The sequence below is a fragment of the Bradyrhizobium sp. UFLA06-06 genome, assembly GCF_054820065.1.
The window spans coordinates 1-98,668 of record NZ_JADFUD010000030.1; the positions used below are offsets into that span (position 1 = coordinate 1).

General features: G+C 65.8%; 79 protein-coding genes. 46 read left to right on the forward strand and 33 right to left on the reverse strand.

The window, feature by feature from the left end; all coding sequences use genetic code 11:
• The 4 genes from IF803_RS24370 to IF803_RS24385 form a co-directional block, all read left to right on the forward strand.
• Nucleotides 1-1,066: LLM class flavin-dependent oxidoreductase (locus tag IF803_RS24370; protein WP_461193709.1), on the forward strand; the 1,066-nt coding region annotated here is incomplete at its 5' end.
• Nucleotides 1,063-2,004 (forward strand): ABC transporter substrate-binding protein, encoded by a 942-nt coding sequence (locus tag IF803_RS24375; protein ID WP_461193711.1) that lies wholly within the window; start codon nt 1,063-1,065, stop codon nt 2,002-2,004. The genes IF803_RS24370 and IF803_RS24375, both read left to right, overlap by 4 nt.
• 518 nt (nt 2,005-2,522) lie before the next feature.
• Nucleotides 2,523-3,368: a CmcJ/NvfI family oxidoreductase gene (locus IF803_RS24380; protein ID WP_461193713.1), complete on the forward strand. Its 846-nt coding sequence runs from the start codon at nt 2,523-2,525 to the stop codon at nt 3,366-3,368.
• A gap of 216 nt (nt 3,369-3,584) precedes the next feature.
• Nucleotides 3,585-4,820 carry an MFS transporter gene (locus IF803_RS24385; protein ID WP_253609751.1) on the forward strand — a complete coding sequence of 412 codons (1,236 nt, stop codon included), beginning with the start codon at nt 3,585-3,587 and terminating at the stop codon, nt 4,818-4,820.
• A 13-nt stretch (nt 4,821-4,833) separates the two neighbouring features.
• On the opposite strand, the gene IF803_RS24390 is transcribed toward IF803_RS24385, so the two are convergent.
• Genes IF803_RS24390 through IF803_RS24405 form a run of 4 tightly spaced genes read right to left on the reverse strand, consistent with a single transcriptional unit; the run spans nt 4,834 to nt 8,077 of the window.
• Nucleotides 4,834-5,598 carry an anti-sigma factor family protein gene (locus tag IF803_RS24390; protein ID WP_304499150.1) on the reverse strand — a complete coding sequence of 255 codons (765 nt, stop codon included), beginning with the start codon at nt 5,596-5,598 and terminating at the stop codon, nt 4,834-4,836.
• Nucleotides 5,595-6,125, reverse strand: a complete 531-nt coding sequence (locus IF803_RS24395; protein WP_461193716.1) for an RNA polymerase sigma factor — start codon at nt 6,123-6,125, stop codon at nt 5,595-5,597. Before IF803_RS24395 ends, IF803_RS24390 begins: the two co-directional genes overlap by 4 nt.
• Nucleotides 6,122-7,579, reverse strand: coding sequence for a YncE family protein (locus IF803_RS24400; RefSeq protein ID WP_461193717.1), 1,458 nt, complete (start codon nt 7,577-7,579; stop codon nt 6,122-6,124). The genes IF803_RS24395 and IF803_RS24400 overlap by 4 nt, the downstream gene beginning before the upstream one ends.
• Nucleotides 7,580-7,591: 12 nt before the next feature.
• The gene (locus tag IF803_RS24405) at nt 7,592-8,077 is read right to left on the reverse strand and encodes a DUF305 domain-containing protein (protein WP_461193718.1); all 486 of its coding nucleotides are present in this window, start codon (nt 8,075-8,077) and stop codon (nt 7,592-7,594) included.
• 267 nt (nt 8,078-8,344) lie between these two features.
• Here IF803_RS24405 and IF803_RS24410 point away from each other — a divergent pair, with 267 nt between their 5' ends.
• The 3 genes from IF803_RS24410 to IF803_RS24420 all read left to right on the forward strand — a co-directional run bounded on the left by IF803_RS24410 (nt 8,345) and on the right by IF803_RS24420 (nt 13,769).
• Entirely contained in the window at nt 8,345-9,997 is a 1,653-nt protein-coding gene (locus IF803_RS24410) for a hydantoinase B/oxoprolinase family protein (RefSeq protein WP_461193720.1), read from the forward strand.
• Between the two features lie 7 nt (nt 9,998-10,004).
• The gene (locus tag IF803_RS24415; RefSeq protein WP_461193721.1) at nt 10,005-12,044 is read left to right on the forward strand and encodes a hydantoinase/oxoprolinase family protein; all 2,040 of its coding nucleotides are present in this window, start codon (nt 10,005-10,007) and stop codon (nt 12,042-12,044) included.
• Between the two features lie 492 nt (nt 12,045-12,536).
• A complete protein-coding gene (locus IF803_RS24420; protein ID WP_461193722.1) occupies nt 12,537-13,769 on the forward strand; it encodes an ABC transporter substrate-binding protein in 1,233 nt (410 codons plus the stop codon).
• 157 nt (nt 13,770-13,926) lie between these two features.
• Here the strand turns inward: IF803_RS24420 and IF803_RS24425 are convergent, their stop codons facing one another.
• Nucleotides 13,927-15,141 carry a mandelate racemase/muconate lactonizing enzyme family protein gene (locus tag IF803_RS24425; RefSeq protein WP_461193724.1) on the reverse strand — a complete coding sequence of 405 codons (1,215 nt, stop codon included), beginning with the start codon at nt 15,139-15,141 and terminating at the stop codon, nt 13,927-13,929.
• A gap of 309 nt (nt 15,142-15,450) precedes the next feature.
• Nucleotides 15,451-16,686: an amidohydrolase family protein gene (locus tag IF803_RS24430; RefSeq protein ID WP_461193725.1), complete on the reverse strand. Its 1,236-nt coding sequence runs from the start codon at nt 16,684-16,686 to the stop codon at nt 15,451-15,453.
• Nucleotides 16,687-16,840: 154 nt separating this feature from the next.
• Between IF803_RS24430 and IF803_RS24435 the strand changes: the two genes are divergently transcribed.
• On the forward strand, nt 16,841-17,260 hold the full coding sequence (locus tag IF803_RS24435) for a nuclear transport factor 2-like protein (RefSeq protein WP_461193726.1): 420 nt from the start codon (nt 16,841-16,843) through the stop codon (nt 17,258-17,260).
• Between the two features lie 234 nt (nt 17,261-17,494).
• Here the strand turns inward: IF803_RS24435 and IF803_RS24440 are convergent, their stop codons facing one another.
• Entirely contained in the window at nt 17,495-18,253 is a 759-nt protein-coding gene (locus IF803_RS24440) for a GntR family transcriptional regulator (protein ID WP_028343660.1), read from the reverse strand.
• A gap of 201 nt (nt 18,254-18,454) precedes the next feature.
• On the opposite strand from IF803_RS24440, the gene IF803_RS24445 reads away from it, so the two are divergent.
• The 11 genes from IF803_RS24445 to IF803_RS24495 all read left to right on the forward strand — a co-directional run bounded on the left by IF803_RS24445 (nt 18,455) and on the right by IF803_RS24495 (nt 34,598).
• A complete protein-coding gene (locus tag IF803_RS24445) occupies nt 18,455-19,309 on the forward strand; it encodes an ABC transporter ATP-binding protein (RefSeq protein WP_461193727.1) in 855 nt (284 codons plus the stop codon).
• 2 nt (nt 19,310-19,311) lie between these two features.
• Complete coding sequence (locus IF803_RS24450; RefSeq protein ID WP_461193729.1) at nt 19,312-20,088, forward strand: ABC transporter permease; 777 nt, start codon at nt 19,312-19,314, stop codon at nt 20,086-20,088.
• Nucleotides 20,089-20,132: 44 nt separating this feature from the next.
• Nucleotides 20,133-21,158, forward strand: coding sequence for an ABC transporter substrate-binding protein (locus IF803_RS24455; RefSeq protein WP_253592345.1), 1,026 nt, complete (start codon nt 20,133-20,135; stop codon nt 21,156-21,158).
• 397 nt (nt 21,159-21,555) lie between these two features.
• The gene (locus tag IF803_RS24460) at nt 21,556-22,998 is read left to right on the forward strand and encodes an amidohydrolase family protein (protein WP_461193730.1); all 1,443 of its coding nucleotides are present in this window, start codon (nt 21,556-21,558) and stop codon (nt 22,996-22,998) included.
• Between the two features lie 173 nt (nt 22,999-23,171).
• Nucleotides 23,172-25,595 carry a CaiB/BaiF CoA transferase family protein gene (locus tag IF803_RS24465; protein ID WP_461193732.1) on the forward strand — a complete coding sequence of 808 codons (2,424 nt, stop codon included), beginning with the start codon at nt 23,172-23,174 and terminating at the stop codon, nt 25,593-25,595.
• Complete coding sequence (locus IF803_RS24470) at nt 25,595-26,671, forward strand: ABC transporter ATP-binding protein (RefSeq protein ID WP_461193734.1); 1,077 nt, start codon at nt 25,595-25,597, stop codon at nt 26,669-26,671. The genes IF803_RS24465 and IF803_RS24470 overlap by 1 nt, the downstream gene beginning before the upstream one ends.
• Complete coding sequence (locus IF803_RS24475) at nt 26,668-27,672, forward strand: ABC transporter ATP-binding protein (protein ID WP_461193735.1); 1,005 nt, start codon at nt 26,668-26,670, stop codon at nt 27,670-27,672. Before IF803_RS24470 ends, IF803_RS24475 begins: the two co-directional genes overlap by 4 nt.
• A gap of 217 nt (nt 27,673-27,889) precedes the next feature.
• The gene (locus IF803_RS24480; protein WP_461193737.1) at nt 27,890-29,437 is read left to right on the forward strand and encodes an ABC transporter substrate-binding protein; all 1,548 of its coding nucleotides are present in this window, start codon (nt 27,890-27,892) and stop codon (nt 29,435-29,437) included.
• A gap of 3 nt (nt 29,438-29,440) precedes the next feature.
• Complete coding sequence (locus IF803_RS24485; RefSeq protein WP_461193738.1) at nt 29,441-30,397, forward strand: ABC transporter permease; 957 nt, start codon at nt 29,441-29,443, stop codon at nt 30,395-30,397.
• Nucleotides 30,394-31,278, forward strand: coding sequence for an ABC transporter permease (locus IF803_RS24490; RefSeq protein ID WP_028343670.1), 885 nt, complete (start codon nt 30,394-30,396; stop codon nt 31,276-31,278). Before IF803_RS24485 ends, IF803_RS24490 begins: the two co-directional genes overlap by 4 nt.
• A gap of 17 nt (nt 31,279-31,295) precedes the next feature.
• Entirely contained in the window at nt 31,296-34,598 is a 3,303-nt protein-coding gene (locus IF803_RS24495) for an acetyl-CoA carboxylase family protein (RefSeq protein WP_461193739.1), read from the forward strand.
• A 199-nt stretch (nt 34,599-34,797) separates the two neighbouring features.
• Here the strand turns inward: IF803_RS24495 and IF803_RS24500 are convergent, their stop codons facing one another.
• Nucleotides 34,798-36,432 (reverse strand): flavin-containing monooxygenase, encoded by a 1,635-nt coding sequence (locus tag IF803_RS24500; protein ID WP_461193740.1) that lies wholly within the window; start codon nt 36,430-36,432, stop codon nt 34,798-34,800.
• A 234-nt stretch (nt 36,433-36,666) separates the two neighbouring features.
• On the opposite strand from IF803_RS24500, the gene IF803_RS24505 reads away from it, so the two are divergent.
• The 7 genes from IF803_RS24505 (at nt 36,667) to IF803_RS24535 (ending at nt 43,781) form a co-directional block, all read left to right on the forward strand.
• Nucleotides 36,667-37,890 (forward strand): cytochrome P450, encoded by a 1,224-nt coding sequence (locus IF803_RS24505; protein ID WP_461193741.1) that lies wholly within the window; start codon nt 36,667-36,669, stop codon nt 37,888-37,890.
• Nucleotides 37,891-38,007: 117 nt separating this feature from the next.
• Complete coding sequence (locus tag IF803_RS24510; protein WP_461193742.1) at nt 38,008-39,606, forward strand: GMC family oxidoreductase; 1,599 nt, start codon at nt 38,008-38,010, stop codon at nt 39,604-39,606.
• 17 nt (nt 39,607-39,623) lie between these two features.
• Nucleotides 39,624-40,073, forward strand: coding sequence for a hypothetical protein (locus IF803_RS24515; RefSeq protein ID WP_461193743.1), 450 nt, complete (start codon nt 39,624-39,626; stop codon nt 40,071-40,073).
• A gap of 85 nt (nt 40,074-40,158) precedes the next feature.
• Nucleotides 40,159-41,181 (forward strand): S1C family serine protease, encoded by a 1,023-nt coding sequence (locus IF803_RS24520; RefSeq protein WP_461193744.1) that lies wholly within the window; start codon nt 40,159-40,161, stop codon nt 41,179-41,181.
• Between the two features lie 379 nt (nt 41,182-41,560).
• The gene (locus IF803_RS24525) at nt 41,561-42,469 is read left to right on the forward strand and encodes a LysR family transcriptional regulator (RefSeq protein ID WP_461193746.1); all 909 of its coding nucleotides are present in this window, start codon (nt 41,561-41,563) and stop codon (nt 42,467-42,469) included.
• Between the two features lie 100 nt (nt 42,470-42,569).
• On the forward strand, nt 42,570-43,460 hold the full coding sequence (locus tag IF803_RS24530; protein ID WP_453946223.1) for an NAD-dependent epimerase/dehydratase family protein: 891 nt from the start codon (nt 42,570-42,572) through the stop codon (nt 43,458-43,460).
• 3 nt (nt 43,461-43,463) lie between these two features.
• Nucleotides 43,464-43,781 carry a DoxX family protein gene (locus tag IF803_RS24535; RefSeq protein WP_461193747.1) on the forward strand — a complete coding sequence of 106 codons (318 nt, stop codon included), beginning with the start codon at nt 43,464-43,466 and terminating at the stop codon, nt 43,779-43,781.
• Nucleotides 43,782-44,042: 261 nt separating this feature from the next.
• On the opposite strand, the gene IF803_RS24540 is transcribed toward IF803_RS24535, so the two are convergent.
• From IF803_RS24540 to IF803_RS24560, 5 genes are all read right to left on the reverse strand, one after another.
• Nucleotides 44,043-44,822: an alpha/beta fold hydrolase gene (locus IF803_RS24540; protein ID WP_461193748.1), complete on the reverse strand. Its 780-nt coding sequence runs from the start codon at nt 44,820-44,822 to the stop codon at nt 44,043-44,045.
• 4 nt (nt 44,823-44,826) lie between these two features.
• Complete coding sequence (locus IF803_RS24545) at nt 44,827-46,122, reverse strand: O-acetylhomoserine aminocarboxypropyltransferase (RefSeq protein ID WP_461193750.1); 1,296 nt, start codon at nt 46,120-46,122, stop codon at nt 44,827-44,829.
• 100 nt (nt 46,123-46,222) lie between these two features.
• Nucleotides 46,223-47,527, reverse strand: coding sequence for a nicotinate phosphoribosyltransferase (pncB, locus tag IF803_RS24550; protein ID WP_028343682.1), 1,305 nt, complete (start codon nt 47,525-47,527; stop codon nt 46,223-46,225).
• Nucleotides 47,528-47,588: 61 nt separating this feature from the next.
• Nucleotides 47,589-51,131 carry a molybdopterin cofactor-binding domain-containing protein gene (locus tag IF803_RS24555; RefSeq protein ID WP_461193751.1) on the reverse strand — a complete coding sequence of 1,181 codons (3,543 nt, stop codon included), beginning with the start codon at nt 51,129-51,131 and terminating at the stop codon, nt 47,589-47,591.
• A complete protein-coding gene (locus tag IF803_RS24560; protein WP_461193752.1) occupies nt 51,131-51,598 on the reverse strand; it encodes a (2Fe-2S)-binding protein in 468 nt (155 codons plus the stop codon). The genes IF803_RS24555 and IF803_RS24560 overlap by 1 nt, the downstream gene beginning before the upstream one ends.
• Nucleotides 51,599-51,873: 275 nt before the next feature.
• Between IF803_RS24560 and IF803_RS24565 the strand changes: the two genes are divergently transcribed.
• The 8 genes from IF803_RS24565 (at nt 51,874) to IF803_RS24600 (ending at nt 60,072) form a co-directional block, all read left to right on the forward strand.
• Nucleotides 51,874-53,322 (forward strand): 6-hydroxynicotinate reductase, encoded by a 1,449-nt coding sequence (locus IF803_RS24565; protein WP_461193753.1) that lies wholly within the window; start codon nt 51,874-51,876, stop codon nt 53,320-53,322.
• A complete protein-coding gene (locus tag IF803_RS24570) occupies nt 53,319-54,227 on the forward strand; it encodes a UPF0280 family protein (protein ID WP_461193755.1) in 909 nt (302 codons plus the stop codon). Before IF803_RS24565 ends, IF803_RS24570 begins: the two co-directional genes overlap by 4 nt.
• A 16-nt stretch (nt 54,228-54,243) precedes the next feature.
• Nucleotides 54,244-54,828: an amino acid synthesis family protein gene (locus tag IF803_RS24575; protein WP_016842455.1), complete on the forward strand. Its 585-nt coding sequence runs from the start codon at nt 54,244-54,246 to the stop codon at nt 54,826-54,828.
• Between the two features lie 28 nt (nt 54,829-54,856).
• Nucleotides 54,857-56,071 (forward strand): ABC transporter substrate-binding protein, encoded by a 1,215-nt coding sequence (locus tag IF803_RS24580; protein WP_461193757.1) that lies wholly within the window; start codon nt 54,857-54,859, stop codon nt 56,069-56,071.
• Nucleotides 56,072-56,222: 151 nt separating this feature from the next.
• A complete protein-coding gene (locus IF803_RS24585) occupies nt 56,223-58,112 on the forward strand; it encodes an ABC transporter permease (protein WP_461193759.1) in 1,890 nt (629 codons plus the stop codon).
• Nucleotides 58,109-58,900, forward strand: coding sequence for an ABC transporter ATP-binding protein (locus IF803_RS24590; protein WP_016842451.1), 792 nt, complete (start codon nt 58,109-58,111; stop codon nt 58,898-58,900). Before IF803_RS24585 ends, IF803_RS24590 begins: the two co-directional genes overlap by 4 nt.
• A complete protein-coding gene (locus IF803_RS24595; RefSeq protein ID WP_461193760.1) occupies nt 58,897-59,601 on the forward strand; it encodes an ABC transporter ATP-binding protein in 705 nt (234 codons plus the stop codon). The genes IF803_RS24590 and IF803_RS24595 overlap by 4 nt, the downstream gene beginning before the upstream one ends.
• Nucleotides 59,602-59,616: 15 nt before the next feature.
• A complete protein-coding gene (locus IF803_RS24600) occupies nt 59,617-60,072 on the forward strand; it encodes a MarR family winged helix-turn-helix transcriptional regulator (protein ID WP_461193761.1) in 456 nt (151 codons plus the stop codon).
• A 225-nt stretch (nt 60,073-60,297) separates the two neighbouring features.
• On the opposite strand, the gene IF803_RS24605 is transcribed toward IF803_RS24600, so the two are convergent.
• The 3 genes from IF803_RS24605 to IF803_RS24615 form a co-directional block, all read right to left on the reverse strand.
• Nucleotides 60,298-60,966: a hypothetical protein gene (locus tag IF803_RS24605; RefSeq protein WP_461193762.1), complete on the reverse strand. Its 669-nt coding sequence runs from the start codon at nt 60,964-60,966 to the stop codon at nt 60,298-60,300.
• A gap of 102 nt (nt 60,967-61,068) precedes the next feature.
• The gene (locus IF803_RS24610) at nt 61,069-62,469 is read right to left on the reverse strand and encodes a selenium-binding protein SBP56-related protein (RefSeq protein WP_461193763.1); all 1,401 of its coding nucleotides are present in this window, start codon (nt 62,467-62,469) and stop codon (nt 61,069-61,071) included.
• Nucleotides 62,470-62,933: 464 nt separating this feature from the next.
• Nucleotides 62,934-64,130 carry an amidohydrolase family protein gene (locus tag IF803_RS24615; protein WP_304499188.1) on the reverse strand — a complete coding sequence of 399 codons (1,197 nt, stop codon included), beginning with the start codon at nt 64,128-64,130 and terminating at the stop codon, nt 62,934-62,936.
• Between the two features lie 146 nt (nt 64,131-64,276).
• On the opposite strand from IF803_RS24615, the gene IF803_RS24620 reads away from it, so the two are divergent.
• Nucleotides 64,277-65,050: a ferredoxin--NADP reductase gene (locus IF803_RS24620; RefSeq protein ID WP_461193765.1), complete on the forward strand. Its 774-nt coding sequence runs from the start codon at nt 64,277-64,279 to the stop codon at nt 65,048-65,050.
• Nucleotides 65,051-65,176: 126 nt separating this feature from the next.
• On the opposite strand, the gene soxA is transcribed toward IF803_RS24620, so the two are convergent.
• From soxA to IF803_RS24665, 9 genes are all read right to left on the reverse strand, one after another.
• Nucleotides 65,177-65,950 carry a sulfur oxidation c-type cytochrome SoxA gene (gene soxA / locus IF803_RS24625; RefSeq protein WP_461193766.1) on the reverse strand — a complete coding sequence of 258 codons (774 nt, stop codon included), beginning with the start codon at nt 65,948-65,950 and terminating at the stop codon, nt 65,177-65,179.
• The gene (soxZ, locus tag IF803_RS24630) at nt 65,947-66,267 is read right to left on the reverse strand and encodes a thiosulfate oxidation carrier complex protein SoxZ (protein WP_038383936.1); all 321 of its coding nucleotides are present in this window, start codon (nt 66,265-66,267) and stop codon (nt 65,947-65,949) included. The genes soxA and soxZ overlap by 4 nt, the downstream gene beginning before the upstream one ends.
• Entirely contained in the window at nt 66,267-66,731 is a 465-nt protein-coding gene (locus IF803_RS24635; RefSeq protein WP_411783662.1) for a SoxY-related AACIE arm protein, read from the reverse strand. Before IF803_RS24635 ends, soxZ begins: the two co-directional genes overlap by 1 nt.
• Nucleotides 66,732-66,740: 9 nt before the next feature.
• Nucleotides 66,741-67,151 carry a sulfur oxidation c-type cytochrome SoxX gene (soxX, locus tag IF803_RS24640; protein ID WP_411783664.1) on the reverse strand — a complete coding sequence of 137 codons (411 nt, stop codon included), beginning with the start codon at nt 67,149-67,151 and terminating at the stop codon, nt 66,741-66,743.
• Nucleotides 67,152-67,182: 31 nt separating this feature from the next.
• Nucleotides 67,183-68,454, reverse strand: a complete 1,272-nt coding sequence (locus tag IF803_RS24645; RefSeq protein ID WP_411783661.1) for an FAD-dependent oxidoreductase — start codon at nt 68,452-68,454, stop codon at nt 67,183-67,185.
• Nucleotides 68,455-68,512: 58 nt separating this feature from the next.
• Nucleotides 68,513-70,714 carry a xanthine dehydrogenase family protein molybdopterin-binding subunit gene (locus IF803_RS24650; RefSeq protein ID WP_461193767.1) on the reverse strand — a complete coding sequence of 734 codons (2,202 nt, stop codon included), beginning with the start codon at nt 70,712-70,714 and terminating at the stop codon, nt 68,513-68,515.
• Between the two features lie 10 nt (nt 70,715-70,724).
• Complete coding sequence (locus IF803_RS24655; RefSeq protein ID WP_461193768.1) at nt 70,725-71,174, reverse strand: (2Fe-2S)-binding protein; 450 nt, start codon at nt 71,172-71,174, stop codon at nt 70,725-70,727.
• Between the two features lie 153 nt (nt 71,175-71,327).
• Complete coding sequence (locus IF803_RS24660; RefSeq protein ID WP_411783658.1) at nt 71,328-72,725, reverse strand: MFS transporter; 1,398 nt, start codon at nt 72,723-72,725, stop codon at nt 71,328-71,330.
• Between the two features lie 100 nt (nt 72,726-72,825).
• A complete protein-coding gene (locus tag IF803_RS24665) occupies nt 72,826-73,386 on the reverse strand; it encodes a TetR/AcrR family transcriptional regulator (protein WP_411783657.1) in 561 nt (186 codons plus the stop codon).
• 140 nt (nt 73,387-73,526) lie between these two features.
• Between IF803_RS24665 and IF803_RS24670 the strand changes: the two genes are divergently transcribed.
• From IF803_RS24670 to IF803_RS24685, 4 genes are all read left to right on the forward strand, one after another.
• The gene (locus tag IF803_RS24670) at nt 73,527-73,889 is read left to right on the forward strand and encodes a darcynin family protein (RefSeq protein ID WP_016846500.1); all 363 of its coding nucleotides are present in this window, start codon (nt 73,527-73,529) and stop codon (nt 73,887-73,889) included.
• Nucleotides 73,890-74,271: 382 nt separating this feature from the next.
• Entirely contained in the window at nt 74,272-76,014 is a 1,743-nt protein-coding gene (locus IF803_RS24675) for an ABC transporter permease (protein ID WP_172648281.1), read from the forward strand.
• 23 nt (nt 76,015-76,037) lie between these two features.
• The gene (locus tag IF803_RS24680) at nt 76,038-77,069 is read left to right on the forward strand and encodes an ABC transporter substrate-binding protein (protein WP_304499197.1); all 1,032 of its coding nucleotides are present in this window, start codon (nt 76,038-76,040) and stop codon (nt 77,067-77,069) included.
• A 15-nt stretch (nt 77,070-77,084) separates the two neighbouring features.
• The gene (locus IF803_RS24685; protein ID WP_304499198.1) at nt 77,085-78,188 is read left to right on the forward strand and encodes an ABC transporter ATP-binding protein; all 1,104 of its coding nucleotides are present in this window, start codon (nt 77,085-77,087) and stop codon (nt 78,186-78,188) included.
• A gap of 236 nt (nt 78,189-78,424) precedes the next feature.
• On the opposite strand, the gene IF803_RS24690 is transcribed toward IF803_RS24685, so the two are convergent.
• Nucleotides 78,425-79,213 (reverse strand): IclR family transcriptional regulator, encoded by a 789-nt coding sequence (locus IF803_RS24690; protein WP_411783653.1) that lies wholly within the window; start codon nt 79,211-79,213, stop codon nt 78,425-78,427.
• A 123-nt stretch (nt 79,214-79,336) separates the two neighbouring features.
• Between IF803_RS24690 and IF803_RS24695 the strand changes: the two genes are divergently transcribed.
• Together IF803_RS24695 and IF803_RS24700 are read left to right on the forward strand one after the other, a co-directional pair.
• Complete coding sequence (locus IF803_RS24695; protein WP_461193770.1) at nt 79,337-81,157, forward strand: flavin-containing monooxygenase; 1,821 nt, start codon at nt 79,337-79,339, stop codon at nt 81,155-81,157.
• A gap of 49 nt (nt 81,158-81,206) precedes the next feature.
• Nucleotides 81,207-83,150 carry an alkyl/aryl-sulfatase gene (locus IF803_RS24700; protein WP_461193771.1) on the forward strand — a complete coding sequence of 648 codons (1,944 nt, stop codon included), beginning with the start codon at nt 81,207-81,209 and terminating at the stop codon, nt 83,148-83,150.
• Nucleotides 83,151-83,295: 145 nt separating this feature from the next.
• Here IF803_RS24700 and IF803_RS24705 read toward each other — a convergent pair whose 3' ends face one another.
• From IF803_RS24705 to IF803_RS24730, 6 genes are all read right to left on the reverse strand, one after another.
• A complete protein-coding gene (locus IF803_RS24705; protein WP_028338889.1) occupies nt 83,296-84,000 on the reverse strand; it encodes an ABC transporter ATP-binding protein in 705 nt (234 codons plus the stop codon).
• Nucleotides 83,993-84,742 (reverse strand): ABC transporter ATP-binding protein, encoded by a 750-nt coding sequence (locus IF803_RS24710; protein ID WP_038383919.1) that lies wholly within the window; start codon nt 84,740-84,742, stop codon nt 83,993-83,995. Before IF803_RS24710 ends, IF803_RS24705 begins: the two co-directional genes overlap by 8 nt.
• Nucleotides 84,743-84,752: 10 nt before the next feature.
• Complete coding sequence (locus tag IF803_RS24715) at nt 84,753-85,739, reverse strand: branched-chain amino acid ABC transporter permease (RefSeq protein WP_461193773.1); 987 nt, start codon at nt 85,737-85,739, stop codon at nt 84,753-84,755.
• Entirely contained in the window at nt 85,739-86,608 is an 870-nt protein-coding gene (locus IF803_RS24720) for a branched-chain amino acid ABC transporter permease (protein ID WP_461193774.1), read from the reverse strand. Before IF803_RS24720 ends, IF803_RS24715 begins: the two co-directional genes overlap by 1 nt.
• A 16-nt stretch (nt 86,609-86,624) precedes the next feature.
• The gene (locus IF803_RS24725; protein WP_461193776.1) at nt 86,625-87,878 is read right to left on the reverse strand and encodes an ABC transporter substrate-binding protein; all 1,254 of its coding nucleotides are present in this window, start codon (nt 87,876-87,878) and stop codon (nt 86,625-86,627) included.
• Between the two features lie 303 nt (nt 87,879-88,181).
• Nucleotides 88,182-89,249, reverse strand: a complete 1,068-nt coding sequence (locus IF803_RS24730) for a glycosyltransferase family 4 protein (protein WP_028338885.1) — start codon at nt 89,247-89,249, stop codon at nt 88,182-88,184.
• Between the two features lie 312 nt (nt 89,250-89,561).
• On the opposite strand from IF803_RS24730, the gene IF803_RS24735 reads away from it, so the two are divergent.
• From IF803_RS24735 to IF803_RS24755, 5 genes are all read left to right on the forward strand, one after another.
• Complete coding sequence (locus IF803_RS24735; RefSeq protein WP_028338884.1) at nt 89,562-91,325, forward strand: ABC transporter ATP-binding protein; 1,764 nt, start codon at nt 89,562-89,564, stop codon at nt 91,323-91,325.
• An 83-nt stretch (nt 91,326-91,408) separates the two neighbouring features.
• Nucleotides 91,409-93,610, forward strand: coding sequence for an amylo-alpha-1,6-glucosidase (locus IF803_RS24740; protein ID WP_028338883.1), 2,202 nt, complete (start codon nt 91,409-91,411; stop codon nt 93,608-93,610).
• Between the two features lie 60 nt (nt 93,611-93,670).
• On the forward strand, nt 93,671-94,240 hold the full coding sequence (locus IF803_RS24745) for a PRC-barrel domain-containing protein (RefSeq protein WP_461193781.1): 570 nt from the start codon (nt 93,671-93,673) through the stop codon (nt 94,238-94,240).
• Nucleotides 94,241-94,330: 90 nt separating this feature from the next.
• Nucleotides 94,331-95,569: an MFS transporter gene (locus tag IF803_RS24750; RefSeq protein ID WP_461193778.1), complete on the forward strand. Its 1,239-nt coding sequence runs from the start codon at nt 94,331-94,333 to the stop codon at nt 95,567-95,569.
• Between the two features lie 263 nt (nt 95,570-95,832).
• Complete coding sequence (locus IF803_RS24755; protein ID WP_461193779.1) at nt 95,833-97,449, forward strand: L,D-transpeptidase family protein; 1,617 nt, start codon at nt 95,833-95,835, stop codon at nt 97,447-97,449.
• An 85-nt stretch (nt 97,450-97,534) separates the two neighbouring features.
• Here the strand turns inward: IF803_RS24755 and IF803_RS24760 are convergent, their stop codons facing one another.
• Complete coding sequence (locus IF803_RS24760; protein ID WP_035630961.1) at nt 97,535-98,593, reverse strand: class I SAM-dependent methyltransferase; 1,059 nt, start codon at nt 98,591-98,593, stop codon at nt 97,535-97,537.
• Between the last annotated feature and the right edge of the window lie 75 nt (nt 98,594-98,668).

The window sequence follows — 98,668 nt, forward strand, 5'->3', positions numbered from 1 at the left end:
CAACAACAATGCCTCCGAGACCATCGTCCGCGCCGGGCCCGTGCTCGATCCGCCCTATATCGAGACGGTGGCCAAGGCCCATGAGCTCGCCGGTTTCGATCGCGCGCTGCTGGCGTTCCACTCCACCACGCCGGATGCGTTGCAGGTCGCGCAGCATGTCCTGACCATCACCAAGCAGCTCAAGGTGATGATCGCGCAGCGCCCGGGCTTCACCGCGCCAACGCTGCTGGCGCGCCAGCTTGCGACCCTGGATCAATTCTATGGCGGCCGCGTCTCGCTGCACGTCATCACCGGCGGCAACGCCATCGAGCTGCGCCAGGACGGCAACACGCTTGACGACAAGGACGAGCGTTACGCCCGCACCAGCGAATTCCTCGACGTGGTGCGGCTGGAATGGACCAGCGAGAAGCCGTTCAACTACAGCGGCAAGTATTACAACGTCGAGAACGGCTTCTCGCAGGTGAAGCCGTTGCAGAGGGGTGGCATCTACACCTTCGTCGGCGGCGGCTCGGACGCCGCGGTCGAGGTCGCGGGCAAGCACGCTGACACCTTCGCGCTGTGGGGCGAGTCCTACGCGCAGGTGCGCGACGTCACCGCGCGGGTGCGCGCGGCAGCTGCCAGGCACGGCCGGCCGACGCCGCGCTTCAGCCTGTCGGTGCGGCCGATCCTCGCCGACACCGAGGAGAAGGCGTGGAAGAAGGCGGAACATATCCTCGAGCGCGCCACCGCACTGCAGGACCAGACCGGCTATCGCCGTCCCAACCACGCGACCGACGGCGCCAAGCGGCTGCTGGCACTCGCCGATCAAGGCACGCGCATCGACAAGCGGCTGTGGACCGAGATCGCCAAACTGACGGGCGCCAACAGCAACACCACCGCGCTGGTCGGCACGCCCGAGCAGGTCGCCGAGGTGTTCGGCGATTATTACGATCTCGGCGTCAGCCACTTCCTGATCCGCGGCTTCGATCCACTGGTCGATGCGATCGATTACGGCCGTGCGCTGATCCCGCTGACCCGCAAGCTGATCGAAGCGCGCGACCAGCAGCGGGGGATTGCCGCCGAATGATCCGTCTCATTGTTGCGGCAGCGCTTGCGCTCGCCGCCGTCGATGGCGCCGCCGCGCAGACCACATTGCGCGTCGGCGACCAGAAGGGCAATTCGCAGGCCGTGATGGAAGCGGCCGGTGTGCTCAAGGACGTCCCCTACAAGATCGAGTGGAAGGAGTTCGCCGCTGCCGCGCCGCTACTGGAGGCGCTTGGGGCGGGCGCGATCGACACCGGCCTGGTCGGCGACGCGCCGTTCACCTTCGCGGCGGCCGCAAAAATTCCGGTCAAGGCGATTGCGGCGGTGCGGCAGTCGCGCGACGGGCTCGCGGTGCTGGTGCCGGAAAACTCCGCGATCAAGAGTTTTGACGATCTGCGCGGCAAGAAGATCGCGACCGGCCGCGGCTCGATCGGCCATCAGTTGATCCTGGCGGCACTGGAATCGAAGGGCTGGCAGGCAAACGACGTGCAGATCGTGTTCCTCGCGCCGTCGGATGCGAAGGTCGCCTACACGCAGGGCGCGGTCGACGCCTGGTCGACCTGGGAGCCCTATGTCAGCCAGGAAGAGGTGCTGTTCAAGTCGCGCCGCGTCATCACGGCCGACGGCATCACGCCCGGGCTCGGCTTCCAGGTCGCAACGCCCGATGCGATCAAGGACAAGCGCGCCCAACTGGAGGATTTCGTGCGTCGCCTCGCCGCCGCGCGCGCCTGGTCGCAGAACAATGTCGAGGGCTACGCCGCGACCTGGGGCAGGCTGATGAACATCCCGCCCGCGGTGCCGCTCAATTGGCTGACCCGCGCCAGGATCCGCATCGCGCCGATCGACGACGGCGTGGTGGCCGACGAGCAGAAGACCATCGACCTCTACGACCGCTGGGGCCTGATAAGGCAGAAGATCAACGCCGCCGACATCGTCGATCGCTCGTTTGGCACCGCGGTCGAGAAGGGCGCGGGACTGTAGGCAATTTGCAAGCGACACCAGCGTCGTCCTGGCGAAAGCCAGGACCCATTATCCCGGATGGCAGTTGTTGTACGACGCTGGGGCGGCGATCCCGCTCACTATCAAATTCGGTGGTAATGGGTCCTGGCTTTCGCCAGGACGACGGGTGCTTACACGATTTCGGAATATTGGAAATGTATTCCTGATTTGCCCGACGTGTCAAGCTGCCCCGTCGAAGGCCGGCAGCCGCGAGCTCCTTTGCATGGGGTTGTTTTCGATATTTTGCCAGCGCACCTGCGGCGGCCCTGCAAGTCGGAGATGTGGACCGTCTGCGCGGAAGCGATTCAACTCCGCACTATTGCACCGCTAACGAACCCGTGATTCAAAACATCCATTCGTCCGCGGGCTGCCGCGCGGCAAGGATTTTCCCCGTTTGGCACATTCCAAAACCGCAACGTTGCTATTTTCGCCACGACCTTGCCACCCCGCCCGGCGCCGCCAAGATCAAAAGGACGAACAATCGAGTCCGGGAGATCACCATGGGCCTTCAACAAACTCGCATCGAGTCGCTGCCGTTTGTGACCGCTGAACTGAATTATCTCGCGCCGACGCCGGGCAAGCCCCGGACCTACGCCTTCGATCCGCCGCCCGGCGAACCCAAATCCACCGCGCTGCCCGAAGCCCACAATGTTCCGATCTTTGACGGGCGCCTGATATCAGACAGCTTCTCGCTCGATCGCGAGGGTTTTGCGCTGGTCAAGCATCCGACCAGCGTGAAGGACTATTACGACGACAACGAAGTCCGCAACGTCTACTACCCGGCCGTCGAAGCCTTCCTCAAGGCGACGCTGAAGGCGGATCGCGTCTTCATCTTCGATCACACCGTGCGCAAGCGCGTCGAGGGCGCAGCTGATATTCGCGGCGGCGGACCGCGCCAGCCGGCGACCCGCGTCCATGTCGACCAGACCGCTCTCTCCGGCCACAACCGGGTGTTCGAGCACCTGCCCGACGAGGCCGAGCAACTGGTCAAGGGCCGCGTCCAGGTGATCAATCTGTGGCGCCCGATCCGCGGGCCTCTGCGCGATTCACCGCTTGCGATGGCCGACGGTACGACAGTGGCGCCGGAGGATCTGATCGCCTCCGACCTGATATATCCAAACCGCAGCGGCGAGACCTATTCGGTGAAGTACAACCCGAACCATCGCTGGTTCTACATTCCCGAGATGACGCCGGACGAGGCGATCCTGCTGAAATGCTACGACTCGGCGACCGACGGCCGGACGCGGTTCGGGCCGCATACGGCGTTTGTCGATCCCACCACGCCCGCGGACGCCGCGCCGCGCGAGAGCATCGAGCTGCGCACGCTGGTGTTCCATAAGCAGTAAGGGACGCGCTTCCCATAAATTCGTCATGCCCGGGCTTGTCCCGGGCATCCACGTCTTGGGCTCCGCGCGAAGAAAGACGTGGATGGCCGGGACAAGCCCGGCCATGACGGTGCGTGGAGCGCAGAAGGTCACTCTGCCCTCAAACTTGGCACCATCCGCCCAATAATGTTACGCCCGTCGCCAAACCGCTCGGGGAAGAGGCGATTCGTGGACGGCGTGGTGACGAAGGAAGAGGCGGGGATCGGGTTCCGCGCCCTGGTGCTTGCACTTCTGGCATTGGCCTCCGGCCACATGCTGTCGACGCTGCTGCGGACCATTCCGGCGATCAGCCTCGATCTGATGGCGTCGGATTTCGGCACCTCGCCGCAGGCCCTGGCGAGCCTCACCTCGATCTATCATTTCTCCTTTGCCGCCTCGCAAATCCCGGTCGGCGCCGCGATGGATCGTTTCGGCGTGCGGCCGGTGTCGCTGAGCCTGCTCGCCGGAACTGTGATCGGCACGCTGGTCTCGGCGCTGGCGACGGGGCCCGCGAGCTTCGTGCTTGGCCAGCTGATGCTCGGCGTCGCCACTTCAGGCATGCTGATGTGCCCGATGACGCTCGCGGCCAAGCAGATGTCGGCGGCGAAGTTCGGCCTGTGGTCCGGCCTGATCCTCTCGATCGGCAATATCGGGATGCTGCTGTCGGCAAGCCCGTTGGCCTTCGTGGTCGATCAGTTCGGCTGGCGCGCCGGTTTCTGGGTTTCGGCCGGCTTCGGCATTGTCGTGCTGATCGCGGTGTTCGCGCTGGTGCCGCGGCAGCCGGCGGCGCATGCGGACGATTCCTCGCCGCTGCACCAGATGGCCGAGGTGCTGCGGCTCGGCATGTCGCGCGGCCTGCGCGGCCTGATCGCGCTGTCGCTGGTGTCGCTCGGCGCGTCGCTGACCTTGCGCGGTTTGTGGGGCGGGCCGTGGCTGATGGATGAGAAAGGGCTGAGCCGGATCGAAGCCGGCAATGTGCTCGGCCTGTTCACGCTGGCGATGATCGTCGGCCCGGCCTGCATCGGCGCCTTCGATCGCAAGTTCGGGCACCGCCGCGCCATGGTGGCGGTGACGCATGCCATTGCTGCGCTGCTGCTCGTCTTGATGGCGGCCGGGGCACCGCATTTCCCGGTCTCGAACCTGTTCGGCGTTGCCGTGATGCCGACGCAATATGACCTGGTGCTATTGATCCTGATCGGGCTCGCGACGTCGGCGCAGCCGCTGATCTACGGCATGACGCGCCAGCTTGTCGCCGCACAGAACACCGGCAAGGCGCTGTCCTCGGTCAATCTCGCGTTCTTCCTCGGCGCAGCGCTGCTGCAATCCAGCACCGCCGGCGTTGCGGCGCTGTTCGGGCTGCCCGCGGTGCTGCTGTTCATCGCCGGCGCGCTGGTGATCGGGATCGTGCTGTTCCTGATTTACACCAGGCCCTAGCGCTCCGTTCCGATCAGATCGTCTGCGCCTGCTTGCGAATCTCGTTGGCAAGCGGCCGCAGGGAATCGGCCCCGCGCGGCCCCACCAGGGAGTAGCCCGTACCGCCGTCGGCCCACGAGAAGCCCGCGACGTCGCCACCCGAATGCGCGGCCATCGGCGCGTTCTGGTCCGACGTCATCGGACGGGTGAGAACCACGAGCCGCTCGCCGCGATCGTCGTCGTACATGAACATGGCCGCAGGACCATGTGCGGTCGGCACCACCCGTCCGCCCATCAAGCGATATCCCGACTTCGTCAGATCCGGCAGCTTGACCGGTTGACGCAGCCTGTTGGAGACCCACTGCACAAGCTCGGCGCTGTCGCGCAGTTCGACCGGCCGGGTGCGATCGGAGGCGTACACCTTGTAGGAATCGCTCGCTTCCTGGGCGAGCGCGGCAAGGCCGACGGCGGGCCCTTCGGTCGCGCCACGGAGCGCCCATCCGCCGACGCCGCCGATTGCAAGCATCAGCGTCGCCGCGATCGCCCAGCGAAACGGGGCGGGGCGGCGGCGCTTGCTCTCGATGATCCTTGATAAATTGAGTTGTGGCGGCAGCGGCTCCTCTGCAATCGGTGCGAGGGCCGAGCGCAACCAGCAGCGCTGATCGGAAAAGGAAGCGACGCGCTTTGCCACATCCGGATGGCTCTCCAGATAGGCGGCGACTTCGGCCTGGCGCTCGGGCTCGAGCGCGTGATCGACATAGGCGTGCAGATCGTCTTCCGAGATGGGACGATTGCTCATGGGATGCTCCGCAACTGTACGACGTTCCTGTGCTGGTTATCCGCGGGCCCTTCCAGCTCCTGCTGCAGCTTCTCGCGTGCCCGCGAGAGGCGCGACATCACGGTGCCGACGGGAATGTTGAGCACCTTGGCGGCCTCCGCGTAGGTCAGGTCTTCGACGGCGATCAGCAGCAGCACGGCGCGCTGCTCGTCGGGAAGCTTCCCGAGCTTCCCGAGCACGTCCTGATACATCAGTTTCTGCTCCTGCACCGCATCCTGTCCGAGCTCGTGCTCACCCGCCTCGTCGATGGCGACGTGCCGGGCGCGAGCGGACGCTCTGCGGAACTGGTTGACGGCAAGGTTGTGCAGAATGGCGAACAGCCATGACCGTGGACTGCCGGTGTCGCGCCGCTGGTGCCAGTGGCCAACGGCGCGCTCCAGGCAGTCCTGCACCAGATCGTCGGCGGCCACGTGGTTGCGGACCAGCGCACGCGCGTAGCGGCGCAGCGCCGGGATGACCGGCTCGATCTGGTGCAGCATGTCGCTCATGGCGCTTGCACCTGCATGACCGCTCCGAGCTTCGCCGGTTCGCCGGATGCGATGACGAGGTAACGCCGCTCCGTCCTGGCTGCGCTCTGCACGATCTGGCGGATCGGTCCGGTGACGTTGACAATGGCGGAGCCGGCCGGATTGGTCATGAAGGCCGCCAGCGGCTCCACCATGCCACCGCCGTCAGCGTGTTCGGCCAAGCCTAGCACGTAGTGCTGCTTCGGCTCGAGCCCGGTCACGGAAGCCTGCAGCACCTGGATCAGCCCCTGATCGAACAGCGAGACGCTGGTCGGCGGCTTCTCGCCCTTGGCTTGTTTTTTCGGCGCGAGCGCAAGGTGAGCGGCCTGGCCGGCGACGCCGAGGGCCTGCAGGTTCTGGCGGTCATCCGGATTCGGCGCGGCGTTCGGTACGTAAGCTATGGCCTGCGGCGCCTGGCCGATCGGGATGTTGGCGATCACCTTGTTGGTCGCGGTGTCGATCGCGGCCAGCGCGTCGGCATTTTCGAGACCGACATAGACCCGCGTGCCGTCGCCGGACGGCCAGACGCCGTGCGGCAGATTGCCGACGGGGATGGTCGCGACTTGCGAGAAATCATCGGTTCGAAGCACCTTGACCTCGTTGGTGCCGCCGATGGTCACATAGGCGAAGGTCCCCTTTGAGATCCTGGCGAAATTGACGTGGTTGGTGATCGGGCCGGTGTCGATGGTCTTGACCAGGTTGAACGGCGGCTTGGCGTTGAACACCTGCGTCCTGCCGACATCCTTCAGCGTGAACCAGACCTGGTCGCCATCGGGCGAGGCCGCGATGTTCGGGCAGAACGGGCTTTCCTGCTTCACCTTCGCGACGATCTGATGGTCTGCGACCGAGACCACGTCGGTCTCCGGATTAAACGACGAGCAGATGTAGCCGTACTTGCCGTCCGGCGAGAATATCTGCATGCCCGGTCCGGCCGGCACCTCGATGCGCGTCGTTTCCTTGAAGCTCTGCGCGTCGATGACCGAGATGTAATTCTCGCCGCGCACGGTGACCCAGACTTCCTTGCCGTCGGGCGTGAAGAAGGCCTCGTGCGGCGAGCGTCCGACATAGGTGACGTGCTTGACCGAGTTCGTCGCCGTGTCGATGAAGGTCACCGAGTTCGACCCGATCGAGACCACTGCGAGCGTGTGGTGGTCGGGCGAATAGCCCATGCCGTGCACCAGCACCTGGCCCTTGTAGAGCGGGCTGAAATTCCCCGGCTGCGGATCGCCGAGCCGGATCACGCCGAGCAGCTTGTTGTCGGTCGGGTCGGTGACCGACACCGTGTTGGAGAACTGCTCGGCGGCGTAGACGCGATCGTGATGGCTGACCGCAATGTCGGGCGAGGATGCCGCCCCCGGCGCCTGGCCGGCGAAGGCGGAGCTCGACATCGCCAGCACGGTCGTCGCCAGCAGGCACTTCAGGATTTTACGGTTCATCGTTTAAGGCTCCTAGTTCTTCATTTCGTGGGACATGTTCATGTGATCGTGTGCCGCGTGATCGTGGGCTGCGGCGGGCGCCGGGCCCGGCTGCGTCGGGGCCGGCGCGGATGCCGTCACCGGCTCGCCGATCGCGAGCTTCATGGCGTCGATCTCCTGCCGCTGCTCGATGATGATTTCCTGCGCGATCCGGCGCAGCTGCTCGTTCTTGCCGTAGCGGAGCTCGATCACCGCCATGTCGATCGCGCCCTGATGATGCGGCGCCATCATCGCGACGAAGTCGCGGTCGATGTCGCCGCTCGGCTTGGCCGCCATGTCATTCATCATCTTGGTCATCGCCGCGTCGTTTTCGGCGAGGAAGGCGCTCTCCTCTGCGGTCTGCGCGCCCTGCGCCGCATGATGGTCGTCATGCGCGAAAGCAGCCGCCGCGGCGGCGAGGGCGAGCACGACGCACGCGCCGAGCGGTGCGAGGGCGGACTTAAGGAATCGAGGAAGCATTTGCGTTCACCCTGGGAGTTGTCGGGAAAGCCGAACGGTCCGGCCTCAGGGGCCGGCTTGCATGGGTGGGACGCAGCAGCGTGAGTTCTATTCCGTCGCGGGGCAGGTTCTTCTCGATCACGACTTGCTGATCGACGGAATGATCCGTTTCGGCCGAGCCAGCCGGTTTGCGATCGGCAAGCCACTGGCTATAAGAGGGAATTCCGGTTCCGATCGACCGGTTCCTCGATCCTCCCTGCGCAAGTCGCTCGCGCCAAGAAGGCCAAGATGTCCGCCAAGATCGATCCGATCACCCGCTCCGTCGTCCAGCACCGCCTGTCGTCGATCGTGAAGGAGATGGGCGAAGCCATGCTTCGCACCTCCTATTCGCAGATCCTCAATTCCAGCCGCGATTTCTCGCTGGCGATCTGCGACACCAACGGCCGGCTGATCGCGCAGGCCGACCACATTCCGGTTCATGTCGGCGCCTTGCCCTGGGCGACGCTGGCGGTGGAGGAGCGCTTCAAGGATGTCGCGCCCGGCGACGTCATCCTGCTCAACGATCCTTATCAGGGCGGCAGCCATCTGCCTGACCTGACCGCATTCGTGCCGGTATTCGATGGGGGAAAAAGACTGCTCTGGACCATCGTGCGCGCGCATCAGAGCGACATCGGCGGCGCCACCCACGGCGCCTACAATCCAGCCGCCACCGAGATCTATCAGGAAGGCATTCGCATTCCGCCGATCAAGCTCTACGAGGCCGGCAAGCCGCGCGAGGATCTGCTCGATCTGCTGGCTTTGAACATCCGCAACCCCCGCGAATTCCGCGGCGACCTCGCGGCGATGCTGGGGGCCGCGCATCTCGGCGAGCGGCGCGTCGCAAAACTGTTCAGCGAGTTCGGCGCGGAGACGGTCGAAGCCGCGATCGAGGCGATTTTGGACGCGACCGAGCAGCAGACCCGCGCCGTGGTGTCGACCTGGAAGGACGGCGTGTTCTACGGCGAGGCGCTGCTCGACGATGATGGCCACGGCCGCACCGACATCAAGATCGCCGCCAAGGTGACCAAGAAGGGCAGTGACATCGAAGTCGATCTCACCGGCTCCGATCCGCAGTCGACCAGCTTCGTCAATTCCTCCCACGCCAACATGCAGGCGGCGGTCGCGATGGCCTTTGCCTATCTGATCGACGCCGACATTCCCAAGAACACCGGCGCGCTGCGGCCGCTGAAGGTGGTGGCGAAGCAGGGCACGATTGTCTGGGCCGATCCCGGCCGTCCCGTCACCTTGTGCACCAGCCATCCCTCCAACGAGATCGTCGAAGCCATCATCAAGGCGATGTCGGCGTCCTGTCCGGATCGCGTGATGGGCGGGTGGGGCCGCCGCTTCCGCATCGCGATCCAGGGTGAGGATCCGCGCAACGGGCGCAATTTCATCTGGCACATGTTCCAGGCACGGCCCGGCGGCGGCGCCTCGCCCGGCGGCGACGGCTATTCGTCGATCGGCGAATGGCACTCGGTCGGCGGACTCAAATTCGGCAGCATCGAGGTGGCAGAGGTGCGCTTTCCCCTGCATTTCCGCCAGCACGAATTCCGGCCGGACTCCGGCGGCGACGGCCAGCATCGCGGCGGGCTTGGCGTCGCGCTCGACATGGTGCTGGAGACGCAAAAGTCGGCCAAGGGCAACACCGCCGGCGACGGCGCGCGCCATGGTCCCTGCGGCATGCTCGGCGGCAAGGATGGCGAGCCGCATCACTACCGGCTGCTCTCGGAAGGACGCGAGCCGCGCGTGCTGAAGACCAAGGAGGTTGGCATCGAGCTTCGTCCGGACGACTGCCTCGAGATCCGGTCCTCCGGCGGCGGCGGCTGGGGTCCGCCGGAGAAACGCTCGGCGGAAGCGCGGGCGCGCGACCTTGCGCAAGGTTTGGTTTCGAAAGCGGTGTAGGGCAGCGATGTACACGATTGGGGTCGACGTCGGCGGCACTTACACCGACCTGGTTGCAACTGACAAAACCGGGCGCACCGTGTTCGCGAAATCGCCGTCCACGCCGGCCGATCAGTCGATCGGCGTCATGGCGGGACTGGAAGAGCTGGCGCGCCGCCTCGGCGTGACGCGCGCGGCGATGCTCGCCGCGACCGATCGGCTGGTGCACGGCACGACGGTTGCGACCAATGCGCTGCTCGAGCGGAAGGGCGCGAGGGTTGCGCTCTTGACCACCGAGGGACACCGCGATGTCGTCGAGATGCGCGAGGGGCTGAAGCCGGACCGCTACGATCTGCGCACGCCGCCGCCGGAGCCGCTGGTGCCGCGCGAGCGCCGCTTTGGCGTGCGCGAGCGGCTGAAGGCCGACGGCAGCGCCGCGGTTGCGCTCGATGCCACAGCGCTCGGCGATGTCATCGCCGAGGTGAAACGCTCGGGTGCGAATTCCGTCGCGGTCTGCTTTCTGCACGCCTATCTCAACCCGGCGCATGAGCTCGCCGCCGTCGAGCAGCTGGCGAAGGAACTGTCCGACGTCAGCGTGTCGCGCTCGAGTGATGTGCTGCCGCAGATCAAGGAGTATGAGCGCGTCTCGACCACCATCGTGAACGCCTATGTCGCGCCGACGGTGCGGCGCTATCTCACCAATCTGGAGCGCAGCCTCGCGGAAGCCGGCTTTGCGGGCTCGCTGTTCGTCGTGCTGTCGCATGGCGGCATGGCGCCGGTGGAGGAAGCCTCGCGGCTCGCGGCAGGCACCGTGCTGTCGGGGCCGGCCGGCGGCATTTCCGGTAGCCGCCGCTGCGCGGATCTTCTCGGAATTCCCGACCTCGTGCCGTTCGACATGGGCGGCACCTCGACCGACATCTCGCTGATCGCAGATGGCCAGGCCTCGCTGTCGGCCGACGGCATGCTCGCGGGCCAGCGCATTGCGCTGCGCAGCCTCGATATCGCCAGCATCGCCGCCGGTGGCGGCTCGATTGCGAGCGTCGACGGCGGCCGCACGCTGCGGGTCGGGCCGGAGAGCGCGGGCTCGGTGCCGGGGCCGGCCTGCTACGGCAATGGCGGCACCGCCGCCACCGTCACCGATGCCAATGTCGTGCTCGGCTATCTCGATGCCGCCGCCTTCATGGGCGGCGCGCGGCCGCTCGATCGTGCAGCATCGGAGACGGCGGTGGACCGGATCGCCGCAGCGCTCGAGCTGTCGCGGATCGAGGCCGCCGCCGGCATCTACAAGATGATCAATCTGAAGATGGCCGACGGCATCCGTCTGATGACCTTGCGCCGCGGCGTCGATCCCCGCAAATTCGCGTTGCTCAGCTTCGGGGGCGCCGCCGGCATGCACGCCGCCGAGGTCGCGCGCGAGCTCGAGATCAAGCGCATCATCGTGCCGACGGTCGCTTCCGTACTTTCGGCCTGGGGCATGCTGACCAGCGATCTGCGTTACGAGGTCAGCCGCACCCGTTACGGCACGAGCCGGATTTCCGCCGATGAGGTTCGTGCCTTGTTCGCCGGGCTGGAAGAGCAGGCGGCGGGGCGGCTGCGCGACTGGTTCAAGGGCGATATCGCCATCGAGCGCTCGGCCGAGATGCGCTACGGCGAGCAGGTGTTCGAGATCGACGTGCCGCTCGGCGAGCTCGATCTCGATGCCGCCGACCTGGTTGCGCAGATCGAGGAGCGCTTCCATCGCCGCCACGAGGAGCTCTACACCTATGCCTCGCGCGGGCAGGAGGTGGTGTTCGTCAACGCCCGCGTCGCCGCGGTCGGCAAGGTGGCGCGCGGCAGCAGTGATGCCGGAAAGGCCAGCTCGGCTGCGCCCTGCGCGCCGCGCGGCAAGCGGCAGGCCTGGTTCGGTGCCTGGCGCGAGGTGCCGGTCTACGCGCTCGACGATCTCAGTCCGGGCCAAGCGCTCGCCGGTCCCGTGATCATTGAGGCAGAAACCACGACCGTCCTGGTCGACAGCGGTGACCGCGTCGCCGTCAACCCGCTCGGCTGGCTCGATATAACATTGCGTTGATCGCCATGCGGGAACTGCGCTCCCTCTCCCGCTTGCGGGCAGGGCTATCGCATATGCCCCTTGGCGACCGCGCAAGTGCTTGGCCTCGTGGTTCGAGACGCGCCGCAAGCGGCGCTCCTCACCATGAGGGTCTACTATTGTGCCGCAAAACAAGACCTCATCCTGAGGAGCCCGCCGAAGGCGGGCGTCTCGAAGGATGGCCATGAGGACACCGCCACGAAATGCGATAGCCCTGCGCTTGCGGGGGAGGGTTGGGGTGGGGTCTCGCCGCAAAACGACCCTCTCTATGTGGAAGCAGCCCCCACCCGGATTGCACCTTCGATGCAATCCGACCTAAGAGCGAGCTCCGCTCGTCTCGACCCCGCAGGCGGGGAAGGTAAGAAGAGTATCGGTCCGCCATCAACATTTCATTTTTCCGGCATTGGCTTGGGCGATAAACTCCGCTCGCTCGGGAGGAGCGCCGGCCAGCCGCCGGCGTTTGTGGCGATATTGATGCAAACAAAAAGACAAACGGCGCTTTCGATATCTCTCGTCCTCGCAGCTGTCCTCGCGGCGGCGCCGTTGCGCGCGCAGCAGGCGCAGACGGCGGCCGGCAACGAGATCCGCATCGGCAATGTCATGCCCTACACCGGGCCGCTCGCGGCGTTCGCGACCATCGGGCGGGCGGAGGCGGCCTATTTCGACATGGTCAACGAGCACGGCGGCATCAACGGCCGCAAGGTCAGGTTCGTCTCGGTCGATGACAGTTCCAATCCGAAGATTGCGATGGAGCAGACCCGCGATCTCGTCGAGAAGAAGGACGTGCTGTTGATGTTCGGCTCGTTCGGCACGCCGAGCAATCTCGCCGTGCGGAAGTACCTCAACGAGAACAAGGTGCCGCAGCTGTTCGTCGCCTCCGGCGACGAGGCGTGGGCGCATCCTGTGACCTTTCCCTGGACCATGGGCTGGCAGCCGACCTTCCGCGCCGAGGGGCGGATCTACGCCAACTATATCCAGGCGGCCTATCCCTCGCGCAAGATCGCGGTGCTCTGGCAGAACGATCAGTTCGGCCGCGACCTGTTCAAGGGATTGCAGGAGGGGCTCGGCGACACCGCCGGCATGATCGTCGCCGATCTCGCCTTCGACGCGTCGGAGACCGCGATCCAGAACCAGATCGGAATCCTGAAGAACTCCGGCGCCGATATCCTGGTGTTTGACGGCGCGCCGGCGATCGCGGCGCGCGCGATCCGCGTCGCTGCGGACCTCGACTGGCATCCGGTGTTCATCCTCGACAATGCGTCGGCCTCGATCGCCAGCGCGCTGCGGCCGGCAGGCCTGCAGAATTCGCTCGGCGTGATCTCGACCTCGTTCCTCAAGGATGCCGGCGATGCCTCCTGGAAGGACGATCCGCAGATCAAGGCGTGGCTCGCCTTCATGGACAAGTATTACCCCGACGGCGACAAGGACGACATCTACGCCGTGTTCGGCTACGCCGCCGCGGATACGCTGATGCAGGTGCTGCGCCAGTGCGGCGACGATCTGTCGCGCGAGAACATCATGCGGCAGGCTGCGTCGCTGAAGGACTACCAGAGCCCGATCGCGCTGCCCGGGATCGTGATCAACACCGGACCGAAGGACTTCCGCCCGATCAAGCAGATGCGGCTGGTGCAGTTCGACGGCAATGCCTGGCAGCCGATCGGCGACGTGATCGACAGCGCGTTCACGGCAGTGCGCGAGGATAATTGAGGGCGCCCAGCTGGGTTATGCGTCGTCCCGGCGAAGGCCGGGACCCATTACCCCAACTCTCAGTTGTTTGTGCGTCGCTGGGGCAACAATCCTTTTCACACCACGCAGCGGTGGTTATGGGTCCCGGCTTTCGCCGGGACGACGGTGTGGAGAGAGTTTACTTCTTCAACCCGTAATTCAACAACCCGCCCTTGTTCTTCGGCGGATGGGCGCGGAGGCCTTCCTCGTTCGGCTCGGTGCCCCAGCCCGGACGATCCGGGATCACGAGATGACCGTCGACGAACTCCGGCACGTGGGTGAACAGCTCGTGGTCCCAGGCCAGCCGATCGATGTCGGTCTCCATGATGCGCAGGTTCGGCACCGCGGCGCAGAAATGCGCGTTCATCATGGTGCAGAGGTGGCCGTAGAAATTATGCGGCGCGACGTTGACCTCGAAATGCTCGGCGGCGGCGGCGATCTTCATCGATTGCCAGACCCCGTTCCACGGCGTGTCGATGATCGCAACATCCATCGCCTGCTCGGTGAAATAGGGCAGGAATTCGCGCAGGCCGAGCAGCGTCTCGCAGGACGAGATCGGGTGCGGGCTCTGGCGGCGGATATAGCCGAGCGCCTGCGGATTGAAGGTGTCGATCTCGACCCAGAACATGTCCATCTTCTCGATGGCGCGCAGGATTTTCAGATACCCCTCGGTCTTGGCGTTGAAGTTGAGGTCGAGCAGGAGATCGACATCCGGCCCCGCACTGTCGCGGATCGCCTCCAGATGCATGCAGAGATTGCGCAGCACAGTGCGGTCGATATTGATCTCGGGCTGGAACGGCGAGCCGAAGCCCGGGCGCCAGCCTTGCGGCTTGCCGTCGGTGTAGACGAAGATGTTGGTCTTCATCGCCGTGAATTTCTTCTCGCGCACCTCGGCCCCGATCGCCTTGACGCCGTCGAGATCGGTGATCGCCGGCTTGTACCAGTCGGGATGATTGATGCGCCAGGTCGCGCAATGCGACCAGTAGACCCGCACGCGGTCGCGGATCTTGCCGCCGAGCAGGTCGTAGCAGGGCACGCCGAGCGCCTTGGCCTTGACGTCGAGCAGCGCGTTCTCGATCGCCCCGAGCGCCAGCGCCACCACGCCGCCGGCGGCAGGGCGCGTCGCGGCGAACAGCTCGACATAGATCCGCTCGTGCTCGAACGCGTTCTTGCCGACGACCCGCGCCGATAGCCGCTCGATCGCCGCGGTCACGCCGGGCGCGCCAAAACCCTCGTCATATTCGCTCCAGCCGACCAGCCCGTCCGTGGTCGTCACCTTGACGAAGTGATAATTCCGCCAGCCGGCATCGCAGGCGAGCGTCTCGACGCTTTTGATTGTGGTGGATTTGCTCATGGTTTCCTGCCCGGCTGTTTGTTGGTGTTGGGAAGTACCAACAACGGATCGGCGAGGGCGTCAATTCGCGCCAGGGCAAGGCGACAATGCGCGCAGGTCGGTGCTGCGGCACGCAGTCGTCGGTGGCGGCTCGATGCTACCGAACCGTCACCCTGAGGTGCGAGCGGAGCGAGCCTCGAAGGGCGACGGCCCGGCTCCTTCCGCGTGGATCTCACGGGGCCGTGCATCCTTCGAGACGCCGCTTCGCGGCTCCTCCAGCGACAAAGGCGAAGCCTTTGCGCGGGGATGACGGGGAGAAAGTGTTCGGGTCTACGGCCGGAACAGCGTCGGGCGCTGGCGTTCGAAGGTCTTGCGGCCGCGCTTGAAGCCCATCAGCACGTCGGGCAGTTCGGCGATCGCGTTGGTTCCGCTGTCGGTGTCGAGCACGACGATGTCGGCGGGGTTGCCGACCGCGATGCCGTAATCCTTCAGGTTCATCAGCCGCGCCGGCAGGCCGGTGACGAGATCGAGGCAGGCCTCGAACTCGCCGATTCCGGCATGCGCCGCATTGGCGTAGAGATTGGCCATCCGCAGCAGCGACGCATCGCCGAACGGCGTGAAGGGATTTTGCACATTGTTGGTCGCGACCGAGCACAGCACCCCGTCCGCGACGAGCCGGTGCGCGGCGGTCAGCCCGCGCGGCGCGTTGTGGGTGGCGTCGCGTCCCATCAGATAGAGATCGGTCGCGGGCAGCACGGTGACCGCGACACCGGCCTCGGCGAGGCGCGTGCTCGCCGCCTTCAGCCGATCAGGCGGCAGCGCGGAGAGTTTGGTGGCATGCCCGATCGCGACGCGCCCGTGATAGTTGCGCCGTTCGGTCTGCCGGCAGACCTCCTCCATGTGCCACCAGGAGGGATCGAGGTCGAAATCGAGATGGAGGTCGACATCGACGTCGAACTCCTGCGCGAGGTCGAAGATGCGCGCGATATGCGCGCTCGGATCGCTGTCGACATAGGGGCAGCCGCCGACCGCCTCGGCACCGTCGTTGAGCGCCGCGACCAGCAGTTCGTCGGCGCCGGGGTCGTTGGTCAAGCCCTCCTGCGGAAAGACACAAAGCGAGAGGTCGAGCGCCCAGGCGTAGTCGCGCTTCAGCGCCTTGACCGCCTCGAAACCGCGCAGCCCGATCCGCGGGTCGATCTCGACATGCGTTCGCATCCGCGTCGTCCCTGCCGTGATCGCGCGCTCGATCACTTTTGAGCCGCGCGCATAGACATCCTCGACCGTGAAGTCGCGCTTCATCGCCGACACCGCGCGGATTGCCTCGCCGAGGCTTGCGTGATCGTGGCCGCAGCGGCCGAGCAGGCAGGCCTTGTCGAGATGGATATGGGTGTCGACGAAGCCGGGCAACGCCAGCCGGCCGTTGAGGTCGACTTCGACCGCCTCGCACACGAGGCGCGGCGCGATCGCGGCGATCCGGCCGCCGGCGATGCCGATATCGACCGCGGCGGCAGAGCTGCGCGTCACGGCATTGCGGAAGACCAGGTCGAAGGCAGGTTTCGCGATCATCGGCGAGGAAACATCAAGTTGGGTGCAGCCTAGCGGATGGGCAGGGAATCGGCAGCACCAGATTGTGTGCAGGTTTATGGTTCGATTGTCTAAAAAATATGCATACACTTTGGCGGCCAGATTGTAGAGTCCTGATCATCCTCGGAGGCCCCCCATGTCCGCACCCGCCAAAGCCGATGCCCGCCCGATGTCCGATGCCGAGATCGTCGAGGCCTATCTGACGGCGTCGATGATCCCCGATCCGGATGCGGCCGCGGCCTATATGAAGCCGGGCACGCTGATCACCTTCACCGGCGGGCGCGAATTCGACCATCCGCGCGGGCCGACCGCCTTCAACGCGAAGCGCTATCGCTGGGTGAAGAAGAGGATGGATCGCTTCGATGTCTGCCCTGGCACGGACGAGACCGTCGTCTACAGCGTCGGCACGCTCTACGGCGAATGGAGCGACGGCACGCCGTTCGAAGGCAACCGCTATGTCGACCGCTTCGTGGTGCGGGGCGGGCAGATCGTCAAGATGGACGTCTGGAACGACAGCGCCGAGCGGATTTTGGTGCAGCGGGGGATCGAGGCGTAGGGCGCGCGCTGCCGTCATTGCGAGGAGCGAAGCGACGAAGCAATCCATGTTGTCCGCTTGCAGGGAGGCATGGATTGCTTCGCTGCGCTCGCAATGACGTAGACGGAGCAACTATCCCCGTCATCCTGAGGTGCGAGCGCTTGCGAGCCTCGAAGGATGAACGGCCCCGCTGGTGGCCGTCGATCCTTCGAGACGGCCGCGTTGCGGCCTCCTCAGGATGACGGTGATGGAGCATCAGCGCCGCGCGGCCTTCGGCAGCTTCACCACCTTTTCGCCGCTCGCCTCGTCGGCATAGGGGGCCAGAATATCCAGCAGATCGCGCCCGCGCTGCGGGCTTGGCGCGACCAGCGCGCGGGTCGCCACGGAATCCAGATGGCTGTGCATCAGCCCCATCACCTTGTCGACGTCGCCTTTCGCCAGCGCGGCGATGATCGCGCGGTGCTCGTTGATCGCGCATTCCGACGAATGCGGCCGGCTATACAGCGACAGCGTCAGGCAGCAGCGGTACGCGACCTCGCTGACATAGCGCACCAGGATCGGGCTGTTCGTCATGTGAGCAAGCAGGATGTGGAATTCGGTGGCGAGCCGGATCGACACCGCATCGGTGCCGTCGCGGGCCCGATCCTCGGCGTCGACATGCGCTGTGAGCTCGGCGATCTGCGCCTTGGTCAGCTTGCCCGCCAGCTGCCGCACCACCAGCCGCTCGAGCTCGATGCGAATATCGAAGGCATCGCGCGCCTCCTGCCAGCTCGGCGTCGCCACCACGGCAATGCGGTTGCGACGCAGCTCGACCAGGCCTTCCGCCGCCAATTGCCCGAGCGCATGCCGTGCGATGGTGCGGCTGACGCCGAAGCGCTCGCCGAGCGAATCCTCGGGCAGCTTGGCGCCGGGCTCCAGCGCCTGCTCGATGATCGCGCGCCGCAGCGCGCGGCAGATCACGCTGACCTTGTCTGACGATTCAGCCGTCTTGCTGCTGTCGGCGCGCCCCGCCATTGCCGCGAATCCCTCTCGAAGGTGCTTCGAACGCCTCTTTATCATACCGCCAAAGCAATCGGGCGCTCGAATTGCATGCAGTTTGAGCCACGGATTGCCCAAAAGGAATCCGGCCTTTGAGGCGCGGAACGCGCGATCTCTTTGATTTTCAACGCTACGGCCGCTGGCATCCGGCTTGCATGCACTTTGCTCGTGATGCGCATGCAACCAAACTCCGAATTTGCCGGCGAGCCGATGGCCGCCGGATCCGCGCCGACCGCGATCGAGCTGTCGGACGCCTCCGTCACCTTCGGCCGCGGCGCCCGCGCCGTGCCGGCACTGTCGACCACCACGCTGCGGATCGCCGACGGCGAGTTCGTCGCGCTGGTCGGCCCGTCCGGCTGCGGCAAGTCCACCATCCTGCGGCTGGTTTCCGGCCTGGCGCAGCCGACCACCGGCGTCGTCATCGTCGGCGGCCGCGAGGTCGCGGCGCGCGCGATGCGGGTCGGCATGGCGTTCCAGAACCCGACCATGCTGCCGTGGATGACGATCGAGAAGAACATCATGCTGCCGCTGAAGATCGTCGAGCCGTTCCGATCGCAGTTCCGCAAGCTGCGCAAGACCGAATTCCGCGACAAGGCCAATGCGCTGCTCGAGCAGGTCGGGCTGAAGGGCTTTGGCGGCCGCTATCCGTGGCAGCTCTCCGGCGGCATGCTCCAGCGCGCCAATCTGTGCCGCGCGTTGATCCACGAGCCGCGCATGCTGCTGCTCGACGAGCCGTTCGGCGCGCTCGACCAGTTCACCCGCGAGGAGCTGTGGGGAATCCTCCAGCAGCTCTGGATCACCCACAGGCCGACCGTGCTGCTGGTCACCCATGATCTGCGCGAGGCCGGCTTCCTCGCCAGCCGCATCTGCGTGATGAGCGCGCGGCCCGGCCGCATCCTCGACGACTCCAGGGTCGATTTCGCCCGTCCGCGTACCGTGGCGATGACCTTCGAGCCGGATTTCGTCGCGCTCAACCAGAAGCTCCGCGCCTTCATCGTCGATGCGCGCACCGCCGCGCGAGAGGGAGCCTGACCATGTCCGTGTCAGACATCAGGCAGAAGGCCTGGTCCGCCGCCCTGATCGTGCTGTTTTTCGTCGCCTGGGAGCTGTTCTGCCTGATGACGGGGATGTCGGACCTCGTGTTGCCGCGGCCGTCGCAGATCTTCATCACGCTGTTCGAGAAATTCCCGATCCTGTGGCCGCACATCGTGCAGACCCTGGTCACCACCATGATCGGCTTCGTGTTCGGCGTGGCGCTCGGCGTCGCGCTCGGTGCCGTGATCGGGGTGTCAAAAACCGCCTACGACACCTGTTATCCGCTGCTGGTCGGCTTCTCGTCGATCCCGAAGGTCGCCGTGGTGCCGATCTTCGTGCTGTGGTTCGGCTCCGGCACCGTGCCGGCGGTGTTGACCTCGCTGTCGATCTGCTTCTTCCCGATCGTCGTCAACATCGCCACCGGCCTTGCCACCACCGAGCCCGAGCTCGAGGACGTGCTGAAGGCGCTCGGCGCCAGCAAGTTCGACATCCTGTGGAATGTCGGGCTGCCGCGCACGATGCCGTTCTTCTTCGCCTCGCTGAAGGTCGCGGTCTCCTACGCCTTTGTCGGCGCCGTGTTGTCGGAAACCGTGGCCTCGAACCGCGGCATCGGCAACGTCATGATGACGGCGTCCTCCAATTTCAACGTGCCGCTGGTGTTCGCCGGGCTGTTCGTGCTCGCCGGTCTCGGCGTCGCGCTCTACGTCCTGTTCTCGCTGATCGAGGGCCAGGTCACCGGCTGGGCGACGCGCAAGGACAATGTCGTCGCCACTTGAGACATTTCGTCGACCGTCAAGCAATGAAGCTTAAGGAGATCTCGATGCTGAGAAAAGTAAGCGCCGCGCTGTTGGGATTGGCCCTGATCGCCGGTCCCGCGCGCGCCGAGGACACCACCATCAAGTTCACGCTGGGCTGGAAGACGCAGGGCTCGGACGCCGCGTTCTTCTACGCCAAGGACAACGGTTACTTCAAGGAAGAGGGCCTCAACGTCGTGATCGATCAGGGCGAGGGCTCCGGCGCGACCGTGACGCGCATCATGTCGGGCGCCTATGACGCCGGCTTCGGCGACGTCAACGCGATCATCCAGAACGCCGCAACCAAGCCGCAGGATGCGCCCGTCATGGTCTACATGATGTGGAACCAGCCGCCATTCGCGATCGTCGCCAAGAACTCGAGCGGCATCAAGACGATCAAGGATTTCGAGGGCCACACGCTCGGCGGCGCGCAGGGCACGCCGACCACGCGGCTATTGCCGGTGTTCGTGCACAAGAACGGGCTCGATGGCGAGAAGATCAAGGTCTCCAACATGGCGCCGAACCTGCAGGAGCCGATGCTGATCAAGGGCGACATCGACGCCGCGCTGGTGTTCAACATCACGAGCTATTTCAACCTGGTGCTGAACCGCCAGGACCCCGACAAGGACTTCAAATGGTTCTCGTTCGGCGATTACGGGCTCGACCTCTATTCCAACGGCGTGATGGTCTCGCGCAAGCTGATCGCGTCGAATCCGAAGGCGGTGGCCGGACTCGTCCGCGCCATCAACAAGGGCGCGATCGCGGTCGCCAAGGATCAGAACGCGGCCATGAAGGCGGCGCTGAACTATGACAATCTGATCAATGTCGATGTCGAGAAGCGCCGGCTGCAATATTCGTTCGAGAAGCTGATCGTCTCGCCGGAGATGAAGGACATCGGCATCGGCGACGTCAGGGACGACCGCATGGCGCGCGCCATCGGCTTCATCGTCGAAGGCTACCAGCTCGCCCGCACGCCGGCCCCGGCCGAAGTGTTTTCGCGGGAATTCCTGCCGCCGCGTGCCGAGCGGGAACTGGTGTATACGGCGAATTGATTGAGCGACGCCAAGTTCCCGCCGCATCAGCAGTGCTCTCCCTCTCCCGCTTGCGGGGGAGGGCTATCGCTTTTCGTGGCGGTGCCCTCGCGGCCATCCTTCGAGACGCCCGCCTCCGGCGGGCTCCTCAGGATGAGGTCTTGTTTTTGCGGCACAATAGTAGACCCTCATGGTGAGGAGCGCCGCTTGCGGCGCGTCTCGAACCACGAGGCCAAGCACTTGCGCGGTCGCCAAGTAGCATATGCGATAGCCCTGCGCTTGCGGGGGAGGGCCGGGGTGGGGGCTCTCTCCGCGAGTCATGTGTGGAGAGAGCCCCCACCCGGATCGCATCTCCGATGCGATCCGACCTCCCCCGCGAGCGGGAGAGGTGAAGTTACGCAAGCGGAGATGACAGGCGATGATGACCAACGTCACGGCAACCCGTCTGTTCTGCGGTGCTGACCACGGCATCCGCAACGACGTCGTGCTCCGTCACGCCGACGGCATCATCACCGATATCTCCGAAGCCACGGGCCCGGCGACAGCCCCGCGCTCGCTCATCCTTCCCGCCTTCATCAACGCCCACGACCACGCGCGCCCGCGCGCGTCGAGCTTCGGCGCGGTCGGCATGCCGCTGGAGAGCTGGATCCTGCGCACGGTGGTCGGCACGCCGGTCGATCCCTATCTCTCCGCGGCTTCGGCGTTTGCCCGCGCAGCGCAGGCCGACTGCGCGGCGATGATGGTGCATTACACAAGGCCGAGCGGGACCATGCCGCTGGTCGAGGAGGCCAAGGCAATCGCGCGCGCCGCCGGCGATGTCGGCATCCGCATCGCCTTTGCCATCGCGGTGCGCGACCAGAACCCGATCGTCTATGGCGACAGCGAACCGGTGCTGTCAGACCTTCCGGCCGGCGACCGCAAGATGATCGAGGATCTCTTCGTGCGCGCCCCGATGTCGCCAAAAGCGTATATCGAGCTGACCGACGCCATCGCGGCGGCGATCGGCGGGCCGAAGATTGATGTGCAGCTTGGGCCGGCCGGGGTGCAGTGGTGCTCGAAGCCGCTGCTGGAGGCCGTTGCGGAGAACTCTGCGCAGACCGGCCGCCGCATTCACATGCATCTGCTCGAGACGATCTACCAGCGCGCCTGGGCCGACCGGCATTTTCCAGGCGGCATCGTCCGCTATCTCCGCGACATCGGCTTCCTCTCGGAGCGGCTGACGCTCGCGCATTGTATCCACGCTCGGCCCGACGAGCTCGAGATGATCGCGGCGTCGGGCGCGCGCATTGTCACCAATTTCTCCTCGAACCTGCACCTGCGGTCCGGGTTGGCGCCAATCGCGGCTGCGCATAGCTGCGGCTGCGGGATTGCCGTCGGCGTCGATGGCCTGGCGCTCGATGAGGATGACGACGTGCTGCGCGAGATGCGGCTGGTGCAGATGATGCACGGCGGCCTCGGCTTCAAGCGCAACTGGACGCCGCGGGAATTTCTAGCGCTTGCGATCCGCAACGGCCGCCGCGCCACCGGCGCGCCGGGCACGGGCGAGCTCGCGGTCGGTGCGCCGGCTGATTTCGTCGGCATCGATCTCGACCGCCTCGAGCGCGATCAGATTCTCGATGCGGATCCGCTCGACCTGCTGTTCGCACGCGGCAATGCGTCGCTGATCTCTGAGCTTGTGGTCGATGGTCGCACCGTCGCCAGGGCCGGCCGGTGCCTCGGTGTTGACCTTCCCGCCATTGAGCAGGAACTGCGCGGCATCACCCGCGCGAGCGCTGCCTCATACGCGCATGTCTTGCGCGCATGGCCGCGATTGTCGAACTCAGTGCAACACTGGTTCGAAGCGCAGCTCACCTGCAATTAGCTGCACAATCTTCGCTTCGCGCTGAGCAGCAGCTTCGGTCATATGCTCGCTAATTCCGTCAAGCGGAAGAAAATTCCACTTGCATCACACTCGTCGCGCGGCTTCAAGTTCACCCAACAAGAAACTGAATCAGCCGCTGTCACCGGCTGGTCATTTTGTCGCGAGGAAGCGTGATGGGCGCGTTGTCGCATCTGCGGATTGTCGAGATCGGAAGTGCTGCGGCGACGGGCTATTGCGCGCGGCTGTTTGCCGATTTCGGCGCCGATGTGCAGAAGGTCGAGCCGCCGGACGGCGATCCGCTTCGCCGCGCTGCGCCGCTGACGCCCAAAGGGCAGAGCGCGTGGTTCGCGTTTCTCAACTTCAACAAATCGAGTGTCGTCCTCGACAAGCGCGACGTCTCGCGCCTGCGCGAGCTGATCACCGGCTGCGACATCCTGCTCGACGGGCGCGGTATCGCTGCGGCGGATTGTCCCGAGATTGATCTCGACGCGATCAAGCGGGATCATCCTGGCCTCATTCATCTCGACCTCGCCTGGTTCGGCGATCGCGGTCCCTACGCCAATTTCGCGGCGACGGACTCCACGATCCGCGCGCTGACCGGGCTGGTGAAGCTGGTCGGTCCGGAGCAGGGGCCGCCGATGCATGCGCCGGATTTCCAGATCGGGATCCTGGGCGGGCTGTGGGGTTTCATCGCCGCCGCATCGTCGGTGCTCGGGCGCATGCAGGACGGGCGCGGCCGCGCAAACCATCTCAGCCTGTTCGAGGCCTCTATCGCCGTTACCGAGTACATCATGTTCGAGGCGTTCCAGCGCGGCGACATCATGCGGCGGATCGGCGTCAACCGGTTCTGGCCGACCTTTCCGGTTGGAATCTACGAGACGAAGCAGGGCTGGCTCGGCGTCACCACGGTGACCCCGGCGCAATGGCGCGCGTTCTGCGAGATGCTGGGGCTCGACGAGTTGCGCGACGATCCGACGCTGGTCATGGGTGTCGACCGGCTGCGCCATGTCGCCGAGATCGAAGCCAGGATCTTGCCGAAGCTGAAGCAGCGCACCGCGCAGGAGTGGTTCGCGGAAGGGCTCAAGCGCAGGATTCCGATCGTGCCGGTGCCGGAGGTAGCGGATCTCATCGCCGATGAGGAGAAGCGTGCGCGTGGCGCTATCGTCCCGATCACCATCGGTGACGAGACCGGCTTTTCCGCCGGCACGATGCAGCGGCTGACCGCAACGCCGCCGCTGCGCGGCGGCCTTGTGCCCGATCTCGGCGAGCAGCAGGCGACGCGCGAGGCTGCGTCGCGCGTGCCGGTGCCCAAGCCCGCTGCAACCGATCGCTTGCCGCTCGAGGGCATCCGTGTCGTCGACTTTTCGATGGGCTGGGCCGGGCCGATCTGCACCCGCACGCTCGCCGATCTCGGCGCCGACGTCATCAAGATCGAGGCGACCCAGTATCCGGACTGGTGGCGCGGCGTCGACCGCCGTCCGGCCTATGTGCTGGAGCAGATGTACGAGAAGTCGGTGCGCTACTGCATCATGAACCGCAACAAGCTTGGCATCACGCTCGATCTGACCCGGCCGAGGGGGCTTGAATTGGCCAAGCGCCTGCTCGCCGATGCCGACCTCGTGGTCGACAATTATTCGGTCGAGGTGCTGCCCAAGCTCGGCCTCGGCTACGACGTGCTGAGCAAGATCAATCCAAAGCTGGTGATGATGTCGATGTCGGCGTTCGGCGCCGGCAGCGTGCATCGCGACTGCCGCGCCTATGGCTCGACCCTGGAGCAGGGCTCCGGTCTGCCCAGTGTTGTCGGCGATCCCGATGGTCCGCCCGTCATGAGCCATACCGCGTTCGGCGACGCCGTCGGCGGGCTCAACGGCGCCGCCGCGGTGCTGACCGCGCTGATCCACGCCAAACTGACGGGGCAGGGGCAGTTCATCGATCTGGCGCAGATCGAATGCATGATGCCGTTCGCCGCGCCCTGGATCGTCGCGCATTCGACCAGTGGCAAGCCGCCGACCAAATACGGCAACCGCCATCCCGATTTCGTGCCGCACGGCTGCTTTCGCTGCGCCGGAGAGGACAACTGGATCGTCGTCGCGGTGTCCGACGACGCGATGTGGCCAAAGCTCGCGCGGCTGCTCGGCCGCGAGGACTGGGCGGCGGACGAGACGCTCAAGACCGCCGCGGGCCGCCGCGCCATCGAGGCCGAGATCGAGGCTGCGATCACGGCCTGGACCGCGGCTCGCGATGCCGATGCGGCGATGACCGCGCTGCAATCTGCCGGCGTTGCCTCCGGCGTGGCGCGGCTGCCGATCGATCTCCTGGAGGATCCGCAGCTCCACGCCCGCGGCTTCATCCAGCAGGTCGACCGTGCGTTCATCGGGCGACATCCGCAGCCGTCGATGCCGTTTCGCGACAGCGATGCGCCGTTCGCGATTCGCTCGGTGCCGCCGACCCTCGGCGAGCATAACCGCGCGATTCTTGGCGGCATGCTCGGGCTCTCCGACGCCGAGCTCGACGAGCTCACCCGCGAGGGCATCATCGGCACCGAGATGCTGATGGAGGAGCAGCTGGTGAAAGAGAAGAAGCGGGCGGCGGGCTGATGGAGGCAGGTCAGCCGGCACAGCGCAGGGCGGAGGGCGCGCGCGAGGCCGCGCGGCCGCTGCTGTCCGTGCGCGGGCTCGGTATCCGCTTCAAGACCGCGCAGGGCGTCTGGCAGGCGACGCGACGGATCGATTTCGACATCGCGCCCGGCGAGCGCGTCGGCATCGTCGGCGAGAGCGGCTGCGGCAAGACCATCACCGGGCTGTCGATCCTGCGGCTGTTGCCGGGCAATTTTGCCGGCCTCGACGGCAAGATCCTGTTCGACGGCGTCGATCTCGCCTCCTGCAGCGCGCGGCAGATGCGCGCGATCCGGGGCAAGCGCATCGCGATGATCTTCCAGGAGCCGATGAGCGCGCTCGATCCGGTCTTCACCGTCGGCCACCAGATCGCCGAGACGCTGCGCGTCCATACCGACGTTTCCCATGAGGAGGCGCGCGCCAAAACGCTGGAGATGCTTCGCCGCGTCGGCATCGCCTCGCCCGAGCGGCGGATCGACGACTATCCGCACCAGCTCTCCGGCGGCATGCGCCAGCGCGTGATGATCGCCGCGAGTTTGATCTGCGGTCCGCAGCTTCTGATCGCGGACGAGCCGACCACTGCGCTCGACGTCACCGTGCAGGCGCAGATCCTCGAGCTGCTGCGCGACATCAGCGAGACCTCGAAGACCGCGCTGATGCTGATCACCCACGATCTCGGCGTCGTCGCCGAGACCTGCACGCGGATGATCACGATGTATGCCGGCGAGGTGATCGAGGACGCCACCGTCGACGAGGCGCTGGTGCGGCCGCTGCATCCCTACACGTCGGGACTGTTACGCTCGCTGCCGCATTTGAGCCCGCGCCACGGCCGGTTGCCGTCGATCTCGGGCCGGGTGCCGTCGATCGCGGAGATGCCGAACGGCTGCCGCTTCCGGGCCCGCTGCGCGCATGCGGCCAAGGGTTGCGAGGCCGAGCAGAAGCTGCAGGACGCCGGCGGCGGCAGAAGAGTGCGCTGCTGGCGCTTTGCCGAGCTCAATCTGCCGGGTGCGCTGCATCCGCCCGGCGCGCCGGCTGCTGCAAAGGTCGCGACGCAATGACCACAGCCGGTGCCGAGCCCCGCCGCGATGCCATCGTCTCGGTGCGCGACCTCCAGGTCCGCTTCCAGACCTCGGACCGCCGCGCCACCGTGAAGGCGGTCGACGGTGTCAATTTCGACGTCCGCCGCGGCGAGACCTTCGGCATCATCGGGGAGTCCGGCTCGGGCAAGACCACGATCGGCCGCGCGCTGGTGTTCCTGCTCAATCCCAGCGCCGGCGCCATCCTGCATGACGGCATCGATCCAACGGCACTGCCACGCCGGGAGTTTCAAAACCATCGCCGCGACTACCAGATCATCTTCCAGGACCCGAACGCCGCGCTGAATCCGCGCATGACCATTCTGGCCTCGGTGCTGGAGCCGCTGGAGCTCGCCCGCGTCGGCAGCCGTGCCGAGCGCGAGCGGCAGGCGCGGGAGGCGCTGGAGCGCGTCGGCCTGCCGCAGGAGTTCGGCGCGCGCTATCCGCATCAGCTGTCCGGCGGCCAGAAGCAGCGCGTCGTGATCGCCCGCGCGCTGACGCTCAAACCCAAACTGATCGTCTGCGACGAGGTGGTGGCCGCGCTCGACATGTCGATTCGCGGCGACGTGCTCAATCTGTTTGCCGATCTGCAGCGCGATCTCGGACTGACCTATGTCTTCATCACCCACGATCTCGCGGTAGTTTCGCATATCAGCGAGCGCGTTGCGGTGATGTATCTCGGCCAGTTCGTCGAGCTCGGGCCGACCGAGGAGGTCGCCGAGCGGCCGCTGCATCCCTACACGATCGCGCTGCTGTCGGCCGAGCCGCGGCCGTTGCCGTCCACGATGCGGCAGGAGAGCCGCATCGTCTTGCAGGGCGAGGTGCCGAGCCCGATCGATCCACCCTCGGGCTGCCGCTTCCGCACCCGCTGCCCGCACGCGCAGCCGCTCTGCACCGACCGCGTGCCGGAGTGGCGCGAGCTGAAGCCCGATCACTGGGTGGCCTGCCATTTCGCCGACCGCCCCAATTTTTCGCCGAGTTAGCGCGCGATGAGATCAGTTCGAATAGCGACCCCGAAGGAACTGCACTCCCTCTCCCGCTTGCGGGGGAGGGCTCTCTCCACGAGTTACATCGTGGAGAGAGCCCCCACCCGGATCGCATCTATGATGCGATCCGACCTCCCCCGCAAGCGGGAGAGGTGCAGCCAGTCTGCCGCTAAGCCGATTCAAATTGACGCCCTGGGATAATGGAGGACCTGCCATGACGATGACGACACGACGCGAGGTTATGGCGCTGATCTCGGGCGCACTCGCCAGCACCACACTCGGCGGCCGTGCGTTTGCGGAAGGCGCGCCGAAGAAGGGCGGCACCCTGCGCATCTCGGCGCCGGCCAACCCGTCGAGCCTCGATCCCGCGACCGGCGGCGCCGGCTCCGACCACGCCTTCCTGTTCACGATGTACGACACGCTGACCGAATGGGAATTCGACACGCTGAAGCCGAGGCCCGGCCTTGCCGAAAGCTGGAAGTTCACCGATCCCACCACGCTGGTGCTCAACATTCGCGCCGGCGTCACCTTCCATGACGGCACGCCGCTCGATGCGGAAGCCGTCAAGTTCAATCTCGAGCGCAACCGCAGCGATGCGAAGTCGAACATCAAGGCCGATTTGCTCTCGGTCGCCGCGGTCGAGGTCACTGGCCCGCAGCAGGTGACGTTGAAGCTGAAGACACCCGATACCGCGCTGCCCGGCATTCTCTCCGATCGCGCCGGCATGATGGTGTCGCCGACGGCGCTGAAGGCGGCCGAGGGTGGCGTCGTGACGCGCAAGCCGGTCGGCGCCGGCGCCTATTCGTTCGTCAGCTGGGCCGACGGCGAGAAGATCGTGGTCAAGCGCAACGAGAAATACTGGAAGCCGGAGCGGCCGCTTCCCGACGCCATCGAGATCTCGATCATTCCCGAGCTCACCACCGGCGCCCGCTCGGTCACGGCCGGGCAGAACGATCTGATCTACCAGCTGCCGCCGCGGCAGAAGGTGATCATCGAGCGCGCCTCGAGCGTCAAGGTGGTGCATGGCCCGACGCTCTACGTGCTTCAGATCTTCCTCAACTGGGCCAAGCCGCCGTTCGACAATCTCAAGGTCCGCCAGGCGCTCAACTTCGCGATCGATCGCGAGTCCTTCGTCAAGGCCGCGCTCGCAGGTCTTGCGGAGCCCGCCTACATGAATCTGCCGAAGGCGCATTGGGCCTATGATGCCGAGGTCGCGAAGCTCTATCCCTATGATCCCGACCGAGCGCGCAAGCTGCTCGCCGAGGCCGGCTTCAAGGAGGGTACCCAGATCGAGCTCGGCGGCTATCCGGACCAGGATTCTGTGCAGCGTCAGGAGATCCTGATCGAGCAGCTGCGCAAGGCCGGCATCGGCGTGCGGTTCGTCAACGCCCCGATCGCGGAAGCTTCCGCGGCCTTCTTCGGCGCGGAGAAGAAGGGCGCCGGCCTGCTCTCGGCCTGGACCGGGCGGCCCGACCCGAGCCTGACTTACTCGCTGATGTTCACCAAGGACGCGTACTACAATGCCGGCCGCGCGCCGGTGCCGGGCGAGCTCGAGACCGCGATCAAGGAATCGCGTGCGTCTGAGGATATCGAGGTCAGGCGCAAGGCGTTCTCCACCGTGCAGCGGCTGGTGATGGAAAATGCCTTCGTGGTGCCGCTCGCGTTCCAGTTCGAGCTGGTCGCGATGAACAAGAAGGTGCAGGGCTATCGGCCGAACCTGCTCGGCAAGCCGAAATACGACGACGTCTGGCTCGGGAGTTAGGCGATGGCGCGACGGTCACCAGTCAAGGTCGTCGGCAGCCGCCTCGTGCAGGCGCTGCCCGTGATCCTGCTCGCGACCTTCATGGTGTTCGCGCTGCTCAAGCTGGTGCCCGGCGACATCGCCGTGACACTGGCGGGCGACAACGCGACCGACGCGCGGATCACCGAGATCAGGAAGATCTACGGCCTCGACCGCCCGTTCCTGGTGCAATACGGGGCCTGGCTCGGCCATGTCGCGCAGGGCGATCTCTCGCAATCGTTGCTCACCGGCGAGAAGGTCGCGGACTCGATCGGCCGCGCGTTTCCGAACACGCTCCTGATCGTCGTGATCGCGCTGGCGCTGGCGCTGGTCACGGGCATCCCGATGGGCGTGATGGCCGCGATCAAGCCGAACGGCTGGATCGACAAGCTGATCAGCATGTTGGCGTCGCTCGGTGTCGCGGTGCCCGGCTTCTGGCTCGCGATGATCCTGGTGGCGGAATTCTCGCTGAAGCTGAACTGGCTGCCGGCGACCGGCGCAAAATCCTTCAGCGCCTCGCCGCTTGATGCGATCCGGCATGCGCTGCTGCCCGGCATTGCGATCGCGGCTTACGGCATGGCCGAGGTCGCGCGCCAGCTGCGCGGCGCGCTGCTGGAGGTGCTGTCGTCGCAATATGTCCGCACCCTGCACGCCAAGGGGCTGTCGATGTCCCGCATCCTCTGGCAGCACGGCCTCAAGAATGTCGGCGTTAATCTGCTCACCATCATCAGCCTGTTGGTCAACCGCATGCTGGCGGCGACCGTGGTGATCGAGGCGGTGTTCGCGATTCCCGGCCTCGGCAGCCTGATCGTGCGCGGCGCGATCCAGCGCGATTTCCCGATCGTGCAGGGCGTCGTCTTCACCATGGTGGTGGTTGTGATCGCGGTGAACCTGGTCACCGATTTGCTGTGTGCTGCGGTCGATCCGAGGATCGAGCAATGACCGAGGTGGCGCTTGCTCCCCTGAAGGCACCGGCGAGGCCGACGCGGCTGCGCCGATTTGCGCGCTGGCTCGCCGGCGATCTCCGCGCCGCGCTGTCGATCCTGGTGCTCGTGGTGCTCGTCGTCGTCGCGATCGGTGCGCCCTGGATCGCGCCCTATGCGCCGACCGCGCAGGACGTCAACAACATGCTGGCGCCGCCGGGGCCGGCCCATCTGCTCGGTACCGACGATCTCGGCCGCGATATCTTCTCGCGTTTGATCTACGGCGCGCCGGCCACCGTCTATGCCAGCCTGCTTGCGGTCGGCGTCGCGGTCCTGATCGGGCTGCCGGTCGGCCTCATCGCCGGCTATTTCGGCGGCTGGATCGACGACATCATCAGCCGCATCATCGACACCTTCCTGTCGTTCCCCGCCATCGTGCTGGCGATCGCGGTCACCGGCGCGCTCGGCATCGGGCTGACCAACGGCATGATCGCGGTCGGCATCACGATGTTCCCGGCGCTGGCGCGCATCGTCCGCGCCCGCACGTTGATCGTGCGGCAGGAGCTCTATGTCGACGCCTCACGCGGCTTCGGCGCGCCGACCTGGCATGTGCTGTGGCGCCACGTGCTGCCGAACACGCTGCAGCCGGTCATCGTGCAGGTGACGCTCTTGCTCGCCGCCGCGCTGCTGGCCGAGGCCAGCCTGTCGTTCCTCGGCCTCGGCATTCAGCCGCCGGACCCGAGCTGGGGCGCCATGCTGGCGCGCGCCTATCAATACATGGAAATCGCACCCGAGCAGATGTATGCGCCGGGCCTTGCCATTCTCGTCGTCTCCCTGGCGTTCAATGCGCTCGGAGAATCCTTGCGTGTCGTGCTCGATCCGACCATGAAGGATCGCTGATCTTTGGTGAAGATGTCATGTCGTTCAAGAAATTGCTGATTGCCAACCGCGGTGAGATCGCGATCCGGATTGCCCGTGCCGCTGCCGACAGCGGCATCGCGACCGTCGCGATCTATCCCGCCGACGATGCCGCCTCGCTGCATGTCCGATCCGCCGACGCGAGCCACGAGATTCCAGGCCGCGGGGCGCGGGCCTATCTCGACATCGAGGCCGTCATCGCGGCGGCCAAGGCCACGGGTTGCGATGCGCTGCATCCGGGCTACGGCTTCCTCAGCGAGAACACGCAGCTCGCGCGGCGCTGTGCCGAGGAAAGGATCACCTTCGTCGGCCCGTCGCCGGAGGCGCTCGATCTGTTCGGCGACAAGGCCAAGGCAAAGGCGCTGGCGAAGAAATGCGGCGTCCCGATCATTGCCGGCACTTCGGGCGCGACCGGTCTCGACGAGGCAAAGGCGTTCTTCGCCTCGCTCGGCGCCGGCGCCGCCGTGATGATCAAGGCGATCGCCGGCGGCGGCGGGCGCGGCATGCGGGTGGTCGAGGATGCCGCCAAGCTCGACGAGGCCTATGCGCGCTGCCAGTCGGAGGCCAAGGCGGCGTTCGGCAGCGATGCCGTCTATGTCGAACGGCTGATCCGCAAGGCCCGCCATATCGAGGTGCAGATCATCGGTGACCGTCACGGCGTCATCAGCCATCTCTGGGAACGCGAATGCACCATCCAGCGCCGCAACCAGAAGCTCATCGAGGTGGCGCCGAGCCCGTCGCTGAGTGAGGGAATGCGCGCGCGCATCATCGAGGCGGCGAAGCAGCTCGCGACCGCCGCGCGCTACGACAATCTCGGCACCTTCGAATTCCTGGTCGATGACGAAGCCGGGGAGAGCGAGGGGGCGTTCGCTTTCATCGAGGCCAATCCGCGGCTCCAGGTCGAGCACACCGTTACCGAGGAGGTGCTTGGCGTCGACCTCGTGCGTTCGCAGCTCGCGGTCGCGGCCGGCGCCACGCTCGCTTCGCTTGGGCTGGCGCAGGCCACCGTGCCGCTGCCGCGCGGCTATGCGATGCAGCTTCGCGTCAACATGGAGGTGATGGACGAGAAGGGCATCACGAAACCGACCGGCGGCACGCTCAGTGTGTTCGACTTGCCGTCCGGCCCCGGCGTTCGCGTCGATACGTTCGGCTATTCCGGCTACCGGACCTCTGCCGCGTTCGACTCGCTGCTGGCAAAAGTCATCGTGCATTCGCCGAGCCCAAAATGGACCGACGTGGTGCACAAGGTATCGCGCGCCTTGCGCGAATTCCGCATCGGCGGCGTCGCCACCAACATCCCGTTCCTCGGCGCGATCCTGGCGCATCAGAGTTTTGGGAGGAACAAGATCAGCACCAACTTCATCGATACCCATGTCGCGGCGCTGGTCGGCGCGGCGCAGGATCTTGCCGCACCATTGATCGAAGTGAGCGAGGCGGCTGCGACAAAGACCGTCGCGACTGAGGCGCCGCCCGGGGGATCGCTCCCGGTGCCCGCGCCGCTGCAGGGCACCATCGTGGCGATCGAGGTCGCGGAGGGTGATCTGGTCCGTCCCGGCCAGCAGATCGCGGTGCTGGAATCGATGAAGATGGAGCATCTGGTCACGGCGCCGCATGGCGGCCGGGTGACCAGGATCGCGGGCGGCATCGGCATCACCCTGATGCATGGCGAGCCGATCCTGTTCTTTGAGCCTGCCGAGGTCGACGGCCATCACGCGGCGGAAGAAGCCGCGATCGACCTCGATCACATCCGCCCTGATCTCGCCGAGCTGATCGCGCGCAAGGCGATCACGCTGGACGAGAATCGTCCGGCCTCGGTCGAGCGCCGCCGCAAGACCAATCAGCGCACCGCGCGCGAGAATATCGCGCAGCTGGTCGATGAGGGCTCGTTCGTCGAATATGGCTCGCTGGCGATCGCGGCACAGCGCCGCCGCCGCAAGGTCGAGGATCTCATCAAGAACACGCCGGCCGACGGCCTGATATCAGGCGTCGCCACCGTCAACGCCAGGGATTTCGGCGCCGACGGCGCGCGCTGCATGGTGATCTCCTACGACTATACCGTGCTCGCCGGCACCCAGGGCCATATGAACCACAAGAAGATCGACCGCATGCTCGGCCTCGCCGAGCAGTGGCGCATGCCGCTGGTGTTTTACGCCGAGGGCGGCGGCGGGCGTCCCGGCGATACTGACCGGCTCGGCATGACCGGCCTCGACGGCCCGTCCTTCGTGCAGTTCGCAAAACTCTCTGGGCTGGTGCCCGTGGTCGGCGTGGTCTCCGGCTATTGCTTCGCCGGCAATGCCGCGATGCTCGGCGTTTGCGACGTCATCATCGCCACCAGGAATGCGTCGATCGGCATGGGCGGTCCGGCGATGATCGAGGGCGGCGGGCTCGGCGTCTACCATCCGGCCGAGGTCGGCCCGGTCTCGTTCCAGTCGCCGAACGGCGTGATCGACATCCTGGTCGAGGACGAGGCCGAGGCGACCACGGTCGCGCAGAAATATCTGTCCTACTTCCAGGGCGCGGTGCAGGACTGGAAGGCGCCGGACCAGCGGCTGCTGCGCCGTGCGATCCCGGAGAATCGCCTGCGGGTCTACGATATCCGCAACGTCATCGACCTGATCGCCGACCAGGGCTCGGTGCTGGAGATCCGGCGCGATTTCGGCGTCGGCATGATCACGGCCTTCATCCGCATCGAGGGAAAGCCGTTCGGCCTGATCGCCAACAATCCAAAGCATCTCGGCGGCGCGATCGACGCACCTGCCGGCGACAAGGCCGCGCGCTTCATGCAGCTGTGCGATGCCTTCGACATCCCGATCGTCTCGCTCTGCGACACGCCGGGCTTCATGGTCGGGCCCGAGGCCGAGAAGACCGCGATCGTGCGCCACGTCGCGCGGATGTTCGTCACCGGCGCGAGCATCACGGTGCCGCTGTTCGGCGTCGTGCTGCGCAAGGGCTACGGTCTCGGCGCGCAGTCGATGATCGGCGGCGGCTTCCACGCCTCGTTCTTCACGGTGGCGTGGCCGACCGGCGAGTTCGGCGGCATGGGTCTCGAAGGCTATGTCCGGCTCGGCTTCCGCAAGGAGATGGAGGCGATCGAGGATCCGGTCGAGCGCGAGAAGTATTTCCAGACCAAGGTCGCCGAGCTCTACGCCAACGGCAAAGCGGTCTCGATCGCCTCGGTGCTCGAGATCGACGAGGTGATCGATCCCGCCGACACCCGGCACTGGATCATGGCCGGCCTCCGCTCGGTGCCGAAGCCCGAGCCGCGGACCCACCGCAAGCGGCCTTGCATCGATGCGTGGTAGGGTGGCATAGGGTGAGTTAGATCGTGCATCAAACTCGGTGTCGTCCCGGCGAAGGCCGGGACCCATAACCACCGATGGTCATTGTTGCACGGTGCTGGGGCCATAGCCTCCTTCAACAACCCAACCCTGTGGTTATGGGTCCCGGCTTTCGCCGGGACGACGGCGGCGGGTGGGCGGGCGTCTCGCGTCATTGAGAGAGTTACCCCAACCTCAACTCCGCATATCCCCCCGCCGCCACCTCGTCGCATCGCGCGCGATACGCCGGCGCGCTGCCGCTGTAGCGGGCGACGATGCGGGTTTGCTTGCCCTCGACGTTGCGGTTGATGCCGGTCATCCAGGAATCGACCTCGTTGGAGAGCAGGCCTGTGCCGAGCGCCTTGACATGCTCGGTCCAGTCGGCGGTGCCTTCAGGCGTGGCGTCGAGGAAGGTCAGGCCTTTCGCTTTCGCGAAGCGGATCAGCCCGGTGACCCAGTCCACGCTGTATTCGATGCTGCGCGGGATGTTGCCGAGCGCGGTGTGCGGGCCCATCAGCATCATCATGTTGGGGAAGCCGTCGACCATCAGCCCGAGATAGGTCTCCGGGCCGTGCGTCCACTTCTCCTTCAGCCGCGCACCGTGCGCGCCGCGGAAATCGATCTTGTCGAAGCTGCCGGTGATGGCATCGAAGCCGGTGGCGTAGATGATGATGTCGAAGGCGTAGTCCTTGTCGGTCGTCCGGATGCCCTCGGGCGTGATCCGCTCGATCGGCGTCTCCTTGATATCGACGAGCTCGACATTGTCGCGGTTGTAGACCTCGTAATAGAAGGTCTCGAGCGGCAACCGCCGCGTGCCGAAGCCGTGGTTCTTCGGGATCAGCATCTCCGCGACCGCCTGGTTCTTCACGCGCTCGCGGATCTTGCGCGCGACGAAATCGCTGATCGTGGCATTCGCCGCGCGGTCGATCAGGATGTCCTTGAAGTTGCCCTGCCAGATGCCGAACCCTCGCTCGCCATAGAGCTTCTCGTAGAACGCCTCGCGCTCCTCCTCGCTCACCTCGAACGCGCCGCGCGGATCGGGCGTATGCACGAAGCAGGCGAACGTCTCCTTGCAACGCGCGAAGATCTCGGGATAGCCGGCCTTGATCCTGGCTTGCGTCTCGGCGTCGATCTTGCCGTTGTGCAGCGGCGCCGCCCAGTTGGCGGTGCGCTGGAACACGGTGAGGTGCCCGACCTCGCCGGCGATGGTCTGGATGGTCTGGATGCCGGTCGCGCCGGTGCCGATCACGGCGACACGCTTGCCGATGAAATCCACCTTCTGCTTCGGCCAGCGCGCGGTGTGAAACGATTGGCCCCTGAAATCGTCGCGGCCCTCGATGCGCGGCAGGGTCGGCGTCGACAACGGACCGATCGCGGTGATCAGGAAGCGGCAGGAGTGCTGCGCGCCGTTCTCCAGCGTGATCCGCCAGCTTCGCGTGTCGTCCTGGTAGATCGCTGAGGTGACGCGACTCTCGAACTGGATGTCGCGGCGCAGGTCGAACTTGTCGGCGACATAGTTGCAGTAGCGCAAGGTCTCGGGCTGGCCGGCGAAATGCTCCGACCATTCCCATTCCTCGAGCAGCTCCTTCGAGAACGAATAGCCGTAGGAATAGCTCTCGGAATCGAAACGTGCGCCGGGATAGCGGTTCCAGTACCAGGTGCCGCCGACGCCAGTGCCGGCCTCGAACACGCGCGCGCTAAGGCCAAGCTCGCGCAGCCGGTAAAGCTGGTACATGCCGGACAGGCCGGCGCCGATGATGATGACGTCGTAGTCCAGCGCAGCCGTCTGGGCGGTGTTGTCCTGGCGCAATTCGGCCACCTGTCGTTGCTCCCTGATGGATTGATTGCCGGCAAGGCTAACCGGTCTTCCTGCTGCCGACAAACATCGAACAGCGGGGCAGCTATCGGGATTTGCCGGGTGCGTCGGGTTGCGCGCATTCCGCGCGGCGGACTGTCCGCCCCGCGGCTTTACTCGGCCGCGGGATTTCCTCTATCGTCGGCCCGACACAACGATCGCCCGCCAAGCGGCGACGGAACCAGCGGGAGTGACGCGATGGGAGAGGCGCTGCGCAGGCCGACGTCTATGGACGTCAGCAATCCCCGGCTCTATCAGGACGACACCTGGCGGCCGCTGTTCGCGCAGCTCCGCCGCGACGATCCCGTGCATTATTGCGAGGCGTCGGCCTACGGCCCGTACTGGTCGGTGACGCGCTACGACGACATCTTCGCGGTTGAGCTCGATCACCAGAACTATTCGTCGGCCTCCGAGCTTGGCGGTATCCAGGTCGCGGACCAGCCGAAGGGGCAGGAGCGGCCGAGCTTCATCCGCATGGATCCGCCCGGCCACACCGCGCAGCGTCGCACCGTGGCGCCGATCGTGGCGCCGTCGAACCTCGCCAATTTCGACACCCTGATCCGCAAGCGCACCTCAGCCGTGCTCGACGCGTTGCCGCGCAACGAGACCTTCGACTGGGCCGAGCGGGTCTCGGTCGACCTCACCAACATGATGCTGGCGACGCTGTTCGATTTTCCCTCTGAAGACCGCGCCAAGCTGACCTGGTGGTCGGATGTCGCGATCGCCAACGTCGAATCCCCCGACGCGGTGGTGCATTCGGAGGCTGAACGCACCGCCGAGCTGGTCAAGATGGGAGAATATTTCCGGAAGCTATGGGACGCGCGGATCGGTGCGCCGCCGACTTTCGATTTGATCTCGATGCTGGCGCATTCGGACGCGACGCGGAATCTGGAGCCGCGCGAGTTCATCGGCACGATCGGGCTGCTGATCGTCGGCGGCAACGATACCACGCGCAACTCGATGTCGGCCGGGCTGATGGCGCTGTGCGAGAACCCGGAGCAGTTCGAGCTGGTCCGCGCGAGGCCGGAGCTGATCCCGAACCTGGTCTCCGAGACCATCCGCTACCACACGCCGGTGCTGCACATGCGCCGCACCGCACGCAACGATGTCGAGCTCGCCGGCCGCCGGATCAGCAAGGGCGACAAGGTCGTGATGTGGTACATCTCCGGCAACCGCGACGAGGACAAGATCGAGCGCGCCGACGAATTCATCATCGACCGCGCCAGGCCGCGTCAGCATCTCGCCTTCGGCGCCGGCGTCCACCGCTGCGTCGGCGACCGCCTCGCCGAGCAGCAGCTGCGCATCCTCTGGGAGGAGGTCCTGGCGCGCGATCTGCGTTTTGAGATGATGGGCCCGCCGCAAAGGCTCTATTCCAATTTCATCCGCGGTATACGAAGCTTGCCGGTGAGAATCGTGAATTGAAGGTGTGATTTGTCATTCCGGGATGGTCCGAAGGACCAGACCCGGAATCTCGAGATTCCGGGTTCGATGCTGCGCATCGCCCCGGAATGACGGGATCATCAAGAACAAGGAATCGGAATGAACGATCCCGTTGACGTCCTGATCATCGGCGCCGGCGCGTCCGGCGCTGCGGTGGCCTGGAGCCTCGCCGATACCAAGATGCATATCCTCTGCCTCGATCAGGGCGGCTGGATGAATCCGGCCGAATATCCGAGCACCGGGCGCGACTGGGAGGCGAAGTTCTACGGCGAGTGGTCGTCGAGCCCGAACGTCCGCCGCCGGCCTGAGGACTACCCGATCAACGACGACAATTCGCCGATCAAGGTCGTCAACTTCAACGCCGTCGGCGGCTCGACGGTGATGTACACCGCGCACTGGCCGCGGCTGCATCCGTCCGACTTCAAGGTGAAGACGCTCGACGGCGTCGCCGATGACTGGCCGATCGATTACGACGCGCTCACCCCGTTCTTCGAGGAGAACGATCGGATGATGGGCGTCTCCGGCCTGTCGGGCGATCCGCTGTCGCCGCTGAGCCACCCGCCGATGCCGCAGCAGCCGCTCGGGCTATCCGGCCCGCTGATCGGCAACGCCATGAACAAGCTCGGCTGGCACTGGTGGCCGTCGGACACGACGGTGGCGACGATGGATTACGAGGGCAGGGCGCGCTGCATCAATCTCGGCCACTGCACGCCGGCCTGCGCGCAGGGTGCCAAGGCCTCGACCGACATCACCTACTGGCCGCACGCGGTCCGCGCCGGGGTCGAGCTGAAGACCCATTGCCGGGTGCGCGAGATCCTGACCAACGAGCACGGCATGGCCGCCGGCGTCGTCTATTACGACAAGGAAGGTGTCGAGCAGTTTCAGCCGGCCGAAGTCGTCATCATCGCCTGCAACGGTGTCGGCACGCCGCGGCTGCTGCTCAATTCGGCGTCGGGCAAATTCCCGAATGGCCTCGCCAACTCATCCGGCCTGGTCGGCAAGAACCTGATGTTCCACCCCTACGCGCAGATTTACGGCTTTGTGAAGGAGCCGACCGACAGCAACCGCGCCCCGCCGACCTGCCTGTGGAGCAAGGAGTTCTACGACACCGATCTGTCGCGCGGCTTCGTCCGCGGCTACGGCATCCAGTTCGGCCGCGGCGCCGGGCCGGTGTTCGAGGCGGTCGCGAGCGAGCAGAAGGGCATCCTGCCCTGGGGCAAGGATCATCACCGCGTGTTCCGCAAGCTCAACGGCCATCGTCTCGCGGTATCCGCGATCTGCGAGGATTTGCCGGAGGAGCACAATCGCGTCACGCTCGATCCCGTGCTGAAGGACAGCCACGGCATCCCCGCGCCGAAGATCGATTACACGATCAGCGCGAACAGCCGGAAGATGATGGATCACGGGCTGGCGCGCGGCCGGGAGATCCTCGAGGCCGCCGACGCCACCGACATCTGCATCAACGATCCGATCCCGTGGGGCGGCTGGCATCTGCTCGGCACCGCGCGGATGGGCACCGATCCGGCGCGCTCCGTGGTCAACGAATGGGGCCGCTCGCACGACGTGAAGAACCTCTTCATCGTCGACGGCAGCATCTTCGTCACCTCGGGCGGGGTGAACCCGACCTCCACCATCCAGGCCCTTGCGCTCTACATCGCCGACCAGATGAAGCAGCGCCTCGCCAATCTGTTCGACTGAGACCGCCAGAGACCGACATGTCTGATAGCAATCAACTGACTGCAGCCCAGCGCGCCGATCTGCGCACCGTCGCCGCGATGATCGTTCCCGAAAGCGACGAGTACAAGGTGCCGGGGGCGGACGATGCCGCGATCCAGGCCGACATGCTGGCAACGCTTGGCCGCGACACCGCGCTGGTCGCGCAAGCGCTGGATCATCTGGCTGATCTTGCGGGCAAGCCGCTCGCCGAGCTCGCCGATGCCGGGCGCGATGCGGTGGCGCAGGAGTTTCGTAGCCGTGGCGGCGCGGCCGCGGCAACGCTCGTCCGCGTGGTGCTGCAATGCTACTACCGCGACGACCGCGTGCTGCGCTCGCTCGGCCTCGAGCTGCGCGCGCCGTTTCCCAAAGGTCATGTGCTGCCGGAGGGCGACTGGTCGCTGCTCGATCCGGTCCGGGAGCGCGGCGGGGTGTTGCGGCGGGCGCCCTAACCAGTCGGGCAGGGCTGCGCGGAAGCGTAACCACTTGCGGCGCGGGGAGCCGGTCACCATCTGAGGAGACCAAAGGACTCTCGCCATGCTGGATATTACCTCAGATACCGCCGGTGACACGCCGTCACCGCGAACGGCCGATGCTGCCCGGGATAACGACCGGGCTTTGCTGGATGCCTATTCCAATGCGGTGATCGACGTCACCGACCGCGTCGGCCCCGCCGTGGTTCGGGTCGAAACCGGGCCGAGAGTGCGCAATGCGCGCGAGCGCGGCGGCCTCGGCTCGGGCATCGTGATCTCGCCCGACGGCTTCGTGCTGACCAACAGCCACGTGGTCGGATCGTCGAAGGAGATTCGCCTGCGCGACACCGAGGGCTTCGTCACCGACGCCCATGTGCTCGGTGTCGATCCCGACACCGACCTCGCCTTGCTGCGGGCCGATGGCGCGCGCGATCTGCCTTACGCGTCGCTCGGCAACTCCAAGACGCTGCGGCGCGGCCAGCTCGTGGTCGCGATCGGCAATCCGCTCGGCTTCGAATCGACGGTCACCGCCGGCGTGGTCTCGGCGCTCGGACGCTCGATCCGCTCGGTCAGCGGGCGGACCATCGAGGACGTGATCCAGACCGACGCCGCGCTCAATCCCGGCAATTCCGGCGGGCCGCTGGTGTCGTCGAAGGGCGAGGTGATCGGCATCAACACCGCGATCATCAACGGCGCGCAGGGCATCTGCTTTGCGGTCGCCAGCAACACCGCGCAGTTCGTGCTGTCGGAGATCATCCGCCACGGCTATGTCCGCCGCGCCTATATCGGCGTCGCCGGGCAGACCGCGCCGGTGCCGCGGCGGCACGCGGTGCTGGCCGGGGTCGAGAACAAGATGGGCGCGCTCCTGATGCAGATCGAGCCGGACAGCCCGGCCGCGCGCGCGGCGCTGCTGCCGGGCGATGTCGTGATCGGGCTCGACGGCATCGAGATCAACGGTGTCGACGACCTGATCCGCGCGCTCGATCACAGCCGGATCGACCGGACCCTGTCGATGGACGTGCTCCGCCTCGGCCGCCTGCGCGCGATCGACATTCATCCGATCGGGCGGAAGCCCGCGAAGCAGTGAGGATTATCCTTTCCGCGTGCGAGCTGCACCCTCTCCCCTTGTGGGAGAGGGTCGCTTCGCGCAGCGAAGCGGGGTGAGGGTTTCTCTCCACGATCTCATATGTCGACAGAACCCCTCATCCGGCGCTTCGCGCCACCTTCTCCCACAAGGGGAGAAGGGTAGCCGTGTCGTCTCTAATCTGAGTGGAATGCCTTTTGAAAAGACCCGCCTCCTAAGCGGCGTCCGCTTGTGGGTGAGCGCGGATTGCCAAGCGGTGGATGACTTGCCGTAACGCCATCCTCGACGGATCGGGTCCAGCCCAACCGGGGGGCCCTCGAGCGGCGTGCGCTTGACGTACGGCCGCTATCCCCGTTCGGCGCATTCCCTTATGGTCGGCCACATGGATATAGCCGGCTTCGACCTCAACTTGATGAAGGCCTTTGATGCGCTGTACGCGGAGCGCCACGTGACGCGCGCCGGATCGCGGATCGGCCTCAGCCAGTCGGCGATGAGCGGAGCGCTCACGCGCTTGCGAGAGCTTCTTGGGGACGAGCTCTTCGTGCGAACGCCTTCAGGCATGCAGCCAACGCCCCGCGCCCATGACCTTGCTGGTCCCGTCTCGGATGCGCTCCGGCTTCTCCGGAGCGCGCTACAGGCCGATAGCTTCGATCCCGCGACGGCCGACAATACCGTCACGCTCGCGATGAGCGACTATGCGGCGTTCGTCCTGTTGCCGCCGCTCATGGCCCTCCTCAGCATCGACGCCCCGCACATCAACGTGCGGGTCTGCGGGATGTTCGGACGAGAAGAAGCTATCACGCTGCTCGACAGCGGCGAGGCGAATCTCGCGATCGGTTTCCCCGTCGAGACGTCGGCGCGCATCATCAGCAGCCCGCTCTTTTTTGAGAGTTTCGCCTGCGTCGTGCGGGAGGGACACCCGGCGTTCGCGGATGGTCCAAGCCTCAAGGCTTTCGCAGCGGCGCCGCATCTTCTGGTCTCTCCGGAAGGCGACCGCTCCGGGATCGTCGATCTGAGGCTTGCCGATCTCGGCCTCGAACGGCGCATCGTGCTGAGCCTGCCACAATTCCTGGCCGCCCCTTTCGTGATCGCCGGGACCGACCTCGTCGCGACGCTGGCCTCCCGGGTCGCACGAAGGTTCGCTGGTACCGGAGCAGGCATAGCGATTTATGATCCGCCGCTCGAACTGCCCACCTGGCCACTCCACCTGATGTGGCACCGGCGGGCGGATACGCATGGGGCTATTGCCTGGCTGCGCGGCATTATCACCAAAATCGCCGCCTCGGCTTGACGCCATCGGCGCCATCGATAGCGCCACATCAGAACTCGCGATTTCCATCCGCATCGCCGTTCCGCTTTGTTGGATTCACCGAAATTGAAGGGTGATCGACATGCGAGTTTTGGTAACAGGCGCGACTGGCTTGATCGGCGGTGCGGTAGCGCACCGATTGAAAGAGGGAGGCCATGAAGTCGTGGGACTCGCCCGGTCGGAAGCGAGCGCGACCAAGCTGCTCGACCGAGGTTTCGTGGCGAAGATAGGTGAGCTTGCCGACCCGGTGAGCTTGGCCTCGGCGGTGCGGGGCGTGGACGCCGTCGTCCATGCCGCTTCGCCCAACGATCAGAACGCTGCGTCTCTCGATGAGATTGCGACGCGCGCGATCCTCGAAGCGCAGCGCGGAACGGGTAAGCGCTTCATCTATACCAGTGGCAGCTTGGTCTACGGCTCCACGGGTGACACGTCAGTCACCGAGCGCACTCCACTGAACCCGGTCGAGATGGTCCGCTGGCGCCAGGCCCTGGAACGCGAGATCCTCGCGGCCGAAGCCGGGGGCGTCCATCCGGTCGTTATCCGGCCTGCCTGGGTATATGGCAACTGGGGTGGCGCCGCGATGATGATGGTCGCAGCGGCCAAGGAACATGGTGCGGCGCTTCATGTCGGTGACGGTCAAAATCGCTGGTCGACCGTGCATGCCGACGATCTGGCCGATCTCTATGCGCTCGCGCTCGAGCGGGCACCGGCGGGATCCGTCTTCAATGGCGCGCACGGTTCGGCGCCGCGGCTCATCGAGATCGCACGCGCAGCGAGCGAGTTGGGCGGTGCCGGGGGCCGAGTAGCGGCATGGCCGCTCGAAGAGGCGCGCAAGGTCCTCTCGGGTTTCGCCGATGCGATCGCCTCCGATCAGATCATCTCGGGCGAGAAGGCCAAGCGCGAACTCGGCTGGAATCCTTCGCGGCGATCGATCATCGACGAGTTGCGCGCTTATGCGTTGGCGGTCGCTTAGGTCATGCACACGATATTCATCAGGCTGCTTGCCGCTGCTTTCGCCAGTGCAGGTCTGTTCAATGCGATCGCGACGTCGACGACGCGGAGCAACTTTGTTCGATGGGGGTATCCCGCGTGGTGGTGCCGGGTCACCGGCGGATTGGAGATATCGGCCGCAATCCTGGTCACACTACCGGCAACCCGTGCAGCAGGCTTGATCCTCTGCGCCGTCATTCTCGCCGCGGCAGCTTTGACCGTCCTGCGACATCGGGAGTTTTCCCATCTCGTACCGATCGGTTGCTTCGCTGCCTTGCTCCTGATGGCGAGTCGGATTTCCTGAAAGATTGGCGGCTCCGGGCACTTGAGGAGGCTGCCGATCGGCTTGAAATGCCCAAGGGGCACTGGGAGCGTTGCGCAATTTCGGAATAATAGAAGATATCGCTGAGTTGCCCGACGTGTCAAGTCGCTTGTCCGAGGGCCAGCGGCTGCCCTGCTACTTTGCATGGGGTTGTTTTCGATATTTTGGCGGCGGTCATCCGGCGCGGACTTGTGTCCGCGCGACCTTCTCCGACGAGGAAAGGGAGAGGAGCCCGCGGCTCCGCTACCGCAGCGCTGCGAGCAGCTCGTCGGGCTGCTCGACCATCATCATGTGGCCGGCGCCGGGCAGCACCACGGTGCGGGCATTCGGTGTCGCGGCGGCGAGCGCCTTGCCGGCCTTGGCGGGGGTCATCATGTCGCGCTCGCCGAGGATGAAGGTCGCGGGCACCTTGACCGCGGCGGCTGCGGTCAGGGCGTTCTGATAGGCGTTGCAGGCGTTGAGGTCGTTGTACAGCACGCCGGGCTTCGCCTCCTGCAGCACCCGTTGCGCGCCCTGGTGCATCCACAGGCCGGGCGCGAGGCTGCCGCCGAGTTCGGCCTTGAAGCCGAGGCCCCAGATCGAGACCATGTCGATCGCCGCGACATCATTGGCTTCGGCGGCCTTCAAGAGATCGGGGCCGACCGTCATGGTCGCCGCGGTGCCGATCAGCGCGAGGCCGGAGACCTTGTCGGGATGCCGCGCCGAGGTCTCGATCGCGATCAGCGAGCCCATCGAATGGCCGATCAGCCGGGCCTTCGATGCGCCGGCCGCCGTGATCAGCGCCGCGATCCAGTCGGCCATCTCGGCGATGGTCGGCAGCGGCTTGCCGGCGGAGCGGCCATGACCGGGCAGGTCCGGCGCCAGCACAGAGAATCCGTGATGCGCGAACCAGCGGCTGTGCAGCGCCCAGGTCGAGGAATCGAAGCCGGCGCCGTGGATCATCACCACCGCCGGCAACGACGGGTCGAACGGCCTGCCGCCGGTCGCGATGAAGGTGTCCAACCCGTTGACGGAAAGCTGCATGGCCCTAGGTCCTTTGCGAGGCGCGCAGCGCCTGGCCGAGATCGTCGATGATATCCTCAGCGGCTTCGATGCCGACCGAGAGCCGCACCAGCTCCTCGCCGATGCCGGCGGCCTTGAGCTGCTCGGCATCCATCTGCTGATGCGTGGTGCTGGCGGGATGGATCACCAGCGTCTTGGCATCGCCGACATTGGCGAGATGGCTGATCAGCTTCAACGACTCGATGAACTTCTTGCCGGCGGCGCGGCCGCCCTTGATGCCGAAGCTGACGATCGAGCCGGCGCCGCGCGGCAGCAGCTTCTTGGCCAGCGCGTAATCCGGATGCGTCTCCAGCGAGGGATGCAGCACCCAGTCGACCGCCTTGTTTGCGGCGAGGGCGTCCAGCACCGCACGGGTGTTGCTGACGTGGCGGTCCATGCGGACGCCGAGCGTCTCGATGCCCTGCAGCAGCTGGAAGGCATTGGTCGGCGACAGGCAGGCGCCGAAATCGCGCAGCCCCTCGGTGCGGGCGCGCATGATGAAGGCGGCCTTGCCGAACTGCTCGTCGAAGACGATGCCGTGATAGCCGGCATACGGCTCGGTGAGCTGCGGGAATTTGCCGGAGGCGCGCCAGTCGAACCGCCCGCCGTCGACGATGACGCCGCCGATCGCGATGCCGTGGCCGCCCATCCACTTGGTCGCCGAGTTCATCGTGATGTCGGCGCCGAGCTCGATCGGCTGGCTGAGATAGGGCGTCGCAAAGGTGTTGTCGATCAGCAGCGGAATCTTTGCATCATGCGCGATTCCAGCCACCGCGGGGATATCGAGCACCTCGAGCCCGGGATTTCCGATGGTCTCGCCGATCACGAGGCGGGTGTTCGGCTTGATCGCGGCACGGAATTCGTCGAGCGCACGCGGCTTCACGAAGGTCGTGGTGATGCCGAACCGCGGCAACGTGTGCGCCAGCAAATTGATGGTGCCGCCATAGAGCGAGGCGGAGGCGACGATGTGGTCGCCGGCATTGAGCAGCGTCGCGATCGCCAGGTGCATCGCGGCCATGCCGCTTGCGGTGCAGATCGCGCCGACGCCGCATTCAAGCGCGGCGATCCGTTCCTCCAGCACTGATGTCGTCGGGTTCGAGATGCGGGTGTAGATGTGGCCGGCGCGCTCGAGGTTGAACAGCGCTGCGGCGTGGTCGGCGTCCTGGAACACGTAGGACGTGGTCTGATAGATCGGAACCGCGCGCGCGCCGGTCGCGGGATCGGGGCGCTGGCCGGCGTGCAGGCTCAGGGTTTCGAAGGCAGGCGGCTTGGGTGCGGGCATGCGAAACTCGTCAGGTCAATCGATGGGGGGGTGGCGAGAAGTCTTTTTTGACGCGTTTTCTTCACGCGAACCGGTGTCCACTTCGCTTGAAAACGCTTTGTTAGACGTGAACTGCGGTGCGAACGCGGCCGACATTGCCGAACACGCGCAGATAGCGCTCGACCTCGGACGGGATGCCGGTCGCCTTCTCCGGATTGTCGGAGAGCTTGACGGCCGGTCGTCCGTCGACCGACGTCACCTTGCAGACGATCGAGATCGGGTCGAGCTCGGCGGTGCCATCCGGCGCGCAGCCGACGAAATCGTTGGTGAGGTTGGTGCCCCAGCCGAAGCTGACGCGCACGCGTCCCTTGAAATGGTGGAACGTCTCCTCGATCGAGCCGACATCCATCGCGTCGGAGAACACCAGCAGCTTCTCCTTGGGATCGCGGCCCTTCTGCTTCCACCACTTGATGATCTCTTCGCCGGCTGTGATCGGCGGCGCGCTGTCGGGTCGAAAGCCGGTCCAGTCGGCGACCCAATCCGGCGCGTCGCGCAGGAACGGCTTGGTGCCGAAGGCGTCGGGCAGCGCGATCAGCAGATTGCCGCCATAGGTGTGGCGCCATTGGTCGAGGATGCGATAGGGCGCCCAGCGCAGCGCCTCGTCGTCATTGGCGAGCGCGGCGGCGACCATCGGCAGCTCATGCGCGTTGGTGCCGATCGCCTCGAGGTCGTTGTCCATCGCGAGCAGCACGTTCGACGTGCCGGTGAAGGAGGGGCCGAGGCCTTCCTTCACCGCCTCGACGCACCAGCGCTGCCAGAGGAAGCCGTGGCGGCGGCGTGTGCCGAAATCGGACAGCCGCAAGCCATCCAGCTTGCGCAGCCGTTCGACCTTGGCCCACAGCTTGGCTTTGGCGCGGGCGTAGAGCACGTCGAGCGCGAAGCGGCCGTAGGTCTTGGTCGCCGCGCGCGAGCGCAGCTCGTTGAGGATCGCGAGCGCCGGAATCTCCCACATCGTGGTGTGGGTCCACGGCCCGTGGAAATGCAGCTCGTACTGGCCGTCGACCTTGTGCAGCTCGTATTCGGGCAGCCGGAAGTTCGAGAGCCAGTTGATGAAGTCGGGCGAGAACATCTGGGTCTTGCCGTAGAACGTGTTGCCGGCCAGCCAGATCAGCTCCTTCTTGGTGAAGCGGATGGTGCGGGCGTGGTCGAGCTGGGCGCGCAGCTCGGCCTCGTCGATGACCTCGGCGAGCCGGATATGGGTCGAGCGGTTGATCACCGAAAAGGTCGTGCGGGTGTCCGGATAGCATTCCCGGATCATCTGCTGCATCAACAGCTTGTAGAAATCGGTGTCCAGCAGGCTGCGCACGATCGGGTCGAGCCGCCAGCCGTGGTTGTAGGTCCGGGTCGCGATATCTGTCACGGTCATGCGGGAACCTTAGCCTGCCGGGCGCCGCCCGCCCAGTGGGTATCGGGCGGAACATGGCAGGTCAGCGCGCTATGGTCTGCCGTATACGGCCGACCGTGGCGGTGACATCGGTCCAGACCGGCTTGTCAGGGGCAAATTGCCGCCGGAGGAAGGTGACGAGCTCGGCGACCTGGCCGTCGCTCATGCTGTCCTTGAAGGCCGGCATGTAGCCCAGATCGGTCACGGCCGGCTTGGCGATGCCGTGCAGGATCACCTGGATCAGATTGTCGGGCGCGTCGCTGTGCAAATTGCTGTTGAGTGCCAGAGACGGCCGGCTGCCGAACAGCGGCGGGCCGCCGACCTCATGGCAGACCGCGCAGGCGCCTTGATAGATCCGCGCGCCGGTCGAGGCTGCCGTGGTCACAACGGTGCCGGCTTCGAGCTTGGCTGCCATGGCGTCGTGGGCCGATCGGTCGGCGGTCTCGTTGAACGAGGCGAGGTAGACCGCCATCGCGCGGATGTCCTGGTCGGGCAGCGCGGCGAGTTCCTGCACGACCGGCGCCATCGGCCCTGCGGCGACGCCGTGCAGGCGGGACTCGCCGGTGCGCAAATAGGCGTAGAGCTCGTCCTCGCTCCAGGGAATCGGCGCTTTCGATAGCGAGGTCAGCGCCGGCGCCTCCCAGCCCTCGGCGAAGCCGCCGGCGAGATAGGCCGCTTGCCGCTCGGCGCCGAGCGCATTGCGCGGCGAGTGGCAGGCGCTGCAATGGCCGAGCCCTTCGATCAGATAGGCGCCGCGATTCCAATTCGCTGACTTCGATGGATCGGGCTGGAATGCCTGCGCCTGATGGAACAGCGCATTCCATCCGGCGAGGAGCGGCCGCAGATTGAACGGAAAGGTGAGCGCGCTGGCCGGCGTTTCGGCGCGCACCGGCACCTGCGCCATCAGATAGGCATAGAGCGCCTGCAGGTCGGCATCACTGGTCCTGGCGAAGTGCGTGTACGGGAACGCCGGATAGAGATGGCGCCCGTCGCGATGGATGCCCTCGCGCATCGCGCGCTCGAAGGCGGGATAGGACCAGGCGCCGATGCCGGTGTCGACATCGGGCGTGATGTTGGTGGTGTAGATGGTGCCGAACGGCGTCTCGAGCGGCCGGCCGCCGGCGTTCGGAACGCCATGCTCCGAGGTGTGGCAGACGGCGCAGGCGCCGAGCGCCGCGAGCTCCTTGCCGCGCGCGATCGTCGCGGCGGAATACACCGATGCATCGGGCCGCGCGATTGGCGCGATCGCGCGCCACGGCAGCACGGCCGCGCCGATGCCGATCGCGGCTGCGCAGAGTGCGGCAATGCTGGCAAGCACGCCGCCGCGCTTTGCAAAGGGATTCTGCCATTTGTTGAGGTCGGCCGTCTGCGCGGGCGGCGGGATCGGGGCGGGCGCTGTTGGCTGCTCGCCGCGCAGTCCCTTCAAAATGCGTTCCGGCGTGAACGGCAATTCGCGGAAGCGCACGCCGGTCGCGTCATAGATCGCGTTGGCGATCGCGGCGGCGCTCGGCACCGAAGCGGACTCGCCGACGCCGAGCGGCGGCTGGTCCTGCCGCGGCAGCATCAGCACATCGATCTTCGGCAGCTCAGGAAACTTGATGATGGGGTAGGCACCCCATTCCCGCGCCGTCACCGCGCCGCGCTCGAAGGAGACCTCCTCCATCAGCGCGCGGCTGGTCGACTGGATCACATTGCCTTCGATCTGGTGCCGCACGCCTTCCGGATTGATCATCAATCCGGAATCCTGGCCGGCGACGACGCGCGTCACGCTGACATCGCCGGTCGCCTTGTTGACGGCGACATCGGCGATCCACGCCGACCATGCTGCGCCGTAACCGGGAAACTTGCTGTGCACGTAGAGTGCATAGGCAAAGCCGCGGCCGCGCACGATGTCGCCGTCCGCCTCGGGCTCTTTCCACACCGGGCGCGGCGTCCAGCCGGCGCGCTCGGCAACCGCATTGACGAGATCGATCGCGCGCTTATCCCTGAGATAGCGCAACCGGTATTCGATCGGATCGACCTCGGCCTCCGCCGCAAGCTCGTCGATGTAGGATTCATGCGCAAAGGTGTTCGGCAGCGCCGAGACGCCGCGAAACCAGGAGGCGCGCACGATCGGCGGCATGTCGTTGGCGACGACACGCATGTTCTCGTAGTCGTAGGGCGGGATCGCGGTGCGGTCGCCCATCTCGAACACCGCCGCTTCAGGCGCGATCCGCCCGGTGAGCAGCAGCGCCAACGTCGGCGCGCCGTTCGAGGGATAACGTGTCGCGAAATCGTAACCGGCGACGCTGCCGTCGGCGTTGAGCCCGCCATTGACGTCCATCAGCTGCGCGGTGCCCTTCGGCTCCCAGGCATGCTCCTGCTCGCGGGTCAGCTGGACGCGCACCGGACGGCCGACCGCGCGCGACAGCAATAGCGCATCGCCGGACACATCGTCGGCGCAGTTGCGGCCGTAGCAGCCGGCCGCCTCCATCCGGATCACGTCGATCTCGGACTCCGGCCGCTGGATCAGCAGCGCGAGGTCGCCGCGCAGGATGTGCGGGTTCTGCGTGCCGGACCAGACCCGGATCGCGCCCTCGCTGTAATCGGCAACCGCGCATGACGGGCCGATCGAGCCGTGCATCTGGTAGGGCCAGAGATAGGTCCGCTGCATCGGCTTGGCGACCGCCTTGAGCGCGGCGTCGACGTCGCCCTTGTCGATCAGCTGGCGCGGCGTCGAGGGATTGGCGCGCAGCGCCTTCTCCACGTCGGCAAGATCGGTCAGCGCCGGCCCCGGCTTCCAGCTCACCGTGAGCTGCGCGGCAGCCTTGATCGCATTCTCCTCGCGCTCGGCAATGACGCCGACGAAATCGCCGATCCGCACCACCGCGACGAGGCCTGGAATATCGCGCACCGAGGCTTCATCGACCGCAATCAGGCTGGTGCCGACGAACGGGCCGGCATCGACGCCGGCGTAAGGCGGGCGGACCACGCGGCCGTGCAGCATGCCGGGCACGCGCACATCGTGGACATAGACGAGCTCGCCGGTGGCCTTCGCCGGCAGATCGACGCGCGGCACGGACTTGCCGACGACCGAATAGGCGCTCACGGCCTTGACCGGAACCTCATCGGCAAGATCGAGCCGGATGATCTCGTCCGCGATCAGCTCGCCATAGGTGACGCTGCGGTTGTCGTGACCGCGGATCAGGCCGTCCTCGATCGTGAGGTCACCGGCCGGCAACTCCAGTCGCTCGGCGGCCCGCGTGAGCAAAAAATGCCGCGCTTGGGCGGCGGCCTTGCGCAGGGGAACGGCCGTGATCTGGATGGTCTCGCTTGCGATGGTCGGGCCCTGGTTCGGCACCACGGCGGTGTCGCCGAGGATCACGACGACGCGGGCAAAGGAGACGTCGAGCTCCTCGGCAACGATCTGTCCGAGCGCGGTGCGGATGCCGGTGCCGAGATCGACATGGCCGTTATAGGCATTGACCGTGCCGTCGGCAGTGATGGTGATGAAGGTCTCCAACGCGCCTTCCGCGCCCAGCACCGCAGGGCGGACGATCGACAGCGAGCCGCGCTGGCGTTGCTCGGGAGGCCGTGCCTCGACCATCAATCGCGCGCCTCGAGCGCGTGGCCGGCCGCGCGCATCGCCGCGCGGATGATCTCGATATGCGCGCCGCAACGGCAGAGATTGTAGCGCAGCGCCTCCAGCACTTCATGCTCGGACGGATTTGGATTGCGCGTCAGCAAGGCCTTGGTGGTGATGATCATGCCGTTGAGGCAATAGCCGCACTGCGCCGCCTGTTCGCGGATGAAGGCATCCTGCACCGGATCGGGGTGCTCGCGGCTGCCGAGGCCTTCGAGCGTGACGATGTTGCGTCCGGCGCAGCCCTCGATCGGAATCAGGCAGGCGCGCGCGGCGACGCCGTCGATCAGCACCGCGCAGGCGCCACACTCGCCGAGCCCGCAGCCATATTTCGGTCCGTTCAATTCGAGGTCGTTGCGCAGCACGTGAAGCAATGCGGTGTCGGGAGCGGCGTCGACATCGTGATTCCTGCCGTTCACGGTCAGGCGCATTGCCCCGGTTCTCCCTTGATGTTTGCGCTGCAACGTCAGCGTCAGATCGCCGACGAGGATAACGTTTGTATACAAACGTGCAAGCGGCGGCATGCCGCGCTGCAGCGCGTGCCCGCTTTATGAACAGGGTGCGCACGCGAAGGGCAGGGTTTGATTGCAAAGGCCGCTTGACAGGTCACGGGCTCGCGCGCAGGATCATTCGTATACGAACGATATGCATGGGAGGCGGAAGGGCAGTATGATCGACCGCCGCCACAAGTCCAGGCTTGGTCACGATGGCTGACACAATGACCGTCGCCGCCGGCGACAAGATCCGCTGCGATGCCTGTCCGGTGATGTGTTACATCAAGCCGGGCGCGGCCGGCGCCTGCGACCGCTATGCCAATCATGACGGCACGCTGGTGCGCGTCGATCCGCATGTCGTGCTGGAGCGCACCGTGTCGCATGGCGGCAAGCTGGTTCCGTTCCAGGTGAGCGGCGACTGGGATGGCAAGATCGTCCGCCAGCCCGAACTGTTCGTCACGGCGATCGGCGCCGGAACCACCTATCCGGACTACAAGCCGGCGCCCTTCATCGTGTCGTCGGAGGTCGACGGCGTCGACATGGTCACCGTGGTGACCGAAGGCATTTTCTCGTATTGCGGCGTCAAGGTGAAGATCGACACCGACCGCTATCTCGGGCCGGAGACCGCGATCGTGCGCGCGGACGGCGAGGCGGTCGGCCATGTCACGACCAGCGAATATGGCTCGCAGATGCTCTCGCTCGGCGGGGTGCATCATTTGACCGGCGGCTCCAAGAAGGAAGGCCGCGTCACCTGCGACACGCTGATGGATCTCTCCAACTGCAAGGCGGTCGAGCTGACGATCGACGGCGGCGCCACCGTCGTGGTGCAGGCCGGCAGGCCGCCGATCGTCAACGGTGTGGCAGAAGAGCGCATGCGGGTCGGATGCGGCTCGGCGACCATCGGCATGTTCGCCAAGCAATGGCACGGCAAGGTCGATGAGGTCGTGGTGGTCGACGACCACATCACCGGCGTGCTCAGCGAGCACCAGGCCGGCAAGCTGCTCGATATCGCCGACACCGGCATCAAGATGAAGGGGCGGCGTTCGACGCCCGGCCGCTATTTCCAGGTCGCCGATCCCGGCACCGGATGGGGCGGCACCAACATCTCCGATCCGCTGTCGATCCTCGGCCCCTTCAATGCGAAGGAGGCACGGCCCGGGCTCACCATGCTGATGGTCTCGACCACCGGCGAACATGCGTCCTATTACGTGCTCGACGAGGCGTTGAAGCCGGTCGAGACCGAGATGCCCGCGGACCTCAAGTTCTCGGTCGAGCGCATCCAGGAGAATTGCGAGCCGGCGCTGTGCACCGTGCTGTTCATGGGCGGCGCGGGCGGATCGCTGCGCGCCGGCGTCACCGATAATCCGGTGCGGCTGACACGCTCGGTGAAGGACGCGCTGACGCGGGTGACCAGCGGCGGCGCGCCGGTCTATGTCTGGCCCGGCGGCGGCATCACCTACATGGTCGACGTCACGCAGATGCCCGCCGGCGCCTTCGGCTATGTGCCGACCCCGGCGCTGGTGGCGCCGATCGAGTTCACGATGCGCATGTCCGATTATGCGGCGCTCGGTGGCCATATGGACTATGTCCGGCCGCTGTCCTCGTTGCGGGACAGCGCCGAGGTCCGCCCGATGCCGTTTCTTCCCGGGCGGCGCGCATGACCCGACTGCCGCAAATCGCGCTTCTTCCTGACGGCAAGCGGCTGCATTTGCAGGACGGCCCGATTGATCTGGTCATCGAGGCCAAGGGCGGGGATGCCGATATCAGCTCCGCCTATCAGGCCGCCGCCGAGCGCTTCACGGGTCTGCTCGACGAACTCTGCGCGGAACTTGCCGAACTCCGTAGTGCGGCGCGTCCCGATCATTGTGCGCTGAAGGGCGTGGTCGCGCGGCGTATGCATGCGGCGGTCGCGCCGTTTGCCGCCGATGGCTTCATCACGCCGATGGCGGCGGTGGCAGGTTCGGTCGCCGAGGAAATCCTCGGCGCGATGCTTGAGGCCGGGCCGCTCGACCGCGCCTATGTCAACAATGGCGGCGACATTGCCCTGCATCTCGGCGACGGCGAACAATTCACCGTCGGCCTGATGGATCGGCCCGACCGTCACGGCGTGATGCGCACCATGACGGTCGATGCCGACACGCCGGTCCGCGGCATCGCGACCAGCGGCCGTCACGGCCGCAGTTTCTCGCTCGGCATTGCCGATGCCGTCACCGTGCTGGCGCGGACGGCGTCGCAGGCCGATGCCGCGGCGACGGTGATCGCCAATGCGGTCGATCTGCCGGATCATCCCGCGATCCTGCGCTGTCCGGCGAGCGAATTGCAGCCCGACAGCGACCTCGGCGCGCGGCTGGTGACCCGCGATGTCGGGCGGCTCTCGGAACACGAGATCGATCAGGCGCTCGAGGCGGGGGCAGCGCGGGCGCGCGACCTCCTGATGTCGGGATTGATCGAGGGCGCGGCATTGCGTCTACTGGGCGAAACGCAAATTGTCGGTGCAACTGGCAGCGGAACGCCGGCGCCGCACGCGTTTCAACGAAGAACGACAGAACACATGCTGCGGGCATGACCGGGAGCGAGGCAAGATGAGCGCCGTCATTCGCAAGATCGTCACAGTGGTCGAGGAGACCCATCTGGAGATGGGCAAGACCATCGCGCCGCCGACAAGGCGCGCCGCCGCGATCGCCGTGATCGAGAACCCCTTTGCCGGCCGCTATGTCGAGGATTTGTCGCCGCTGATCGCGATCGGCGAGGAACTCGGCGAACTGCTTTCGAAACGGGCCGTCGCCGCGCTCGGCATCGACGGCGCCAAGGCGCACAGCTACGGCAAGGCCGCCGCGGTCGGCGAGAATGGCGAGCTCGAGCATGCGGCGGCGATCCTGCATCCGAAGATGGGCGCGCCGGTGCGCAAGGTGCTGTCGAAGGGCGCGGCGCTGATCCCGTCGTCGAAGAAGCGCTCGGGCCCCGGCACCACGCTGGATATTCCGCTCGGGCACAAGGACGCCGCTTTCGTGCGCAGCCATTTCGACGGCATGGAGGTGCAGATCAACGACGCGCCGCGGGCCAACGAGATCATGGTCGCGGTCGCGGTAACCGACAGCGGGCGGCCGCTGCCGCGCGTCGGCGGGTTGACGGTCGGCGAGATCAAGGGCGAAGACGGATTGCGATAATCTCTTTGAAGAAAAACTGGAGGACGGGATGCGTGGTTATTTCGTAGGGGCGGGATTGGCGATCGCGGTCGCGACCATGGCAACGAGTGCCATGACGACGCAGGCCATGGCGCAGAGCGAAATCAAGATCGGCGAGATCAACTCTTATTCCTTGCTGCCGGCGTTCACCGAGCCCTATCGCAAGGGCTGGCAGCTTGCGGTGGAGGAGATCAACGCGGCGGGCGGCATTGGCGGCAAGAAGCTCGTGGTTATTTCCAAGGACGACGGCGGCAAGCCGGCGGATGCGCAGACCGCGGCGAACGAGCTGGTGTCGAGCGAGAACGTCGCGATGCTCACCGGCACGTTCCTCTCCAATATCGGCCTTGCCGTCTCCGACTTCGCCAACCAGAAGAAGGTGTTCTTCCTCGCGGCCGAACCTTTGACCGATGCCATCACCTGGTCGAAGGGCAACCGCTATACGTTCCGCCTGCGGCCGTCGAACTACATGCAGGCCGCGATGCTGGTGGAAGAAGCCGCAAAACTGCCCGCAAAACGCTGGGCGACGATCGCGCCGAACTATGAATACGGCCAGTCGGCGGTCGCGGTGTTCAAGAAGCTGATGTCGGCGAAGCGGCCCGATATCCAGTGGGTCGACGAGCAGTGGCCGCCGCAGGGCAAGATCGACGCCGGCCCGGTGGTGCAGGCGGTTGCCGCGGCGAACCCGGAAGCGATCCTCAACGTCACCTTCGGCGCCGACCTCGTCAAGCTCGTGCGCGAAGGCAACACCCGCGGCCTGTTCAAGGGCCGCACGGTGGTGAGCTTCCTGACCGGCGAGCCCGAATATCTCGATCCGCTAAAGGACGAGACGCCGGAAGGCTGGATCGTCACCGGCTATCCCTGGTACGCGATCAAGACGGCGGAGCATGACGCGTTCCTGAAGGCCTATCAGGGCAAGTACAACGACTATCCGCGGCTCGGCTCGATCGTCGGCTACCAGACCATCAAGGCGGCGGCGGCGATCCTTGCCAAGGCCGGCTCGAGCGATCCGGAGAAGCTGATCGCGGCGGCGGAAGGCATCTCGATGCCGTCGCCGTTCGGCGAGATCACCTTCCGCAAGATCGATCACCAGTCGACGCTCGGCGCCTTCACCGGCAAGACCGCGCTGAAGGACGGCAAGGGCATCATGGTCGACACCGCCTATCGCAAGGGGGCTGACTATCTGCCCAGCGATGCCGAGATCGAGAAGCTGCGGCCGAAGGATTGAGGTTGCGAATATAGCGGGGCCTCGTGGTTCGAGACGCGCGGCGTTGCCGCGCTCCTCACCATGAGGGTCTCGCTCCTCATCCTGAGGAGGCGCGGAGCGCCGTCTCGAAGGATGAGGCCCTGATGCAAGTTCACGTTGAAGCGGACCGCCCATGGCCTTCTATGTCGTCCAGTTCCTGACCGGTCTTGCCAGCGCGGCGTCGCTGTTCCTGGTCGCTTCGGGTCTGTCGATCATCTTCGGCGTGACGCGGATCGTGAATTTCGCGCATGGCGCGTTCTATATGCTCGGCGCCTATGTCGCCTTCACGCTGACCGAGCGCTTTTCCGGCGCGCTCGGCTTCTGGGGCAGCATCGTCGTTGCCGCGCTGGCGGTTGCTGCGATCGGCGTGCTGGTCGAGATGGTACTGCTGCGCCGGATCTATCATTCGCCGGAGCTGTTCCAGTTGCTCGCGACCTTCGGCTTGACGCTGATGGTCGAGGATCTCGTGGTGCTGATCTGGGGCCCGGACGATCTGGTCGGCCGCCGCGCGCCCGGCTTCAAGGGCGCGATTGATTTCTTCGGCCAGAACATACCAAGCTATGATCTGTTCCTGATCGTGCTCGGGCCGGTCGTGCTCGGTGTGCTCTGGCTGTTGTTCCAGCGCACCCGCTGGGGCGTGCTGGTGCGCGCCGCGACGCAGGACCGCGACATGGTCGCGGCGCTCGGCGTCAATCAGAAATGGCTGTTCACCAGCGTGTTCGCGCTCGGCGTCTTCCTCGCCGCGCTCGGCGGGGCGCTGCAGATTCCGCGCGATGCGGTCAATCACGCGATGGATTTGCGTGTCATCGTCGAGGTCTTCGTCGTGGTCGTGATCGGCGGCCTCGGCAGCATCATCGGCGCCTTCGTCGCGGCGGTGCTGGTGTCCGAGCTCAACGCCTTCGGCATCCTAATCTTCCCGAAGATCTCCATCATCCTGGTGTTCCTGGTGATGGCGGTGGTGCTGATCGTCCGGCCGTGGGGGCTGTTCGGCAAACCGGAGGCGCCGGCACGGCGCACGCCCGGTCTCACAGTCAATCCGTGGCGGCCGCTGACGATGAACGAGCGGTTCGCCGCGATCGCCGTGCTCGTGCTCGCCGCCGCGCTGCCGTTCGTCGCCGGCAATTACGTGCTCACGGTCGGCTCGGAGATCGCGATCTTCGTGATCTTTGCGGTCAGCCTGCACTTCCTGATGTCGGTCGGCGGGCTCGCCTCGTTCGGCCACGCCGCCTATTTCGGCCTCGGCGCCTATGGCGTGGCGTTGCTCGCCAAGATGGCGGGCTTGCCGATGATTGCCTGCCTGCTGCTCGGGCCGCTGCTCGGGCTACTTGGCGCCGCCGTATTCGGCTTCTTCGCGGTGCAGCTCTCCGGGGTCTATTTCGCGATGCTGACCTTGGCCTTTGCCCAGATCGTCTGGTCGATCGCGTTTCAATGGGTGTCGGTCACCGGCGGCGACAACGGCATCCTCGGGGTCTGGCCGGAAAAATGGGCGGCGAGCCCGTCTCATTTCTACTGGCTGTCGCTCGGCATCGCCGCGCTCGCGGTCGTGATCCTCCGCATCATCGTGTTCTCGCCGTTCGGCTTCGCGCTGCGCGCGACGCGCGATTCTCCGCTGCGCAGCGAAGCCATCGGCATCGACGGCAAGCGCATCCAGTGGACCGCCTTCGTGATCGCGGGCACGGTCGCCGGCCTGGCCGGCGCGCTGTTCGCCTATCTCAAGGGCAGCGTGTTCCCCGACAATATGGGCATCTCGCTGTCGGTCGATGCGCTGGTCATGGTGCTGCTCGGCGGCGTCGAAACGGTGTCGGGCGCCGTGGTCGGCGCCATCGTCTACAAGGCGCTCAATATCTGGCTGGTTAGCCAGACCGATCTTTCCAAGCTGGTGCTCGGCGGTTTCGTCGTGCTGATCGTGGTCGCGTTCCCGAAGGGCATCGTCGGCACGCTCGAAGCCTTCATGCATCGCCGGCGCAAGTCCTCGTCGTCGGTATCGCCCTTGCTGACCTCCCGCATCGAGAGCGCCGAATGAGCATGGTTCCCACATTGCTGTCGGTCGAGGGGCTGACCAAATCCTATGGCGGCGTGCATGCCGTGCGCGGCGTCTCCTTCGAACTGCGCGCCGGCGAGATTTTGGCGCTGATCGGGCCGAACGGCGCGGGCAAGAGCACCTGCTTCGACATGCTCAACGGCCAGAACATTCCCGACAGCGGCCGCATCCGCGTGCTGGGCGCGGAGACCACCGGCAAGAAGCCGCGCGTGATCTGGCGCATGGGCGTCGGCCGCACCTTCCAGATCGCGGCGACGTTCCCCACCATGACGGTGCGCGAGAACGTGCAGGTCGCGCTGGTCTCGCATGGCGGGCAATTGTTCAATCTGTGGGCCTCGACCGCCCGCCACGCGCGCGACGAGGCCGGACGGCTGCTCGATCTGGTTGGCATGGGCGCCTATGCGGAGCGGCCCTGCGGCGAGCTCGCCTATGGCGACGTCAAGCGGCTCGAGCTTGCGATCGCGCTCGCCAACCAGCCAAAATTGCTCTTGATGGACGAGCCGACCGCCGGCATGGCGCCGCGCGAGCGCGTCGAGCTGATGCGGCTGACGGCAAGGATTGCACGCGAGCAGTCGATCGGCGTGCTGTTCACCGAGCACGACATGGACGTGGTGTTCGAGCATGCCGACCGCATCCTGGTGCTGAACCGCGGCAGCCTGATCGCCGAAGGCTCGCCCGAGGAAGTGCGCGGCAATGCCCAGGTGCGTGCGATCTATCTCGGCGAAGGCCTCGTCTATGACGCCCGGCACCGCGAGGGAGCATCGGCATGAAGCTGACGGTGAAGGATCTCAACAGCTTCTACGGCCCGGCGCATATTCTGTTCGACATCGCGCTCGAGGTCGGCGAGGGCGAAGTGGTCGCCTTGCTCGGGCGCAATGGCGCCGGCAAATCGACCACGTTCCGCTCCATCGTCGGCCTGGTCGAGAACCGCTCCGGCCGCGTCATGTTCGAGGGCCGGGACGTCTCCGATTTGCCGACGCATGCGATCGTGCGCGGCGGGCTCGGCTATGTCCCGGAGGAGCGGCGCATCTTCACGGATTTGACGGTCGAGGAGAATCTCGAGGTCGGCCGCCAGCCGAGGCGGGCAGGCGCGCCGCAATGGGACCGCGAAAAACTGTTCAAGCTGTTCCCGAACCTCGGCGAGATGCGCGGCCGGCCCGGCGGGCGCATGAGCGGCGGCGAGCAGCAGATGCTGACGATCGCGCGCACGCTGATGGGCAATCCGTCGCTGGTGCTGCTCGATGAGCCCTCGGAGGGGCTGTCGCCGAAAATCGTCGAGCAGATGGTCGATGCGATCTTGGCGATGAAGAAAGAGGGCGTCAGCATCGTCGTCTCCGAGCAGAATCTGCATTTCGCCCGGCTGATCTCGGATCGCGCCTACATCATCGAGCGCGGCCGGATCTGTTTCGGCGGCACCATGGCGGAACTCGATGCGCGTCCGGATGTCCGCGACGCGCATCTGTCGCTGTAACGGGCGGGGTGGACGATGGCGAGGAGTGCGGCACCGAAGCGAAACGGGAAGGCGACCAAGCCGGGATACGTGCTGGATGAGCAGATCGGCTTCATCCTGCGCCAGGTGTCGCAGCGCCACGCCGTGATCTTCGCCCGCGAGATCGGCATCAATCTGACGCCGACGCAGTGGGCGGCGCTGTCCAAGCTGTCCGAGGTCGGCGCCTGCTCGCAGAACCAGCTCGGGCGGCTGACCTCGATGGATGTTGCGACCATCAAGGGCGTCATCGATCGCCTGACCGCGCGCGGCCTGACCGAGACCGCGCCCGATCCCGACGACGGCCGCCGGCTGCTCGTGAGCCTGACGCGCGCCGGCCAGCAGATGGCCGACAAGGCCGCGCCGAATGCGTTTGCGATCTCCAGGGAAACGCTGGCACCGCTGGACGCCAAGGAGCGCGAGACGCTGATGGCGCTGCTCGGCAAGCTTCGCTGACACAATCTATCACCGTCACCCTGAGGAGCCGCGCGGAGCGCGGCGTCTCGAAGGGTCGACGGCCCGGCTGTCTGCCGCGGGCCGTTCACCCTTCGAGGCACGCTAGCGCGTGCACCTCCAGCGACAACGGCAAAGCCGTTGCGCGGGGATGACGGGTCATCTATCGTGCCTCACGTCGTCACGACCTCCGCAACCTTGCCGATTGGGCAGCGTGCCGCGTCCGGACTACGCTGCAAGGCCAAGCACCAGCGCAACGACACCCACCAGCACCAGGCTGAGGGCCCAAACCGTGTCCAGGTTGAACCAGCTCCGGGATACGAATTTGAGCCCGAGGTAGCGGTAGACCAGCCACGCCAGGCATCCGCCGGCGGCGATCATCGCGGCGGCATGAACGATCGAGACCAGCACGGCCATCGTGAGACTGGTGTCGATCAGGCTGTTGGCGGCCGCATGGCCCTGGTCCGCTTCCGCCTCGCGGCACAGCCCCAGATAGATCGGCACCAGCATCAGCGCCGCGCCATGGGCGATCGCCACCGCGAACGACCACAAAGCGAGTTGCGTCGGCGGTATCCGCGCCAGGGCCCGCGGATGGCGCCGGTCGATCAGTCGATAGACACCGAACAGGATGACGAGAAGGCTGGCGCCGATCCGGATCGTGCGCTGCCATTCGACGACGGTGATCAGCAGCGCGAACGGAAGGATCACCAGGAGCATCGCCAGCAAATGACCGATCGCCAGCGGGCCAAGCGCGGTCACCAGCGCGCGCGAACTTCTCTGCATCAATCCCGCAGAAACCGCGAGCGGCCAGCCCATGCCCGGGTTGATCCCGTGGTAGAGGCCGCTCGCGATGACCGCCAGCCACAGCCAGGCCGGAGTCCAGTCGGCCGGGCTCACGTCACGGCCCTTTCCGTTCCGATCGAAGCGGAACGGTCTCTGGGTTCTTGTTTTGACGCGTCTTCTTCACGCGAACCGGTACCCACTTCGCTCGAAAGCGTTCTAGACCGACGGATAGCAGAAGGAGTCGGTCGAGCAGTCGCCGCCATCGAGCCGGATCTGGTGCGCCCGGTAGCCGTCGGGGAAGCTGACCCAGTAATCCTTCGCCAGCTCGAGGCCTCCGCCCGGGCTTGCATTCGCCATCACCTCGGCGCCGGGAATGCCTTGCGGATAGAACTGGTTGTCCCAGGTCGAATAGAGCGAATTGGTCCAGTACACCCGCTTGCCGTCGCGGCTGATCTCGACCATCTGCGGCCCGCCGGCAAAAGCCTGTCCGTTCGGGTGAGGCGCGCGATGAACGATGCCGCCGATGCGGACCGATCCGGCGAGCTTCGGCTTGCGCGGATCGCTGACATCGTATTGGCGCATCTCGCCGGTGCCCCAGCAGGCGACGTAGAGAAACTTGTCATCCATCGACAAGTCGATGTCGGTCACCAGCGGAGGTACCGCGCCGAAACCCTGCAACAGCGGCGGCAGCTGGTCTTTCGATGCAGGCTCGGGTGGGATCGTCACCGTCTTCTCGATGTGAAACTTGCCGCCCTCGCGCCACCAGGTCCAGATCGAACCCTCGAGGTTCGTGGTGTCGACCACGACGCCAACGAAGCCGTGTTCGCGAACCGGATCATGCGCCGGACGCACCTCCAGCGCCATTTGATGGTTGGCGCCGAGGTCGATGGTCTGGACATTGCGTCGGGCGCGCAGGTCCCAGAAATGCAGGCGGTGGCCGTATTTGTTCGACAGCAGGTCTTCCGGCACGATGCCGTTCTCGAACTGCGGCGGCAAGGCCCACTCGCTGCTCACCATGTAGTCGCGCGGCAGGTTCCACCAGAAGTCATAATGCTTGGTCTGCGGGCCGCGATCGATCTCCCACCGGCCGAGCACCTCGAATGTCTTGCAGTCCATGATGAAGATGCCGGGCGGCCCGTCGGTGCCGTCCTTGCCGCTTCCGCCGAGCGTGCTGACATAGATGCCTTCCGGCCCGCAGTGGATGGTGTGCGGTCGCGAGTAGCCGGTCTTCTTGAAGATTTCCTCGGGCTCGATGATCTTGTGGATCTTCGCTTGCGTCGGATCCGGCTTGGTGTCGACGATATAGATCCGGGACGATCGCATGCCGGGGATGATGAGATAGCGACGTTCGAGGAAGGCGTGTCCGGCCAGCGGGGACAGTGCCGACGAGCAGGCGTTCCAGCCGAAATGGTGGAACTCGTCGCCCTTGTTGGGCATCGTCACCGTATGGACGATCTTGCTGTAGGTCGGCGAGCCGGGCTTGACGTCGATCACCGCGAGCGCGTCCGGCTTTGAAAAATCCGGACTGAGCAGCACGGTGTAGGCAAAGCTCTCGGCCGGCGCTTCCATCGCGAGCTTCGGCGACGCGTGAAACGTAGGATCTGGCCTCATCGTCATCGGCTGCCTCCTGATTGCCTGGTGTAGATCAACACGGCATGGCGGCGCGCAGCAGCAAGAACTATTCCGGATCGAAAAATGCCTCTTGCGAGTGCCGCCGGCTAAGGTTCGCTTGCGGTCAGGATACACCGCAATGGTGACAGGTGAAAACAAGGTTCGGTTACGCAGGCGGCGCGGCAAAGCCGCGCGCCGCCGGGCGCGCTATCTGGCAGCCCGCTCAAGGGGTTGAGCAAACCGATCCGGCACTATCACCCTGGGAGCAAGTGAATGTGTGACTCACGAGCGGCACCAAACGCTCGGTGTCGTCCCGGCGAAGGCCGGGACCCATCACCACCGAAGGGCATTGTTACGCAGCGCTGGAGCCACAGCCGTTCTCAACAATCCAACCCTGTGGTTATGGGTCCCGGCCTTCGCCGGGACGACACCGAATATGTTTCACCTCCGCGCAACGGCTTTGGTGCACGTCACTTCGCCACGATCTCCGGCACCTTGCCCGCGGGCGGCGTGTTGCGGCTGCGCTGGGTGCGGACGATGCCGTCGATGATGGTCATGCCGATGCCCGGAAGATCGCCGAGCTGAACGCTCTCCAGGATGTTCTTGCCCGGCGAATGCTGCGCCTTGTCCATCAGCACGAAATCGGCCGAGCGGCCGACCTCGATCAGGCCGCAATCGAGCTCGCGCATCCGTGCGGTGTTGCCGGTCGCAAGGCAGAACGCCAGCTCGGCCGGGAGCTCGCCGAGCGAGGACAGCAGCGAGACCATCCGCAAGATGCCGAGCGGCTGCACGCCGGAGCCGGCGGGCGCGTCGGTGCCGAGGATGACACGGTGCAAATCGCCCATCTCGCGCGCCGTGCGCAGCGTGAACAGCGCCGAGCGCTCATTGCCGTTATGCACCAGCTCGAGCCCGCGCTTGCAGCCCTCGCAGATGCAGCGGATCTGGTCGTCGGGCAGGGCGGTGTGGCCGCCATTGATATGACCGACCACGTCGGTGTCGGCTTCCAGCACCACATCCTTGTCGATCAGGCCGGAGCCCGGGATCGACGGGCCGCCGGTGTGGATCGTGCTCTGAATGCCGTATTTGCGCGCCCAGCCGACCATCTTCCGCGCGGTCGGTCCATCCTTGACGCCGCCGAGCCCGACCTCGCCGAGCAGCTTGACGCCGGCGGCGGCCATCTCCTTGAAATCGTCCTCCACCATCTCGCATTCGATCACGGGCGCGCCGGCATGCACCTTCACGCCGCCCGGACGCAGCGTCCAGAACGCGCGTTGCGCGAAGATCGCCATCGCCTTCAGCCCGACGACGTCGCGCGGACGCCCGGGCATGTGCACCTCGCCGGCGGAGATCATGGTGGTGACGCCGCCATGCAGGTAGCTGTCGATCCAGTTGATCTGGTTCTGCCGCGGCGTCCAGTCGCCGGCGACGGGATGGACGTGGCTGTCGATCAGGCCGGGCGCGACCGTCGTGCCGTTGGCATCGACGATGGTGGTGGCGCCTTCGGTGTCGACGTCCTTGAGGCGGCCGATCGCGGTGATCTTGCCGTTCTCGGCGACGATGGTATCGGCATCCAGGATCGGCTTCTCCAGGGCCCCCGACAGCAACAGCCCGATATTGCGGATCACCAGCTTGCTCGGACCGGTCGCCTGGGGTGCATCGTGCGCCATGGTTTTTCCTTTTGGTTCAACGCCTTCGCCGGCCATTGTGCCCGTGGCTTGACGGCCGGATCAAGCTGGATTATTTATTTGTATACGAACGATCGTGTACAAATGATTTTGCCGCCAATCCGGCCCGCGCGTCAAGGAAACTGACGATGAGCAATTTCAACCAGGAAAGCGTCCTCAGCGTTCACCACTGGACCGACACGCTGTTCTCCTTCAAAACCACGCGCAATCCGTCGTTCCGCTTCCGCAACGGCGAGTTCACCATGATCGGGCTCAAGGTCGGCGAGAAGCCGCTGCTGCGGGCCTACAGCGTCGCCAGCGCGAATTACGAGGACACGCTGGAATTCTTCTCGATCAAGGTTCCGGACGGCCCGTTGACCTCGCGCCTCCAGCACCTCAAGGAAGGCGACGAGATCATCGTCAGCCGCAAGGCGACCGGCACGCTCGTCATCGACAACCTCGAGGATGGTCGCAACCTCTATCTGGTCGGCACCGGCACGGGGCTTGCGCCGTTCCTCAGCGTGATCAAGGATCCCGAGACCTACGACCGCTTCGAGAAGGTCGTGCTGCTGCACGGCTGCCGCCGCGTCAAGGAGCTCGCCTATGGCGAGATGATCACCGAGAAGCTGCCGCAGGACGAACTGATCGGCGAATTGGTGCGCGACCAGCTGATCTACTATCCCACCGTGACGCGCGATCCGTTCCGCAACCGTGGCCGCATCACCGACCTCATCACCTCGGGCAAGCTGTTCACCGACATCGGCCTGCCGGCGCTCGACGCCGCGCATGACCGCGTCATGATCTGCGGCTCGCCCGCGCTGGTCGCCGACACCCGCACGCTGCTGAACGGCTGCGGCTTCGTCGAGGGCAATCACGGCGAGCCCGCCCAGTTCGTGGTCGAGAAGGCGTTCGCCGAGCGCTGACCGCTACGCAGTTACTCCGTCTCCTCACCGTGAGGAGCTTGCGCAGCAAGCGTCTCGAAGGGGAGGCCCGACTGGGGCCTCATGGTTCGAGACGCGCTTTCGCGCTCCTCACCATGAGGGTTGACGCTAGGGCCTGACCGCCGGCGTCTCGACCGGCATGCCGCGCGCCCGCGTCATCAGATAGAGCTCGAGCTCGACCAGCTCGGGCGAGCCATAATCATAGGCCTGCGCCCGGATGCCGGTGATGCAGGCGCGCAGCCGCCGCTGCAGCGATCCGAGCGCCTGCCATTCCAGCCGGTACAGCGGATAGCCGGTCGGCTGGCCTTGCGTGATCGCGCTGCCCGCGAGCTTCTTGTCCCAGTTATCATCGTGGCAGTTGGTGCAGCCGAGATTGAGCTGGCCCTGTCGTTGCATGAACAGCGCGTGGCCTTGTTCGACGAACGGCGCGAGCTCCGGATCGTCGCCGGCCGTAATCGGCATGCCGCGCGATTGCCGTGCGACATAGGCGGTCAGCGCCAGCAGCTCGCGGCTTTCATAGGCGAAGGGCGAGACCTGCTGGTGGTTGCTCCGGCAGAGGTTGATCCGTCCCTCGAGGTCGACCGGCTTGCCCAGCGCCTTGTCGAAGGCCGGGTAGTGTGCCGCGACGCCCCTCATGCTGGCGCTGGCGTCGTTGTGGCAGTCGGCGCAGGCCTTGTTTGCGGTGCCGGTCTTGCGCGTCCACAGCGCCTCGCCGTCGAGCACGGACAGCATGCCGGGATTGGCGGTGTCCTCGTCCTGCATCGCCTTGCTGTCGGCGCTCATGAAGCTGTAGCCGGAGCGGCGTTCGCCTTGCCGGATCCCGTCGGCGAGCGCCGCGCCCGCCGTCGCCGTCAGCAGCGCGATGCAGACGGCAATCTTCATTCGACCGTGATCGAAGCCTGGGCGGTCTCCGAAAATCCCTTGTCGCCGATCCATTCGAACTCGAACTTGCCGCTCTCGGTCACCGTCGTGAAAAAGGTGATGAACGGATTGGCCGCGATCGCGGGATAAAGATCGGCACGGAACACCTCCTCGCCGTTGAAGCGGCAAGTGAAGCTCGTGATGATGTCGCGCGGCACTACGCTGCCCGAGGCGGTGTGGCGGTAGCCGGTCTCCATGATGTGCGACATCAGCGTCTTGATCTCGATGACGCTGCCGCGCTTGGCCTTGGCCGGGACGTTGATCAGGGCCGACGGCATCAGATCGCCTCCTCGGTGCAGGCGGCGAGCGTCACCACGACGTCGGCGGTGGCCGACCAGAACGTGTCGTCGGACAGCCGCGCGATGGCGGTGACCTTCTGGCTGTCGGCGAGGCGGATGCGGGTCGACACCTGGGCACGTCCGGCGCGCGGCCCGAGATAGAAGTTACCGATGTTCGGCTGCGGGTTCTTCTCGTTGAAGACATGGATGCTCTTCACATACTCGTCCGCCGTCATCGGGCTCGTGACGCTGACCGTCATCGGCACCGTGTTGCCGTTCTCGACCAGCGGCGGAATGTCGAGCTTGACCTTGCCGGTGCGCACATTGGCCTCGCCGACGACATTGCGGATCGCGGCCGACAGCATTGCCGGCGACGCGTCCACGGGGCGCACGATCACCAGCGCGGCGGCACCGCCAGTAAGGCTCAGGAATGTCCGGCGTGTGGTGTGGTCGGAAATCGCCATCGCTTGGTCCTAGTTCCGCAGTGTCGTCAAGTAAGCCACGAGATCCTCGATCTGCTCCGCCGACAGGATCGGCTTGCCGCGCCATGAGGTGCCGACCCGCGCGAGCCCGTCGACGCGATAGTAGGACGGCATGATCGTCGCTGCATTGAGATGCGACGCATCGACCAGGCGGAGCCGCAACTGTCCTTCCGACCAGCGGCTGCCGCTGCCACTGAGGTTCGGCGCGAGGTCGCCCTGGAACGCCTGCTCGGGAAATGGGCCGCTGTGACAGAGGATGCAAGTGGAGGAACGCTCGACGATCAGCGCGCGGCCGCGCACGACATCGCCTTTGGTTCCCGTCAGCGAGGCTGGAATCGCATCGCCCACGACGATGTAGGGCCGTCGCTCCTCGGCGCATGCAGGCCAGCAGGCTGCGAACAGTCCCGCGGCGAGGAAGGTTGTGCGGGCGAGCCTAGCCAAAGGCCTCTCCCGTGATCCTCTTGAACCAGTCGAGCGCTTGGTCAGCTTCTTGCTGGCGCATTTCGCGCGGCGCGTCGACCGGGCTCGTGGTGACCTCGGCTTCGGCGTACTGATCTTCCTTGGGTTGATAGATGCCCTTCAGCGAGAAGGCGTAGCCGGGAGCGACCGTGTTGTAGCAGGCGCCATCGAGCCGCGGCGTCTCCGGCGCCTTGCCCGCAAGTGAATTGACGATCGCGGCCGCGCAGGCCCGGCCTTGCGCCGCCGCGGCGGAGGCGGATTTCGGAATGCCGCCGGCGATCGCGGCATCGCCGATGACGTGGATGTTGGGAACGAGCTTCGAGGCAAAGCTGACGGGATCGATCGGGCACCAGCCTGTGTGGTCCGCAGCGCCCGCGATCGCGGCAATGCGGCCGGCCCTTTGCGGCGGGATCACGTTGGCGACCGCGGCGGTGTAGTTGCCGAAGTCGGTGACGATCTCGTTGGTCGCGGGATCGACCGACGTCACCCGTCCGCCCTGCGACAGCGCGATCCGTTCGATCATGTCGGGATAGAGTTCTGACCACGCTTTCTCGAACAGCTTCTGCTGCGAGTAATTGTCCTTGGCGTCGAGCACCAGGATCTTCGAGCGCGGCTTGTTCGCCTTCAGATAATGCGCGATCAGGCTGGCGCGCTCGTAAGGCGCGGGCGGACAGCGCAGCGGCGCAGCCGGCACCGCGATCACGACGAGGCCGCCGTCGTCCATGGCTTCAAGCTGCTTGCGCAGCAGCATGGTTTGCTCGCCGGCCTTCCAGGCGTGCGGCATCTTCTCGGCCGCTGCCTCGTCATAGCCGGGCAGGGCCTCGAAGTGCATGTCGATGCCGGGGGCCAGCACCAGCCGGTCATAGGGCAGCGTCGTGCCGTCAGCGAGCGCGATGCTGCGCGCCTGGGCATCGACCTTCGTCGCCGCCTGCGCGGCGACCGTGATGCCGTCGGCCGCAACCTTGTCATAGGTGAATTGCTGCGCGGCAAGCTCGCGCAGACCCGCGATCACCTCGTTGCTGAACGGGCAGGCGGTGAAAGTCCTGTTCGGCTCGATCAGCGTAACCTGAAGCTTGGTGTCGAGCCGCCGCAGCGCCCGCGCGCAGGCCGCGCCGCCGAAGCCGCCGCCGATCACCGCGATGCGCGGCGCAGCCTGCGCCAGCGCCGGACGCGCCAGGGCGGCCGCTGCGACGGCAGCGGCGCCACGGATCACATCCCTGCGCGTCTGATGACGCGTGACGGCCATGCACGAGAATCCGAAAAATGGAAGCGGCGGCCGGTTGCGGCCGCCGCTTCCGGTTTGATCAGGCGAAGCTGATGTTCTGGTTGCGCAGCGGGAAGCTGCGGATGCGCTTTCCGGTCGCGGCGAAATAGGCGTTCAGCACCGCCGGCGCCGCAACGCCGATGGTCGGCTCGCCGACGCCGCCCCAGAACCCGCCGCTCGGCACCATCACCGCTTCTACCTTCGGCATTTCGTTGATGCGCATCGAGTTGTAGGTGTCGAAATTGGTCTGCTCGATGCGGCCGTCCTTCACGGTGCAGCCGCCGTAGAACAGCGCGCTGAGGCCGTAGACGAAGGAGCCCGCGATCTGCCGTTCCACCTGCGCCGGATTGACGACATAGCCGGGGTCGGTGGAGGCGACGATGCGATGCACCTTGATCTTGCTGCCGTCGGTCACCGAGATCTCGGCGGCGCCGGCAACATAGCTGCCATAGCCCATCACCTGCGCGATGCCGCGATAGACGCCCCGCGGCGCCGGCGTGCCCCAGCCGATCTTCTCGGCCACGGCGTTGAGCACGGCGAGATGCTTGGGGTGCTTGCCCATCAGCTTGCGGCGGAATTCGAGCGGGTCCTGGCCGACGGACAGCGCCAACTCGTCCATGAAGCATTCCATGTAGATCGCGTTGTGATTGACGTTGACGCCGCGCCAGAAGCCCGGCGGGACGTGCGGGTTGCGCATCGAATGCTCGACCAGCAGGTTCGGCACCGAATAGCCGATCGCGGCCTCGCCGGCTTGCGCGACGCCCTGGAATGCGGCGGGGTCCATGCCGTTTTGCAATGCTTCAGGGCGCACCGAGAACAGGATGGATTGACCCGACAGCCGGTAGTGCAGCGCGACCAGATTGTTGTCGGCATCGAACGCACCCGTCAGCCTGCACTGGGTGATCGGGTGATACTTGCCGTGCTGCATATCCTCTTCGCGCGACCACAACAGCTTGATCGGCGTGCCCGGCATCTGCTTGGCGATCGCCACCGCCTGCCGCACATAGTCGGTCATGCCGCGCCGGCCGAAGCCGCCGCCGAGCATCAGCTTGTGCACGTCGACCTTCTCCGCCGGCAGGCCGGAGGCCTCGAGCGCCGCCGCGAAGGCCGCCTCGCCATTCTGCGTGCCGCACCACACCTCGCATTTGTCAGGCGTGTAGAGCACGGTGGCGTTCATCGGCTCCATCGTGGCGTGGTTCTGGTAAGGATAGCTGTAGACCGCCTCGACCTTCTTGGCAGCGCCTCCGATCGCCGCCTTGGCGTCGCCGTTCTGGTTGCCGATGTAGGCCGGCTGCGCGTTGTCGAGACCTTCGGCGAGCCATGTCGCGATCGTCTCGCTGGAGACCTTGGCGTTGGGGCCTTCGTCCCAGACGATCGGCAGCGCATCCAGCGCGGTCTTGGCGTGCCACCAGGTGTCGGCGACGACGGCAACGGCGCTGTCGCCGACCTGCACCACCTTCCTGACGCCTTTCATGCCTGATATCTTGGCTTCGTCAAAGCTCTTCACCTTGCCGCCGAACACCGGGCAGTCCTTGATCGCGGCGTTCAGCATGCCCGGCAGCTTGACGTCGATGCCGTAGACCATCTTGCCGGTGGTCTTGTCTGATGTGTCGAGCCGCTTCAGGCCCTTGCCGGCGATGGTCCAGTCCTTCGGGTCCTTCAGCTTGACGTCGGCCGGCGGCTCGAGCTTGGCCGCGGCTTCCGCGACCTTGCCGTAGGTCGTTGTCTTGCCCGAGGCCGTGTGGGTGATGACACCGTTGGAGACCGTGCACTCCGAGGCCGGCACCTTCCACTCATTGGCCGCCGCCTGGATCAGCATCACGCGCGCGGTGGCGCCGCCCTTGCGGACATAGTCCTGCGAGGTGCGGATGCCGCGGCTGCCACCGGTCGAGAAATCGCCCCAGGCGCGCTTGCGGGCGACGCTCTGGCCGGGCGTCGGATATTCTGTCGTGACCTTCGACCAGTCGCATTCCAGTTCTTCGGCGACGAGCTGGGCGAGGCCGGTGAGCGTGCCCTGGCCCATCTCGGAGCGGGCGATGCGGATCACCACGGTGTCGTCGGGCCGGATCACGACCCAAGCGTTGACTTCAGGCGCGTTGACTTCAGGCGCGCCGTCGGCTGCGCGCACCACGGCGGGGCCGCCGAACGGCAGGTCGAGGCCGAGCGCGAGGCCGGCGCCGGCGGTTGCGGTGCCGATCACAAAGGCGCGGCGATTCAGTTTTGGCATGACGTGCTGGTTCATCGCTGCGTCCTTATGCGTTCGCGGCAGCATGGATCGCCTCGCGCACCTGCTGGAAGGTGCCGCAGCGGCAGATATTGGTGATGGCGTCGTTGATGTCGTCGTCGGTCGGCTTCGGATTGTCCTTCAAGAGCGCCGCGACGGCCATGATCATGCCGCTCTGGCAATAGCCGCATTGCGGCACGTCGCTGGCGATCCAGGCGAGCTGCACCTTGTGCATCACGCCGCCCGCCGCGAGACCCTCGATCGTGGTGATGTCCTTGCCGGCCGCCTCGCTCACCGTCACGCCGCAGGAGCGCATCGCGACGCCGTCGATATGCACGGTGCAGGCGCCGCATTGGGCGATGCCGCAGCCGTATTTGGTCCCTGTCAGTCCGACGTTCTCGCGAATCGCCCACAACAGTGGCGTGTCGTCCTCGACGTCTACATTTATTGTCTTGCCGTTGATTTTGAGGTTTGCCATCGCGATCCCCTGAATGGTCCGATCCTCCGACCGGACTGCGGGGCGATGTTGGCCTTGAAACTGGAACGGTTCAAATCAAGAAAATGCGCTCGCAGCGCGAAAGAAAGTTGATGCTGTGGTGTTTGGCCGCGCACTGTGCGCGCCGCATACCTGTCATGACTTTTGCGGCGAAGCGACCGCAAGCCGCAGGAAGCTCATGACGCTGCCGAGCGCGGCAAATCCGGCACCCAGCGCCAGCGCCACGGTGGCGCCCTCGCGGTCGGCCAGCGCGAAGCAGAGCGCGGCGAGGGCGGCACCGGTGGTCTGCCCGGTCAGCCGCGCGGTCGCGACGATGCCGCTGGCGCTGCCGCTCCGATGCGACGGCGCGCTCGACATGATCGCCTTCATGTTGGGGGTCTGGAAGAAGCCGAAGCCGATGCCGCAGATCATCGTGCGCCAGACGATGTTGGCGACGCTGGGCTCGGCCGGCAGGGTCGCGAGCAGCACCATGCCAAGCCCGAGCAGCAGCATGCCGATGCCGCCGAGGATGCCGGCCGGATAGCGATCCGACAGCCGGCCGCCGATCGGCGCCATGAAGGCGACCACCAGCGGCCAGGGCGTCATGAAGAAGCCGGTCTCGACTTGCGAGCGGTGCAATATGTCCTCGAAGTAGAACGGCAGCGATACGAAGGCGAGGCCCTGCACAGCGAATGAGCAGACGGCGGTCGCGGCGGACAGCGCGAAGATCGGCCGCCGGAACAGGTCGATCGGCAACATCGGCGCCGGATGATCGGCATGCCGCCGGGTCAGGATCCATCCGAACAGCACGGCGGCGACAAGCTCGGCGATGACGAGCGCCGGCGCGGCCTTGTGCGCGGCGCTGCCGATGCCAATGATGAAGAGGCCGAGACAGGCGCAGGCCAGTGCCGCGCCGGTGAAGTCGAAAGCGTGGGTGGCACGCGGCGTCGTCGGCAGCGTCTTCATGCCGATCAGCAACGCGACGACGCCGAAGGGAATGTTGACGGCGAACAGCCAGGGCCATGGTCCGAGCGCGAGGATTCCGGACGCGATGGTCGGCCCCAGCGTGAAGGCGGTCGCGACCACGAGCGCATTGTGGCCGAAGCCGCGGCCGTGCATCCGGCTCGGATAGACGAAGCGCACCAGCGCGGTGTTGACGCTCATCAGGCCGCTGGCACCGAGCCCCTGCAAGGTGCGCGCGACCAGCAGGCTCGGCAGCGACCACGCCAGCGCGCAGCCGAGTGACGCCAATGTGAACAGCAGCAGGCCGCCGAGATAGATTCGCTGATGGCCGACTATCTCGCCGAGCGCGCCGAGCGGCAGCAGCGTCGCGACCAGCGCGATCTGATAAACGTTGACGACCCAGACCACTTCCGCAGGGCTGACATGCAGATCGCTCGCGATTGCCGGCAGCGCGATATTGGCGATCGCGGTATCGAGCGAAGCCATCGCCAGCGCCGTGAAGATCGCCGCTACCGCCCAGCGCCGGGTCTCCCAAGGCAGTCCATCGGTGATCGGCGCCGCTGCCGCGGTGGTCGGGGTCTTCTCGAGCATACCTGAAAATGTCTCCGGGACCGCCATGTACTACGCCGGCATCCCGTTCCCCAGCCGCGGCATTGCATGATGCGTATGCGAAGCGGCCTAGCCGGAAGTGTCAAAGGTCCGGCCGCGGACCGAACAGATATCCTTCGATGGCGCGCAGCACCCGACGGCTGGCCGCGGCCTGCGAGAGGTCCTTTTGAAGCGCATGGTCGACCATGGCGCGGCTGATCACGATCAGATCCTCGATGGCGTCATCGTCGACTGGCCTTGCGATCTCACGGCGATGCCGGGCCAGCAGCGCCGCGACCAGTTCCTTCAATTCGCCGGCCGCTGACGCGCCCGACGACGCCGGGCGCAGGCGATCCTCCTCGGCCTCCAGAATGCGATTGAGCCCGGCCCGCTCGGCATGCGCCTCGAACTGGGCCCGGACGATCAGGCTGAGCGACGCCGTCAGGCTCTTGCCCTCGGAAGCTGCGACCGCATCCCGCACTTTTGCCAGCAGCGCGTCCTCGAACCTGGCGATCAATGCCAGCGTCAGCGCGTCCTTGTTGGGGAAGTACTGGTACACCGAGCCGACGCTGATCCCGCCGCGCTCGGCCACCGCATTGGTGTTGTAGCCCTCGAGCCCGCGCGCCTCCAAAACGCGAGCCGCCGCTTCCAGAATGACCGCCACGGTTTCCCGCGAACGCTGCTGAAGCGGCTGTTTCCGGGCCTTTATGCGCCGCTTCGCCGGCATGACGGGCATCTCCCAAAACGCGAGTTGTCGAATATGAGCAATTACTCACATTATGGGCGTGAAAGGAGAACCGATCAATGGTGACACTGCAAACGACCTCGTCCCCCGTGCTTCCCGAGCACGAGGACGATCCGCACAGGTTTCATATCTTCGTCATGGTCAAGACCACGCGACATTGGCTCGACCTGAAGACCGAGCAGCGCCTCGCCTTCCTGCATGAGGAGGTCATTCCTTTGCTCCGGCGCCGTCCGGAGCTGAAGGTGCGCTGGTTCGAGCCGGAGGCCTTCTCGACCAGGGCGACCGACGTCATGATCTGCGAGACCGATGACCTCTCGGCCTGGGCGTGGTTCTGCGACCACCTGCGCGAGACGAGGTTCTGGGACCATTACTTCGAAGTGCTCGACATCATGCCGGCGCTCGAAGGCAATTACCTTGCCTAGAACGCCGACGTCGGCCCGGACTGTTCCGGGCCGACGTCCCGGCAGCCTACACAGCCACTGTCGTCCCTGCGAAAGCAGGGACCCATAACCACAAATGCCGATTGTTGCGCGATGCTGATACGACGAGTCCCGCTCACAACATCCGCCGCGGGGTATGGGTCCCTGCTTTCGCAGGGACGACACCGAGATTGTGGCCCGCGAGCGCGATCAATCCGAATTCGTGTTCCCGCGCTGCGTCACAGAAGCGCGCCCAAGCGACTTTCGGATAGCTTGCGTCACAGTCGCGATCGACTACCCTTGGTATACAAGCAGGCCCGGCGTCAGATCGGGCCGCAAGAGGGAACGCGCATTGCACGGACAGGCCGACCGGCGCAGCGAAGCCATGCGAAGCGCCAGCGAGGGAACTCGCCGCCGCGCGTTCACCGGCCTCTGGGTCGCGGCATTGCTGGCGATCCTGACCTTCCTGGTCATCTATCCCGTCTTAATGCTGCTGCTCGGTGCCCTCACCGACACCAATCCGGTGGTCGACGGCATCCGTCTCAGCCTGAGCCATTTGTCGATCGCCAATTTCCTCGCCGTGCTGGCCAATCCGAACGTCGCCGAAGCGCTGCTCAACACGCTGATTGCCTGCGGCGGCGGCACGGTGATCGCGGTCGCGATCGGGCTCCTGTTCTCCTGGATCGTGGTGCGCACCAACACGCCGTTCAAGGGCTTTATCGCCGCGGCCAGCATCCTGCCGCTGTTCGCGCCGCCGCTGGTCGCGGGCGTGGCCTGGGCCATTCTCGGTTCGCCGAAGACCGGCTTGATCAACACGATGTTCAAGTGGATGGGCTCCGACCTGCGCGTCGATCTCTATTCGATGTGGGGCCTGGTGTTCGTGTTCGGCATTTACTACGCGCCCTATGTCTACATGTTCACCTCGTCGGCGTTGCGCAACATGGACCCGAGCCTGGAGGAGGCCGCGGAAATCTCCGGCGCGAGCCCGGTCGCGACCCTGTTCACGGTGACGTTCCCGCTGATCATGCCGGCTATCGTCTCGGGCATGCTGCTGTCGTTCATCGTGATGCTCGGCATCTACGGCATCCCGGCCGTGCTCGGCGCGCCGACCAACCTGAACGTGCTCACCACCTACATCTTCAAGCTCACCAACTGGTCGCCGCCGCTCTACAACACCGCGGCGGCGGTCGCGATCATCCTGATGGTGGTCACGGGGCTGCTGGTCTATCTGCAGCAGAAGCTGCTGAGCGGACGCAGCTATACCACCGTCGCGGGCAAGGCGTTCCGGCCGCGCAGCCTCGATCTCGGGCCGTGGCGCTGGCTCACCTTCGCGATCGGGATCGTCTACCTCCTCATCGTCGTAGTGCTGCCGTCGCTGGCACTGATCGTCGCGGCGTTCCGCAAGTTCATGTTCATCCGCGACGTCGCGAGCCTGTTCGACATGCGGCAATATTCGCTGACGCATTTCGAGAGCATCTTCGACAATCCGTTGACGATGCGGTCGATCTACAATGCGGTCGAGGTGGGCGTCATCACGGCTGTTGTCGGCGGCGCGCTCGCCTTTGCGATCGGCTACACCATCCATCGCACCCGCGTCAGCGGGCGCGGCGCCATCGACCTGATCTCGACCCTGCCGGTCGCGATCCCCGGGCTGGTGGTCGGCGTCGCCTATCTCTGGGCCTGGATCGGCGTGCCGGGCGGGCTCTACGGCACGATCTGGATTCTCGCGCTGGCCTTCATTGCGCGCTTCATGCCGGACACCGTGAAAGCGCTGTCGACCTCGTTCCTGCAAATCCACCGCGAGCTCGAGGAGGCCGCCTGGGTCTGCGGCAAGGGCGTGCTCGGCACCATCAGGACGATCGTTCTGCCGCTGGCGCGGCCGGGCGTGCTGGCGTCGATGACGCTGCTGTTCGTGCTGGCGATCCGCGAGCTCGGCTCGTCGCTGTTCCTCTACACCAGCAACACCATGGTGATGTCGGTGCTGCTGCTCGACTATTACGAGGGCGGCAATATCGGCAAGACCGCGGCCTTCAGCCTGGTGCAGACGGTGCTGCTCGGCGTCCTGATCGGCGGCGCCAACTGGCTGTCGCGCGGATCAGCGCAGGGCAACGTGGCGCGGACCGGATAACAACGAATAAGGGGAGGATTGCGATGGATAGACGAACCTTCACCACACTGGCCTTGGCAAGCGTGGCGGCGCTTGCATTGGCGCCTGCGGCGCAGGCGCAGGCGCAGGAGTTCGGCTCGGCGGAGCTGGTCGCGGCGGCCAAGTCCGAAGGCAAGCTCGTCTACTACACCGCGAACTTCGCCGAGATCGAGCAGCAGGTCATCAAGGCCTTCAACAAGCGCTTTCCCGAGATCAAGGTCGAGATGGTCCGCGCGCCCGGCGGCCAGCTGATCACCCGCGTCAAGACGGAGGCCGCGGCCGGCAAGCTGATCGCCGATGTCGTCGACCATTCCGACCGCGCGCTGATGCAGCCGCTGGAGGACCTGTTCCAGGATTACGCGCCGCCGAACGCGGCCGATTACGATCCGCACGCGCTGATCTCGCCGAAATACTGGCCGCGCGCGACGATCGCCTGGTCGATCGCCTACAACACCGAGTTGGTGAAGGACCCGCCGAAATCCTGGATGGATCTGACCAAGCCGCAATATGACAAGTTGATCGGGCAGGTGTTCGCGCAGTCCGGCGGCACCACCTGGACGCGGATCATGTTCGAGCGCAAGGTGCTCGGCGAAGACTACTGGGCCAAGCAGGCCGCGACCCATCCGGTGCTGTATCCCTCCGGCGCGCCGACGGCCGATGCGCTGGTGCGCGGCGAGATCGCGATCGCGCCGCTGCTCTACAACGTGATCTACCAGAAGAAGAAGGACGGCGCGCCGATCGAGATCTTCTTTCCGCCTGAAGGTGCTCCGGTCAATCCCTACGCGACCGGCATTCCGAAGACGGCGGCTCACCCCAACGCAGCAAAGCTGTTCCTGAACTGGTGTCTGTCCAAGGAAGGACAGACCTTCATGATCAAGGAGCTCGGCAATCTCACATCACTGAAGGCGCCGCCGGCATATCCGGAGGGGTTCGATCCAAAGGTGGTCAAGCTCTGGTATCCGAAGTTCGACGAGTATGTGAAGCTGCATGCGGCGTGGGTCGCGGACTGGGACAAGACGTTTGGCTACCGGCAATAGGCTGATGGTGCAGCGATGACGGCGACGCTGGAAGTCACCGATCTCAGGAAGCAGTTTTCGATCGGCCGCCCGGCCATCGACGGCGTCAGCTTTGGCGTGCCGGCCGGCGAGATCGTGGTGCTGCTGGGGCCGTCCGGCTGCGGCAAGACCACGACGCTGCGCTGCGTCGCCGGGCTCGAGCATCCGACCGGCGGCGAGATCAGCATTTCCGGGCGCGTGGTCTCGTCGCCGGCAAGCGGCATCCTCGTGCCGCCGCGTTCGCGCGATCTCGGCATGGTGTTCCAGTCCTATGCGGTGTGGCCGCATATGACGGTGCGGCAGAACGTGATCTATCCGCTGAAGCACCGCAGGATCGGGCGCACCGATGCTGCCCGCATGGTTGAGGAGGCGCTGGCGCTGGTCGGACTGTCCGACTATGCCGACCGGCCGGTGGTGGCGTTGTCGGGCGGCCAGATGCAGCGCGTCGCGCTGGCGCGCAGCATGGTGTACCGGCCGCAACTGTTGCTGCTCGACGAGCCGCTATCGAACCTCGATGCCAAACTGCGCCTGCGGCTGCGCGACGATCTTCGCGTCATTCTCAAGCAGACCGGGATGACCGCGCTCTACGTCACCCATGACCAGGCCGAGGCGGTCGTGCTCGGCGATCGGATCGGGGTGATGCGCGACGGCAAGCTGTTGCAGATGGACACGCCCGACGTGATCTACAACCGCCCGGCCGATCTGTTCGTCGCCAATTTCACCGGCGCCACCAACGAGCTCGCAGGCACGCTCGTCACATGCAATGGCCGCTATGGCGTGGTCGATTTCGGTGACGGCCGGCAAGGCGAGGTCGCGCTGTGCCAGGCGCTCAAGCCCGACGAGAAAGTGCGGATCGCGCTGCGGCCCGAGAACATCGCGATCGGCCGCCCCGACGGCGTCAACACGTTCTCGGCAAAGGTGCTCGACCGCAGATATCAGGGCACCCAGACCGCCTACGGCATCGAGCTGTTCGGCAAACGGCTGGAGGCGATCGAACTCGGCACCGCCGCACGCTATCAGGTCGGCGTCGAGGCACAGGTCGCGTTGCCGCGCGAATGCCTGTGGGCCTACCGCGACAGCGGGCCGGCATCGCATGAGTAGAGCGTGGTCGCGTCGAGTGGCGACGGGGCTGGGCTCCCTCGCCCCGCTCTTCGCGGGGAGAGGGTGGGGTGAGGGGCTGCTTCCGCGAATACAGTGATAGTTGCGTTTGCGGAGGCTCCCCCTCACCCGGAACCCATCTAGCGATGCGTTCCGACCTCTCCCCGCACGCGGGGCGAGGTGAAGCGGCGGCCGTCGCGTGGCGCGATGGCAGGTAGCCCATGCCGCAGGTTCGCGGGCTAACCTTCCTCCACCAGCGCGCGGATGCTGCGGGCGAGTCCGAGGATGCGCGGGCCGCATTCGCGCTCGATCTGCTCGGCGCTGAAGCGAAAGGAGGGGACGCCGCAATTGACCGACAGGCATTCGCCGGTCGGCGTGCGATAGAGCGGGGCGGCGACGCCGAAGATCTCGCGCCGCCATTCGCCGAGCGAGACGGCAAAGCCGCGCTCGCGGCACAATTCGATGTCGGGCAAGGTGCGCTTCTGCACGTAATCGAACTCATCGGGGCGCTCGGCCTTGACGCGTGCGACATAGGCGCCGAGCTCTTCCTCGGTGAACAGCGACAGCAGCGCGCGCCCGACCGCGGTCGGCGCCAGCGTGCTGACAAAGCCGACGTCGGGCACGTGCGGCGCCGTATCCGTCGTGCGCAACGTCTCGACATAGATGAAGTCGATGCCGAACGGCATCGCGATCGACACCGTGCCGCCGGCATAGGTCGCGAAGTCACGCATCAGCGGACGCGCCAGTTGGCGCACCTTCAATGCCGACAGTACGGGGTAGGCGGCGGCGAGCGCGCCCAGTCCGAGCACGAAGCGGCCCTTGGCGTCGCGCCTGAGATAGCCGAGCTGCTCGAGCGTGTAGGTCAGCCGCGACACCGTCGGCCGCGACAGGCCGGTATGCAACGCGAGCTCGGCATTCGACAGCGAGCCCGGATGACGGCGAAATGCCGCCAGCACGTCGAGGCCATGCGCCAGGGTGGTCGCAAAGGACGGATCCGCCTGAACCTCGGCAGGGGAAGATGCTGTCATACGGAATATTGGTCTCAGATGGTCAGATTTGTCAATATATCGGAATGAATTTGCAAATCGTGTCGATATCGGTTTATCTGCCGGGAATAAGGACAAGGAACCGCTGGAGCGAGGCGCCTCCCGATGACGATGACCGAGCAAGCCCGAGACGCAAAGCCCGCCGCGATCGACAAGGCGCGGCTGCGCCTGAAGTATCAGGAGGAACGCAACAAGCGGCTGCGTCCCGACGGCAACGACCAGTATCTCCAGATCAAGGGCCAGCTCGCGCATTATCTCGACGATCCCTACACGCCGATCGTTGAGCGCGCGCCGAAGACCGACCACGTCACCTTCGCCTTCATCGGCGGCGGCTTCGCCGGGCTCGCCACTGCGGCGCGGCTGACCGAGGCCGGGATCAAGGATGTCCGCATCGTCGAGAAGGGCGGCGATTTCGGCGGCACCTGGTACTGGAACCGGTATCCCGGCGCGCAGTGCGACACGGCGTCAATGGTCTACATGCCGCTGCTCGAAGAGACCGGCCACATGCCGTCCGAGAAATACGCGCATGCGCCGGAGATCCTCGCGCACTGCCAGCGGATCGGCCGGCAATTCAATCTCTACGACAACGCACTGTTTCACACCGAGGTGACGAGCCTCGATTGGGACGCTGCGCAATCGCGCTGGATCATCCGCACCACGCGGGGCGACGCCTTCACCGCGCAATATGTCGGCATCGGCACCGGCCCGCTGCATGTGCCGAAGCTGCCCGGCATTCCCGGCATCGAGCGCTTCAAGGGCCACTCGTTCCACACCAGCCGCTGGGATTACGACTACACCGGCGGCGATCCCAAGGGCGCGCTGATGGAGAGGCTTGCCGACAAGCGCGTCAGCATCATCGGCACCGGCGCGACCTCGGTGCAATGCATTCCGCACCTCGCGCGCGCCTGCAGGGAGCTCTACGTATTCCAGCGCACGCCGTCGTCGGTCGATGTGCGCGGCAACGGGCCGATCGATCCCGACTGGTTCGCCGAGATCGCGACGCCGGGCTGGCAACAGCGCTGGCTGGAGAATTTCACCGCCAACCAGGCCGGCGGATCGGCCGAGGAAGATCTGGTGCAGGACGGCTGGACCGACCTGTCGAAGCGGATTCGCGCCAAGATCATGCTGCTGCCGCGCGAGCAGCGAAGCGTGGAAAACATGCGGGCGGCGTTCGAGGATTCCGACTTCGAGAAGATGGAGGAAATCCGCAACCGGATCGACACCATCGTCCGCGATGCCGACACCGCCGAGAATCTCAAGGCCTGGTACGGCCAGCTCTGCAAGCGGCCGTGCTTCCACGACGCCTATCTTCAGGCGTTCAACACCCCTGGCACCCATCTGGTCGATACCGACGGCAAGGGCGTCAAGGAAATCACCGGGAACGGGATCGTCGTCGGGGGTAAGGAATACGCGCTCGACTGCATCATCTATGCGTCCGGCTTCGAGGTCGGCACCGAGTACAAGCGTCGCGCGGGCTTCGATCTGAAGGGCCGCGACGGTATCAAGCTGTCGGAGCATTGGGCCGAGGGCATGCGCACCAAGCACGGCATCCACGTGCACGGTTTCCCCAACGTGTTCTTCGTGCAGCCGACCCAGGGCGCCAATCTGATCTCCAATGTGCCGCATAATCTGACCGAAGCGGCGCGGACCATCGCGCTGATGGTCGGCCACGCGCAGGACAACGGCTTCAAGGAAATCGAAGTCAGCAAGGAAGCCGAGGATCGCTGGGTCGAACTGCTGCTGACCGGCGTCGGCCGGATGATCGGCGGCCCCGATTGCACGCCCGGCTACTACAACAATGAGGGCCGTGAGCCCGGTCCCGCCGCCAAGCTCAATGTCGGCCATCCCTCAGGCGCGCTGGCCTACTTCAAATATATCGACGGCTGGCGCCGCAGCGGCCAGTTCGAGGGCGTGCAATTTCGCTGAGGGAAGCGCGATCGGAACCGATGTCCGCCAATCGAGGGAGTGCTTGAGTATGGCCCAGACAACCGCAGGCGAAGCGTCGCACGAAGGTCCGAAGGCGGCATCCGCGCCGGTCATCGCGCAGCACCGGGCGACGCTGAAAGCGCTGCCCTTCGCCGACACCAGGGATTTCGACGACGCCGCGCGCGGCTTTCTCGGCACCATCGAAAACGCGCGCGTCACCTCGGCCCAGGGCAGGGTGGTCTGGAGCCTCGAGCCTTACGGATTCCTGTCGGAGGAGAAAGCGCCCGCGACCGTCGATCCGAGCCTGTGGCGGCAGTCGCGGCTCAACATGCATCACGGCCTGTTCGAGGTGGTGCCGGGTGTCTACCAGGTGCGCGGCCTCGACATCGCCAACATGACGCTGATCGAGGGTGACAAGGGCGTCATCGTGGTCGACACGCTGACCTCGATCGAGGGCGCGCGCGCCGCGATGGAACTGTACTTCCGGCATCGCGGCAAGCGGCCTGTCGCCGCCGTGATCTTCACGCATACCCACACCGACCACTGGGGCGGCGCGCGCGGCGTGCTCGACGATGCCATGTTGGCGGCGGGCGTACCGATCATCGCGCCGAACTTCTTCATGGAGCACGCGGTCTCCGAGAACATCATTGCGGGGCCGGCGATGCTGCGCCGCGCGCAATATCAGTTCGGGCCGTTCCTCGCCAAGGGCGCGCGCGGCCACGTCGATTGCGGCCTCGGCAAGACCATGGCGGCGGGTGGCGTGACGCTGCTGCGGCCGACCGATTTGATCATCGCCACCGGCGACAAGCGCGTGATCGACGGCGTCGAGTTCGAATTCCAGATGGCGCCGAACAGCGAGGCGCCGGCGGAGATGCATTTCTTCATCCCGCGCTACAAGCTGCTGAACCTCGCCGAAAATTGCACCCACAACTTCCACAATCTGCTGCCGTTCCGCGGCGCCGATGTGCGCGATGCGCTGGCCTGGTCGAAATATCTCGGCGAGGCGCTGCAGATGTGGGGCGGCAAGGCGGAAGCGATGTGCGGCCAGCACCACTGGCCGGTGTGGGGGCAGGCGCGGATCGACACCATGATCCACGAGCAGCGCGACCTCTACAAATACGCGCATGACCAGACCATCCGTCTGATGAACCATGGGCTCAACGCTGCCGAGATCGCCGAGACGATCCAGCTGCCGCAGAGCCTGGAGGGCGCCTGGCACGGCCGCGGCTATTACGGCCACATCAGGCACAACGTGAAGGCGATCTACCAGAAGTACCTCGGCTGGTACGACGCCAATCCGGTCAACCTCGATCCGCTGCCGCCGGTCGAGGCCGGCAAGAAATATGTCGAGTATATGGGCGGCGCCGATGCGATCCTGAAACGCGCCGCGGCGGATTTTGCCAAGGGCGAATTCCGTTTCGTGGCGCAGGCCGTCAGCCATCTCGTGTTCGCGGAGCCTGATAATCAGGCCGCGCGTTCGCTCCTCGCCGATACGTTCGAGCAGCTCGGCTACGCCGCGGAAAGCTCGACCTGGCGCAACGCCTATCTGTTCGGTGCGCAGGAACTGCGGCAGGGCATGCCGAAGACGCCGCCGCGCTCGCCGATGCCGCGCGAGACGCTGGCTGCGCTGCGCACCGAGCAGCTCTGGGACGTGCTCGGCATCCGCCTCAACGGCCCCAAGGCCGAAGGCAAGCGCTTCGTGCTGAACTGGAGCTTCACCGACACCGGCGAGACCTTCGTGCTCAATCTCGAGAATTCCGCCCTGACCTACGTCGGGGGTGCGCAGGCGGCCGATGCGCAGGCGAGCTTCACGCTGGCGCGCAGCGTGCTCGACGAGGTCATCGCCAAGCTGACCACGTTCCCGGACGCCGTCGATGCCGGCAGGATCAAGGCATCAGGCGAGCCGCAGCGGCTCGGTGAATTGATGGCGCTGATGGACGAATTCCCGCGGATGTTCGAGATTGTCGAGCCGAAGCGGACGGCGGTGACGTAGAGCCGCGCACGCGGAATTTACAAACCGTCACCCTGAGGAGCGCGGAACGCGCGTCTCGAAGGGTCGACGGCCCGGCTGGTGGCCGATTCATCCTTCGAGACGCCGCTACGCGGCTCCTCAGGATGACGGGTTAGCAGACGATGCCTCAAATCCCGAGATACGCCGCCTGCACCTGCTTGTTGCCTGCGAGCTCGGCGCTGGTGCCCTGCATGATCACGTTGCCGCTTTCCAGCACATAGGCGCGCTGCACCAGTGACAGCGCGCGGCTGACATTCTGCTCGACCAAGAGGATCGCGGTGCCCATTTTGTGGATCTCGCCGATCTTCTCGAAGGTCACGTCGGTCATGACAGGCGCGAGGCCGAGCGAGGGCTCGTCCAGCATCAACAGGCGGGGCTTCAACATCAGCCCGCGGCCGACCGCGACCATCTGCTGCTCGCCGCCGCTCATGGTGCCGGCGAGCTGTTTCCTGCGGTCGGCGAGCCGCGGGAAGATGCTGTAGACGAGCTCCATCGTGCGTGCGCGATCCGCCTTGGCCTTCGGCGTGTAGGCGCCGATCTCGAGATTCTCTTGCACCGTCATTTCCGGGAACACCTGGCGGCCTTCAGGGACGTGCGCGATGCCGAGCTCGGGAATCCGGTAAGGCGGCAGCGTGGCGAGGTCGACGCCATCGAACGTGACCTTGCCGCTGAACAGCTTGACGAGGCCGGAGACGGCGCGCAGCGTCGTGCTCTTGCCGGCACCGTTGGCACCGAGCAGGCCGACGGCTTCGCCCTCGCCAATGGAGATGCTGACGTCGGTGATGGCGGGGACCGAGCCGTAGCTGGCGCTGACGCGGGAGAGCTCAAGCATGGGCGTCTCCCTGCGCCGGCGGATGCACGTAGGAGCCGAGATAGGCGCGGATCACTTCCGGATTCTCCACGATCTCCTTCGGCGCGCCCTCGGCGATCTTCTGGCCGTGGTCGAGCACCACGATGTGGCGGGCCACCGCCATGATCGCGCGCATCACATGCTCGACGATCACGATGGTCAGGCCGCTGGCGGACAGCTTCTTCACCAGCGCCACCGCTTGGTCGATCTCGGCCGGGTTGAGCCCGGCCATCACCTCGTCGAGCAGCAGGATCCTTGGCTGCGTTGCCAGCGCGCGGGCCATCTCCAGCCGGCGCTGGTCGATGGTGGTGAGGTCCTTGGCCGGGGTCTGCTCCTTGGCGCCGAGGCCGACGAACTCAATCGCCTCGCGCGCCTTGTTGCGTGCGGCGGCGATATGGCGGTCGCGCAGGAACGCGCCGGTCATCACATTGGCGAGCACGGTCATCGCGCCGAACGGCTTTGCCACCTGGAAGGTGCGGGCAAGGCCGAGCGCGCAGACATCATGCGGCCTGAGCCCCACGACCTCGTGGCCGAAGGCGAGCACCGAGCCGGAATCTGGCCGATGAAATCCGGTGATCAGGTGAAAGCTCGTGGTCTTGCCGGCGCCGTTCGGCCCGATCAGCGCCACCGTCTCGTTCTCCTGCACCGTGAAGCTGACGTCCTGCACGGCGCGCAGGCCGCCGAAGCGCTTGCTGAGACCCTTGATGACCAGTGCTTCTGCCATCGCGACGACCTCAGGCGCGCGCCGGCTTGCGCCGGGCGGTGCGGTGATAGATGTCGGTCGCGAACCCGATCAGCCCGGTCGGCCGCCACAGGATCACAGCCATCAGGATCAGGCTGTAGACCGTGAGCTGGATGCCGCCCACCGAGCTGCCGAGCCAGCTTTGTAGCAGCGCCGAGGTGGTCTCCAGCAGCACGGTGCCGATCACCGGCCCCCACAGCGTGCCGATGCCGCCGACGATCGACACCAGCGCCGCCTCGATCGAGACGTTGAAGCTGAACGCGGTCGCAGGATCGATGAAGTAGATGTACTGCGTGTAGAACGTCCCCGCGAGCGCGGTCAGGAACGCGCTGATCATGTAGATGTCGCGCTTGACCTTCGGCGCGTTGACGCCGACCGCTTCGGCCGCGTCCTCATCCTCGCCGATCGCGACGAGGTAGTAGCCGATCCAGGATTTCTCGATTCTGTGGGTGATCCATAGTCCGACCACGAGCAGGCCGAGCACGACGTAATAGTAGGACGTCTTCTCCTCGAACTGCATCATCAACGGCGCGCTGCCGAGGTTCGGGATCGTGGTGCCTTCGGCACCCCAGGCGAAGTCGCGGAACTTGAGGAAGATCAGCATCAGCACCTGGGCGGTCGCGATGGTGGCGATGGTGAAGTAGGGGCCGCGCAGGCGGAAGCAGAGCCAGCCGATCGGCAGGCTTGCGAGCATCGCAACCACGCCGCCCGCGATCATCCCGATCCAGGGCGAGATGCCGTAGTTCACCTGCATGATGGTGGAGGTGTAGGCGCCGAGCCCGAAATAGGCGGCGTGCCCGAGCGACAGCTGCTTGGCGTAGCCGCCCATCAGGTTCCAGGCGACGCCGATGAAGGAGAACAGCAGGATGCGGATGAAAATGTCGATCGCGAACGATGAGGTGACGAGCTGGGGCAAGGTGAGCATGACGACGGCCCCGATCGCGAGCCACAGCCATTTGAAGTTGCTGGACGTCTGCATTATCGGCCCCTCCTGGCGCCGAGTCCGCTCGGCCTGAAGGCAAGCGTCAGCAGCAGCAGCGCGAACACCACGATCAGGCCGGAATCGGCGCCGACGAACTGGATGCCGAGCGATTCCGCGACGCCCATCATCAGGCTTGCGATCAGCGCGCCGATCACATTGCCGAGCGTGCCCATCACGACGGCGACGAACGCCATCAGCACGAACACCTGGCCGACGAATGGATAGGCCGAATAGAACGGCATCAGCAGCGAGCCGGCGGCGCCCGCGAGCGCCAGCGCGGTTCCGAACGCCACCGCGAACACGCGGTTCGGATTGATCCCCATCAGCATCGCGACGTCGCGGTTCTGCGACGCCGCACGCATGGCGCGGCCGAGATCGGTGGTGTGCAGGAACACCCACAGCAGCCCGCTCAGCGCCATTGCGACCGCAAAGGCGATCAGTTTCGCCACCGGTATGTACAGCCCGCCGATGTGCAACGCCGCCTCCGAATAAGACGTGTGGACGGTGCGGTAGTTGGCGCTGAACAACATCAGCGAGAGATTGAGCAGCAACAGCGACAGCGCGAAGGTCAGGAAGATCTGCGGCATGTCGTTCGGCCCCAGCACCCTGCGGATCAGGAAATGCTGGATCAGGACGCCGGCGAGAAACAGCACCGGCATCGAGACCACGAGCGAGACCAGCGGATCGATGCCGAACTGGGTGGCGAGGAAGAACGAGATATACATCCCGATCATCACGAACTCGCCCTGGGCGAAGTTGACGATCTTGACCACGCCGAAGATCAGCGTGACGCCGATACTGACAAGCGCGTAGATGCCGCCGATGAGCAGGCCGTTGATCACGGCCTGGGCCAGTGTCTCCCACATGCGATTCGACCGCGGCTCAGGTCTTCATCAGCGGCGCGCGGGCGTCTTCCTTCGGGAAGACGCTGACGAGATCGGTGTTCTGCCACTGCACGCCGACCGGCCGGCCGTAGACGTTCTTGCCGTCCGGCCCGAACTTCACCTTGCCGCCCGGCGCCATCGCAGCAAAGCCCGAGGAGACATCGAGCGTCGAGAGCGCCTCGCGCACCTTCTTGGGATCGGCGGAGGCGGCGCGCTCCAGCGCGTCGGCCAGCATGAAGGTCTGCGCGACCAGGCCGCCGGCATATTCGAACGCGAACTCGCCGGTGCGCTTCTTGAATTCGACATTCACCTTCTGCGCGTCGTCGCTGACGTCGTGGTTCCAGTGCGCAACGCCCTGCAGCCCCTCGGCGGCATTGCCGACATTCTTGTAGAAGTCCGGCATCACGAAGCCGCCGGAGCCGCCGTTGATCGCGATGTTGAGCCCGACCTGCTTTACGGTGCGCACGATCAGGATGAGGTCGTTGAGATAGGACAGCGAGAACAGCGTGTTGGCGCCGGAGGCCTTGACCTTGTTGATCAGCGGGCTCGCGTCGGTGAAGCCGGCCGAGTAGGGCTCGAACATCACGATCTCGACGCCTTCGCCCGGCGCCAGCTCCTTCAGCCCGTTCGAGGTCGAGGTACCGAACGCGGTGTTCTCGAAAATCACGGCGACCTTGGCCTGCTCGCTGACCAGCTTGGCCATCTGCAGCTGCGCCTTGGCGAACTGCGAGGCGCGCGCGAACGGCGTGAAGGTGTAGGTGCGCCCCTTGTTGAGCTGATCGGAGCTCGATCCGGTGATGATCGGGACCTTTGCCCGTTCGCAGACTTCGCTCGCGATCAAGGTCAGCGCGCTGGCATAGCAGCCATGGACCGCCGACAGCTTGTTGCCCGTGATCAGGCGGTCGGTCTCGGTGCGTGTTACCGTGGTGTCGCTCTGCACGTCCGAGACGATGAGGTTGAGCTTGGCGCCGCCGAGCGACTTGATGCCACCGGCCTCGTTGACCATGTCGACCGCGAGCTTGGCCGCAGCCACGCAGCCGACACCGATCTGCGCCATGCTGCCGGTGGTCGGATAGAGCGCGCCAATGTTGATCGGGTCGGCCGCCCAGCCCCGCAGCGGAACGGCGCCGAACGCGCCTGCCGCCAGCACGCCGCCGGTTTTGGCGAGGAATTTGCGGCGGTTCAGCTTCTTTTGTGAGGCTTTGGTCGGTGCGGCATTATTAATGGCCGACGGCTTGCGGTCCCCTGTCATGGCGTTCCCCCTGCGCGATCACGGCACGGTTGCTCCGTCCGCTCGCTTATTATTTTTTGCTCAAGCGGGCCGCATAAGAGCACGTAATTCGGCATTCGCAAAGGCGATATCAGCCGAACTCATGGGGAAACGTGTCATCGCTGGTGCGTCGCAGCAATCGCGCGACGCGCGCATGCGGATTTGTTTTGCTGCGTGAGAGTTGCCGACGCACGCGACGGTATTATTGACAATCGAATGACCCGACGGATCGGCACGGATGGTGCCGGCCGGCTCGCCGGATCATTCGATCGGCCGCTGCAACTGCTACTCCGCGCTGGCCACCAGCTTGAAGCGTGGTTCGGCTTCCATCAGGCTGCGGAAGGCGGCGAGATAGTCGAGCGCCATGCGCCGCGCGGTAAAGCGGGTCTCGAACTGCTTACGGATCGCGTCGCGATTGAGCGTTCCGAGGCGGCCGACGGAGGAGATCGCACTGATCTCGTCCTCGACGATGAAGCCGGTCAGACCATCCTCGATGATCTCCGGCACCGAGCCGCGGTTATAGGCGATGACGGGCGTGCCGCAGGCCATCGCTTCGATCATCACGAGGCCGAACGGCTCCGGCCAGTCGATCGGAACCAGCAGCCCGATCGCGCCGCTGAGAAAATCCGGCTTCTCGCGGTCGCTGATCTCGCCGATGAACTCGACCAACGGGTTGCTGGTGATGAGTGGCTTGATCAACTCATCGTAATATTCCTGGTCGGCACGATCGACCTTGGCCGCGATCTTCAGTGGAATGCCGCAGCGGGTTGCGATCTTGATCGCGCGATCGACGCCTTTCTCCGGTGCGATCCGCCCGAGCACCGCGAGGTAGGACGGCTTCGCCGGTTGCGGCGTCAGCAGATTCTCCGGCAGGCCGTGATGGATCGTGCGCACCCAATGCGCCTGCGGCACCGGCCGCCGCTGCGCGTTGGAGATCGAGATCACCGGAATCTTGGAGAAGGTGTTGAAGACCGGCTGATGCTCCGGCAGGTCGAGCCGTCCGTGCAATGTGGTGACGAACGGCGTCGGCTGCCGCGAGAACAGCGACCACGGATAATAGTCAAGATGGCAGTGCAGGAAGTCGAACTCCTCGTCGTCGGCCTTCTGCCGCACGCGTTCCAGCATCACCATGTGGAGCGCATTGGGATCGCGGACCGAGCCGTCGAGCCGCAGTGCCTTCGGCCAGGTCGCATCGAGCTTCGCGGAGGTTTGAGAATCGCCACTGGCGAACAACGTCACGTCATGTCCAAGTGTTACAAGTTCTTCGGTCAGCCAGTGCACGACCCGTTCGGTGCCGCCGTAGAGCTTGGGGGGAACAGCCTCCGTCAGCGGGGCAACCTGCGCGATGCGCATCTCTCCGTCTCCTGTTTGTAATGTGGAATGAACTACCCTCAGCCCTCAGATGGCACCGACATGCCAAAGACGGGAACGTTCTCGCACGTGCGAGGTTCCTTAGATGTGGGAGATCTGTCGCTTCTTTCTTCCATCACACTGTGGTCTTGCTGATGCCATCTCGCTCCAACACGTTTTTGCCTACGCCAGCGTTGCAAAATTGTTGCGCAGTGATGGCCGCATCAAGGAATCCCACCGCCGCCCTTCACGTCATCGTGCGCGAGAGCTTCGACTAAATTTTCTCGTTCACCTTCAACAGCTTTGCAGGACGTCATGGACCATCTGTCAGGATACGCGCATCGCCCATTTCCCTTTGTGCTGCGCTATCTGCGCCGGCGTCTGCCGTCGCATGTTGTGATTTTGTCAGCCGTGGTTGCAGCGGTTGCCTGTTCGGTAGGCACGCAATACGGAGTGAAGAATCTGGTCGATGCGTTGTCGGCGGGGCCATCGGCCGCGAACGGCGTATGGCTGGCATTCGCTCTGCTCATGTCGCTGATCGCAGCCGACAACTTCCTGTGGCGGATCGCGAGCTGGACCGCGAGCTACACCTTTGTCAGCGTCACCGGCGACCTTCGCCGCGATATGTTCCGCCATCTCACCGGTCACGCGCCGAGCTATTTCACGGACCGGCTGCCGGGCATGCTGACCAGCCGGATCACGGCGACGTCGAACGCCGTGTTCACCGTCGAGAACATGTTTGTGTGGAACGTGTTGCCGCCCTGCATCGCAACCTTCGCGGCGATTGCCTTGGTTGGAACCGTCAGCGTGACGATGTCGGCGGTGCTGATCCTGATCGCGGGAACCATGGTGGTGGCCATGTTCCGGATGGCAGCCGCCGGCCGGCCGCTGCACGACGATTTCGCCAACAGGGCGGCTGCCGTGGACGGCGAAATGGTCGACGTCATCAACAACCTGCCGCTGGTGCGCGCGTTCTGCGGCCTCGGCTATGAGCACGACCGCTTCGATGCGACCGTCAATCGGGAACTCGTCGCGCGCGGGCGTTCCCTGCGCTATCTCGAAAAGCTCCGTCTCGTTCACGCCGGCGTGACCGTCATTCTGACGATCGCGATGCTGGCCTGGGCCCTCAGCCTCTGGCAGCAGGGCGCGGCGACCACCGGCGACGTGGTGCTGGTGTGCACGCTCGGCATCTCGATCCTCAGCGCCACCCGCGATCTCGCGGTCGCGCTGGTTGACGTCACCCAGCATGTCGCCCGGCTGACCGAGGCGCTGGCCACACTGCTGCAGCCGCACGAGCTGAAGGACCATCCGGAGGCCGAGGCGCTGGTGAAGAGCGGCGCCGCGATCGCCTTCAACAATGTCGCGTTCCGCTATCCCGGCGGCCTGCAGGTGTTCGAGCGCTTCAGCCTGCGCATCCAGCCCGGCCAGCGGGTCGGCCTCGTCGGCCAGTCCGGCGGCGGCAAGTCAACATTGTTTACCCTTCTGCAGCGCTTCTACGACGTCGAGCAGGGCAACATCACCGTCGACGGCCAGGACATCTCGCGCGTCACCCAGCAGAGCCTGCGCGCGGCAATCTCGGTGGTGCCGCAGGATATCTCCCTGTTCCACCGTTCGATCCTGGAGAACATCCGCTACGGCCGGCCGGACGCCACCGACGACGAGGTGCTGCGGGCGGCGATCGCGGCGCGCTGCGACTTCATCGAGAGCTTGCCCGAGGGCATGAACACCATCGTCGGCGATCGCGGCGTCAAGGTCTCCGGCGGCCAGCGCCAGCGGATCGCGATCGCGCGCGCCTTCCTGAAGGACGCGCCGATCCTGCTGCTCGACGAGGCCACCGCGGCGCTCGATGCGGACTCCGAGGAGGCGATCCGCGAGGCGTTGTCGCGGCTGATGCGCGGGCGTACCGTGGTCGCAATCGCGCACCGACTCGCGACGCTGCGCAGCTTCGACCGCGTGATCGTGCTGCAGGGCGGCCGCATCGTCGAGGATGGTCCGCCCGATATCCTCGTGAAGGGAAGGGGCCCCTACCGCGACCTGGTCGCGCGCGAGATGGGCCGCCTCTCCACCAGCGCGGCCTGACCCCGCGTTCTCAAGCGTGTTTGTGCGTTCCGGTGCGTTCGTTCGAGCCGAAGTGGAGCCAAGCAAAGTCGCCAGAGGTTCAGATGGCAGCTGACGTCGTTACGCAGATCATCACCGCTCGCATCACTGAGCACGTCGCCGAATCGCCGTTCTACATTCCGATGACCGGGCCTGCGGCACGGCCGCGGCGCTCGCTCAAGCATGACGACACTTTCATCGTGCTCGATAGCCACGGCGACATCGGCGCCTCGGCCGGTGGGCCGGACGGCCTGTTCAACGCCGACACCCGCTACCTGGCGCGGCTGGAAATGGTGCTGGAGGACGTGCAGCCGCTCCTGCTCGGCTCCAACATGCGCGACGACAATTCGGCGCTGACGGTCGATCTCACCAATTCCGACGTCTATCGCGACGACCGTCTGACCCTGCCGAAGGACACGCTGCATATCGTGCGCTCGATCTTCCTGTGGCGCGGCACGGCCTATCAGCGCATCGGCCTGCAGAATCACGGCGATCATGCCGCGAGCTTCGATCTCACGCTCTTGTTCGACAACGACTTTGCCGATCTGTTCGAGGTGCGCGGCGAGCGCCGGCCGCGGCGGGGCATCGGCTCGAGCAAGCTGTTGGGCCCGACCGACGTGGTGCTGGAATATTGCGGCCTCGACGAGCAGACGCGGATCACCGCGCTGCATTTCGATCCGCGGCCGACGCGGCTGTCGGTCAACGCGGCGACCTATCATTTCGATCTCGAGCCCGGACAGGTCACGTCGCTGTTCGTCGCGGTCTCCTGCAACAAGCCGATCATGCAGAAGCCGGTGCCGTTCTTCCGTGGCCTGCTGGCGCATCGCCGCGAGATGCGGACTTCGTCGGCCGGCGCGGCCAGCATCGAGACCTCTAACAACATCTTCAACGAGGTGCTGTGCCAGGCGATGGCCGACCTCAACATGCTGATGACCGAGACGCCGCAGGGCCGTTATCCCTATGCCGGCATTCCCTGGTATTCGACGACGTTCGGCCGCGACGGGCTGATCACCGCGCTGCAGATGCTGTGGATCGATCCGCGGATCGCCAAGGGCGTTCTGAAGCGGCTCGCGCTGTTCCAGGCCAAGGCGGTCGATCCGCTGGCCGATGCCGCGCCGGGCAAGATCCTGCACGAGATGCGCGGCGGCGAGATGGCCGCGCTTCGCGAGGTGCCGTTCGCGCATTATTACGGCAGCGTCGATTCCACTCCGCTGTTCGTGCTGCTCGCCGGGCTCTATCTGGAGCGCACCGGCGATCTGGAGACGCTGCGCGAGCTGTGGCCCGCGGTCGAGGCCGGCTTGCAATGGATCGACGGCCCGGGCGATCCGGATCGCGACGGCTTCGTCGAATACCAGCGCGCCACCGAGCAGGGGCTTCGCAATCAAGGCTGGAAGGATTCGTTCGACGCCATCTTCCACGCCGACGGAACGCTTGCCGAGGGCAACATCGCGCTGGCGGAAGTGCAGGGCTATGTGTTTGCCGGCAAGCAGCTTGCCGCGCGCGCGGCGCGCAAACTCGGCTTTGCGGACAAGGCTGCGAAGCTGGAAGCCGAGGCCGAGCGGCTGCGCGAGCGGTTCGAGGAAGCATTCTGGTGCGAGGAGCTCGGCACCTATGCGGTCGCGCTCGACGGCGCCAAGCAGCCGTGCAAGGTGCGCACGTCGAATGCCGGCCAGACATTGTTTTCCGGCATGGTGCGGGAAGACCGCGCGCGACGGGTCGCCGCCGATCTGATGAGCCAGAAGTTCTTCTCGGGCTGGGGCATCCGCACCGTCGCCGCGGGCGAAGCGCGCTACAACCCGATGTCCTATCACGATGGCTCGATCTGGCCGCATGACAATGCGCTGATCGCGCTCGGATTTGCCCGCTACGGCCTCAAGCATTCGGTCGCGCATCTGTTCAAGGGCCTGTTCGATGCCGCAAGCTATATGGAACTGCGACGGCTGCCGGAGCTGTTCTGCGGCTTCCGCCGCGAGCGCCGGCGCGGCCCGGTGCTCTATCCCGTGGCCTGTGCACCGCAGGCCTGGGCGAGCGCGACGCCGTTCACGCTGCTGGAGGCGGCGCTCGGCCTCGAGTTCGACACCGCGCGCGGCGAGATTCGCTTGCGCGATCCGCGGCTGCCGGAGTTCCTCAACGACGTGGTGCTGCGCGACCTCAGGCTCGGCGCCTCCAGCGTCGATCTGAGGCTGCGCCGCCATGGCGACGAGGTGTCGCTGGAAGTGTTGCGCACACGCGGCCAGATCCAGGTGTCGATCGTGCTGACGCATTGAGCGTCGTGGCGCGGCATGCGTGCGCCGCGAAATCGCGGGGAGAGTAACATGCGTCCGAGGATGATGATGATGCTGGTCGCAGCGGCGCTGCTGACATGCGCGGGTGTCCGTGCCGCCGACGACGAAGCGCCGGCGCCGACACCATCGCCGCCGCCGGCGGCCCAGGCGCCGCCAGCAATGCCTGCGCCGCCAGCAACGCCTGCGCCGCCGGCAGCCTCTGCGACGCCGAAGGAGCAGGCCAAGGAGCCCTCAAAGGAATCGTCCAAGGAACCGTCGCCGCCGCCGTCGGTGACCGTGATCGGCGCGCGCGATGCGCACGGCATTCTCGGGCGCGACGTTCGCAGTTCCGCCAATGAGAACATGGGCCGCATCGTCGACGTCATTGTCGACCGCGACGGCAAGGTCCGCGCCGCAGTGATCGATTTCGGTGGGTTCCTCGGCGTCGGCAGCCGCAAGATCGTGGTCGATTGGAACGCGCTGCGTTTCGCCGGTGTTTCCAGCAAGAGCGACAGCATCACGCTGGACCTCAACAAGCAGCAGGTCAGCGCTGCACCCGAGTACAAGGAAGATACGCCGCTGATCGTGCTGGGCGCGGCGGGAAGCCTGCATCCATGGGACTACGAACATTAGGGGGGGGTAAAGCTGGTCGCGCGTCCGAACTCTTCTTTAGAGACGGTTGGCGACGGTCGTGGCAAGCGATCAGCCGGCGGTACTAATGTTGTGCCGCTCGCCCCCGATCAAGGCAGTCCCGAGGAACCGCGTGCGCCGTCGCGCCAAAGCCAGCGCGGCCTCGACTGGTTCATCTTCTTCCTGGCCGACGTGCAGACCGGCTTCGGCCCGTTCGTCGCGGTCTATCTGACGACGCAGAAATGGACCCAGGTCGAGATCGGCTTCGTGCTCTCGATCGGCGGCATTATCGGCCTCTTGGGCCAGATGCCCGGTGGAGCGATCGTCGATGCGGCGCGCTCGGAGCGGGTCGTTGCGGGCTGTGCGGTGGCCGCGATCGGCGCCAGTGCGCTGGCCTACGCGCTCTGGCCGATCTTTCCCGTGGTGACGCTCGCCGCGACGCTGCACGCACTCGCGAGCTGCGTGCTCGGTCCGGCGATCGCCGCGATCAGCCTCGGCCTGGTCGGGCCGCTTGCGATCGGCGAGCGGCTCGGCCGCAACGCGCGCTTCGCCTCGCTCGGCAGCGGCTCGGCCGCGGCACTGATGGGCGCCTGCGGCTATCTGCTGTCGAGCCGCTCGGTGTTCCTCGTCACCTTCATCCTGGCGATCCCGACGCTGTTGTCGCTGGCGCGGATCCGCGAGCGCGAGATCGACATCGCCCAGGCCCATGGCGAGGTGAAACGGGAAGTCCCCGACAAGCGCGCCACCAGCGTCGTCGGCCTGGTGCGGCAGCGGCCGCTCTTGATCTTTGCCGGCGCGATGATGCTGTTCCAGCTCGCCAATGCCGCGATGCTGCCCTTGATGGCGGGCGTGGTGACGACACGGTCGAGCCAATGGGCGCCGGTCCTGATCGCGGCCTGCATCATTGTGCCGCAGGCGATCGTCGCGCTGTCCTCGCCGTCGGTCGGCCGCAAGGCGCAGGCCTGGGGGCGGCGGCCGCTGCTGTTGATCGCATTCGCCGCGCTGGCGATCCGCGGCCTGTTGTTCGCGACGGTGCGCGACCCCTATGTGCTGGTCATGGTGCAGATTTTCGACGGCATCACCGCGGCGATCTTCAGCGTGATGGTGCCGCTGATCGTGGCCGACGTCGCCTTCGGAAGCGGCCATTTCAACCTGGCGCAGGGCATTGTCGGCACCGCGGTCGGCATTGGCGCGTCGCTCAGCACGGTGCTGGCCGGCTATGTCAGCGACAAGCTCGGCAGCAGCACCGCCTTCATGGGCCTCGCCGGGATCGCCGCGTTCGGACTATTCGTGATCTGGCTGGTGATGCCGGAGACGCGGCGGACGGCATGATGGCAGGCGCAACCGCGGCATCATTGGCCGCCACCGACCGGACCAGGGATGCGGCTACGGGCCCGTTTTGCAGCGCGGCACCCTTTCTCCTGCATGTGCCGTCATATATGAGTGAATACATAAGTGATTTGCTGCTGGAACGAGCCCGATGGTCCCCAGGAGCGAGTTCGCGCGTTGAACCGTGGCGGCGATTAATCAATCCAAAATCGCGGTCTGGTACGGGATTGACGCAGCGCGGGCAGGCATTTCGACCGAGGAGCGGCATGGTACATCGAACGACGACGGCGCAAACCACCGGAGCGATGCGGCGTTGGGGCCAACCCGCCTTTGTGACATTCGCGGCGATGGTCACAGTTGCGTCACTGACCGGCGTCGTCGCGGCGAAAGAGCAGCGTCCCGCGGCAGCCGTCGAGGCGACCGCGCAGCGCACCGCTGGCGAGCCGATCATGGCGATCGTGTCGATCAAGGCCCAGAAGGTCACGCTCTACGACGCCGAGGGCTGGATCTACCGCGCGCCGGTGTCGAGCGGCGTCAAGGGACGCGAGACGCCGGCCGGCGTCTTTGCGCTGATCGAGAAGGACAAGGATCACCACTCGACCCTCTATGACGATGCCTGGATGCCCAACATGCAGCGCATCACCTGGAACGGCATCGCGCTGCATGGCGGGCCGCTTCCGGGATATGCGGCCTCGCATGGCTGCGTGCGGATGCCCTACGATTTTGCCGAGAAGCTGTTCGACAAGACCCGGATCGGGATGCGGGTGATCATCGCGCCGAACGATCCGGCGCCGGTCGATTTTACGCATCCGGCGCTGTTCGTGCCGAACGCGCAAGCCATGGCGGCCGCGCCGGCGCGCGCCGAGAAGCTCAGCCGCGAGGCCGCGGATGCCGCCAAGGCAGCCGACGAGGCGAAGAAGGCTTCGGTAGCCGCGTCCAAGGAAGCTGCGCTGTTCACGCCGGCGTCGCTGCGCAAATTGCAACAGATCAAGACCCGTGCCGACGCGGCGGTTGCGTTGGCCGACAAGACGCTCGCCGCGGCCAAGACCGATCTTGCCAAGGCGCGCGCCGAGGATCTGAAGCAGAAGGCAGTGGCCAAGGCCGCGGAAGCGACCACCCAGTTCGAGGCCGCCCAGGGTGACGCGAAGCCGAAGCTCGATGCCGCAGCGGCCGCCAAGGACGCCGCCAAGACGGCCGAGGCCAAGAAGGCGGATGCGCAGAAGGCGGCGACCGAGGCGAAGCTCGCGCTCGAGCCAGTCTCCGTCTACATCAGCCGCGCGACGCAGAAGCTTTACGTCCGGCGCAACACCCATAAGCCATGGGCTGACGGCGGCGAGGTGTTCGACTCGAGCATCGAGGTTCCCGTCACCATCCGCGATCCGGACAAGCCGATCGGCACGCATATCTACACGGCGATGGCGCGCAACGATGCGGGCGGCCTGCGCTGGACCCAGGTGACGATCGACGACGGAGACAACGCCAAGGACGCGCTCGACCGCATCACCATCCCGCAGGATGTGCTGGATCGCATCGCGCCGACCGCCGTTGCGCGCTCCTCGATCATCATCTCGGACGAGCCGCTGAGCGCCGAGACCAACTATCGCACGGAGTTCGTCGCCGTGCTGAGCAACCAGCCCCAGGGCGGTTTCATCACGCGCAAGCCGACCCGGCCCATGATGACCGACGACATGATCGCGAGCAGGGACGAGGACGGTTTCGGCTTCTTCTATCAGCGCAGCTGGAATCCCCAGGCGCCGACCAATTATGGTAGCCCCCAATACGGCGCTCCCCAGTTCGGTAGCCCCCAGATCTATGGCAATCCTCAAGCCGCCAATCCGCGCCGGCGCGGCGGCCAGTATTACTGGCAATCGCAACAGTGGTAGTGAGGCGGGGGCAGGCCGCCCATCACGGTGAGCCTCCGACGGCGGCGTGATGCCGCCGTCGAAACGCACTGCGCTATGGACTGCCTTACGGGCGAGCTTCCAGGATCAGGTTGAACGGCGTTTCCGCGGCGCGGCGGAACCGGGAGAAGCCGCCCTGGCGCGCCACCTCGCGCAGTCTTGCCTCTCCGGCCTGCGCGCCGAGCGCAAGCCCGACCTCCTGGTCCAGCGACGCCGGCGTGCAGATCATCGTCGACGCGGCGTAGTAGACGCGCCCGATCGGATTGAGGTTGTCCTCCAGCCGGTCGTTGGCGAACGGCTCGATCAGCATGCAGGTGCCGTCGTCGGCAAGGGTGGAGCGGGTGTGCTTGAGGGCGCCGACCGGATCGCCCATGTCGTGCAGGCAGTCGAAGAAGCACACCAGGTCATAGCCCTTGGCCGGGAATGTCTTGGCGGAATGCGTTTCGAAATGAACGCGGTCCGACAGTCCCGCCTCCCGCGCGGACTTCCGCGCCGCCTCGATCGAGCCCTCGTGATAGTCGAAGCCGTAGAACGTTGATTTCGGGAACGCTTCCGCCATCAATCGCGTCGAGACGCCGTGCCCGCAGCCGACGTCCGCGACGACAGCGCCTTTCTTCAGCTTGTCGACGACGCCCTCGAGCGCCGGCAGCCATTCCTGGACCAGATAGTGCTTATAGCTGGTGCGGAAGAAGCGGGCGGTGCCGCAGAACAGGCACTCGCTGCGCCTGTTCCAGCCGACGCCCTTGCCGGTCTTGAAGGCGTCGGTAATCTTTGGCTCATCGAGAAAGGTCGCGCCGACAAGGCTTCCGACGGCGCCGAGGAAGACCGGGCTGTCCTCGTCGGCGAGCGCGAGCGCCTGCTCGGGCAGCATCGAGAATTTTCCGGTCGCCTTGTCGTACTCGATGTAGCCGGAGGCCGCCTGCGCCGACAGCCACTCCTGGATGTACCGCTCGGCCGTTCCCGTCGCCTTGGCCAGGGCCGCGGCATTCATCGGCCCGCCCTGCGCGAGAGCCCTGTACAGCCCCAGCTTGTCGCCCAGCAGCATCAGCGAGGCATTCATCGCCGCGCCGACATCGCCGATCATCTTTCCCATGAATGAATTGAGGCGCTCTTCGTTGACGTCCATGATGTTCCTCCATCGCAATCGCGTTTGGCCAAAAGTCATCATTCGCAATTTCACGCATGCGTCGTCGTCCAGCCG

Excerpts from the sequence above, each read along its gene's own strand:
- IF803_RS24375 (WP_461193711.1), top strand. The coding sequence starts at position 1,063 with ATGATCCGTCTCATTGTTGCGGCAGCGCTTGCGCTCGCCGCCGTCGAT.
- IF803_RS24380 (WP_461193713.1), top strand. The coding sequence starts at position 2,523 with ATGGGCCTTCAACAAACTCGCATCGAGTCGCTGCCGTTTGTGACCGCT.
- IF803_RS24390 (WP_304499150.1), bottom strand. The coding sequence starts at position 5,598 with ATGAGCAATCGTCCCATCTCGGAAGACGATCTGCACGCCTATGTCGAT.
- IF803_RS24395 (WP_461193716.1), bottom strand. The coding sequence starts at position 6,125 with ATGAGCGACATGCTGCACCAGATCGAGCCGGTCATCCCGGCGCTGCGC.
- IF803_RS24400 (WP_461193717.1), bottom strand. The coding sequence starts at position 7,579 with ATGAACCGTAAAATCCTGAAGTGCCTGCTGGCGACGACCGTGCTGGCG.
- IF803_RS24405 (WP_461193718.1), bottom strand. The coding sequence starts at position 8,077 with ATGCTTCCTCGATTCCTTAAGTCCGCCCTCGCACCGCTCGGCGCGTGC.
- IF803_RS24410 (WP_461193720.1), top strand. The coding sequence starts at position 8,345 with ATGTCCGCCAAGATCGATCCGATCACCCGCTCCGTCGTCCAGCACCGC.
- IF803_RS24415 (WP_461193721.1), top strand. The coding sequence starts at position 10,005 with ATGTACACGATTGGGGTCGACGTCGGCGGCACTTACACCGACCTGGTT.
- IF803_RS24420 (WP_461193722.1), top strand. The coding sequence starts at position 12,537 with ATGCAAACAAAAAGACAAACGGCGCTTTCGATATCTCTCGTCCTCGCA.
- IF803_RS24425 (WP_461193724.1), bottom strand. The coding sequence starts at position 15,141 with ATGAGCAAATCCACCACAATCAAAAGCGTCGAGACGCTCGCCTGCGAT.
- IF803_RS24430 (WP_461193725.1), bottom strand. The coding sequence starts at position 16,686 with ATGATCGCGAAACCTGCCTTCGACCTGGTCTTCCGCAATGCCGTGACG.
- IF803_RS24435 (WP_461193726.1), top strand. The coding sequence starts at position 16,841 with ATGTCCGCACCCGCCAAAGCCGATGCCCGCCCGATGTCCGATGCCGAG.
- IF803_RS24440 (WP_028343660.1), bottom strand. The coding sequence starts at position 18,253 with ATGGCGGGGCGCGCCGACAGCAGCAAGACGGCTGAATCGTCAGACAAG.
- IF803_RS24445 (WP_461193727.1), top strand. The coding sequence starts at position 18,455 with ATGCAACCAAACTCCGAATTTGCCGGCGAGCCGATGGCCGCCGGATCC.
- IF803_RS24450 (WP_461193729.1), top strand. The coding sequence starts at position 19,312 with ATGTCCGTGTCAGACATCAGGCAGAAGGCCTGGTCCGCCGCCCTGATC.
- IF803_RS24455 (WP_253592345.1), top strand. The coding sequence starts at position 20,133 with ATGCTGAGAAAAGTAAGCGCCGCGCTGTTGGGATTGGCCCTGATCGCC.
- IF803_RS24460 (WP_461193730.1), top strand. The coding sequence starts at position 21,556 with ATGATGACCAACGTCACGGCAACCCGTCTGTTCTGCGGTGCTGACCAC.
- IF803_RS24465 (WP_461193732.1), top strand. The coding sequence starts at position 23,172 with ATGGGCGCGTTGTCGCATCTGCGGATTGTCGAGATCGGAAGTGCTGCG.
- IF803_RS24470 (WP_461193734.1), top strand. The coding sequence starts at position 25,595 with ATGGAGGCAGGTCAGCCGGCACAGCGCAGGGCGGAGGGCGCGCGCGAG.
- IF803_RS24475 (WP_461193735.1), top strand. The coding sequence starts at position 26,668 with ATGACCACAGCCGGTGCCGAGCCCCGCCGCGATGCCATCGTCTCGGTG.
- IF803_RS24480 (WP_461193737.1), top strand. The coding sequence starts at position 27,890 with ATGACGATGACGACACGACGCGAGGTTATGGCGCTGATCTCGGGCGCA.
- IF803_RS24485 (WP_461193738.1), top strand. The coding sequence starts at position 29,441 with ATGGCGCGACGGTCACCAGTCAAGGTCGTCGGCAGCCGCCTCGTGCAG.
- IF803_RS24490 (WP_028343670.1), top strand. The coding sequence starts at position 30,394 with ATGACCGAGGTGGCGCTTGCTCCCCTGAAGGCACCGGCGAGGCCGACG.
- IF803_RS24495 (WP_461193739.1), top strand. The coding sequence starts at position 31,296 with ATGTCGTTCAAGAAATTGCTGATTGCCAACCGCGGTGAGATCGCGATC.
- IF803_RS24505 (WP_461193741.1), top strand. The coding sequence starts at position 36,667 with ATGGGAGAGGCGCTGCGCAGGCCGACGTCTATGGACGTCAGCAATCCC.
- IF803_RS24510 (WP_461193742.1), top strand. The coding sequence starts at position 38,008 with ATGAACGATCCCGTTGACGTCCTGATCATCGGCGCCGGCGCGTCCGGC.
- IF803_RS24515 (WP_461193743.1), top strand. The coding sequence starts at position 39,624 with ATGTCTGATAGCAATCAACTGACTGCAGCCCAGCGCGCCGATCTGCGC.
- IF803_RS24520 (WP_461193744.1), top strand. The coding sequence starts at position 40,159 with ATGCTGGATATTACCTCAGATACCGCCGGTGACACGCCGTCACCGCGA.
- IF803_RS24525 (WP_461193746.1), top strand. The coding sequence starts at position 41,561 with ATGGATATAGCCGGCTTCGACCTCAACTTGATGAAGGCCTTTGATGCG.
- IF803_RS24530 (WP_453946223.1), top strand. The coding sequence starts at position 42,570 with ATGCGAGTTTTGGTAACAGGCGCGACTGGCTTGATCGGCGGTGCGGTA.
- IF803_RS24535 (WP_461193747.1), top strand. The coding sequence starts at position 43,464 with ATGCACACGATATTCATCAGGCTGCTTGCCGCTGCTTTCGCCAGTGCA.
- IF803_RS24540 (WP_461193748.1), bottom strand. The coding sequence starts at position 44,822 with ATGCAGCTTTCCGTCAACGGGTTGGACACCTTCATCGCGACCGGCGGC.
- IF803_RS24545 (WP_461193750.1), bottom strand. The coding sequence starts at position 46,122 with ATGCCCGCACCCAAGCCGCCTGCCTTCGAAACCCTGAGCCTGCACGCC.
- pncB (WP_028343682.1), bottom strand. The coding sequence starts at position 47,527 with ATGACCGTGACAGATATCGCGACCCGGACCTACAACCACGGCTGGCGG.
- IF803_RS24555 (WP_461193751.1), bottom strand. The coding sequence starts at position 51,131 with ATGGTCGAGGCACGGCCTCCCGAGCAACGCCAGCGCGGCTCGCTGTCG.
- IF803_RS24560 (WP_461193752.1), bottom strand. The coding sequence starts at position 51,598 with ATGCGCCTGACCGTGAACGGCAGGAATCACGATGTCGACGCCGCTCCC.
- IF803_RS24565 (WP_461193753.1), top strand. The coding sequence starts at position 51,874 with ATGGCTGACACAATGACCGTCGCCGCCGGCGACAAGATCCGCTGCGAT.
- IF803_RS24570 (WP_461193755.1), top strand. The coding sequence starts at position 53,319 with ATGACCCGACTGCCGCAAATCGCGCTTCTTCCTGACGGCAAGCGGCTG.
- IF803_RS24575 (WP_016842455.1), top strand. The coding sequence starts at position 54,244 with ATGAGCGCCGTCATTCGCAAGATCGTCACAGTGGTCGAGGAGACCCAT.
- IF803_RS24580 (WP_461193757.1), top strand. The coding sequence starts at position 54,857 with ATGCGTGGTTATTTCGTAGGGGCGGGATTGGCGATCGCGGTCGCGACC.
- IF803_RS24585 (WP_461193759.1), top strand. The coding sequence starts at position 56,223 with ATGGCCTTCTATGTCGTCCAGTTCCTGACCGGTCTTGCCAGCGCGGCG.
- IF803_RS24590 (WP_016842451.1), top strand. The coding sequence starts at position 58,109 with ATGAGCATGGTTCCCACATTGCTGTCGGTCGAGGGGCTGACCAAATCC.
- IF803_RS24595 (WP_461193760.1), top strand. The coding sequence starts at position 58,897 with ATGAAGCTGACGGTGAAGGATCTCAACAGCTTCTACGGCCCGGCGCAT.
- IF803_RS24600 (WP_461193761.1), top strand. The coding sequence starts at position 59,617 with ATGGCGAGGAGTGCGGCACCGAAGCGAAACGGGAAGGCGACCAAGCCG.
- IF803_RS24610 (WP_461193763.1), bottom strand. The coding sequence starts at position 62,469 with ATGACGATGAGGCCAGATCCTACGTTTCACGCGTCGCCGAAGCTCGCG.
- IF803_RS24615 (WP_304499188.1), bottom strand. The coding sequence starts at position 64,130 with ATGGCGCACGATGCACCCCAGGCGACCGGTCCGAGCAAGCTGGTGATC.
- IF803_RS24620 (WP_461193765.1), top strand. The coding sequence starts at position 64,277 with ATGAGCAATTTCAACCAGGAAAGCGTCCTCAGCGTTCACCACTGGACC.
- soxA (WP_461193766.1), bottom strand. The coding sequence starts at position 65,950 with ATGAAGATTGCCGTCTGCATCGCGCTGCTGACGGCGACGGCGGGCGCG.
- soxZ (WP_038383936.1), bottom strand. The coding sequence starts at position 66,267 with ATGCCGTCGGCCCTGATCAACGTCCCGGCCAAGGCCAAGCGCGGCAGC.
- IF803_RS24635 (WP_411783662.1), bottom strand. The coding sequence starts at position 66,731 with ATGGCGATTTCCGACCACACCACACGCCGGACATTCCTGAGCCTTACT.
- IF803_RS24645 (WP_411783661.1), bottom strand. The coding sequence starts at position 68,454 with ATGGCCGTCACGCGTCATCAGACGCGCAGGGATGTGATCCGTGGCGCC.
- IF803_RS24650 (WP_461193767.1), bottom strand. The coding sequence starts at position 70,714 with ATGAACCAGCACGTCATGCCAAAACTGAATCGCCGCGCCTTTGTGATC.
- IF803_RS24655 (WP_461193768.1), bottom strand. The coding sequence starts at position 71,174 with ATGGCAAACCTCAAAATCAACGGCAAGACAATAAATGTAGACGTCGAG.
- IF803_RS24660 (WP_411783658.1), bottom strand. The coding sequence starts at position 72,725 with ATGCTCGAGAAGACCCCGACCACCGCGGCAGCGGCGCCGATCACCGAT.
- IF803_RS24670 (WP_016846500.1), top strand. The coding sequence starts at position 73,527 with ATGGTGACACTGCAAACGACCTCGTCCCCCGTGCTTCCCGAGCACGAG.
- IF803_RS24675 (WP_172648281.1), top strand. The coding sequence starts at position 74,272 with ATGCGAAGCGCCAGCGAGGGAACTCGCCGCCGCGCGTTCACCGGCCTC.
- IF803_RS24680 (WP_304499197.1), top strand. The coding sequence starts at position 76,038 with ATGGATAGACGAACCTTCACCACACTGGCCTTGGCAAGCGTGGCGGCG.
- IF803_RS24685 (WP_304499198.1), top strand. The coding sequence starts at position 77,085 with ATGACGGCGACGCTGGAAGTCACCGATCTCAGGAAGCAGTTTTCGATC.
- IF803_RS24690 (WP_411783653.1), bottom strand. The coding sequence starts at position 79,213 with ATGACAGCATCTTCCCCTGCCGAGGTTCAGGCGGATCCGTCCTTTGCG.
- IF803_RS24695 (WP_461193770.1), top strand. The coding sequence starts at position 79,337 with ATGACGATGACCGAGCAAGCCCGAGACGCAAAGCCCGCCGCGATCGAC.
- IF803_RS24700 (WP_461193771.1), top strand. The coding sequence starts at position 81,207 with ATGGCCCAGACAACCGCAGGCGAAGCGTCGCACGAAGGTCCGAAGGCG.
- IF803_RS24705 (WP_028338889.1), bottom strand. The coding sequence starts at position 84,000 with ATGCTTGAGCTCTCCCGCGTCAGCGCCAGCTACGGCTCGGTCCCCGCC.
- IF803_RS24710 (WP_038383919.1), bottom strand. The coding sequence starts at position 84,742 with ATGGCAGAAGCACTGGTCATCAAGGGTCTCAGCAAGCGCTTCGGCGGC.
- IF803_RS24715 (WP_461193773.1), bottom strand. The coding sequence starts at position 85,739 with ATGCAGACGTCCAGCAACTTCAAATGGCTGTGGCTCGCGATCGGGGCC.
- IF803_RS24720 (WP_461193774.1), bottom strand. The coding sequence starts at position 86,608 with ATGTGGGAGACACTGGCCCAGGCCGTGATCAACGGCCTGCTCATCGGC.
- IF803_RS24725 (WP_461193776.1), bottom strand. The coding sequence starts at position 87,878 with ATGACAGGGGACCGCAAGCCGTCGGCCATTAATAATGCCGCACCGACC.
- IF803_RS24730 (WP_028338885.1), bottom strand. The coding sequence starts at position 89,249 with ATGCGCATCGCGCAGGTTGCCCCGCTGACGGAGGCTGTTCCCCCCAAG.
- IF803_RS24735 (WP_028338884.1), top strand. The coding sequence starts at position 89,562 with ATGGACCATCTGTCAGGATACGCGCATCGCCCATTTCCCTTTGTGCTG.
- IF803_RS24740 (WP_028338883.1), top strand. The coding sequence starts at position 91,409 with ATGGCAGCTGACGTCGTTACGCAGATCATCACCGCTCGCATCACTGAG.
- IF803_RS24745 (WP_461193781.1), top strand. The coding sequence starts at position 93,671 with ATGATGATGATGCTGGTCGCAGCGGCGCTGCTGACATGCGCGGGTGTC.
- IF803_RS24755 (WP_461193779.1), top strand. The coding sequence starts at position 95,833 with ATGGTACATCGAACGACGACGGCGCAAACCACCGGAGCGATGCGGCGT.
- IF803_RS24760 (WP_035630961.1), bottom strand. The coding sequence starts at position 98,593 with ATGGACGTCAACGAAGAGCGCCTCAATTCATTCATGGGAAAGATGATC.